General features: G+C 43.7%; 59 protein-coding genes, 1 tRNA gene and 2 pseudogenes (1 of these 62 only partly in view). 34 read left to right on the forward strand and 28 right to left on the reverse strand.

All coding sequences use genetic code 11. The features are described from left to right. The 21 genes and pseudogenes from VB073_RS11025 to VB073_RS11125 all read left to right on the forward strand — a co-directional run. Positions 1 to 375 (forward strand): annotated as a pseudogene (locus tag VB073_RS11025) (glycoside hydrolase family 43 protein); its annotated part reaches 576 nt to the left of the window's first position; the annotation flags it as partial. Then, the gene (locus VB073_RS11030; protein ID WP_323404285.1) at positions 355 to 1308 is read left to right on the forward strand and encodes a family 43 glycosylhydrolase; all 954 of its coding nucleotides are present in this window, start codon (positions 355 to 357) and stop codon (positions 1306 to 1308) included. The pseudogene VB073_RS11025 and the gene VB073_RS11030, both read left to right, overlap by 21 nt. 52 nt (positions 1309 to 1360) lie before the next feature. Then, positions 1361 to 2857: a sulfatase gene (locus VB073_RS11035; protein ID WP_323404220.1), complete on the forward strand. Its 1497-nt coding sequence runs from the start codon at positions 1361 to 1363 to the stop codon at positions 2855 to 2857. A 15-nt stretch (positions 2858 to 2872) separates the two neighbouring features. Continuing rightward, the gene (locus VB073_RS11040) at positions 2873 to 4291 is read left to right on the forward strand and encodes a sulfatase (RefSeq protein ID WP_323404221.1); all 1419 of its coding nucleotides are present in this window, start codon (positions 2873 to 2875) and stop codon (positions 4289 to 4291) included. Continuing rightward, on the forward strand, positions 4288 to 4821 hold the full coding sequence (locus VB073_RS11045) for a sulfatase (RefSeq protein ID WP_323404222.1): 534 nt from the start codon (positions 4288 to 4290) through the stop codon (positions 4819 to 4821). The genes VB073_RS11040 and VB073_RS11045 overlap by 4 nt, the downstream gene beginning before the upstream one ends. A gap of 113 nt (positions 4822 to 4934) precedes the next feature. Continuing rightward, positions 4935 to 5498 carry a hypothetical protein gene (locus VB073_RS11050; RefSeq protein ID WP_323404223.1) on the forward strand — a complete coding sequence of 188 codons (564 nt, stop codon included), beginning with the start codon at positions 4935 to 4937 and terminating at the stop codon, positions 5496 to 5498. Between the two features lie 24 nt (positions 5499 to 5522). Beyond that, positions 5523 to 7151 carry an arylsulfatase gene (locus VB073_RS11055; RefSeq protein ID WP_323404224.1) on the forward strand — a complete coding sequence of 543 codons (1629 nt, stop codon included), beginning with the start codon at positions 5523 to 5525 and terminating at the stop codon, positions 7149 to 7151. 51 nt (positions 7152 to 7202) lie between these two features. Next, a complete protein-coding gene (locus tag VB073_RS11060) occupies positions 7203 to 8627 on the forward strand; it encodes an arylsulfatase (RefSeq protein WP_323404225.1) in 1425 nt (474 codons plus the stop codon). Between the two features lie 406 nt (positions 8628 to 9033). After that, positions 9034 to 10548 carry an IPT/TIG domain-containing protein gene (locus VB073_RS11065; RefSeq protein ID WP_323404226.1) on the forward strand — a complete coding sequence of 505 codons (1515 nt, stop codon included), beginning with the start codon at positions 9034 to 9036 and terminating at the stop codon, positions 10546 to 10548. Positions 10549 to 10562: 14 nt separating this feature from the next. Then, positions 10563 to 13649 carry a TonB-dependent receptor gene (locus VB073_RS11070; RefSeq protein ID WP_323404227.1) on the forward strand — a complete coding sequence of 1029 codons (3087 nt, stop codon included), beginning with the start codon at positions 10563 to 10565 and terminating at the stop codon, positions 13647 to 13649. Between the two features lie 13 nt (positions 13650 to 13662). Beyond that, the gene (locus VB073_RS11075; protein WP_323404228.1) at positions 13663 to 15705 is read left to right on the forward strand and encodes a RagB/SusD family nutrient uptake outer membrane protein; all 2043 of its coding nucleotides are present in this window, start codon (positions 13663 to 13665) and stop codon (positions 15703 to 15705) included. Between the two features lie 22 nt (positions 15706 to 15727). Then, positions 15728 to 16753 carry a DUF4973 domain-containing protein gene (locus VB073_RS11080; protein WP_323404229.1) on the forward strand — a complete coding sequence of 342 codons (1026 nt, stop codon included), beginning with the start codon at positions 15728 to 15730 and terminating at the stop codon, positions 16751 to 16753. A 73-nt stretch (positions 16754 to 16826) separates the two neighbouring features. Further along, complete coding sequence (locus VB073_RS11085; RefSeq protein WP_323404230.1) at positions 16827 to 19367, forward strand: glutaminase family protein; 2541 nt, start codon at positions 16827 to 16829, stop codon at positions 19365 to 19367. Between the two features lies 1 nt (position 19368). Next, complete coding sequence (locus VB073_RS11090; RefSeq protein WP_323404231.1) at positions 19369 to 20361, forward strand: glycosyl hydrolase; 993 nt, start codon at positions 19369 to 19371, stop codon at positions 20359 to 20361. Between the two features lie 19 nt (positions 20362 to 20380). Further along, on the forward strand, positions 20381 to 22453 hold the full coding sequence (locus tag VB073_RS11095; protein WP_323404232.1) for a beta-L-arabinofuranosidase domain-containing protein: 2073 nt from the start codon (positions 20381 to 20383) through the stop codon (positions 22451 to 22453). Between the two features lie 172 nt (positions 22454 to 22625). Beyond that, positions 22626 to 26651 carry a two-component regulator propeller domain-containing protein gene (locus tag VB073_RS11100; RefSeq protein ID WP_323404233.1) on the forward strand — a complete coding sequence of 1342 codons (4026 nt, stop codon included), beginning with the start codon at positions 22626 to 22628 and terminating at the stop codon, positions 26649 to 26651. 143 nt (positions 26652 to 26794) lie between these two features. Further along, a complete protein-coding gene (locus VB073_RS11105; protein WP_323404234.1) occupies positions 26795 to 28606 on the forward strand; it encodes a glycoside hydrolase family 2 protein in 1812 nt (603 codons plus the stop codon). Beyond that, positions 28585 to 29724 (forward strand): sialidase family protein, encoded by a 1140-nt coding sequence (locus VB073_RS11110; protein WP_323404235.1) that lies wholly within the window; start codon positions 28585 to 28587, stop codon positions 29722 to 29724. Before VB073_RS11105 ends, VB073_RS11110 begins: the two co-directional genes overlap by 22 nt. A 3-nt stretch (positions 29725 to 29727) precedes the next feature. Continuing rightward, on the forward strand, positions 29728 to 30729 hold the full coding sequence (locus tag VB073_RS11115; RefSeq protein WP_323404286.1) for a family 43 glycosylhydrolase: 1002 nt from the start codon (positions 29728 to 29730) through the stop codon (positions 30727 to 30729). Between the two features lie 18 nt (positions 30730 to 30747). After that, a complete protein-coding gene (locus VB073_RS11120; protein ID WP_323404236.1) occupies positions 30748 to 32826 on the forward strand; it encodes a hypothetical protein in 2079 nt (692 codons plus the stop codon). A gap of 91 nt (positions 32827 to 32917) precedes the next feature. After that, a complete protein-coding gene (locus tag VB073_RS11125) occupies positions 32918 to 34069 on the forward strand; it encodes an aldose epimerase family protein (RefSeq protein WP_323404237.1) in 1152 nt (383 codons plus the stop codon). A gap of 93 nt (positions 34070 to 34162) precedes the next feature. On the opposite strand, the gene VB073_RS11130 is transcribed toward VB073_RS11125, so the two are convergent. The 3 genes from VB073_RS11130 to VB073_RS11140 all read right to left on the reverse strand — a co-directional run bounded on the left by VB073_RS11130 (position 34163) and on the right by VB073_RS11140 (position 37133). After that, entirely contained in the window at positions 34163 to 34840 is a 678-nt protein-coding gene (locus VB073_RS11130) for an outer membrane beta-barrel protein (RefSeq protein ID WP_323404238.1), read from the reverse strand. Then, positions 34837 to 35493, reverse strand: a complete 657-nt coding sequence (nth, locus tag VB073_RS11135; protein ID WP_323404239.1) for an endonuclease III — start codon at positions 35491 to 35493, stop codon at positions 34837 to 34839. The genes VB073_RS11130 and nth overlap by 4 nt, the downstream gene beginning before the upstream one ends. 77 nt (positions 35494 to 35570) lie before the next feature. Continuing rightward, the gene (locus VB073_RS11140; protein ID WP_323404240.1) at positions 35571 to 37133 is read right to left on the reverse strand and encodes a M81 family metallopeptidase; all 1563 of its coding nucleotides are present in this window, start codon (positions 37131 to 37133) and stop codon (positions 35571 to 35573) included. A 312-nt stretch (positions 37134 to 37445) separates the two neighbouring features. Between VB073_RS11140 and VB073_RS11145 the strand changes: the two genes are divergently transcribed. Both VB073_RS11145 and VB073_RS11150 read left to right on the forward strand, forming a co-directional pair. After that, complete coding sequence (locus VB073_RS11145; RefSeq protein ID WP_323404241.1) at positions 37446 to 40064, forward strand: MG2 domain-containing protein; 2619 nt, start codon at positions 37446 to 37448, stop codon at positions 40062 to 40064. Positions 40065 to 40253: 189 nt separating this feature from the next. Beyond that, positions 40254 to 42881: an MG2 domain-containing protein gene (locus VB073_RS11150; protein WP_323404242.1), complete on the forward strand. Its 2628-nt coding sequence runs from the start codon at positions 40254 to 40256 to the stop codon at positions 42879 to 42881. Between the two features lie 53 nt (positions 42882 to 42934). Here VB073_RS11150 and VB073_RS11155 read toward each other — a convergent pair whose 3' ends face one another. Then, complete coding sequence (locus VB073_RS11155) at positions 42935 to 43642, reverse strand: 16S rRNA (uracil(1498)-N(3))-methyltransferase (RefSeq protein ID WP_323404243.1); 708 nt, start codon at positions 43640 to 43642, stop codon at positions 42935 to 42937. Positions 43643 to 43650: 8 nt separating this feature from the next. After that, a complete protein-coding gene (locus VB073_RS11160) occupies positions 43651 to 44244 on the reverse strand; it encodes a bifunctional nuclease domain-containing protein (protein ID WP_323404244.1) in 594 nt (197 codons plus the stop codon). 140 nt (positions 44245 to 44384) lie between these two features. Here VB073_RS11160 and VB073_RS11165 point away from each other — a divergent pair. Further along, positions 44385 to 44460, forward strand: a tRNA-His gene (locus tag VB073_RS11165). Positions 44461 to 44548: 88 nt separating this feature from the next. Here the strand turns inward: VB073_RS11165 and VB073_RS11170 are convergent. Further along, the gene (locus VB073_RS11170) at positions 44549 to 45301 is read right to left on the reverse strand and encodes an RNA methyltransferase (protein ID WP_323404245.1); all 753 of its coding nucleotides are present in this window, start codon (positions 45299 to 45301) and stop codon (positions 44549 to 44551) included. 385 nt (positions 45302 to 45686) lie between these two features. Between VB073_RS11170 and VB073_RS11175 the strand changes: the two genes are divergently transcribed. The 9 genes from VB073_RS11175 (at position 45687) to VB073_RS11215 (ending at position 58433) form a co-directional block, all read left to right on the forward strand. Next, complete coding sequence (locus VB073_RS11175; protein ID WP_323404246.1) at positions 45687 to 47711, forward strand: transketolase; 2025 nt, start codon at positions 45687 to 45689, stop codon at positions 47709 to 47711. A 63-nt stretch (positions 47712 to 47774) separates the two neighbouring features. Then, the gene (rpiB, locus tag VB073_RS11180; protein ID WP_323404247.1) at positions 47775 to 48230 is read left to right on the forward strand and encodes a ribose 5-phosphate isomerase B; all 456 of its coding nucleotides are present in this window, start codon (positions 47775 to 47777) and stop codon (positions 48228 to 48230) included. A gap of 41 nt (positions 48231 to 48271) precedes the next feature. Beyond that, positions 48272 to 49273 (forward strand): S41 family peptidase, encoded by a 1002-nt coding sequence (locus VB073_RS11185; RefSeq protein ID WP_323404248.1) that lies wholly within the window; start codon positions 48272 to 48274, stop codon positions 49271 to 49273. 79 nt (positions 49274 to 49352) lie between these two features. Next, positions 49353 to 50744 carry an aminopeptidase P family protein gene (locus VB073_RS11190; RefSeq protein WP_323404287.1) on the forward strand — a complete coding sequence of 464 codons (1392 nt, stop codon included), beginning with the start codon at positions 49353 to 49355 and terminating at the stop codon, positions 50742 to 50744. 266 nt (positions 50745 to 51010) lie between these two features. Then, complete coding sequence (gene hypD, locus VB073_RS11195; RefSeq protein WP_323404288.1) at positions 51011 to 53374, forward strand: trans-4-hydroxy-L-proline dehydratase; 2364 nt, start codon at positions 51011 to 51013, stop codon at positions 53372 to 53374. Between the two features lie 11 nt (positions 53375 to 53385). Then, positions 53386 to 54291 (forward strand): glycyl-radical enzyme activating protein, encoded by a 906-nt coding sequence (locus VB073_RS11200; RefSeq protein ID WP_323404249.1) that lies wholly within the window; start codon positions 53386 to 53388, stop codon positions 54289 to 54291. 25 nt (positions 54292 to 54316) lie between these two features. Continuing rightward, positions 54317 to 55198 (forward strand): hypothetical protein, encoded by an 882-nt coding sequence (locus VB073_RS11205; protein ID WP_323404250.1) that lies wholly within the window; start codon positions 54317 to 54319, stop codon positions 55196 to 55198. Positions 55199 to 55288: 90 nt separating this feature from the next. Then, positions 55289 to 57520, forward strand: coding sequence for a DPP IV N-terminal domain-containing protein (locus VB073_RS11210; protein ID WP_323404251.1), 2232 nt, complete (start codon positions 55289 to 55291; stop codon positions 57518 to 57520). A 133-nt stretch (positions 57521 to 57653) separates the two neighbouring features. Next, positions 57654 to 58433 (forward strand): Cof-type HAD-IIB family hydrolase, encoded by a 780-nt coding sequence (locus tag VB073_RS11215; protein WP_323404252.1) that lies wholly within the window; start codon positions 57654 to 57656, stop codon positions 58431 to 58433. 109 nt (positions 58434 to 58542) lie between these two features. Here the strand turns inward: VB073_RS11215 and VB073_RS11220 are convergent, their stop codons facing one another. Next, complete coding sequence (locus tag VB073_RS11220) at positions 58543 to 61656, reverse strand: glycoside hydrolase family 2 TIM barrel-domain containing protein (protein WP_323404253.1); 3114 nt, start codon at positions 61654 to 61656, stop codon at positions 58543 to 58545. A 326-nt stretch (positions 61657 to 61982) separates the two neighbouring features. Between VB073_RS11220 and VB073_RS11225 the strand changes: the two genes are divergently transcribed. Then, on the forward strand, positions 61983 to 64481 hold the full coding sequence (locus VB073_RS11225) for a GH116 family glycosyl-hydrolase (protein ID WP_323404254.1): 2499 nt from the start codon (positions 61983 to 61985) through the stop codon (positions 64479 to 64481). Here the strand turns inward: VB073_RS11225 and VB073_RS11230 are convergent. The 21 genes and pseudogenes from VB073_RS11230 to VB073_RS11325 form a co-directional block, all read right to left on the reverse strand. Beyond that, positions 64461 to 67712, reverse strand: coding sequence for an efflux RND transporter permease subunit (locus tag VB073_RS11230; protein ID WP_323404255.1), 3252 nt, complete (start codon positions 67710 to 67712; stop codon positions 64461 to 64463). The two genes, VB073_RS11225 and VB073_RS11230, sit on opposite strands and share 21 nt — an antisense overlap. Before the next feature lie 12 nt (positions 67713 to 67724). Then, positions 67725 to 69221 carry a TolC family protein gene (locus VB073_RS11235; RefSeq protein WP_416349530.1) on the reverse strand — a complete coding sequence of 499 codons (1497 nt, stop codon included), beginning with the start codon at positions 69219 to 69221 and terminating at the stop codon, positions 67725 to 67727. Positions 69222 to 69298: 77 nt separating this feature from the next. Continuing rightward, complete coding sequence (locus VB073_RS11240; RefSeq protein WP_323404256.1) at positions 69299 to 72394, reverse strand: efflux RND transporter permease subunit; 3096 nt, start codon at positions 72392 to 72394, stop codon at positions 69299 to 69301. Between the two features lie 129 nt (positions 72395 to 72523). Then, positions 72524 to 73645, reverse strand: coding sequence for an efflux RND transporter periplasmic adaptor subunit (locus VB073_RS11245; protein ID WP_323404257.1), 1122 nt, complete (start codon positions 73643 to 73645; stop codon positions 72524 to 72526). Between the two features lie 213 nt (positions 73646 to 73858). Next, entirely contained in the window at positions 73859 to 74020 is a 162-nt protein-coding gene (locus VB073_RS11250) for a hypothetical protein (protein WP_323404258.1), read from the reverse strand. Between the two features lie 111 nt (positions 74021 to 74131). Next, on the reverse strand, positions 74132 to 75328 hold the full coding sequence (locus tag VB073_RS11255; protein ID WP_323404259.1) for a 6-bladed beta-propeller: 1197 nt from the start codon (positions 75326 to 75328) through the stop codon (positions 74132 to 74134). A 172-nt stretch (positions 75329 to 75500) separates the two neighbouring features. Continuing rightward, a complete protein-coding gene (locus tag VB073_RS11260) occupies positions 75501 to 77141 on the reverse strand; it encodes a tetratricopeptide repeat protein (protein WP_323404260.1) in 1641 nt (546 codons plus the stop codon). A 128-nt stretch (positions 77142 to 77269) separates the two neighbouring features. Beyond that, entirely contained in the window at positions 77270 to 78469 is a 1200-nt protein-coding gene (locus VB073_RS11265; RefSeq protein WP_323404261.1) for a 6-bladed beta-propeller, read from the reverse strand. A 183-nt stretch (positions 78470 to 78652) separates the two neighbouring features. After that, a complete protein-coding gene (locus tag VB073_RS11270) occupies positions 78653 to 79843 on the reverse strand; it encodes a 6-bladed beta-propeller (protein WP_323404262.1) in 1191 nt (396 codons plus the stop codon). Positions 79844 to 79898: 55 nt separating this feature from the next. Beyond that, positions 79899 to 80180 (reverse strand): 6-bladed beta-propeller, encoded by a 282-nt coding sequence (locus VB073_RS17470; RefSeq protein ID WP_416349531.1) that lies wholly within the window; start codon positions 80178 to 80180, stop codon positions 79899 to 79901. Further along, positions 80135 to 80317 (reverse strand): hypothetical protein, encoded by a 183-nt coding sequence (locus VB073_RS11275; protein ID WP_323404263.1) that lies wholly within the window; start codon positions 80315 to 80317, stop codon positions 80135 to 80137. The genes VB073_RS17470 and VB073_RS11275 overlap by 46 nt, the downstream gene beginning before the upstream one ends. A gap of 322 nt (positions 80318 to 80639) precedes the next feature. Next, entirely contained in the window at positions 80640 to 81740 is a 1101-nt protein-coding gene (locus VB073_RS11280) for a BF3164 family lipoprotein (protein ID WP_323404264.1), read from the reverse strand. A 560-nt stretch (positions 81741 to 82300) separates the two neighbouring features. Further along, positions 82301 to 82763, reverse strand: a pseudogene (locus tag VB073_RS17475) (6-bladed beta-propeller). Between the two features lie 33 nt (positions 82764 to 82796). Next, on the reverse strand, positions 82797 to 83165 hold the full coding sequence (locus tag VB073_RS11290; protein WP_323404266.1) for a hypothetical protein: 369 nt from the start codon (positions 83163 to 83165) through the stop codon (positions 82797 to 82799). A gap of 13 nt (positions 83166 to 83178) precedes the next feature. Further along, positions 83179 to 84186 carry a BF3164 family lipoprotein gene (locus VB073_RS11295; RefSeq protein WP_323404267.1) on the reverse strand — a complete coding sequence of 336 codons (1008 nt, stop codon included), beginning with the start codon at positions 84184 to 84186 and terminating at the stop codon, positions 83179 to 83181. A gap of 148 nt (positions 84187 to 84334) precedes the next feature. Next, positions 84335 to 85048, reverse strand: a complete 714-nt coding sequence (locus VB073_RS11300) for a head GIN domain-containing protein (protein WP_323404268.1) — start codon at positions 85046 to 85048, stop codon at positions 84335 to 84337. Positions 85049 to 85243: 195 nt separating this feature from the next. Beyond that, on the reverse strand, positions 85244 to 86554 hold the full coding sequence (locus VB073_RS11305) for a TolC family protein (RefSeq protein ID WP_323404269.1): 1311 nt from the start codon (positions 86552 to 86554) through the stop codon (positions 85244 to 85246). A 5-nt stretch (positions 86555 to 86559) separates the two neighbouring features. Further along, entirely contained in the window at positions 86560 to 87666 is a 1107-nt protein-coding gene (locus VB073_RS11310; RefSeq protein WP_323404270.1) for an efflux RND transporter periplasmic adaptor subunit, read from the reverse strand. Positions 87667 to 87877: 211 nt separating this feature from the next. Next, a complete protein-coding gene (locus tag VB073_RS11315) occupies positions 87878 to 89128 on the reverse strand; it encodes an ABC transporter permease (RefSeq protein WP_323404271.1) in 1251 nt (416 codons plus the stop codon). Positions 89129 to 89159: 31 nt separating this feature from the next. Next, entirely contained in the window at positions 89160 to 90422 is a 1263-nt protein-coding gene (locus tag VB073_RS11320) for an ABC transporter permease (RefSeq protein WP_323404272.1), read from the reverse strand. Then, complete coding sequence (locus VB073_RS11325; protein WP_323404273.1) at positions 90419 to 91141, reverse strand: ABC transporter ATP-binding protein; 723 nt, start codon at positions 91139 to 91141, stop codon at positions 90419 to 90421. Before VB073_RS11325 ends, VB073_RS11320 begins: the two co-directional genes overlap by 4 nt. Positions 91142 to 91370: the final 229 nt, after the last annotated feature.

Here is a 91370-nt window from a genome sequence, read left to right on the forward strand (position 1 = left end):
CATGTATCGCAGGAGTGGGAGCAGGTGTGGCCACGGGTAAATGAAGGCTCATTCGTGGTCAAGCACAAAGGAGTATACTATATGACATATTCGGCAAATAGCTATGAGAGTCAATACTATGGTATTGGTTGTGCTACTGCCACCGATATCATGGGAGAATGGACAAAATATCCCCATAATCCATTATTACAAAAGCCGGAAGATCTGGTTGGAGTAGGACATAGTGCCATGTTCAAAGATAAAAAAGGAGATTGGAAGATCGTTTTCCATGCCCACCAAAGCGAGTTGGCTATCCATCCGAGGAATATGTTTATCAGTTCCGTCGGGTTCAAAAAGGTGAATGATGTAGAACAATTGTATATTGATCCTGATTATGAGATACCGGTGCTCAGGGAGAAACGACAAATGATGTTTGGAGATACGTCGCGCACAGGGATTCCATTTTCCAAAGATCCTCATGTAGTCTTTTTTGACGGACGTTATCTAATGTATTATTCCATTCCGCCGAAGAAAGGAGATGAAAACTCCGGATGGAATATCGGGATTGCAGAAAGCAGGGATCTGATAGAATGGAAGAAAATAGGAGAGATTGTGCCGGATCCGGATACAGAGTACGAGAAAAAAGGATTATGTGCTCCCGGTGCACTGGTGAGGGAGGGAAAGGTACACCTTTTTTATCAGACCTATGGAAACAGGGAGAATGATGCCATCTGTCATGCTTTTTCTTCAGATGGGATTCATTTTGAACGTAATGCTACAAATCCTATACTCCGTGCTGAGGGTAACTGGAATTGCGGTCGCGCCATCGATGCAGAAGTGTGTGAGTTCAAGGGGCAATATTTCCTCTATTTTGCTACACGCGATCCCGATTTTAAGACCCAGATGCTGGGAGTGGCAGTGGCTCCGAAAGAGACCAATTTCAACAGGGAGGATTGGAAACAACCGGTAAATGCATCGATTCTGTTTCCACAATTGCCATGGGAAGGGGAATGTATAGAGGGTGCTTCCATTACCATACAGAATAATAAAATGTATATGTTCTATGCAGGTGCTTATAATAACTGGCCTCAGCAGGTAGGGGTAGCGGTGAGTGACGACGGATTGAAATGGAAAAGACTATCCGATGAACCATTTCTACCCAATGGAAAACCCGGAGAATGGAATGAGAGCGAGTCGGGGCATCCCCACATATTTACAGCCCCGGATGGTAAAACATACCTTTTCTTCCAGGGAAATAAAGATAAAGGTCGGAGTTGGTATATCTCAAATAAACAGGTTTTCTGGAAAAAAGGAATACCCTCAATTTGATATTGTTTTGTTCTGTTTCCTTTGTCTAAAGATTTATAAAAACATGCATAAAATGCGTTATCTGAATTTATTACTCATTGGCGGAATAAGTGTTGTGCCCGGTTTGGTAAGGTCCCAATCAGCGGAGCAAAAACCAAAGAATGTTTTAATGATTCTTGTGGATGACTTGAAGCCCAATTTGGGATGTTATGGCGATAAAGCGGCGGTAAGTCCCAATATCGACAAGTTGGCAGGAATGGGAGTCCGGTTTGATATGACCTATTGCAATCAGGCCGTAAGTGTGGCTTCCCGGTATAATCTATTGACGGGAGCGCGTTCTACTACTTCCGGTCTCTATGATTTCGGCTTACAGCTTCGCGATGCATATCCCGATGCGGTTACCTTACCGCAGTTTTTTATGCAGGCTGGATACCATGCTGAAGCCATCGGAAAAGTGTTTCATGTGGGTCACGGCAATACAAACGACAAAGCTTCCTGGAGTATTCCCCCTCATCCCGATAAATTGATTGAATATCTGTTGCCTGAAAGTACCGGACGCAAGCTGACACGGGAAGAGGCCCTTTTTGAGAATAGCCGTCTTCATATTCCGGATCTGCCGCCTATCGGACAATTACCCCGTGGAGCCGCCTGGGAAGCTCCCGATGTGGTGGATGAGGCCTATGCCGATGGGCGGGTAGCCAGATATGTTATCGACCGGTTGAGGGAATTGAAGAAAAAACCAGACCAACCTTTCTTTATGGCAGTAGGATTTGTTCGTCCACACCTTCCCTTCAGCGTCCCTAAAAAATATTGGGATTTGTATGACCCTGGGAAAGTCCCGATGCCGGAATATGAGAAAGATCCGGAAAACGCACCGCGTATGGCCATTAAAAGGGGAGGTGAGATCGATCAATTTAACCCCATTCCCGCAGGACAATATGTTTTTCCCGATTCATTGACCCGCAAGCTGATACACGGATATTATGCCTCCATGAGTTATATGGATGCGCAATTGGGTCGTATCCTCGATGAACTGGAGCGGTTAGAGATGTTCGATAATACGGTTATCGTGTTTTGGGGTGATCATGGGTGGCATCTGGGTGACCATGGTTACTGGACAAAACATACCAACTATGAAGAGGCAAACCATATTCCGTTGATCATTGTTGCTCCTGAAGTGGCTAAGCCCGGAACTTCTACCGGCCAGTTGACAGAAACGGTGGATATCTATCCAACATTGACTGAACTGGCGGGATTGGGGAAACCGGTAACGCCACAGCCTATCGATGGGTTGAGTTTAGTACCCGTGCTGAAAAATCCGGAAAAGAGGATAAGGGATCATGCCTATCACGCTTATCCCCACGGCGGATATATCGGAAGAGCTATCCGCACCGAACAATACCGCCTGGTGGAATGGAAGAACTGGAATAATCCGGAGGATGTGGTTTATGAGTTGTACGACTATAAGAATGATCCGTTAGAAACGAAGAATATCGCTGCTGCTGAACCGAAAGTAGTCAAGAAGATAAAAGCAATCCTCTCAAGACATCCCGAAGCAAAGAGACGATAATAAAATCAAAAAAAGATGGCAGTGACTGGTAAAATAAGGATGGCATTGACGGCCCTCGGTATTGGTTCCACGCTGTTTGCCGCTGGTGGAACCGGTAAGAAGACGCCGAATGTAATTTTTATTCTGGCGGATGATCTGGGGTATGCCGAATTGGGTTGTTATGGTAACTCGTTCAATGAAACTCCCAACCTCGATAAACTGGCAAGAAACGGTGTACGCTTTACCAATGCTTATGCCGCGCAAACTGTCAGTTCGCCCACCCGTGCAGCTCTTATGACCGGATTATATCCGCCGCGTACCGGTATTATAGATTATCTTCGTCCGGACGACCCCAAGCATCTGAATGAGGATTATACTACCATTGCGGAAGTATTTAAAAGCAGGGGATATCATACCGGACTGATCGGGAAATGGCATCAGACCGGTTATGCCAGGGTCGGTGCCCCTTATGAATCATCCCCCGACAGACATGGGTTTGATGAGGTTCTTGTGTCCGAAAATGAGGAAATTGGTAGTGGAACATGGTTTCATCCTTATCATTTCAATAAGGATATTGAAAAATTACTTGCCGGGAATAAAGAATTTCTGGTGGACCGATTGAATGAAGAGGCGGTTCGGTTTATTGACAGGCAAGACAATAAAACACCTTTTTTTCTTTATCTGAGTCACTATGCCGTTCATACTGATCTGCACGGAAAACCGGAAGATGTGGATTATTTCAGGAGTAAATCGGGAGCAGGGACCAGTGATCCATCCAAAAATAATCCTGATAATGACCCCTATAAAAAATGGCCGGCCGGTTACAAGGCAAAAAGGAACAATCCTCATCTCGCTGCTCAGTTGCGGGTAATAGATAACGGTGTGGGTGAGATCCTCCGGAAACTGGAAGAAAAGGGGATGCTCGACAATACATTGATTGTCTTTACCAGCGATAACGGTGGAGAAGCCACCATTACTTCTAATGCTCCGTTGCGTGATGGTAAGAGTTCACAATATGAAGGTGGCCTCCGGGTTGCGAAGATTGTCTACTTCCCGGCGAAGATCCCCGGAGGCAGGGTGATAGATGAGAGTGTGGTTACCTATGATTATCTCCCTACTTTCTGTGAAATGTTGGGTATAAAAAAGAAAAAACTGTTTCAGCAACCCGATGGTATCTCCCTTTGGCCGCTTTGGACCGGAAAAGCAAATAAATTGGCAAAACGGTCCCTCTATTGGCATTATCCGCTTGAGAGACCCCATTTCCTGGGAGGCCGTTCTGCCGCTGCGATCCGTTCGGGTGACTGGAAACTGATAGAATTCTATGACTCCGGAACGTTCGAATTATACAACCTCAAAAACGATATAGGAGAAACGAATAACCTGGCGGATCAATATCCCGATATTACGGCGAAGCTTGCCAAAGAACTTGAAGCGTGGCGGAAGGAGGTATTATGATAAGGAAATTGGTATATACTACGGCATTGACAGGGATTTTAATCTGTTCGCTGTCGGCACAGCAGACCCAAAAGCCCAATCTGGTATTGTTTATGGCTGACGACTGTTCTTATTATGACATCGGTTGTTATGGTAGTGCCGATTCCAGGACTCCCAATATCGATCACTTCGCCGGCGAAGGGATGCTGTTTACCAAGGCGTATCAGGCATGCCCGATGAGTTCTCTTACCCGGCATAACCTGATGACCGGGTTATGGCCGGTAAAGACAGGCGCATACCCGAATCATACCATGGCCAAAGAGGGTACATTGAGTGTTGTCCACCATTTAAGACCGGCAGGGTATAAAGTGGCACTGATCGGAAAATCCCATCTTGAACCTTCCTCGGTGTTTGACTGGGATTTATATGTCAATACGCTGCCGGGTGAAGAGATCGATTTTGATGCTGTAGACACATTTATCAGTGAATGCCAGTCGCAAGGTATTCCCTTTTGCCTGTTTGTTATGTCGCGACAGCCTCATACCCCATAGAATAAAGGTAATCCCGGTTTTTTGATCCTGAGAAGATTGAATTGCCTCCCTTCTATGTCGATATTCTGGCGACAAGGAAGAGATTCTGTAATTATCCGGCTGAAATAAATTATATGGATGGCGAATTTGGTACGTTACTTTCTATTCTGGACAGGAGGCGTGTAAAAGATCAATCGGCAGTCGTTTTTTTAAGTGAACAGGGAAATAGCCTGCCCTTTGCCAAATGGACCCTTTATAATGCAGGGATGCGATCGGCCTGTATTGTCCAATGGCCCGGAATGATACAATCCGGTACCACCTCCAATGCCATTGTGGAGTATGTGGATATAATTCCTAATATCGTCAATCTTACACCGGATATGGTGTTTCAGAATACCGAAACCGAAGGAAATTTATTCAAACGGTGGAAAGAGGTGGCAGAAACCGACTCGACAGCTACATGGATAACCCGTCGGTATCAACATAGGCCGTCCATTGAACTTTATGATATTGAGAATGGCAGATATTGTATCAATAATATTGCAGGTTTGCCGGGGAATGCCCCCATTATCGAAATATTAGATCGCATCCTGAAGCAATGGATGGAAGAATGTGGCGACGAGGGTCAATTCACAGAGATGAAAGCACTCGAACATCAGTTCTATAATGCACAGGGTCAAATTGGGGAGATATTTTAAATTCAAATTAACAAAAAATATAGCATGAAACTGACCAATAAATTATCGGCTGTCACCATCGCCACTACTTTTACCATGAATGTAGTGGCACAAAGGCCCAATATCATTCTGATCATGTCGGATGATATGGGATACTCCGACCTTGGTTGTTATGGCGGAGAAATCAATACTCCAAATCTTGATGCACTGGCGGAGAAAGGAGTACGGTTTAGCCAGTTTTATAATTCCGGACGGAGTTGTCCTACCAGGGCATCCCTGATGACAGGGTTGCATCCTCATCAGACAGGTATCGGACATATGACCAATGATCCGGAGAATCCGGTTGCATTCGATATCAACCTCCCCGGTTATCGAGGTTTTCTGAATAAAAACTGTGTGACGATTGCCGAAGTACTGAAAGAGGCCGGATATACCACCTTGATGACGGGAAAATGGCATCTTGGTATGCATAAAGAAGAACAGTGGCCGCTTCAACGGGGATTTGACCGGTTTTATGGAGTATTGGCAGGAGCAACTAACTTTTTTGAACCAAAATATCCGAGGGGGATTACTCTCAATAATGAGGCGGTCACCATTGATGATCCCAATTATTATACTACAAACGCTTTTACTGATTATGCCATAGATTTTATCAGAGAAGCTAAGGAGACAGAAAACGACCGTCCTTTCTTCCTTTACTTGGCCTATAATGCACCGCATTGGCCCTTACAAGCACCACAGGAGATCGTAGACAAGTACAAGGGAACTTACATGAAAGGGTGGAGTGTGTTGAGGAATGAACGGTATCAGAGGATAATCGATATGGGTTTGATTGAACCGGGTATCTTGCTTCCACCGGATGATTCGAGAAGTTGGGAGAGCCTTGATGAACCCAAGAAAAGGGAGATGGACCTGCGCATGGCAATCTATGCCGCACAGGTGGAACAGATGGATACCAATATTGGCAGATTGATGCAATTCCTTCAATCAAGTGATTTGGTAGAGAATACTATCATTTTATTCCTGAATGATAATGGGGCTTGTGCCGAAGGTGGTATGCTGGGCGGCGGTCCTACTACCCAATTGGAGACCAAAGAGGGTTATTTCCTGACCTATGGACAGGGATGGGCCAACGCATCCAATACACCTTTAAGAAGGTATAAGCATTGGGTGCATGAAGGGGGAATAGCGACACCTTGTATTGTCTCGTGGCCGCGTGGTATACCTGAAAAGAATCAGGGAACCATTCTCAGGCAATATGGTTATCTTCCTGATATTATGGCTACTTTCGTCGATCTGGCAGAGACCCGTTACCCGAAAGAATATAAGGGAAATAAAATCCATCCAGTGCAAGGAAAGAGTTTTACGGCTCAGTTGAAAGGGAAAGATAAGCCTGTCCACAAAAAACCGGTGTTTTGGGAGCATGAAGGAAACCGGGCTGTGCGTTTAGGTGACTACAAGTTGGTGATGGCCTGGGATAATAAAAAGCCGGAAAATTGGGAATTATATAATATAAGGGAAGACCGGACAGAGATGCACAACCTCTCCGCAGAAATGCCCAAGAAGGTGGATAAAATGAAAAAGATGTGGTACCAGTGGGCAAAGGATTCAATGGTTGAAGCGGATTGGTCGAAAGTCCAGGAATTGGAAAGGGCTCAGGAAAAAAGAAACTGATAAAAACAGAGAGATACTGATGATTTTAAATAATCACTAATAAAGAGTTGTATGCCGTTCAATGTTCAGATAAATAGCCAATGGGGGATTCCCGTTTCTACCATGCTTCTTTCTGCTGTAACGGTGGGAGGTTTTGCAAATATATCCAAAGACGGAGATCCTCCTAATATTGTTATTGTGTTGGCTGATGATTTGGGTTGGGGAGATGTCGGCTATCATGGTAGCCATATCCAAACCCCTAACCTGGATAAGTTGGCAGAGACCGCAATGAGGTTGAACCGCTTTTATGTCGCACCGGTATCGACACCTACCCGTGCAGGGCTGATGACTGGGAAATATCCGAACAGAATGGGGATACGGCATGTGGTAATTCCTCCTTGGCGTGATTACGGCATTGAACCGGAAGAAATATTTCTGCCTGAGGAGTTGGCGAAAGCCGGTTATCAACACCGTACCATTATTGGTAAATGGCATTTAGGTCATTCCCGAAAGAGATACTGGCCTCTCAACCGGGGATTCACTCATTTTTACGGTCACTTAAATGGTGCAATTGATTACTTTTCGCATGAGAGGGAAGGGGAACTGGACTGGCATAATGACTGGGAAAGTAATTATGATAAAGGCTATAGTACCGACCTTATCACAGACCATGCCGTACAATGTATTAAAGATTATTCCAAGGACGAGGCTCCTTTCTTTATCTATGTGGCCTATAATGCTCCACATACGCCGTTGCAGGCAAAAGATGAAGATATGGAACGGTACGGATTTGACTCTTCTAAACCACGTTTTGGACAGGGAGATAAAACCGGACGAGGAAATAATAAGGAACAGACATTTGCCGCAATGGTCACGGCGATGGACAGGGGGATAGGTGAAGTCATCCGGACTTTGAAAGATACCGGTGAATTTGATAATACCATCTTCCTTTTTTTCAGTGATAATGGTACAGATAATGGCTCCAGTGGAGAGTTGAGAGGAAGGAAATTTCTGGAATTTGAAGGAGGTGTACGTGTCCCGGCACTGTTAAGCTGGCCCTCGAAATTGAGTGGACCCAGAACCATTGAACAGGTGACGGGTTTTGTGGATGTAATGCCCACACTGCTGGATGTACTGGAAGTACGATCGGATATTGAATTTGACGGTATAAGTATGTTACCCGTATTGTCAGGAGAACGGAACTTCATAGAAAGAAACTTTTATCTGGGATTAGGCGCTGTGGTTTCAACTGAATGGAAGTTTATAGAGAAGGGGCATAACAACGCAATGAAAATAAAATCAGATATGCTTTTTAAAATCAATACAGATCCTTTTGAACAAAACAACCTGAAGGATATTTATCGGGAGAAAGTAGAGGAGCTTCGCTCTTTTGTGAAAAAATATGATACTATTCAACCTCCACATCCTTTACCGGATTATGGTGCCGGTCGTGGTGGTTTTCTTGCTCCTAAAGAATGGAAGGTAACACTGGAGTAGATAAAATATTCAATCATTTGTGTATTAGTGTCTTAATTGTATTTTTATGAAATTTATACAATAAATAAGATGCCCTTGAGACGAGAATAACAATATGTTGTATTTTTTGAGATGATTTTTGTATGTTTTGTGATCGCGATTTGATTCTTTTGTGGTGTGGAATTAATCCATTTGAAGTGCTTTAATTAAAGGAGGGAAGTGAATGTTTTTAATCTGTGCATGGGAGATTTGATGTTTGGACACATGAGGGGGTTACTTATCTCTCTTTTTCTTATTTTTTAATATATTGTGAAAGTCCTACTATTTTGTAAGAAGTAGTTTTATGAAAATCGAGCTTAATATAACAAGCTATATTTACTAATCATTATAATTTAATTATTCAGAATCTATGCAAATTGAATTCAACATGAGAAGTAGGCATTGGCATATCCTATCGATGATGCTGGTGCTGATTGTGCTTTGCATATCGTGCAAAGACGACAATTCCGAGACGGATTCTTCTTCACCGGCTTACGACCCGTCGAAGCCAGTGTTGGTTTCCGATTTCACGCCCGATGAGGGGGGTGCTTATCAGAAAATGGTCATCTATGGTGATAATTTTGGTAATGACTCCTCTTTGGTGAACGTGACCATCGGAGGAAAGAAAGCTGTCCTTATCAGCGTGAAAGGCAATAGTCTCTATTGCATGGTTCCTTCGGGAGCTTTTTCCGGGATAGTGACAGTTTCCGTAGGGAGTGGTGCAAATATGAAAACAACCACCGCCAACAAGATTTTCAACTACCAGAAAAAAATGGTGGTGGGTACTCTGGTAGGTTACCGTAACGAGTATGACAACCAGGGTTGGAAAGATGGCCCGTTTGAGATAGCAGCCGGATTCCGGAACGACGGATGTATGTCATTCGATCCACGTAATCCGGATCATCTTTACGTGATATACGACGGTGCAGATATTCAGTTATTGGACCTGGAGAATCGGGAAGTATCTACTCCGCTTAGTCGTTCTCGATTCGGCGGCCATCGTTTACGTAGCCTTGAGTTTACCAACGACGGTGAGTATATGGTGGTGTCGGTGGATACAGATGCAGGGGGAACCGGAAACGCCCCCAGTGTATATCTGATGAAACGGAACGCCGATGGCACTTTCAATAACCAGGGTAATGCACAACTTGTGGCTTCTTATAAGCAGTGTAATGGTGCGACTCTTCACCCCTCGAATAACAATGAATTGTATTTCAATAGTTATGAGCGTGGACAGGTTTTCCGTATGGATCTCAACAAATACTTCGAAACGATCAATAATGGAGGAACCTGGAGCGGGAATCTGGCATCCGGGAATTATACAGAGTTATTCACGATTCAGGATACCGGTTGGGAATTTAAGATTCATATACATCCCTCTGGGAACTATGCTTATATTGTTGTTATCAACCAGCATTATATCCTCCGTAGCGATTATAACTGGGCTGAGAAACGCTTTGCTCCTGCCTATGTGGTTGCCGGACAAGTCCGTAGTCCCGATTGGGTAGACGGAGCCGGTGCCAGTGCCCGTTTGAACAGGCCCTACCAGGGTGTATTTGTGAAGAATCCCGACTATGTAGCCGAGGGAAGGGCTGACGAATATGACTTCTACTTTACTGACTGTAGGAATCATGCGATCCGCAAAATGACACCGGAGGGTATTGTGAGTACTTTTGCTGGACGCGGACGTTCAGGCCAGGCGGCCGATAATAACGTATGGGGTACTGAAGACGGAGACCTGCGTGAAGTGGCCCGTTTCCGCGATCCGACCGGAATCGCGTATGACGAAGAGACTAATATCTTCTATATCCTTGATACGGTAGGGCGTAAGATCCGTACCATCTCTATGGAGGATGAAGGATCAGAGCCGGGAGAAGAGACTGAAGAGGGATCTAACGAATAAACACAATTAGCAATATGAAGAAATATTTAATCCTGTTTGTCGCGCTGCTGTCTTTTTCACTGAATGCGTTGGCACAGGAATTAGTAACCGTAAAGGGAAAGGTTACCGATACGCAGGGAGAAGCGATGATCGGTGTGAATATCGCTGTAGTAGATAAACCAGGGTTGGGAGCTGTTACCGATATAGACGGTAATTACCAACTCAGGATGGAGCGTTATCAAAAGCTTCATTTTAGTTATATCGGTTACGAGAGCGTAGAGATCCTGGTAAAGGATGAACTTGTGATCAATGTCACGATGGAAGAGTCGAAGACGAACATATTGGAAGAAGTAGTCGTTACCGGCTTGGGTGCCCAACGGAAAATTACCGTTACCGGTGCTGTGACCAATGTAAAGGTAGAAGAACTGAAACGTTATCCCTCTTCCAACCTCTCTAACGTACTGGCAGGAAATGTGCCGGGTATTATGGCCATGCAGACTTCAGGACAACCGGGTAAGAATACTTCCGAATTCTGGGTGCGTGGTATATCTACTTTCGGGGCCAGTAACAGCGCTTTGATCCTTGTGGACGGTTTCGAACGAAACAACCTGAACGAGATCAACGTAGAGGATATAGAATCGTTTACGGTTTTGAAAGATGCTTCGGCTACCGCTATCTACGGGTCTAAAGGTGCCAATGGTGTAATTCTGATTACCACCAAACATGGTAAAGCCGGTAAAGTGAATATCAGTGCCAAGGTAGAAACTTCTTATCACAACCGTACCATTACACCGCAATTTGTAGATGGAGAAACTTATGCCGCTTTGGCAAATGAAGCGCGTGTTACACGTAATTTAGGTGTCCTCTATCAGCCGGAAGAGTTGGAGATACTCCGTCTCGGGTTAGACCCCGATCTCTATCCCAATGTTGACTGGATGGATACGTTGCTGAAAGATGGTGCATGGAGTTACCGTGCCAACATAAACCTAAGTGGTGGTGGATCTACTGCACGCTATTTCGTTTCTGCCAGCTATGTGGAAGATGAAGGTATGTATAAGACCGACGAGACATTAAGGAAAGACTATAATACCAATGCCAATTACAGACGTACCAATTATCGTATGAATGTGGATATGGATATTACCAAGACTACTTTGCTGAAGGTAGGTGTATCCGGATCGTTGGCAAAACGTAACAGCCCGGGGTTGGGTGATAATGATGTGTGGGGAGAACTTTTCGGTTACCATGCTATCAGTACACCACTCCTTTACTCTAATGGACGTATACCCGCAGTGGGAGAAGGAAATAAAACAAACCCGTGGGTGAGTGCTACCCAGACCGGTTACAATGAACACTGGGACAATAATCTCCAGACCAACGTAACCTTGGAGCAGAACCTCAATTTTATTACGCAGGGAATGCGGTTTGTAGGACGTTTCGGCTATGATACCAATAACACTAACCATATCTTCCGTCGCCGCTGGCCGGAGCAATGGAAGGCGTTAAGCCGTAACCCTGATGGACAACTGGTATGGGATCATGTGTCGAGTTCAAGTGATATGTTCCAGATGAGTGGAGCAGGTGGAAATCGCCGTGAATTCTTAGACCTGTTGTTAAGTTGGGATCGTAGTTTTAAAGAGGCGCACAATACAGGGATTACCCTGAGATACACCCAGGATACATTTACCCAAACCGTTGCTTTGGGAGATGACCTCAAGAATGGGGTAGCCCGTCGTAACCAGGGGTTGGCAGGACGTTTTACCTATAACTGGAAATACCGTTATTTCTTCGATTTCAATTTCGGTTATACCGGTTCAGAGAATTTCGCAGTGGGACACCAGTACGGATTCTTCCCCGCTTTTTCTGCTGCATGGAACGTTGCAGAGGAACCGTTTATCAAAGACAATCAGGATTGGCTGGAGATGTTCAAAATACGCTACTCCCGTGGTAAAGTAGGGAATGATAATATGGGTAATGAACGTTTCCCCTATCTATACACTATTCAGGGTACAGAAACCGGTTATAACTGGGGTACTGCCAGCTATGCCAGACGTTATACCGGGATGCACTACACGCAGGTTGCTTCTCCTTATATCACCTGGGAGGAAGCCCGGAAAGATGACCTTGGAATCGACCTGTCGTTGTTCCATAACAATTTCTCACTTACTGTAGACTATTTTACGGAAGAACGTACCGGTATTTATATGACACGTAATTACCTCCCTTTGATTACCGGTTTGGAAAGTAACCCACGAGCCAATGTGGGTGCTGTAGCGTCCAGAGGGTTTGATGGAAACTTCGAGTTTAGGGAAAAACTGGGTGATGTGAATATTACGCTCAGAGGTAATATGACCTATAGTAAGAATGAAGTATTGGAAAGGGATGAAGAGAACAAAGTCTATCCTTATCAATATGACCGTGGATATCGTGTGGGCCAACAGAAAGGTTTGATCGCTTTAGGTCTATTCAAGGATTATGATGATATCCGCAATAGCCCCAGACAGCAATTCGGCGTAGTACAACCCGGGGATATCAAGTACAAGGATGTAAATGGCGATGGTGTTGTTGATGTTGGTGACAAGGTTGCCATCGGTGCGACTACACGTCCGAATCTGATTTATGGCCTGGGTGCTTCGCTTGCCTGGAAGGGATTCGATTTCAATTTCCACTTTCAGGGGGCCGGTAAATCCACTTTCCCCATCTATGGTAAAACCGTGTTTGCCTTTAGTGAAAACGATTGGGGTAACATCATGAAAGGTATGCTGGAAAACCGTTGGGTAGACGCAGGCACTGCGGCCCAGCTCGGCATTAAAGCCAATGAGAATCCCAATGCTCCCTATCCCCGTTTGAGTTACGGTGGAAACAATAACAACCAGCAAGAATCAACATTCTGGTTGAGAGATGGCCGTTATCTTCGTCTGAAGAATATGGATATTGGGTATACATTGCCGAAAGCGATTACCAATAAGTATCATTTCAGTGATGTTCGTATCTTTATAGCCGGTTCCAACCTGCTTACATGGTCCAAGTTCAAACTGTGGGATCCGGAATCGGCACAGCCTCGTGGTGAGGAGTATCCGTTGACAAGATCAGTGACAATGGGGCTAAGTGTTAACTTATAAAATTAAAATCATTATGATAAAGAAATTTTCTATATTATTACTGACCCTGTTTGTGATAGGTCTGGTACCCTCCTGTTCCGACTATCTGGACTCAGATCGGTATTTTAGGGATCGTACCACGATTGAAACGGTCTTTACGGACAGGGAGCGTACCGAACAATGGCTGGCGTACGCCTATTCCTTCCTTAATGGAGCAACTGCAGATATTATCGCCAAAGCTGGTGATGGTAGCCCGCATGTCTATGACGATGCGATGTATTTCGGTGACCGGGATGTGAAATATGACCCGAAAGATGCATGGGATCTCTCGTACAACAAATTCCGCCTGGGTGAATACAGCGAAAACGAATACAATGAGGTTTGGCCCCGCTGTTACAAGGGGATCTACCAGGCTTCGGTATTTATTCACAATATCGATATGAACCCAACCATGTCGGAGCAGGAACGAATGGACTATAAGGGGCAGGCCCGTTTTGTGCGTGCCTACTTTTATTGGCTTTTGTTGCGTAAATATGGTCCTGTACCCATTATGCCGGATGAAGGAATAGACTATACTCAAAGCTATGATGATATTGCCACTCCCCGTAGTTCCTACGAAGAGGTGGCCGAGCATATCAGCAATGAGATGGTGCAGGCTGCGAAGGAGATACAATACCTTACACGCAACGACAATGAGAATATTGCCCGTCCTACCAAGGGAGCAGCATTGGCTACCCGTGCCTATGCGCTGATCTTCGCTGCCAGCCCGTTAGCAAACGGAAACGATGATGAGTTTGCAAAGGCAATGGTGGATGACCAAGGACGCCGTCTCCTTTCTCAGGAGTATAGTGAAGAAAAATGGGCGAAAGCAGCAGCTGCTGCAAGGGATGTGATAGAATTGGGCGTATATGACCTTTATACGGCTCCTTTTTCAACCACGAACAATGGACTGCATGACCTCCCGACCATTATACCTCCCGCAGACCCCACTTTTTCAAATCAGGATTGGCCCAACGGTTGGAGGAATATCGATCCTTTCAAGTCTTATCGCGACCTGTTTAATGGAACGGTAGACCCGGTGGGTAACCCTGAATTGATCTTCTCAAGGGTGCATAATACCTCGCAGGTGGCATCAATGGTTAACCACCAGATGCCACGCGACTTTGGAGGATGGAATACCCATGGACTAACCCAGAAGATGGTGGATGCCTATTATATGAATGATGGTACCGATGCGCCAGGTAAAGACAAGGAAATAGGCCGTGGTAACGGTTCAAACCGTATGGCAGGTTTTACCACGCAGGAAGATGTGGATGCCGGACGTTATGCTCCATTGAGAGCCAATGTATCTTTGCAGTACGCAAATCGTGAACCCCGTTTCTATGCTTCGGTGGCATTTAACGGCGCTGTATGGCATTATCTGAACCGTCCTGAAGCAAAAGAACATCATCGTCAGACATTCTACTACCGGGGTGGTGGTAACGGCTTTATGAACTCACCGTTCCACCTGCGTACCGGTATTGGGGTGATGAAATTTGTCCATCCGGAAGATGTACCCAATAATATTCGGGCAAAATCAGAACCGGCCATTCGGTATGCCGATATCCTGCTGCTCTACGCCGAAGCACTGAATGAACTTGATGGTACTTACAGCATTGCTTCGTGGGATGGGTCGAAAACCTATACTATCAGCCGGGATATTGAACAGATGAAGAGAGGTGTACATCCTGTACGTATTCGTGCCGGTCTGCCCGACTATACATCTTCTACTTATGGCAGCAAAGACGAATCGAGAAAAGCGTTGAAACGTGAACGGATGATTGAATTGCTGGGTGAAGGAAAACGTTATTTCGACCTTCGTCGCTGGAAAGATGCGGCAGTAGAAGAGGCGCTTCAGATTTACGGTTGTAATGTGATCATGAATGCAGATCACAAAGAAGAATTCCATCAACCGATAGCAATCTTTAATCTTGCTTCCACATTCTCTCCAAAATTGTATTTCTGGCCGATCAGGCATGACGAGTTGAAACACAATAAACGCCTGACCCAGGCGCCGGGATGGACTTCTTACGATTAATATTTATAATACAGAAGAATATATGCAAAAGATATATACTTTAATAGTCCTTATGGCAGTAGTGTTGCTGGGGACTTCATGTAACGATGAATGGAAAGAGGAACAGTATGACCATTACATAGGTTTCCGGTCTCCATTGAATAATAAAGGGGTGACTGAGATATATGTGCCATTCAGCCGTAAGGGCGCAGATGGTGCTTCAGCCGAAGGTATATCAAACTATCAAATCCCGATGATTGTGAGCGGATCTACCACCAACCAACAGAATTTTACAGTGAAAGTGGCGCACGATCCCGATACATTGCAAACTTTGAATATCGCCCGTTACCAGCATCGTACTGACCTGTTTTATGATGACATGGGCAAAAAGGAGTTGGGGTTTGTGGATTTTCCCGGGACAATAGATTTCAAGGCGGGAGAGGATGTGACGCTGCTGAACCTCAAATTCGACTTTCGGGGGATTGATATGTCCAAAAAATGGGTATTACCCCTAACGGTGGTGAATGATCCTTCTGCCGATTATAAGCCTCACCCGCGTAAAAATTATGACAAAGCCATTCTGAGAATATATCCCTTTAATGATTTTTCAGGGAATTATTCGGGAACTGCATTGTTGAATTTTGTGAAGGGTGACGAAGGAAGTGGCTCTATTGTAGCCAATACGGTTACCGGATATGTAGTCGACGACAATACGGTATTCTTTTATGCCGGTAATATTGATGAGGACCGTACCGACCGTGCCAATTACAAGGTGTTTGCAGAGTTTAATGGTGCAGAGACCGGAGGTGTTGTCAACTTTTCGGCTGAAAATCCGTCTATGGAGTTTAAGAACAATAAGGAAGCTTCCTATCGTATTATCGAAGAGATGGATGCTATTCGTCCTTATTTGAAACGTCGTTACGTGATTATCAACAATATCGATTACGAATATACGGACTATACATCTGTACCGGGATCAGAGATTAATTATATCGTTAGAGGTTCTTTGACCCTTGTACGTACTTTCAATACGCAAGTTCCGGACGAGGATCAGGCAATTGAATGGTAAAAGTGTTACATGGGAGATCTCTGTCAAAAGGGGATCTCCTATGTTTTTTTATATTTTTTAATTTCAAAAACGTATGAACAAATTTTTCTTAGCAGTTCTCTTTTTTTCCACTTTTGTTTTGTCTGCTTGTCAGCAGAACAGTGCGACAATTACGATAATTCCTACCGATCTGAAAACAGAGCTTCGGGCTCCAGCCTATCCGCTGGTGACGGTCGATCCCTATTTTAATGCATGGTCTTATACCAATCAATTGTATGAAGATCAGCCACGCCATTGGACCGACAAGGAGTTCCCGTTGCTGGGAGCCTTGAGGGTCGACGGCGAAGTATACCGGTTCATGGGAAGAGAGGAACTGCCGTTGAAACCTGTGCTGAATACTGTCCGTGAGGAAAAATGGGAAGGTAAATATACTTTTGATCAACCGGTAGGCGATACATGGAAGAATCTTGCTTTCAATGATGCAAGCTGGCAGACCGGAAAATCAGCTTTCGGTACACCCAACGAGCCTCACCTTTCCACTCTCTGGCAAACAAAAGATATCTGGGTGAGACGGGCATTCAACCTGGAGGAGGATTTGAGTACCAAAACCATCTATCTCAACTATTCGCACGATGATATTTTTGAATTATATATCAATGGTATCCAGGTTGTCGGAACCGGATATTCATGGAAATACAACGTGCTACAAGAACTTTCAGATGAAGTAAAAGCGACCCTGAAGAAAGGGGAAAATATCATTACTGCCCATTGTCATAACAGAACAGGTGGTGGATATATGGATTTCGGACTGTATGAAAAAGAAGAAAAAAAGGTTTCTTTCAGTCGCACTGCACAACAGAAATCGGTAAGCGTATTGCCTACGCAAACCGTTTATACTTTCGATTGCGGACCGGTGGAACTGGATGTAATCTTTACCACCCCGCTGTTATTAGACGACCTGACCCTAATCTCTCGCCCTGTAAGTTATATCACTTATCAGGTGAAATCGAAAGATGGTGCATCGCACGATGTGCAGGTTTATTTCGAAGCAACCCCACAGTGGGCTGTGCATGATGACAGCCAGGCAGTCGATTTCGAGAAGATCGAAAAAGAGGGTAGAGTATTCCTCAAAACCGGTACCGTCGAACAGCCGATGTTGCAAAAGAGTGGTGATGCCGTTCGTATCGACTGGGGATATTTTTATCTGACCGGTACAGGCAACGATGGTGCTGCCCTTAACTTCGGTAACTATTGGGATACCAAGGAAGCATTCCAGAAAGATGGCCGTATCTCTGAGAAATTACCGGAGACGCTTTCGCCGAACATGACCAAAGAGATGACTATTCTTGCCTACAGCCGTGATCTGGGAGCAGTGGCTGCTGAAAAGAAAGCTGGCTTCCTGATGCTGGGATACGATGATATCTACTCCATCCAATATTTCAAGCAAAACCTGAAAGGTTACTGGACCAACGACGGAAAAGTGGGTATCTTTCAGGCATTCAAAAGTGCGGAAACCGACTATGCCTCGATTATGCAGCGTTGCGACGACTTTAACCGTACCATGATGGCCGATGCCGAAAAAGCAGGTGGCAAGAAATATGCTGAACTCACCTCATTGGCATACCGCCAGGCTATCGCGGCCCATAAACTGGTGAAAGATGAGAACGGAACACTCCTTTTCTTCTCGAAAGAGAATAACAGTAACGGTTCCATCGGTACGGTGGATATCACCTATCCCTCTTCTCCCTTATTCCTGATCTATAACACCGATTTGGCTAAAGGGCTGATGAACCATATCTTCTATTACAGCGAAAGCGGTAAATGGACTAAACCCTTTGCTGCACATGATGTGGGTACTTATCCCCTTGCCAACGGACAAACTTACGGTGGTGATATGCCGATCGAAGAATCGGGTAATATGCTGATCCTGGCAGCTGCCATCGCCCAGATGGAAGGCAATGCCGATTACGCTGCCAAACATTGGGATGTATTGACTGTCTGGACCGATTACCTGGTGGAAGAGGGATTGGATCCCGATAATCAGCTTTGTACCGACGATTTCGCAGGACATTTCGCACACAATGCAAACCTCTCCATCAAAGCGATTATGGGTATCGCTTCCTATGCCAAGCTGGCCGGGATGTTAGGGAAATCCGACGTGGCGGAGAAATATATGAGTATTGCTGCCGGAATGGCTGTAGAATGGGAAAAGATGGCACGCGACGGTGATCATTATAAGCTCACCTTCGACAAGGCCAATACCTGGAGCCAGAAATATAATATGGTATGGGACAGATTATTGGGCTTTAACTTGTTCGATCCCCAAATCGCACGCAAGGAGATGGATTATTACTTCACCAGACAGAATACATATGGCCTTCCGTTGGATAACCGTGCCACCTATACCAAATCGGACTGGATCGTCTGGACAGCTACCCTCACCGGTGAGCGAAGCGATTTTGAAGCATTGATCGATCCTCTCTATAAATATGCCAATGAGACTTCTTCTCGTGTACCTATCAGCGACTGGCATGATACGGTATCCGCGGAAAGGATGAATTTCAAGGCGCGCTCCGTAGTGGGTGGATATTTTATGAAGATGCTGGAAGAAAAACTATTGGAGAAGAACAAATAGAATGAGGTTATTCATTCTTTCCTTTGTAGCGCTTATCAGCCTACATGCAGTGGCACAGGTGCCGGCACCGCTCTATCGGGATCCTATGACCGATGGAGCGGCCGACCCCTGCCTGGTGTATAACCCCTTTGAAAATGCCTGGTGGATGTTGTATACCCAGCGTCGGGCAAACCTAGAAACTGCCGATGTGGCCTATTGTTATGGTAATGAAATTGCCATTGCCTATTCAGAGGATAATGGCAAGACATGGAGGTACAGAGGTACGCTTGATCTGGAATTTGAAAGGGGGAAGAATACTTTTTGGGCGCCCGATATCGTATTGCATAACAGCGTATACCACCTGTTTGTCGCTTATATCAGGGGCGTGGCTAATCATTGGAGTGGCAAAGCGACCATGATGCATTATACCAGCGGGAATTTGTGGGACTGGAAGTGTGAAGGCCCCGTGAAACTGCCGAAAGAGGATGTGATCGATGCGACCCTGATCCGGAAGGCCGATGGCGTTTGGCGCATGTGGTACAAATGGGACAACAAATCACTCTTTGCCGATAGCAAGGATCTTTTCAGATGGGAAGGAGATGCCACTCCGGCTGTAAGTGATGAGCCTCATGAAGGCGCCAAAGCTTTCCGGTTTAAAGATTCCTATTGGTTTGTAACTGACGAATGGCGAGGTATGGCAGTCTACAAGTCGGATGATTTGCAGCAATGGACAAAACAACCAGGACGGATCCTGGATACGCCCAGTAACCGGAAAGATGATTATCCCAGTGGTTCCCATGGAGACGTAGTAGTGGTGGATGATAAGGCTTATATCTTTTACTTCACACACCCTGGCCGCAGGTTTCACACCAAAGATTTTCATGATGAAAACGGAAATATACCCTATGAACTCCGTCGCTCCTCCATACAGGTTGCTGAACTCGATGTGATCAATAATGAACTTGTTGTAAAAGACAGGGATAAACCCTTTAATATATATTTACCTAATAAATAGGTTATTAATTGAATAGGATATGCGAAATTTCAAAGTTGGAAACAGTTTTTTAGTCTGTTTGTTCCTATTAGTTTCATATTCTGCATTTTCGGCCGATAAAACAAAAATCACTATTGTCGACAGGCCGAATACCCAATCTGCGAATACCAACTATATACAGAACAGGGAACCGCTCTTGCCCCGTCATTTTATCAAACTGCCAGTGGGTGATGTAAAACCTCATGGTTGGCTATTACGCTTTCTTGAATTGCAAAAAGAGGGGCTCAACGGCCGTCTGGGTGAGATAAGCGCCTGGCTCGACAAGGAGAATAATGCATGGTTGGGCACCGGTACCGATTACGGTTGGGAAGAGGTGCCCTATTGGTTGAAAGGATATGGCAATATGGCCTATATCCTGGATGACAAGGAAATGATCAACGAAGTGAAGGTGTGGCTCGAAGCTGTCTTTAACAACCGCCGTGAGGATGGTTATTTCGGCCCCTATATCGAAAGGAACGGAAAACCCGACCTGTGGGGTAATATGATTATGATCTGGTGTCTTCAATCCTATTACGAATATTCGGGTGATAAGCGGGTGATCGACCTGATGACCGACTACTACCGTTGGCAATTGGCGTTACCCGAGGATTTGTTCCTGAAAGATTATTGGGAAAACAGCCGTGGAGGTGATAACCTCTTAAGTATATTTTGGTTGTATAATATTACCGGGGATAAGTTCCTGCTGGAACTGGCCGAAAAAACAGATCGGAATACTGCTAACTGGAGACAACGTTCCTCATTGCCCAACTGGCACAATGTAAATATCGCGCAGAGTTTCAGGGAGCCGGCTACCTATTATATGCTTTCCAAAGACTCTACCGATCTGATGGCTACCTATAATGTTCATCACCTGATCAGAAATACTTTCGGCCAGGTGCCGGGCGGTATGTTCGGTGCCGATGAGAATGCACGGATGGGATATATTGACCCGAGGCAGGGAACAGAGACCTGCGGTTTTGTGGAACAGATGGCATCCAATGAAATCTTATTACAGATGACCGGAGATCCTTTCTGGGCAGAGCATTGTGAAGAGGTTGCTTTTAACTCCTATCCGGCAGCGGTGATGCCCGACTTCAAATCGTTGAGGTATATTACATCACCCAATCATACCATCAGCGACTCAAAAAATCATCATCCGGGGATTGATAACCGTGGCCCCTTTCTGGCGATGAACCCTTTCAGCAGCCGCTGTTGCCAACATAATCACGGACAGGGATGGCCCTACTTCATTGAGCATCTGATCATGGCTACTCCCGATAATGGTATCGCTGCCGCTATTTACAGTGCATGCCAGGCAACGGTGAAAGTAGCCAATGGTAAAACAGTAGAGGTTACTGAAGAGACCAATTATCCCTTCGAGGAATCTATTCGTTTCAGGATTAAAACTTCCGGAAAAGTGACATTTCCTCTCTACCTCCGGATTCCTTCATGGACACATAATGCCTCTATCTCTATCAACGGAAAGAAGATCGGTGAGGAGTTGGTAAACGGTAAATATGTGCGGATTGAAAGGGAATGGAGAAACGGTGATGAGGTTACTTTTAACGTACCGATGGAACTGTTTCAATCGGTATGGTATGTCAATCAGGATAGCCGGAGCATACATTACGGTCCGTTGACCTTCTCGCTGAAAATCAAGGAAAAATACAAGGAAGTAGGTAGTATTGAAACTGCAATAGGGGATTCTAAATGGCAAAAGAATGCCGATCCTTCGAAATGGCCGAGCTATGAGATTTATCCCGAAAGCGACTGGAACTATGCCTTAGTGATGGATGATTCGTTGCCACTGAAAGAGAATTTTGAAGTGGTAAGAACGTCATGGCCTTCCGATAATTTTCCTTTCACCGTGGAGAGTGCTCCTATCGAGATCAAAGCCCGCGGAAAAAAACTGATCCAGTGGAAAATTGATCAGTATGGATTGACCGGTGAATTACCTATCAAAGAGAATCGAACTTATGAAGAGAAGACTGAGGATATTACGCTGATCCCGATGGGTGCTGCCCGTTTGAGGATATCCGCATTTCCTGTGTTTCATATAGGTGTCGCTGAATAGCATTTTGATTAAGCTTCCAAAAGAGCCTCTTAACTGGTTAATAGTGTTTAAAATAACCGGTTTAAGAGAGGCTCTTTTCTTTTTTTTATTATCTTTAGCCCTCGAATTATTGTGGGGTTCACTCGATGGCTTCTCCGTTGATGCAAGAATGAAGACTATCTGATTTCTGAAAATGAGAATATTAAAATTTCTTACTCTTTTTGTTTTATTGCAAGGAATGCTCTTGCTGGCTTGTGAACGTTTGTACGGTTCACCCGACTATTCTTTTACGCATTATAACAGCAACAACGGCTTATCCCAAAATACGGTACGTTCTATTTTTCAGGATAACCGGGGATTTATGTGGTTTGGCACCAAAGACGGCTTGAACAGGTTCGATGGTACATCTTTTAAGGTGTTTAAATTTTCTCCCGAAAGTGATCTGAGAGATAATGTATTTCATCGTATATTACAGGATGAAAATGAAAATATCTGGGTCGCCACAGAAGAGGGGGTTTATATCTATGATATGCTACGGGAAAAATTCTCCCGTTTCAACAAGACAACTGTAGAGAATGATTCGGTGGAAGGCGTGGTTACGGAGATGATTGCTGACCAGGATGGCGATATCTGGATGTCGGTGGAAGGTAAGGGAATCTATCATTATAGTTTCTCTCACGATCTGCTCACTTTTTATGCGATACCCGTGGTTGAAGATGGAATAAAAATTGTCAGTTTGTGTGCCGATATGAATAGAGGTGTTTGGGTCTTCCCCTATTCCTCCCTGTTTCTGCATATCGATAAGAAAACAGGGGAGGTGGTACCGTTTAATCTGGTGGATGATGAAGAGCTTTTATACCATGTAGGTGAGGTGCATAATGTGGTGTCTGACCGCTATAATAATCTGCTGGTAGCTACTTCGCAGAAAGGTGTGATCAGTATTAATACCGTGAATAAGACCCACAGTGTGTTGTTGAGTGAAGATGCCAATGGAGAACCTATCTTTGTCCGTTGTATAAAGAGAGTTGATCAGAGTACCCTCTGGATCGGTACGGAGACAGGGGTTTATATCTATAATACTGAAACCGGAGAGGTGGTAAATTTAAGAAATAATCCTTCAATTCCCTATTCAATTTCCGATAATGCGATCTATTCTATTTACAAGGACCGGGATGATGGTATATGGGTCGGAACCTACTTCGGAGGTGTCAATTATTATGCGAACCGGTACAGCAGTTTCGATCTGTTTTATCCTATTGCCAACAGTAACGGTATGAAGGGCCGTCGGGTCAGGGAATTTTGCAGTGCTCCCAAGGATAAGATATGGATTGGTACCGAAGATGGAGGACTTAATCTGTTCGATCCTGAGACTGGTATCTTTGAGTTAATACCTCCACCGCTAAAATCGTTATATACCAATGTACATGCTTTGTTGAGTGATGGTGATTTCCTTTGGATTGGTTCTTATTCAAAAGGATTGGTCAGATACAATACAAAGACAGAGGATTTGATAACTTATACGCAATCTGATATTCCAGCTACGATCAGTCAGAATAGCCCCTTTGCGTTATGTAAAGACAAGCAGGGATTATTATGGATAGGTACGTTGGCCGGATTAGATATCTATGATAAGTCGAAAGATCAGTTCAGACAAATAGAAGAACTGAAAGGGAGCTCTATATTGAGTATTTTTGAAGATAGTAAAGGTTTTATATGGGTCTGTACATTTATAAATGGCCTCTTCAGATTTGACCCAGCTAAAAACGACTGGAAAGTTTTTCGGTATAATGCCTCTGATGAGCGGAGTCTTCCTTTTAATAAAGTAACCAGTGTGTTTGAAGACCGTCAAAGCAGGTTGTGGATCACATCACAGGGGGGAGGATTCTGTCTTTTCGACAGGGAATCTGAGACATTTACTGCTTTTAATAGTTTGAATGGCTTATCGAATGACGTAGTGTACCAGATTGTGGATGACGATGATGGAAATCTCTGGTTGTCTACCAATTTGGGACTTGTTAAATTTGATCCGAAGAGAGAGACTTTTAAAAAATATCAAGTAGCTAATGGTCTAAAAACCAATCAATTTAATTATCAATCAAGTTACAAGACATCCAACGGGGATATCTATTTTGGATCGCTTGATGGTTTTGTCAGGTTTAATCCTGCAAATTTTAAAGAACCTCAGTTGGTGTCTCCTATTCTGCTTACTGATCTCTTCATCAATAATGTGGCGATAACTCCTTCCGATAACGGATCTCCTTTAAAACAGAGCATCTTATATACGGAAAAGTTAACATTACCTCATCGTCAGAACTCCCTGAGCCTGCGGTATGCTGTGTTAAATTATTCAGGTTCTCACACCGACCGGGTCTTCTATAAACTGGAGGGTCTCGATAAAACATGGTTACAGGCGGCAGATCAACAAACCATTGTCTATTCAAACCTGAAACCGGGTAATTATGAACTTCTCATGGGGTTTGCCGGAGAAGAGGGAGAGCCGGTCGAGAGCATAAAAGAACTCTCGATATATATTAAACCTCCTTTCTGGCTGAACAGTTGGGCTTACTTTCTCTATTTCCTGTTGTTGGTGACGGTGATATTCTTCTTTGCACGCTTTTTCTATCTGCGTAACCGTTTACGGGAACAGGAGAGAATGAAGGATTTTGAGCAACAGAAAGAACGTGAGCTATACCGCTCGAAGATTGATTTCTTTACCCATGTAGCACATGAGATACGTACACCGTTGTCGTTGATCAAAGCCCCTTTGAGCCATGTGATCATGACCGGCGAAGTATCCGACGATGTAAGGGAGAATCTGCAGATCATGAGCAAGAATACCGAAAGGTTGCTTAACCTGACCAATCAGTTGCTTGATTTTCGGAAGACAGAATCGGATGCTTATTCTTTGAACCTGAATGCGTTGAATATTTCTGATTTAATCCGTGAGACTTTCACCAGTTTTACGCCTTTGGCCAAACAGCGTCAAATACACTTTGAACTTAATCTGCCCGAAAAAGACATTCTTATCAAGGTAGATAAAGAGGCATTCCTCAAGATTATCAGTAATCTGCTTACCAACGCAGTCAAATATTGTGATAACCATGTCAAAGTGCAGGCTTACACGGAGACCGGTGAGAAGAATTCACTGTTTCATTTTGTCACGATAAATGATGGAGAAGCTATTCCGGAGAAACATAGGGAGGATATCTTTAAACCGTTTGTACAACTCGATAGACAGAAAGATCATAAAGTAGCCGGTACCGGTATCGGCTTAGCCCTCTCCAAGTCATTGGCAGAATTGCATAAAGGTGATCTGGTATTGGAGACAGGGGATGTGGGTGAGGATATCCGTTTTCATCTCACCTTGCCCGCAGGTGAACCCGGAGAGGAGTTAGTGGAACTGAATGGAGAGGAGGAGAAAGGAGAAGAGAAGAAGAAAGAAAAGACAGTGAAAACTACTTCTTCTACCACACTTCTGCTGGTGGATGATGATCCGGAGTTATTAAATTTTGAGGAAAAGTTCCTGTCACCTCACTATAATGTGGTAACGGCACAAAATGGTGTACAGGCGCTGGAGGTACTTCAACAAACCACAGTGAATCTTATCGTAAGTGATGTGATGATGCCTGAGATGGATGGGTTGGAATTCACCGAACGGGTTAAATCTGATATAGAATTCAGTCATATCCCGATTATACTGCTGACTGCGAAAGTGAATGTAGAATCCAAAGTACAGGGATTTGAAATGGGGGCCGATGCTTATATCGATAAACCGTTTTCGTTGGAGGTACTAATGGTCCAGATCGCGAATTTACTGGAGAGTCGGGAAAAACTGCGCGAGAGCTTTTTGGGAAATCCCTTTATTGGTGCCGGTAATATTGTACAGAATAAATCAGATGAAGAGTTTCTCAGAAAACTACATACCATTGTTCATGAGAATTTGGAGAATTCCGACTTTATTGTTGAAGATATAGCGGAGCAGTTTAATATGAGCCGTGCCAGCTTCTATCGCAAAATAAAAGGCTTCCTGAATTTAACACCTAACGAGTATATCCGGGTGGAACGTTTGAAGAAGGCTGCACAACTACTCAGAGAGAAAAGCTATAAAGTGAATGAGATCTGCTATATGGTCGGTTTCAATTCACCTTCTTATTTTTCTAAATGTTTTCAGCAACAGTTTGGCGTATTGCCGAAAGATTTTGTGCAAAATGTGGAATGAGATGAAAATGATACTTTTTGATCCAATATTTTCAGTATTATCAGGTAAGAGTTGACTATTTTTGTATCCCCTGTAAAAAAAGAGTAAATTTGAAACTTTTTATTTATAACTCTATAAATCCTTTAAACAATTAAAAACAACGTATGAAAACAAATCTAATTGTATTCTTCTTTCTTTTGGCGACCGGCTCTCTGTTTGCCCAGTGGCAGCCTGCCGGAGATAAGATTAAAACCAAATGGGCAACTGAAATTGATGTGAACAATGTATTGCCCGAGTATCCTCGGCCTATTATGGAACGTAGCGAATGGCAAAATCTGAACGGGTTATGGGAATATGCTATCCAACCCGTCGGAAAACAAAAACCGGCCAGTTTTGATGGTCAGATTTTGGTGCCTTTTGCCATTGAATCGAGTCTTTCGGGAGTACAAAAGAGTGTAGGTACCAACAATGAATTATGGTATCAACGTCAGTTTACTGTGCCTGCTAAATGGAAAAATAATAAGATCCTTCTCCATTTTGGTGCAGTGGACTGGAAAGCAGATGTATGGGTAAATGGTGTCAAAGTAGGCCAACATGTGGGTGGATATACTCCTTTCTCTTTTGATATTACTCCGGCACTGGTAAGTGGTAACAATACCTTGGTAGTGAAAGTGTGGGATCCTACAGATCAGGGGTATCAGCCGCGTGGTAAACAGGTGAACAAACCCGAAGGAATCTGGTACACACCCGTGACCGGAATCTGGCAAACAGTATGGTTGGAACCGGTAGGTGAAAAATATATTGAAAATGTGAAGGTTACACCCAATATTGACAAGAATATACTGACAGTACAAACCATAGCCAATGTTTGTTGTGCTGCTTCTAAAGTAGAAGTGAAGGTGAAAGATGGATCCAGTGTGGTGGCTACCGGATCGGCTATCAATAACCAACTGATAGAGATTACTATGCCGGAGAACGTAAAACTCTGGTCGCCCGACAGTCCCAATCTTTATGATCTTGAGATAACCCTTTGGGATGGTAACAAGCAATTAGATAAAGTGAATAGCTATACTGCTATGCGTAAATATTCCACCCAACGTGATGATAAGGGAATTGTACGCCTGCAACTGAACAACAAGGATCTCTTCCAGTTTGGACCTCTCGATCAGGGATGGTGGCCTGACGGACTTTATACCGCACCGACCGACGAAGCATTGGAATATGATGTGATCAAAACCAAAGAACTTGGATTCAATATGATCCGTAAGCACGTGAAGGTAGAACCTGCACGCTGGTATACTCATTGCGATCGTCATGGAATGATTGTATGGCAGGATATGCCTAATGGAGACAGAGGTCCCGAATGGCAGATGCATCGTTATTTCGACGGAGTGGAAAGAATACGTTCTGCCGAATCGGAAGCCAATTACCGTAGGGAATGGAAAGAAATCATCGATTATCTCTATTCCTATCCGTCAGTTGGGGCCTGGGTACCTTTCAACGAAGCATGGGGCCAATTCAAAACTGTTGAAATTACTGAATGGACCAAGGCGTATGATCCTTCCCGCTTAGTGAACCCCGCCAGTGGTGGTAACCATTACCAGGTAGGTGATATACTTGATTTACACCAATATCCTTCTCCAAAACTCTATCTCTATGATGCTCAACGGGCAACTGTTTTGGGTGAATATGGTGGAATTGGATGGGCTATCAAAGAACATCTCTGGGTTCCTGATCGGAACTGGGGTTATGTACAGTTCAACAGTGCTAAAGAAGTGACTGATGAGTATGTTAAATATGCAGAAGAATTAAAACAACTGATCCGTCAAGGATTCTCTGCAGCTGTTTATACCCAAACTACCGACGTGGAAGTTGAAGTAAACGGCTTAATGACATACGACAGGAAACAGGTGAAAGTTGATGAGGCTAGAGTGAGAAAGGTGAACCAGGAAATATGCAATATATTGAACAAATAATCCTATTTCCTTTTCTATTCTTAACTCTCCTCTCTTGTCAGAGTAAGAAAAACTATTCTATTGAATGGGAGAACGGCACCCTCATCTGCATTGCAGATGAGGGTGCTTACCCTCGTATGCGGAGGTTGGATGATAACTCTCTTATTGTTGCATATGAGAACCGGAGGGGTGATGTGCTGGTGAAGCGAAGTTTCGATGAAGGTACTACCTGGAGAGATCCGGTGCTGGCATACGAAAAATTTGATTATACCGATGAAAAAACCGGTGAACAGACAAAAGTAAATATTGCTAATCCTGAAATAGTACAACTCGACAACGGAGATATTCTTCTCTCCACTAATCTGCGGCCTCGTACCGAAGGAATTTACCCTTTTTCTATCGCCTCGAAAAAGAGTACTGATTATGGCGTAACATGGAGTGAACCAACGATCCTTTACCAGGCTGGTACCTACTTCAGGGATGGTTGTTGGGAGCCTTCTTTTCTGATATTACCCAATGATACATTACATCTCTATTTCGCTAATGAATTTCCTTACCGCAATTCCGATGAACAGGAGATCTCTGTGATTTACTCCGTTGATAATGGCGTTTCCTGGTCGAGGGAACATACTACTGTCAGTTTCCGGAAAAACAAAAGAGATGGAATGCCGGTAGCGGTGTATGATGGCAGTCATATATATGTGGCCATTGAAGATAACCTGTCAAAGCAATTTAAACCTTATCTGGTGAAGAGTTCAGTTCAACAAGCCTGGAAAGAACCGGTCCTGGAAGATTCACCTTGTCGTTATCCGGCGCTGAAAAATCCACCAGATGATGAGATCTACGCAGGTGCGCCTTACCAGATACTTACCGATAAAGGCCTCTTCGTGCTGTCGTACCAGACAACCGAAAACAGAACCTCCGATTGGGAATTATCCACCATGGAGGTTGTGGTGAGTGATATTCCTTCTGATTTCAGGAATGCTTCTCAACCATTTGATGTACCTTTGTCGAAAGAGGCTAAATGGAATTCCCTTTGCGATTTAGGAAATAATACTGTGGCTGCCTTATCCTCCACCAATTTTAATTCTGACAAGATCGGTATATGGATGATTAAAGGAAAAATTATAAAAATATAAATGATGATTCAATTAGTTCGACTGCTACTCCTGCTCATTCTGTTCTCTTCCTGCAAAAGCAATGCTACGGGAATAGACAAATCTGTAAATAATGGAGAATACTACCATAACCCCGTTGTTAATTATAGTCTGCCGGATCCCACTATTATAAGAGCAAAAGATGGCTACTTTTACCTATATGCTACCGAGGATATCAGAAATATGCCCATTCACCGTTCTGAGGATTTGGTCAACTGGGAACTGACAGGGACGGCATTTACCCGTGAAACCCGCCCATCCTTCGAACCTAAAGGAGGATTATGGGCGCCTGATATCAATTACATCGACGGGAAGTATGTGTTGTACTATTCCATGTCGGTATGGGGTGGGGAATGGACATGCGGAATAGGGGTAGCTACTTCCGACAGACCCGAAGGACCTTTTACAGATCATGGAAAACTTTTCCGAAGTAACGAAATAAATGTTAAAAACTCCATTGATCCCTTTTATATTGAAGAAGGAGGAAAGAAATACCTGTTCTGGGGAAGCTTTCGGGGTATCTATGCCATTGAACTCTCAGACGATGGCCTCTCCCTCAAACCGGGTGTTGAAAAACGGCAGGTTGCCGGCACAGCCTATGAAGGTGTCTATATCCATAAACGGAAAGGTTATTATTATATGTTTGCCTCTATAGGATCCTGTTGCGAGGGGTTGAGAAGTACCTATACCACAGTGGTAGGACGCTCCGATAAACTCTTTGGACCTTATCTTGATAAGCAGGGACGATCGATGATGGAGAACTATCATGAGGTGGTGATACATAAAAATGATAAATTTGTAGGAACCGGCCACAATTCCGAGATTGTGCAGGACAAAAAGGGACAGGATTGGATCTTCTACCATGCCGTGTCGGTGGATAATCCTAAGGGACGTGTATTGGTGATGGATCAGGTGAAGTGGGAAAAAGGATGGCCTTATATTGAAGGAGGAAGTCCCTCCCTGGAAGCCAAGACACCAAGGTTTTAATTATAATAAACTAATCATATGCAAAAAAACACTTTACTTTGTATCGCTTTCTTCTGTGTGTTGGCTGTGCAACAAATCATAGCCCAGATAGCTGAAGGCAATTTTAAAAGCACAATAGCAATCAAAATACCGGGAAACGACGCGGTAAACTATCCGTTGTGGGAGTTGGAAGAAGAGAAGGCCACTCAATTAAAAGCGGATAAGGATATGCCGGTGGTCATTACACGGACGGTGGGTACACATTTAGTCACGGCGAAAATAGAAAATCAATCTGTATCGTCCGTTACTCCAGTCGATTATCTGGTAGAGGTTGTTATTACGGCCAAAGAAGATATCTACTTCAATTTCAAGCAGCAGATCAATACCACTTATTCCCATGACGATTGTCAGTTTTATATGCCCGGTTTTTGGTATCGGCGCAATCTGCGTTCACCCAAAGAAGCCCCTTCTTTTCATACATCCGATAGCTGGACGGTGCGTGAAGACCGGTTAAGTGTACCGATGACTGCAGTTTTTAATGAAAAGACAGGGGAGTATTTTTCAGTTATGCGTAAGGACGATTTTAAGCATGAAGCACTCACCACCCACAAAGAAGGAGAAGTAATCCTTTCCGGTAAAACGTCGATTGGTTACACCGGATTTGAGAATGTGAACAACAACGCTAATATCTCCTTCGGTTTTCCTTACTATGAAACGCCGAAAACCTATATACGCAAACTTACGCTGGCACCGCAGGTGGAAGCCTTCCAATTTCTTGAAAAAGGAAAATCAATTACATTAAGCTGGTATGTCCAGTCGGGAAAAGTTGCCGATTTCTCAGGTCTTATTCGTCAATTATGGGAATACAGTTATGATATCTGGCGTCCCAAACCTGTAGAGACTACATTTAGCGATGACTTCGTGAAAGAAACGCTTACCGGTTTCTTCACCCAGAGTTTTGTGACCGATCATCCCCTGAAATTCAATTCGGGAGAAGGAATGGTAGTCGCTACTTGTCAGAGTCTTGGACGTGCAGAAATAGGGTTTGTAGGAAGAGTGCTACTGAATGCTTTCAACGCGTTGGAGTACGGACAACAGCATAATCGTTCAGAATTGGTATCGAACAGTTATTCAGTCTTCGCCAGTTATCTTAATCATGGATTTACACCCAACGAGCTTTTCCGTGAATTTGTGAATTTCGATGATAACAGGTTAAAAACCAATATACTTACCCATAGTATTCGTCGTCAATCAGAAGGATTGTATGCCATGTTCCATTTTCTTCAATACGAAAAGGATAACGGCAGAAAACATCCGGAGTGGGAAGCGAAGATGAAGACTCTATTGGATAAAATTTTACTTTTACAAAATGAGGACGGAAGCTTTCCCCGTAAATTTAATGATGATCTTAAGGTTGAGGATGGAAGCGGTGGTAGTACCCCTTCGGTAACAGTGCCGTTGATAATGGCTTATAAGTATTTTAACGACAAGAAATACCTGAATGCCGCTAAAAGAACAGCCGATTATCTGGAGAATGAAATTATTTCAAAAGCCGACTATTTCTCGTCTACCCTGGACGCTAATTGTGAAGATAAGGAAGCCTCTCTCTATGCTGCCACGGCGATGTACTACCTCTCGTTGATTTCAAAAGGCAAGGAACAGCAACATTATTCAGATTTATGTCTCAAGGCTTCGTATTTTGCTCTTTCATGGTATTATATGTGGGATGTTCCTTTTGCACAGGGACAGATGATAGGCGATATCGGTTTGAAAACCAGAGGATGGGGTAATGTTTCGGTGGAGAATAATCATATTGATGTTTTTATCTTTGAATTTGGATCTGTATTAAATTGGTTGTCAAAAAGATATGATGAATCTCGCTTTAGTGATTTTGTGACAGTCATCTCTTCATCGATGCGCCAGTTGCTACCCTTTGAAAATCATATGTGCGGCATAGCGAAAACGGGATATTATCCCGAAGTAGTACAGCATACCAATTGGGATTACGGCAGAAATGGAAAAGGATTTTATAACGATATCTTTGCTCCCGGATGGACTGTTGCCTCGTTATGGGAATTGCTTTCTCCCGGGAGGACAGAGAAATTTTTATCGAAGTAGGTTATTTTATGTGGAGAAATTCATGTAATTTTGTAAAAAGATGATAATCACCGAAAGGAATAGATTAAATATAAACCCAAAAAGAAAAAAAATGAAGAGACTTAATCGATTGGTCCTGCTGTTGGCAATTATCGCCATGGCCGGATGTGCCAACAAGCAAAAAGAGGCTCCTGTAGAGGAAACAACACTCTCAGGATTAAAGAAAAGTAATTTTCAGAAAGAGATTAACGGTAAACCGGTGGATCTTTATGTGCTGAAAAATGCGAATGGCGTGGAAGTGACCGTAACCAATTATGGTGGACGAATTGTATCTGTGATGGTACCCGACAAAGAGGGTAACATGAAGGATGTGGTGCTCGGCTTTGATAATATTGATGACTATGTCAATGTTAATAACAATTTTGGAGCTACCATAGGACGCTATGGTAACCGTATTGCACACGGAAAAATTACTGTAGAGGGAGTGGAATATGAACTGCCACGAAACAATTTCGGACATACTTTGCATGGTGGACCGGAAGGCTTCGATACGAAAGTTTTTGATGCTACCCAGCCGAATGAACAGTCGGTTGTACTTAGCTACCTCTCGGTAGACGGAGAAGCCGGATTCCCCGGTAATCTGAAGGTAAAGGTGACAATGACATTGACCAACGATAATGCTATCGACCTGCAATATGAAGCTGAAACTGATAAGGAGACAGTTGTCAACCTCACCAATCACTCTTATTTCAATCTCTCCGGCGATGCAAACAACACCATCCTCAACCATCTGCTGATGATCAATGCGGACGAATACACCCCGATAGATAATACATTTATGACTACAGGGAAAATCGATAAGGTGGAAGGTACGCCGATGGATTTCAGGACGCCAACTGCCATAGGGGATCGTATCGACAGCGACTTTGCTCCGTTGATGAACGGTGGTGGATATGATCACAACTGGGTTCTCAATACCAAGGGTGATATTTCTCAGGTGGCTGCTACAGTATATTCACCGGCTACCGGTATTCAATTGGAAGTGTATACCATTGAACCGGGGGTACAGGTATATGCAGGGAATTTCCTTGACGGTACCGTGACTGGTAAGTATGGAGCAGTTTATGGCAAACGTAATGCGATCTGTCTGGAAACACAGAAATATCCTGACTCTCCCAACAAACCGGACTGGCCATCTTCCTATCTCAAACCGGGTGAGAAATATTCCAGCCGTTGTATCTATAAGTTTACTGTAAAACAGTAATAGTTTATAAATAAGATGAAAAATCGGGCTGTGATTTGATCATAGCCCGATTTTTTAATGAAATGAGGATTCTTTGCCTAAAAACGAAAAGAGTTATAACTTTACTCTGATAAAAGAATTGACATACACGTATCTTTTGGATACGTCCGATACCACTTCTCCATAATCGTTTATCAAATAAAATTTATCAGCTTTTGTTAAAGAACTGCCTACTTTAATTCCCACATCAAGGTATTTCTTCAATGTGTAATATCCTCCAATCTGTATCCCGAAGTCGAATCGATTCCTTTTGGGTAATTCCGTTATTCCGTTTGGACCTGAATTAACACTCGTGCTCAATTTGGCGTTCCACAGGTAACCAAATTCCGGACCTACAGTAAGTACAATCGATTCCTCTACATGGAACTCTGCCAATAAGGGGAGTTGCATGTAATCCATTCGTTTTCTGCTAAAAACTACGTCTCTATCTTCTGTAATATTTTTATATCCATATCCTTTTCGAATCATTCCCGGCTCAAAGGCGATACCGAAATCTTCATTTATCCTATAAAATAAATAAAGATTATACATGTGTGAAAACACTGGATATATTTTGGGGATTCCCAACTCCAGATCAGAGATATTTTCATCTTCACCCTTGTAGCTATGATATGCGGTAGCACCTCCTAATCCGCCCTGTATTCCTACAGATAATTTTTTTTGTGCATACAAACTATGTCCTGACAGCAACAGGAATAAAACGACGGAAACCGTGCTAATTTTTTTTCTCATGATAAAATTTTTTTTTGAATGTTTTTCTCGTAATACCTGCACCATGGCCGGAGTCCACATATCTCACATTTGGGTTTCCGTGCCACACAGATATACCGTCCATGCAGGATGAGCCAGTGGTGTGCTTTAGAAAGTAATTCTGACGGAATGTATTTTACAAGCTCTCTTTCCGTTTCAAGCGGTGTTTTAGAGTTGTGGGTTAACCCTATACGGTTTGCTACCCTGAAGACATGTGTATCCACAGGCATAGCGGGTTTATCGAACGCCACGGCAAGCATCACATTGGCAGTCTTGCGACCAACACCCGGGATTGTGAGTAAAGAGTCGATATCGTTAGGGACTATACCTCCAAAATCGGAAAGTAGCTTTTTTGCCATCCCTACCAGATTCTTTGCTTTGTTATTAGGGTAGGAACAGGACTTGATATATTCGAAGACTGCTTCTGGTGTTGATACAGCCATCACTTCCGGGGTGGGATATACTTCAAACAGGGCGGGTGTAACCATATTCACCCGCTTATCGGTACATTGTGCGGATAGGATTACCGCTACCAATAATTGATAGTCGTTCTGATAATGTAACTCTGTCTCTGCTGATTCCGAATTTTCGATAAACCAGTCGATTACTTTTTTATAGCGCTCTTTCTTGGTCATTGTTTCACTCGATTAATACTGCAATATCATTTTTAAACTGCTTCTGCGACTTCTTTAAATATCGGACAGATACCGTTTTATCGTTTTATTTCATCTGACGATGGAATGAAAACTGCACTCAGATCAGGATCAGCCATGTCGGGATCGAGTGGATAGATAGGACGTTGAACCCGCTCGTAGGGTAATCTCACCAGGTCTTGGTCCACACCACCTGGAGTGAGTGCCATAACCCAGTCGGCACGCATATCATATAACTCGGGTACCAGGTATCCCATTTTCACCACCAGGATATCTGCTTCCCTTGGATTCAATCCCAGATCAGTGAAGTTCTTTTCGTAGTGATAAGCGTTTCTCTTTTCCGTTACAATGGTATAGATATTGCCGCTTTTGACTACGATTTCTGAATTGGTATCATTCTCTTTGATAGCGGTTACCTCACCTTTCAGACGGATAGGAGGGGCATAGCGGTTATCAACTTCTGCACCGGCAAAGCCGTCTACCTGTTCACCGACACCTGCTTCGATAGCTTGTTTTACAAGATCCGCACCGGGGATGGAAGCATAGATCAATGTTTTGCCTCCGGGAGTACGGAATTCGGGGCGCTTAAAGAGTTCATGCAATGTCCATGTGACATCTCCGGCACCACCTGCAGTGGGATTATCTCCCATATCGCTGATGATGAATGGTTTTTTATCACTTGCGATCGCTTGCGCCAAAGCATCATTCAGATAAGTGGTGGGTGCTACAAAGTCAAACTCTTTCCTTACACTCCAGAAATAGTTCGCCAGTTTTTCGGCTACTTTACCTACAGCTTCTTTGTCGTCTCCGTATGCCATTACAACTCCACCGTTGCGTGGTGCATCTGCCCAGGGATAGGAGAGCCAGACAGAAGCATCCAACACCTTGTCTCCATTGAGTAGGCCGGGTATCTGTCCGGTAAGGGTTTTTCCCGGTTCGATACGGGTGCTCGTTTGTTCGCCCGGCAGTAGGATGGGTACACGGATCCATGCTTTATAGGCCGGTTTTCCTTTTCCGTTTTCCAATCTGTCAAGCAGGTTGGTGACAGCTCTTTTCTTTGTCTCGATGGCATCCTCGTGGGGAGAGAGGCGATAGCAGGTTATCAGGTCGGTATTCTGTGCCAGGCGATGTGTTACACTTCCATGTGGATCCATTGATGTGGAAATTAATACATCAGTACCCACTACATCACGAATACGCATCAGAAAATCACCCTCGGGATCATCCAGTCCCTGTACGCTCATCGCTCCATGGATATCGAAAAATACTGCATCCAAGGGCAATGTCTCTTTCAACATATCCAATGTTTTTGTCACCAACGATTCGTACGCTTCACGGGTGACAATACCTCCCGGCATGGCGTGACCACGTAGGGTAGGAAGCCATACGGCCCGGTCTATGATTCCGGAGTCGGGAGACATAAAGGGATAATAGGAGAAAATATCTTCACCGGTGCGTGCTCTGAAAGCCTCTTCGTGCGTTACTGCCGGAGAAAAGGTACTCGACTCAATGGCAATGCCAGCAATGGCTATCCTAGGTAACTCTTTTTTTGTACTGCTCACATTGCAACTTATTGCAAAAAGCAAAAGAAGAAGAGATATAATGAAAAGAATCTTTTTCATACGATTTTTTATTTTTCTTGTCTGGTGTATGGAACATATCATTAAGACAAAAATACAAAAAATATCATTATCTCACTGTTCTGCAAAGAAAGAAGTTTATAAAGAAGGATGACATATAGTCTTATTTGGCAATATGAAAATATATTGAGCAAAATCGATAAAAATCTTTTATCGTTTTCGGAAAATACTCTATATTTGTCCCTTGGTCTTCGGGCTTCACCTACATTTCTTGGTTAAATCGGTGAGTCAGACAAAATATGTAAACAAATCGTTCGAGAAAATTAGTTAGGTAAAAATTAAATTTCTTTTATCATGCAAAAGTTGATGTTCTTTTTTTTCTTTCTGATTATTAACGGGAGCATATTTGCCCAGAATCCCGATGAAGTAGCCAGCCGGTTTATGGAACAACTGACAACGTTTCCCCATGAAAAAATATATATACAGACCGATAAAGCAGCTTATTTGTCGGGTGAACGTATTTGGTTCAGGAGCCATGTAGTGGAGGCAACCTCCAATATGCCGGTTTTTTTAAGCCGGTATATATATATTGAACTTTTCAATCCATTTGACCGGATGATGAAGAGAATCAAAATCAGGCCTGACAGCCTCGGTGTCTATTCGGGACATTTCGATTTGGATGAGGAACTTCCCGAAGGGAGTTACACCTTGAGAGCATATACCCGGTACATGAGAAATCAGGGAAACGAGGCTTTCTTTAAAAAAACAATCCAAGTATTGGATCCCTATTCCTTGCAGATTGAATCCATCCCAACTTTTGTTGTAAACGGAAACAAGGTGAATGTAAATTTCAAGTTTGTGAATACCGCAAATGGAGATACTATTGCTCCTGAAATAGTGACCATCCAACTTTCAGACGAAACCGCGAGAAGAATATCCCCGGACAGAAATAATAACTTTAAATGGGATTTTAGTTTAACAAAGAAAAGAAGTAGTCGTAACTTGCTGTTAAGCATAGTGAATAACGGGAGAAAATATAACAGTTTTTATCCGGTTCCTTATGATGCCAATGAATTTGATGTCTCGTTCCATCCGGAGGGAGGTTACCTTATTCCAGACCAGGTTTGTCGGGTAGGTTTTAAAGCGATTAATTCCTCCGGATTAAGTGAAGAGATTGTTGGGACTCTATTTAATTCAAAAGACGAGGCGATTGCCAATTTTAGTTCGATGAAATGCGGTATGGGATTTTTTGATTTCACACCTGTCGAAAATGAGACGTATTATGCTTTTTGTAGGACAAAGAAAAGTGAAACAAAACGGGTAGATCTCCCGGTTTCCGATATCCGCTCAAGAACGGTTTCGGTTGCTTTTACTGATCAAAACCGGATGTTAGTCTCAATGCTGAGAGGCAATGCTGCTCCGAATGATCCTGTATCTGTCCTCGTTCACAATAAAGGGATGGTTTACTTCCATCAACCTTGGGAAGATCCGTCAAAGGCCTACGTTTTCTCTCCCGACATTTTTCCGACCGGCATTATCAGTATTCTTCTGCTGAATGGAAAGAATGAAATTCTCAGCGAACGGTTGTTCTTTAATCACAATAAGAATAGTTTTGCCGGTTTAGATGCGGAATTATCGGCTCCATCGTATAAACGGAGAGAGTTGATCAAATTAAATCTTCGACTGGCAGATTCCGACACCATTGCTTTTGCAGATAACATCGCAATTTCCGTGACCGACAAGAGTATTGTTCAGCCAGACACGGTAAACAGTTTGCTCTCTACTCTTTTGCTCTCTTCCGAATTGAAAGGCTTTATCGAGTCGCCTGCTGCATATTTTGATGGATACGATATAGCGGACATGAATGGTCTCGAAGCATTAATGTTGACGCAGGGATGGAGAAGGTATAATATTCCGGAAGTGCTGAAAGGAAATATAACTGTTCCCAGTCAGTTTGCCCCTGAAGAATTTCAGGAGATAAGCGGAAAATCAGACGCTGTATTTGGGAGTTTGAAGGAAGGAGAGATTAGCCTGTATGCAATGCTGGATACGCTATATAGTGGGGAAACAACGACTGCAGATGACAAAGGACGGTTTTTGTTTAAAGTGGAATATCCTGAAAATACCGAAATCACTGTGCAATCGTTGAGCAAGAAGGGTGGGAAGCGAAACATGATCAATCTCGATATGGAAACTTTTCCGGATGACACATTTTCTACTATTCCCGTGCATGCCGTCGAGACAGTTGATCTAGGCAAATATATACAAAAAGCCGATGAGGAATATAGCCAGAAACACGGTATCCGTTCAATCATGTTGGAAGAGGTGGTTGTAACGGCGCCTCGTATAGAAACATACAAAGAATCAAGATTCTATTCTCCTATCTATGCATCGGGATTGGTTACTGCAGAAGATATTGAAAAACGAAAAATAAGTAGTTTCCGTTCATTGCTGTACACCACTCCCGGTCTAATTGTAAGAAGTGGTGATATAGTGACTACTACCCGGTCTGATCTGCCTGTGTTATTTATTATTGATGATCTCAATTACGAAAATTTCCAGATTGACTGGCTTGACATAGCTGATATCGATAATCTGTTTGTCCTTAAGACCAATGTGATGACTTATGCACCCAACACCGATGGTGCGGTTGTTATAACCACAAAACGTGGTTTCGTACAAAGAAATGTCAAATCCTTGAATATAGACAGGATAAAACCTCTCGGCTATCAGCAACCTGCTGAATTTTATTCTCCTACATACGAAACAGCACAGAAGAGAGAATCGTCTGCATCGGATTTACGTACTACTATCTACTGGAAGCCTAATGTGCAGTTTTCCAAGGAGGGGGAAGTTGTAATAGAATTTTACTCTGCAGACAGACCTACCACTTATCAGGTCGTTGGTGAAGGTGTTGCCAGTTCAGGTAGAATGATTCGTTTGGAGAAAGAGATTACTATACAGGAACCTTAGTTAAATAAGACAAAATCAGAACCGGATGATGGATGAAATTTGATTTTGGTTCTTTTTTCCTGTTATCATTTTCGGAAAATAATCTATATTTGTCTTTGTGTTATTATATTCAGGCTTCACTTGCATTTCCTGTTTAAGTAGGTGAAGGATCAAATAAGATATTTAAACAAAAAATAAAATTCTTTTATCATGCAAAAGTTAATGTTCTTTTTTCTTTTTCTAATTATTAGCGGGGGCATATTTGCTCAGAGTTCCAATGAAGTAGTCAGCCGATTCGTAGAGCAACTGACAGCGTTCCCTCATGAAAAATTATATGTGCAGACAGATAAATCGACTTATCTGTCCGGTGAGCGCGTCTGGTTGAGAAGTCATCTGGTTGAGGCATCCTCCAATATGCCGGTTTTTTTAAGCCGGTATATATATATTGAACTCTTCAATCCTGTTGATAAGTTAATTAAGCGGATTAAAATCAGACCTGACAGTATCGGTGTTTATTCTGGTTATCTCGATTTGGATGAAGAACTTGCCGAAGGGAGCTATACGATAAGAGCATACACCCGATACATGAGAAATCAGGGAAATGAAGCTTTCTTTAAAAAAACAATTCAGGTCCTGGATCCTTACTCTTTGCAAATTGAACCCGTCCCCAGCTTTATTGTAAATGGGAACAAGGTAAATGTAAATTTTAAATTTCTGAATCCCGTAAACCGAGATACAATTGCACCTGAAATTGTGACCATTCAACTTTCAGATGAAACCGCTAGGACTCTTTCCCCCGATAAAAATAATAATTTTAAATGGGAGTTTAATTTAACCAAAAAAAGAAACAATCGGAATTTGTTATTGGGAATTGTGAATAGCGGAAGAAAATATAACAAATTTTATTCGATCCCATATGATGCAAATGAATTTGATGTCTCATTCCACCCCGAAGGAGGTTATCTTGTTCCCGATCAAGTGTGTCGTGTCGGTTTTAAAACCATTAATTCTTCCGGATTAAGTGAAGAGATCTATGGAACACTATTTACGTCAAAAGATGAAGCGATCCTCAATTTTAGTTCGATGAAATTCGGCATGGGATTTTTTGATTTTACTCCTGTGGCTGATGAGACCTATTATGCTCTCTGTAGGACAAAAAATAGTGAGATAAAACGGATAGATCTTCCTGTCGCCGATATTCGCTCAAGAACTGTTTCGGTTATATTGACCGATCAAAATCAGACACTGGTTTCAATGCAGAGGGGTAGTGCTGCTCCAAATGATCCTATATCTCTTCTCATTCACAACAAAGGGATTGTTTATTTCCATCAGCCTTGGGACGATCCATCAAAAGTCTACTCATTTTCATCCGAAAATTTTCCGACCGGCATTATAAGTGTTCTTCTGCTAAATAGTAATAATGAAATTTTAAGCGAACGGTTGATGTTTAATCTCAATAAGAGTAATTTTGCTGATGTGAATGCTGAATTATCGGCACCCGCTTTTAAGAGAAGACAACTCATCAAATTAAATCTGAGATTGGCAGATTCCGATACCATTACTTTTTCTGATAATATCGCAATTTCCGTGACTGATAAAAATGTTGTTCAACCGGATACTGCAAATAGTTTGCTCTCTACTCTTCTGCTCTCTTCCGAATTGAAAGGCTTTATCGAGTCACCTGCTGCATATTTTGATGGATACGATATAGCGGACATGAATGGTCTCGAAGCATTAATGTTGACGCAGGGATGGAGAAGGTATAATATTCCGGAAGTGCTGAAAGGAAATATAACCGTTCCCACGCAGTTTACTCCTGAAGAATTTCAGGAGATAAGCGGAAAATCAGACGCTATATTTGGGAGTTTGAAGGAAGGGGAGATTAGCCTGTATGCAATGTTGGATACGATATATAGTGGGGAAACAACAACTGCTGACAATAAAGGACGGTTTTTGTTTAAAGTGGAATATCCTGAAAATACCGAGATCACTGTGCAATCGTTGAGCAAGAAGGGTGGGAAGCGAAACATGATCAATTTGGATGTGGAAACTTTTCCGGATTATACTTTCTCTACTATCCCCATCCGTGCTTTGATGGCAGCTAATTTGGAAAACTATATGGAAAAAGCCAATGAAGAATATAGCCAGAAACATGGCATTCGTTCAATCATGTTGGATGAGGTGACTGTAACGGCAGAACGTAAAGAAAGTTACAAAGAATCGATGCTTTATTCACCTCTTTATTCGACGGGATTGGTTACTGCGGAGGATATTGAAAAAAGGAAGATGAGTAGTTTTCGTACACTCTTGCTTACTAATCCTAGTCTGATAATTAGGGGAGATGGCACAGTGACTACCACCCAGTCTGATCTGCCTGTATTATTTATAATTGATGATGTGAATTACGATAATTTCCAGATTGAAATGATTGATATCAGTGATATTGATAACCTGTTTGTCATTAAGAGTGATATCGGTATGTTAGGTTATCACCCTATGACATCGGGTGCTGTAGTTATAACGACTAAACGTGGTTTCGTGCAAAAAAATGTCAAATCACTGAACATGGACAGGATAAAACCTCTTGGTTATCAACCCCCAGCTGAATTCTACTCTCCTACGTATGAAACAGCAGAGCAGAAGAAATCATCAGTGGCAGATCTCCGTACTACTATCTACTGGAAACCGAATGTGCAGTTTTCAAAGGAGGGAGAAGCTCAGGTCGAATTTTATTCTGCCGATGCAACAACCACTTATCAGGTAGTGGGTGAAGGTGTTACCAGTTCAGGTAAAATAATTCGATTGGAAAAAGAGATTACTATAGAAACTACCGAGTAATCTGTTTGGTTAAGCGTGATAGTAATCTCGTGATAGTAATCTTATGTGATGTTTTATAAATGATTTATCACGTGCACAGTTTCTATTGCAACAAAGCAGGCTGTTTCCGTCCGTAAACGGGACTTTCCCAACGTGACCGGTATAAAACCGGCTACGATTGCCTTTTCTACCTCAGCCGGGCTGAAATCTCCTTCGGGCCCGATGAGGATAAGGGCATTCTCTCCCTTTTTGTAATGTTGTGCCAACGTTTCCTTGGGAAAGTCATAGCAGTGAGCTATATATTTATCACCGTTGAAAGGCTGTGAGATAAATTTTTCAAAACGGGTTAATTCTTCAATTTCAGGTAGGTAGGCTTGCTGTGATTGCTTCATTGCCGCAATAGCTATTTTCTCCAACCGTTCATTCTTGATCTCTTTGCGTTCGGAATAATGGCTGAGGAGTGGAGTCAACCTATCGATACCGATTTCCACGGCTTTTTCGATGAACCACTCGTTGCGCTCCATCTGTTTAGTAGGAGCGAAAGCAATCTTGAGATTAAAGTTCCACCCTTTGTTTTTCTCTATGCTGTTTTGGATACTTACAATGCACTGTTTGGGATTCGCCTGAAGCAGTACGCATTCATAGAAAAATCCTTTCCCGTCAGTAACGGTCAATTCTTCTCCTTCCCGCATACGGAGTACTTTAACACAGTGTTGTGATTCCTTCTCGGGAAGGAGAGAGTTCTGCCGGATCTCGGGAGCATAGAAAAGTGTATCAGCCATAAGCAACTTCAGGATTTATTCTCCCTCTGGTTTATTTCATCACGTAAGCGGGTTGCTAACTCGTAATTTTCTTCCTTCACTGCATCGTTAAGACGATTCTTCAGAGTATCCAATCGCAAGTCAGACAACTCTTCGTCTTCCTGTGCCGATTCGCTACCTGTCAATTCCGTTGATCCTTCGGGAGCCTGTTCATCGAACACGATCGCCATTTGCTGCATGATCTCCTCTGTAGTGAAAATAGGGGAGTGGGTGCGGATGGCTAATGCTACTGCATCGGAAGTGCGGGAATCAATACGGTACTCTTTGCTATTTTGCATCAGTAACAATTCCGAGAAGAAGGCACCGTCTTCAAACTTGTGAATAAGTACCTCCAGCAATTCAATCCCCATCTCTTTCCAGATAGAACATATCAGGTCATGAGATAGCGGCCTGGGAGGGATAATCCCTTCCATGACGATGGCAATGGATTGTGCTTCAGGTGTACCTATAACAATTGGTAGCCGGCGTATGCCGTCTTCTTCAGCGAATATGAGTGCATAGGCTCCTGCTTGCACCTGGCTGAAAGATATTCCCAACACGGACAGTTTGACTTTTTTTGACACAGTCTATTTGTTTTTTGATTAGAAACAATTGTGTAAATATACTATTTTTTTTATGCAGCAAAGATATATCAAAAGAAAATTTTGTCGATTTGTATGTGAATATAGAAAAAAGATGTACCTTTGCACTCGATTTAAGACACGGTGGATGTAGCTCAGCTGGTTAGAGCGTCGGATTGTGGTTCCGAAGGTCGCGGGTTCGAGCCCCGTTCTCCACCCAAATCTCGCTGAAAGTGAGTTTTTTTATCCTTTTTAGATTTGTTTTAGGTGATCACGTATTTTACATACGTGATTTTTTTTGAATAAATTATCTGATCCTACGTCGGAATTCTGCACAGGTGATTGCCGTAGCTGCCGCAACATTCAATGATTCGGAGGTCGCTCCTCCAACGGGAAAATTAGGAATAAAGAGTTTTTTGTTGATCCTCTTTTCCATTTCGGAGCTGATCCCCCGTCCTTCGCTTCCCATCACAATAAAACCATGGTCGGAAAGCGACGCTGAGTAGATATCTTTCCCTTCCAGAAAAGTGCCGAAGATGGGCTGATCTGATTGTTGCTGGAGGAAGTCGACAAGATCGGTATAATAGACTTTTACACGGGCAATGGCTCCCATGGTAGCTTGTACGGTTTTGGGATTAAAAATATCCGCAGTGTCCTGCGAGCAAATGATATGTTCAATGCCGAACCAGTCGGCGATACGTACGATGGAACCCATATTACCCGGGTCCTGGATGCCGTCCAGAACGAGACATAATTGGTTATCAGGATCGATCTCCTTAATCTCCGGTTTTGAGCGATAAAAAACAGCGATAATTTGGGGTGCCGTTTTCAGAAAAGTAGCCTTTTTCAATTCACTTTCGTCGGCTGTGATTACCTCTTCTGCTTTTAATTCCGAATGGGTCGACAATAAAGAGGGGAGCGCCGCGATCAGTTGACAACGACAGCAACCCAACAGGTCGAGAACCAGTTTTGTCCCTTCGGCGACAAACGTGTTGTGCTCATTACGGAATTTCTTCTCGTTTAACGACCGGATATATTTTATTTTGTTTTTACTTAACATATTCGCTTCGCGTTATTCGTTCGCTCCCCTCTCGTTATTCGGCTTCGCCGTTATTCAAATTCATTTGTTGTTCGGCTTTGCCGTTATTCAGTAGTTATTCATTCACTTCGTTCATGTTATTCGATAGTAACAACTGACCATTAACCGAATTACAATCGAACATCAACTGAAAATCAATCGAGCCAGAGTGTAAAAGTAACAATATTACTTGTGAAGATGACTATTCTATCGCTAAAATCCGCAGGAATATACCAAAAAATGTCTTATTCATATCAATTATTTCAGTGCCCAATTTAAAAAAAGAGTTACCTTTGTGAATAGTAACCCTGTCAACATTAAATTGGGTACAAATTGTATATTAAGACTTTATATTTACCGATATTTTATGAACGATAACACCTTAATGAACAAAGCAGCCGATAACATCAGAATTCTTTCGGCATCTATGGTAGAGCGGGCAAAATCAGGGCATCCCGGCGGAGCAATGGGGGGAGCCGATTTTATCAATGTGCTCTTTTCCGAATTTATAGAGTACGATCCTGAGGATCCTACATGGGATTCGAGAGACCGTTTTTTTCTCGATCCGGGACACATGTCGCCAATGTTGTATTCTGTGCTTTGTCTCAGTGGAAAATATTCTCTGAATGAACTAAAAGAGTTCCGCCAGTGGGGTAGCCCCACACCGGGACATCCCGAGCGTGACATCGCACGGGGCGTGGAAAATACTTCCGGCCCATTGGGTCAAGGTCATGCTTACGCAGCCGGAGCAGCTATCGCTGCCAAGTTCTTGAAGGCAAGGTTGGGAGATATCGTAGATCATACTATCTATAGTTTTATCTCCGACGGGGGCGTCCAGGAAGAAATATCGCAGGGGGTGGGGCGTATTGCCGGTCACTTGGGACTGGACAACCTGATCATGTTTTATGATTCTAATAATATACAGCTTTCCACCACTACTGATGCGGTTACCAGTGAAGATGTAGCGAAAAAATACGAAGCGTGGAACTGGAAAGTAATCACTATCGATGGTAATAATGTGCAAGAAATTCGGAGTGCATTGACGGAAGCGAAAGCGGAAAAGAATAAGCCAACGCTGATCATAGGAAATACCGTGATGGGACGTGGTGCATTGGCTGCTGATTGTACCTCATTTGAATGTCAGGTATCTACACACGGACAACCATTAAGCGCTGCAGGTGCCGATTTCGGGCAGACTATCAGGAATTTGGGCGGTGATCCCGAAAACCCGTTCGTGATTTTTTCCGAAGTGGAAAGCTTGTATGCAAAACGCAGAGAAGAACTGAAAGAGATTGTATCTGCAAAAAGAGCCAAACAGGAAGAATGGATCAAAAATAATCCCGAGTTGGCGGAAAAGAAACGCAAATGGTTCTCCCGTGAACTGCCTTCTATCGACTGGTCGGCCATTCAGCAAAAACCGAATTGCGCCACCCGTGCCGCTTCGGCAACTGTGTTGGGTGAATTGGCCAAACAAGTGGAGAATATGATCGTAGCATCTGCCGATCTTTCTAATTCGGATAAGACTGATGGCTTCTTGAAATATACGAAAGCACTTGCCAAGGATGATTTCACAGGTGCTTTCCTGCAGGCCGGGGTTTCAGAATTTACCATGTCTTGCCTTAGCATTGGGATGAGTTTACACGGAGGGGTTATTCCTGCCTGTGGTACATTCTTCGTTTTCTCCGATTATATGAAGCCGTCTATTAGAGTCGCGGCACTTATGGGAACGCCGGTCATCTTTATATGGACACACGATGCCTTCCGCGTAGGGGAAGACGGACCTACCCATCAACCTATAGAACATGAGGCACAAATACGGCTGATGGAGAAATTGCAAAACCATCATGGTAAGAACTCGATGCTGGTGCTTCGCCCTGCCGATGCCAATGAAACCACTGTTGCCTGGAAAATGGCAATGGAAAACGATGGAACTCCTACAGGACTGATCCTCTCCCGTCAGGATATCAAAGATATTCCTGCTTCCGAATCGCGTTTCAGTGAAGCACTGAATGCTGAAAAGGGAGCTTATATCGTGCAGGATGAAGCTGGTTATGATGTGATATTACTTGCTTCCGGATCGGAAGTGGCTACTTTGGTTGAAGGTGCCGAACTGTTGAGGGCGGACGGGGTGAAGGTACGTATAGTTTCCGTTCCGTCGGAAGGATTGTTCAGGGCCCAATCATCCGACTATCAGGAAGCGGTGTTGCCCAAGGGAAAGAAGAAGTTTGGTCTTACCGCAGGCCTTCCCGTGACACTGGAAGGGTTGGTCGGAGCCGATGGCTCAGTCTGGGGAATGAGATCATTTGGATTTTCAGCTCCCTATAAAGTGCTCGACGAAAAACTGGGCTATACCGGTAATAATGTGTATGAACAGGTAAAAAAACTGTTATAATATAAAGAAAGGATGACTGTCGGCAGTTATAGCCGGCGGTCGTCCCTGCTTAAAACAATCAACATGTCTTTATTCAATAATTCAGAAAAACCGATAGGTCTGGCATCCGACCATGCGGGCTATAAGGCTAAGCGTTTTATCATCAAAATACTGGAAGAAAGAGGGATTCCTTACAAGGATTTTGGTGCCTATTCAGAGGAGAGCAGTGATTATCCCGATTTTGCCCATCTCTTGGCATTGGCCGTCGAAAACGACGAATGCTACCCGGGTGTGGCTATCTGTGGAACAGGAATTGGGATTAGTATCGCTCTGAATAAGCATCAGGGTGTTCGTGCTGCTTTGTGCTGGAATTCGGAAGTGGCTTTGCTTGCCCGCGCACATAACGATGCAAACGTACTCGCACTGCCAGGCCGGTTGCTGAGTGAAGAGGAAATCTATGAAATACTGGTGACGTTCCTGAATACTCCATTTGAAGGAGGAAGGCATCAGAGAAGGGTCGATAAGATTTCTTGCGGATAATTTCAGGTTAATGTATTTCTTCTAATATACCAAAGAAGATAATGAAAAAATATACTGTACTTCTATTATTGCAATGTATTCTCTGGCTCGGTTGCACTGATATGGGCATGCAGTTTGATAACCATCCGAAGGGTAATTTCGAAGCATTATGGACTATTCTGGACCGGAATTACTGTTTCTTCGAATATAAGGATATCGATTGGAATGCTGTATACAATGAATATAGTGCACGGATCACATCCGATATGGATAATGATGGTCTCTTTAAACTCATGGGGGAGATGCTTGCGGAATTGAAGGATGGCCATGTAAATCTATCTGCTGCTCATGATATGACCCGCTACTGGGAATGGCAGGAGGATTATCCGGTAAATTTTGATCTCTCTGTGCAGAAGCATTATCTTGGAAAAGACTACCGTATCGCTTCCGGAATGAGGTATAAGATATTGGAAGATAATATCGGATACATTTATTACGGGAGTTTTTCCAATGATGTGGGACCCGGAAATATTGACGTGGTATTGAATAGAATGGCCCTTTGCAAGGGACTTATCTTTGATGTGAGAAGTAATGGAGGTGGTAGTCTTACCAATGTAGAAAAGCTTACAAGCCGTTTTTTCAACGAACGGCAACTAATTGGCTATATATCACATAAAGTGGGACCCGGACATAACGATTTTTCTTCTCTCTATCCAAAATATGTGGAGAGTTCCGATAGGATACGATATCAGAAACCGGTGGTTGTTCTTACCAACAGAGGATGTTATAGTGCTACTAATGAATTTGTCAGCATTATGAAATATGCACCCAATGTAACTATCATGGGAGATAAAACAGGGGGAGGCAGCGGATTGCCGTTTACCTCCGAGTTACCCAATGGTTGGTCGGTTCGTTTTTCCGCATCTCCTATGTTCAACGCGGAGAAAGAACATATCGAGTTCGGTGTCGAGCCTGATATATATGTGGATATGCAGGAAGAAGACAGGACCAAGAACCTGGATACTATTATCGAAAAAGCGAGGGAATTATTAAAGAATCAATAATCCTTATTACAGGAAATGGATTATCAAGCTAAAATAAAATAGTATATTGGCAGTGTACTAATAAAGCAATAGCCATATGATGTTTGCAGAAAAGATTTATGTTGAAAGAAGAGAGATATTGAAGAAGAAGTTCCAGACAGGAAAACTGCTTTTTCTTGGTAATGATGAGAGTGGTATCAATTATGCCGATAATACTTATTTCTACCGTCAGGATAGCACATTCCTCTATTACTTCGGAGTCAGCAAACCCGATCTGATCGCGTTGATTGATATCGATGAGGATAAGGAGTATATCTTTGGTGATGATCCTACTATCGATTTAATTGTATGGACCGGCTCACAACCTAAGATCAGTGAGTTGGCCGAAAAGGCCGGCATCAGGTATACGGACGATTTGACTGCATTCAGGAAGAAGATCGCAGGATTCGACAGGCAGTCGGTGAAATATCTGCCGCCCTATCGTGGAGAGCATTTTCTCAAATTAAATGATTTCCTTGGCTATTCGGTAGCGGAAACAACTGCAAAGGCAAGCAGAGAACTGATCGTGGCTATTGCTGATCAACGTAATATCAAATCGGAAGAGGAGATCGAAGAAATAGAAAGGGCTATTGATGTGACAGCCGATATGCATTTCGCGGCTATGCATTATGCCTGTGCGGGTATGACTGAGGCTCAGGTCACCGCGAAAGTAAATGAAGTGGCCATCGCGGCCGGAGGAAACCTCTCTTTCCCGATTATTGGCACTATCAACGGACAATTCCTGCATAACCATTATCACGGTAACATACTTAAGGAAGGAGACCTGTTTCTTCTGGATGCAGGATACGAAACGCCACTGGGATATGCCGGCGATATGAGCAGTACCTTCCCCGTATCCCGCAAATTTAGCGAGCGGCAGAAAGAGATATATCGTATCACCCTCGATGCGCATTATAAAGCGATTGAACTGGCAAAGCCGGGAGTCAATTTCAGGGATGTTCATCTGCAGGTTGGTGAGGTCCTCTTCGACGGCCTCAAAGCTTTGGGATTGACCAAAGGTGAAACAAAAGAGGCTGTCGCCAATGGCGCGCATGCTCTTTTCTTTCCATGTGGTACCGGACACCTCATGGGGTTGGATGTGCACGATATGGAAAATCTGGGCGAACAGATTGTGGGTTATGGAGGCGTAGCTAAAAGTACTCAGTTTGGACTGAAATCACTCCGTCTGGGACGTGAATTGCAACCGGGCTTTGTCTTGACCATCGAACCGGGAATTTATTTCATTCCGGAATTGATCGATCACTGGCAAAGCAATAAAATAAACAGTGATTTTATTAATTTCGACCAGGTCAATAAATATCGGGATTTCGGAGGTATTCGTAATGAAGAAGATATCCTGATTACCGAAACCGGTAACCGGGTGCTCGGAAAGCCACTGGCTAAAACCATTGAGGAAGTGGAAACCGAACGGGAAAAAGCTTGGCTTGGTTAATATGCCAATATGCTAATGTACCAACGTCAACACATAGTCACACTCTATCATAACAATGGGAAACGACTGTTTTCCTGTTGGATGTGTTGATGTGCTCTCTTCTATTCGTTTTTTATTACTCTGATTTTGGGGTAATTCCTCTTTTCTGCTTATATCCTTAAAAAATTACGAATATGTTTGAAGAGCTTAAAATAAAAAACAGTATCCCTGAACGGAAATCAAACCAGGAGGGTAATTTCTACAATAATAATTCCTCAAAACCGGGAATGAACGATCGGATACGTGCTCTCCGTGAAGAGAGCATCTCTACCCCGGCATCCCTTTCCATCGAACGTGCCCTGATACAAACCGCATTCTATAGGGAAAACGACGGTAAATATGCTATCCCTGTGATGCGTGGGATAAACTTTCTGGAGATCTGCGGGAAGAAGAGTATCTATATCGGAACGAATGAACTCATTGTTGGCGAACGGGGCGAAAAACCCAAGGCGGTTTATACTTTTCCCGAGTTGACATGCCACTCGGTGGAAGATTTGACCGTACTGAATACGCGTGAACAGCAACGTTATGTGATCAGTGAGGAGAATATCGATACTTATCGTCGGGAGGTAATACCCTATTGGAGAGGTCGCTCACAGCGTGACCGCATATTCGACCATGTTCCCGATGAATGGAAAGCGGCTTACGAAGCCGGCCTCTTTACCGAATTCATGGAGCAGCGCGCGCCTGGTCATACATGCATGGATGGTAAAATCTATCAAAAAGGAATGCTTGATTTCAAAAGGGAAATCGAGGAAGAAATTGCCAAGCTCGATTATTGCAACGATCCGGAAGCACTTGATAAGGAAGGCCAGTTACGTGGTATGGCTATATCCTGCGACGCGATCATCCGCTTGGCGGAGCGTCATGCTGAGAAAGCGGAGGAATTGGTGCAAAATGAGAAAGATGCTCAACGCATTGAAGAGTTAAAACGTATTGCCGAAGTCTGCCGGTGGGTGCCGGCGCATGCACCCCGTAACTTCTGGGAAGCGATCCAGATGTACTGGTTTATTCACCTGGGTGTAATTACCGAACTGAACGGTTGGGATGCGTTCAACCCCGGTCATTTCGACCAGCACCTGGCGCCATTCTATAAAAATGATATTGAAAAAGGTACACTGACCCGTGAGGAAGCAAAAGAACTGCTCTGCTGCTTCTGGATCAAGGTGAACAACCAGCCGGCACCTCCCAAAGTGGGCATTACCGCCAATGAAAGCGGTACCTACAACGATTTCACCAATATCAATATAGGTGGTGTGAAACCCGACGGTTCGGATGGAGTGAACGATGTTTCCTACCTGATGCTCGAAGTGATCGAGGAGTTGCATATCCTCCAACCGGGTAATTCGGTGCATATCGCTTCGGTAACGCCGAATCGTTTCCTACATGCCGCCATCAAGGTGATCCGTCAGGGGCACGGTTATCCGTCGGTATTCAATCCCGATGTCTATATCCAGGAGATGTTGCGTTCTGGAAAATCACTGAGAGATGCCAGAGAAGGAGGATGCAGCGGATGTATCGAAGTAGGTGCGTTCGGGAAAGAGGCTTACCTGCTGACGGGCTATCTCAATGTACCCAAGATATTGGAAATTACCCTATTCAACGGTATCAATCCGGTAACCGGAAAAAAGGTGGGAATCGAGACGGGAGATCCTAGGAATTTCAGATTCTATGAAGAATTGTACCAAGCCTTTTATACCCAGCTGAAATATATTATCGACCTGAAAATAAGGGTCAATCATTATATAGACCGGATGTATGCCCGTTATTTTCCGGCTACATTCTTGTCGGTACTGATGGATGATTGTATTAAAAAAGGGAAGGATTATTACAACGGCGGTCCACGCTACAATACCACTTATATTCAATGTACCGGTCTGGGAACGGTAACTGATTCTCTTTCAGTCCTGAAGAAACATGTATTCGAAGTGAAAGATATCCGAATGGACCAATTGCTGTACGCTGTCTCTGTCAATTTCGAAGGAGAAGAGTTATTGCGGCAGAGGATTATCAACCATACGCCATTCTTTGGGAACGACGATGATTACGCTGATGAGATTGCGGTGAAGGTATATGACGATATGTTCGACCTGATCGATGGTCGACCCAACGGGAAACAGGGGGGGAAATATCATCTGAATATGTTATCTACCACCTGCCACAACTATTTTGGCAACGTGATGGGTGCTATGCCCAACGGACGGTTGACCGGAAAAGCCATTTCCGATGGTACATCGCCTTCGCACGGATGTGATACGCATGGCCCTTCTGCAGTGATTCGTTCATTGGGCAAACTGGATCAGGTGAAATCGGGCGGTACGCTTTTAAATCTTCGCTTCCTGCCCAGCCTCCTCCGGCGCGATGAAGATGTGGCAAAACTAGGAAACCTTATCCGGAGTTATTTTGCACAGGGAGGTCATCATGTGCAGTTCAATATTGTGGATACAGCTACCCTGATCGCTGCCCGCGACAACCCCGAGGAATACAAGGATCTGTTGGTACGGATGGCGGGTTACAGCGATTATTTCAATGATATGCACGAAACCCTTAAACAGGAGATCATCGAACGAACCGAAAACGAATCGTTTTAAACCGGAAGTCAATGCCATTTCTCTTCGACATAAAACGGTACTCAATCAATGATGGCCCGGGAGTGCGTGTTACTGTCTTTTTCAAAGGCTGTCCGCTTTCTTGTCGCTGGTGTCATAATCCTGAAAGTATCTCTTTTAAAACCGAAAAGCTATATAATAAAAGCAAGTGTATCGAATGTGGATCGTGTGTGGCGGTATGTCCTGAGAATGCATTGACGCTAACAAAAACGGATGGTGTAGTTACCGATTTCGAAAAGTGTATCCTCTGCGGGAAATGTGCCGAAGTATGTCCTACCAAAGCGATAGAGATGAGCGGTCGGAACTATTCCGAAGAGGAGGTGATGACTGCCGTATTGAAGGAAACCAATATGATGGATGCGTCGGGTGGGGGAGTGACCTTCTCCGGCGGTGAACCCCTGATGTACCCCGAAGCGTTGAAACCCCTGCTGATCCGGTGTGGAGAGGAAGGTATCCACCGTGCAGTCGATACTTCTGGCAGTGTGAAATCATCTGTAGTAGAAGATATATTGCCTTATACAGATCTTTTCCTCTATGATCTGAAGGTGATGGATCCACAGATTCATCGTAAGTGGATCGGTGCGGATAATATGCTTATCCTGAAAAATCTCAGGTTGATTTCCGATCACGACAAGGAGTATCATATTCGAATCCCACTGGTGGAGGGAGTGAATACTGATGATAAAAACATAATCAATACAATCTCTTTTTTGAACGGGTTACGACGAAAACCTACTGTGGTAGGATTGCTTCCCTATCATAATATCGCCTCAAAGAAATATGAAAAATTAGGAAGGAGTTATAACGAAGAGGGTATGGCAGAGCCGTCAAAAGAGAGTGTTTCACGCATCCATACCCTTTTTACGGAAAACGGATTGAATGCAATGGTAGGTGGTTGATGCAGCAACAAAATATTATAATCATATGAAACAAACACTGGGAATTATTTTTCTGTTTTTACTCATTTTGGGTTGTCGGAATTCAGCAAATCAAAAATCGACACGATCTCAAGGAGTAATAGGGGTAAGTGGGACAAACGACCTGATCCAACTGGTAGATACTCCGGAAATAACTATACCGCCGGTTACCCTGAACCTGGATCCTTTTTACAAAAAATATATGAATGTAAACGGAATTCATGTAATCAGTTCGTGGAGGGTTCCTGATTCCTGCTTTTATTCAGTATATATCACCATGAAAGCACTCACCGATATGTTGCCAGACAAGGTGCTCGAGTCGATGACAAGCCGGGATACCCGGATCGGAATCATGGCAAGGTATGAAGGCACCACGGACATACCTGAACATGCTTATTTGGCCAATGATACTTCCCTGAACTGGGATGTTCGTGCACGGGGATTGGGAGGAACACTCGAGTTACCATTGACTACCTGTGCCGAGGAGAATATTTTGGCGTATCAGATAGATAAATATCATGCAGAAGATATTCTCATTCATGAATTTGCACATACTATACACAATGTAGGTATTTCACCGGTAGTTCCTGAATTTAACGGTCGTCTGGAAGCGTTATTGGATACCGCTCTCAAAAATGGACGATGGATCAATACATATACTGCCACCAATATCTGGGAATATTGGGCCGAAGGTGTGCAGTGTTGGTTTAATGTCAACGCGGAAATAGATAACGACGGAGGGGACGGGAAACACAATAAAGTGAATACGCGGGAAGAACTGAAATCATATGATCCCGGATTGTACGGGATATTATCCGAATACTTTCCCACCACAAACCAAAGAATCAGTCGTCATAAAACAGAGAATCTGTATAATTGGGAGAAATAATGATCCGGATTATTCACATCATATGAAACAGGCAATTTAAAAAAGAGAAATGAAATCGAATTACTAATATTCCTATAAATATTCAATGATATGAAACCTTTGTACACCTATCTTTTTTTCTTCCAGATCTTTGTGCTTTCTGTCTCGGCACAAAGTACGGACAGTCTATATCGGCTGGCGGATACTTTTCATGAGCGATTCGGCTCAAAGTACTATTACAATAGTACCAACGTGAGGGCGATCAACGATGCGCATGCTTTTGTCTATCTCTCACAAACCCCAAAAGGAAGAGAGTTCTACCTGATCGATATACAACAGAAAACGCAGAAGAGCGCATTCGACCAGGAACGACTTGCCGTATCCCTTTCGAAAGTATTGAATAAGGAAACTGATCCTTATAATCTTCCTTTCCAGCAGTTCAGGTTTAATAACCGGCAAGACTCCATCTTTTTCCGTATCGGTACGACCGATTATTATGCTGCTTTGGGTGATTACAACGTGGCAATGGCGAAGGAACAAAGCTGGAGGAGGGATACCTATTGGAGCACGCTCTTCAAGGAAGACTCGAAGGAAAGGGTTGCCTCTCCCGATAGAAAAAAAGAAGCTTATATCTCCGAAGGGAATCTCTGGGTGAGGGATCGGGAGACGGGAAAAAGTAGGAAATTAAGCGACGACGGCTCACCCTATGAGTACTATTCGTCGAATATCTACTGGTCGCCCGACTCCAGAAAGATCGTATGCTGCAAATACCGTCCCGGAGCGGATCGCCAATTGACATTGATCTCCTCTTCCCCGCAGGATCAGTTGCAACCTAAAATTGAAACCCTCGATTATCTGAAACCGGGAGACGCATTGCCGGTAAGGCGTCCCGTAGCTTTCCTTCTGGAGGAAGAGAAAGTGATTCCTTTTGATGTGCCTGAAGTCGACTCGCAATACGATCTGAACAATATAAAGTGGGATAAGGGAAGTGATTTCTTCACCTTCGATTTTAATAAGAGAGGCCATCAGCAATTTATCATTTATGCTGGAGATATTCAATCCGAAGCACTGCGTCCGGTGATAAAGGAGGAGAGTCCCACCTTTATTTATTATTACAACCTTTACCAGTATTGGTTTAAAGACAGTCCCGAACTATTGTGGATCTCGGAACGTGATGGATGGCGGCATCTCTACCTGTATGATGTGCTGACTGGAAAAGTGAAGAAGCAACTTACCAAAGGAGAGTGGGTTGTGAAAAGTGTGGAAAATGTGGATGAGAAGAACAGGCGGCTTATCTTTAAAGGGTGTGGTATGGATGAGAATGAAGATCCCTATCTGGAGAAATATTATACATTGGATATGAATAACGGGAAGATAACAGCGCTTACTCCCGAGAATGCCCAGCACAATGTTACTTTTACCAAAGATTATAAGTATATATTTGATCTCTATTCAAGAGTGGATCTGGCACCCACCATGGTAGTCCGTTCTGTGGAGGATAAAGGGAAAATCGTCTATAAACCCGAAATACAGCCGGATATTTCAAAAGTGGTTGATGCCGGTTGGCGGATGCCGGAAGTTTTCTCTGCCAAGGGACGGGACGGAAAAACCGACATCTGGGGAGTGATTATCCGCCCGTCCAATTTCGATCCGGCTAAAAAATATCCGGTAATCGAATATATATATGCCGGACCGCACGACTCGCATGTGCCGAAATCTTTTGCCGTGGAACAAAGGACCAGCGCCTTGTCCGAAATGGGCTTTATCACGGTGATGATTGACGGGATGGGAACGGCTAACCGATCCAAAGCGTTTCACGATGTCTGCTGGAAGAACCTCAACGATGCCGGATTCCCTGATAGGATTGCATGGTTAAGGAGTACTGCAGAAAAATACCCGGAAATAGATATCGAACGGATGGGTATTTACGGGATGTCGGCTGGTGGACAGAATACCATGTCGGGACTTCTGTCCTATCCCGATTTTTACAAAGTAGGGGTCGCCTCTTGCGGCTGCTACGATAACCGGATGGACAAGATATGGTGGAACGAGCAGTGGATGGGGTATCCTATCGGTAAACATTATGAAGAGAATTCGAATGTGGTGAATGCGCATCTCCTGAAAGGGAAACTGCTGCTGCTGCTCGGTGAAATGGACAATAATGTGGATCCGTCCAGCACCTTGCAACTGGTCAATGAGTTGATCAAACATGATAAGGAGTTCGAATTCGTGATGCTTCCCGGTGCCCGGCATACCATGGGCGAAAAATATGGAGAAAGAAAGCGGCGCGACTTTTTCGTGAAACATCTCTTGGGTAAGCAGACACCGGAGTGGAATAGATAGAGGTAAGACTATTAGAATCAAGACTATTAGAGCCAAGACTGTTAGACTGTTCCCCGGTAGGCTGTTTTCCATATATTAGGTCTGCTGGGGAATATTGTATACCTTTGTGCAAAATTTAGGTTATAAGCATTTTATGGTGAAAGCAATATTTTTTGATATTGACGGTACATTGGTCAGTTTCAATACACATCGGATACCCGATTCCACCCGGAAAGCGATCGAGATGATCAGGAACAAGGGAATTAAAGTATTTATCGCTACCGGCAGGCATTTTTCAGTCATCAATAATCTGGAGGATATTGAATTCGACGGATATATTACGATGAACGGCTGTTATTGTCTGGAAGGTAGGGATAAGTTGATATTTAAAAAGAGTATCGATCAGACGGATGTCAATAATTTTATCGATTATCTGCAGCAAGTGAGGGAGTTCCCTTGTCTTTTTGTCGAAGAAAACAGGCTTTCACTGAATTATATCGATGAGGAGATGAAGTACCTGATGCAGTTGCTGAAACAGGAAGAAATGGTCCCGGAGAATGGTTTGGATTATTACCGGGATAAGGAGCTGTTCCAGTTGACTGCTTTCTTCAAAGATCCGGAAGAAAAAGAAATCATGAGTCACTTACCCAACAGTTCCTCCATGCGGTGGTATCCCACTTTTACCGATGTCATCGCCAAAGGTGTGGACAAGGGTGTCGGCATCGACCAGTTCTGTAATTATTATGGATTCTCAATCGATGAAACCATGGCATTCGGCGATGGAGGCAACGATATCGAGATGCTTCAGCATGCCGGTATCGGTATAGCTATGGGAAATGCCAATGATGAAGTCAAGCAAGCCGCCGATTATGTCACCGATTCAGTCGATAATGACGGTGTCTTTAAAGCCCTGAGACATTTTGGGGTGATCTGAAAAAAGTTAATTATCAAAACGATATCGGAGAACAGATGAAAATATATTTCATCCGTTCTCCGATATTATTTTTATTCCTACAAAGATCTTGTTCACAGGGTTAAATATTTTACAAATTATCAGTGCTGATGGTAAAGCTATATCTGTATTCTTTATCAGAGAATCTATATTCGTTCAGTGGTCTGGCTCCCCATGAGTTGAGGCCTCCTACACCGCGCTGAAACAGATCCACGCAGAGGACAGTCTCCTTGCGGGGACGCACATCCGACCAGTGTTGCTGCTTCTTGGTCATTCCCGGATCGAGATCTTCCGGCCGGAAGCGGGTGGCGCTTACCGAGAGCGGTTGTGCTCCGTCCACCTTTATACCTTTGCCCGCCTCGTTTTGAAGCGTAAGCCAACGCACATCGGTCTTGTTGCCGGTCTCCTGCGGGCGATAGTAGGGATATGTCTGATCTTCCACGAAGCCTCCCCAGATTCCCATGAATGTATCCGTATTGCGGTCGATATAATTCTCCCACGGCCCGCGTCCGTACCACTGGAACCGGTTATATTCTTCTGGCAGGACGATCAGCACGCCAAAACGCATCATCTCCGGAAGATCGTCGCCCTGTCCCTGATAATGATAATCGGTAGTGAGGCTTCCATCTTTATTGACCGTGTATGTGATATCCACGAAGGCTTCAATACCCCTGAGTTTTGCACGGTACATGAAAGAGACATCTCCCTCATGTGGTTCTATCTTGAGATAGTGGTAAATCACATTATGGCCTGCTGCTTCCCACAAACGAAGTGCATACTGCTCCCACGATCCGAAATCATTATCGACGGGGGCCCTCCAGAAATTCAGGCGGGGCAGTTCCTTGAAGATATTTTTTCCGTCTACTTTTGCACTGATCAGTGTTCTTCCGTCTTTTATCGAGAAGACATACTCCTTGTTGCCCGAAGTGACGGTGATGTTCTCATCTTTCTGTACTTTCAACGTGCCACTTCGTTCTATTTGTGCGAAATAGTGATTGCTCTCGAACGTGAATTCTTCTTTGGCTACTTCAAATCCGGGATCAATAAATTCGTTTCCTTTCTTGTCATAGGCAAACAGATGCAGGAAATATTCGATACCGTTTTCAGGTTGTATCGAAGGTAGCTGCAATTGTACATCCTTACTACTGTTGGCGGGTACCTCTACCGAGAAATCACCTTCTGCTATCTTTTCCCCGTTTTTAAGCAACACCCATCTATAACCGAATGCGTCGTTGGTCAGGTTGATGAACTTGAAGTCGTTGATCACTGTCACCACTCCTTTACTCAGCTCTTTGGCTTCAAAAAGGATATTTTGGTACACCTTCTTCACGATATGGGTATGCGGCATATATTGTTGATCGGGTGTAATAAGCCCGTCCATACAGAAGTTTTCATCGTTCATCTTATTGTATCCCCCCAGGTCTCCTCCGTATGCCCAGTAAGAACGGCCCTGCTCGTCCTTGGTAGCGTATCCGTGATTGTACCATTCCCAGATAAATCCACCCTGCATGTTTTTGCTGCTACGCATCAGTTCCCAGTATTCAGGGAAATTACCCATGCTGTTGCCCATGGCATGTGCATATTCGCACATGATATAAGGGCGGCCGAGGTCTTGTGCTGCATCGTGTTTCATGCTTTCCCACGAAGGATACATGGGACAGATGATATCGGTATTTCTGTTACGTCCGGCTTGTTCATACTGCACCGGGCGACTCGGATCGCGTTGCTTGGCCCAGTCGTACATGTCGAAGAATGCTTTTCCGTTGCTGGCTTCGTTCCCCAATGACCAGATGATGACCGACGGATGATTCTTGTCCCTTTCCACTAAGCGGTACATACGATCCATGTGTTGCCCGTGCCATTCCGGGAAGTTGGAGACGTTGTCGGGACCATAACCCAGCCCGTGTGATTCCAGATTGGCTTCGTCCACAAGGTACATGCCATATTCGTCACACAGTTTATACCATAGAGGTTGTTGCGGATAATGGGATGTCCGGACAGCGTTGATATTCAATTCTTTCATTAATTGCAGATTGCGCATCATGATCTCCTTGTCGACCACCTGCCCTTTGTGGGTGTTGAATTCGTGCAGATTGACACCTTTCAGGTACACTTTCTGCCCGTTCACCAGCAATTGGCCATCTTTGATCTCCACTTTCCGAAATCCGATCCTGGAGGAGGTCGATTCGATGAGGTTACCCCGTTTATCCTTGAGGGTTAGGAGGAGCGTATAGAGGTTCGGAGTTTCCGCCGTCCATTTAGACGGGTTGGATACTTTACCCGTAACGGTAATCTCTTCAGATGAGGAAGCACCTATTGTTGTATTCTTTGCCTGGCGGAAAACGCTTTTCCCGTTTTTATCCAGGATGGAAACCTCCAGCTTGCGCTTTTGTGCCTGACCGCTATAGTTTTTTAATGCTACTTCCATACTGAATTCCCCATGCCTGTAGTTCTTATCCAGATCGGGATGAGTGAAAAAATCCTGTATGCGGGTATCAGCTGTGCTATATAAGTAGACACTGCGATTGATACCTCCCAGTCGCCACATGTCCTGATCTTCGAGATAGGAGCCGTCGCTGAATTTATGTACCTGGCATGCCAACAGGTTCTTACCCGGACGGATATAAGGGGTAATATCGAATTCGGCCGGGCTTTTGGTGTTTTTGTTGATACCGACCTGCTTCCCATTCACATAAACATACATGAAATTGGTACCCCCTTCAAAATGGAGGAATACCCTTCTTTCGTCCCATGTTTCGGGAATATCAAATGTCTGTCGGTAAGCCCCTACCGGAGAGTCATTCCGGTCGATACGGGGAGGGTTGACAGGGAAGCCGTAACCGATATTCACGTAGTAAGGAATACCGAAGCCGTTGAACTCCCAGTTCCCCGGAACAGGCATTTTATCCCAGGAACTGTCGTCATAGTTTTCATTGAAAAAACCGGCCGGTACTTCATTTACCTTCGGTACCCAGTGAAACTTCCAGATGCCGTTAAGACACTGATAGTAGGGCGAACGTCCGTATTCATCCGCGATAGCACTCTGCTCGTCGGCATAAGGGATGGCAGTAGCCCTTGTCTTTTCCGTATTTACCGCGAAAATTTCCGGGTTTTCCCAATCAGGAGTCTTATCCTGTGCTTTCAGATGGATGGATGTAACACACGACAATATTGTTGCAAGAATAAAGAGAGAAAATAACTTCATGTTATATGCTTTTTGTAAGTAATTTGTTTATCTATTCAGAATTAGAATGAAGTACAAATATAACATCAATTAAAATTTTATCTTAATAATAGGTTGAATTTTTTTCTCTTTTATAAATTCTACCGATTCGTATATAAATTCTTTCTGACAATCAAAGGATATAAAAAGTGCAGGATAACTTTGTAAATGAACGTGTAAATAAATCATTGATTATAGTGGTATCTGTGAGAAAAATGATAGTTTTGCCATACTAAATCTTAATTAAAATGGGAAAGGAATTGAAGATAATCAACATTACAGTTCTATGCCTCCTAATGTGTTGTGCTATGGCATTTCCGCAGGAGTGGAAACCACAGGAGTGGCCGGTTTTAAAAAGCTACGATATGGATCACCTTTTTCAGATAGCGTTGCCATTAGGGGGGATTGGTACCGGTACTGTTTCGCTGGGTGGCCGTGGAGAACTCCGGGACTGGGAGATCATGAATATCCCCGGGAAAAAATACAGCACGGTGACTACCGGCAATAATGCTCCATTTTTTGCTATCTATGTCGAACCGAAGGAAGGAGAATCTTCCACAGCCCTTTTAAGCGGTCCGTTATATTCCCATGAATATCTTCATTATGAGGGACGTCCGGTCAATCACCATGGGTTACCCCGTTTTGAGGAGGCTTCTTTTGATGCTGCCTATCCTTTTGGACAGGTTCATCTTTCGGACAAATCAATACCTGTAAAGGTGACAATCAAAGGATTTAACCCTTTAATTCCCACAGATGCCGACGCAAGCGGTCTTCCGGTAGCCATCCTCTCCTATGAGGTGGAAAATAGTACCGATCAATCGATGGAAGTTGCCGTTTGCGGTTCTGTCCGTAATTTCATAGGAAAGGATGGAAGTCAGTTCAGGACAGACTGGAAAGGAGATTATATACCCACAGGAGCCAAGAATAATCAAAATAAATTCCGGGAATCGCAAGGACTGAAGGGAATCTATTTCTATTCGGATAGTGTAGACCGGGAAGATCCGGCATGGGGGACAATGGCGTTGGTAACCCAAGCCTCCGATGGGGTCACTTTCCGTATTTCGTCGAAATGGGATAGTTGGAATAACGGGATACTCAACTTTTGGGATGACTTCAGTGAAGATGGTATCCTCACAGAGCGTGATAGACTAGAAGATCATGATCCGATGGGTTCCCTGGCGGTTAAGAAAACAATTCCTCCCCATGGCAAAGAAACCTTCACCTTTTTCCTTACCTGGAATTTTCCCAATCGTAAGGCATGGTCGAATACCGTTGTCGGGAATTATTATAGCCGGTTGTATGCCGATGCCTGGGATGCCGCGGAGAAGATCGTTCCTCAAATACCCGCTTTGGAAAAAGAGACACTCTCGTTTGTAAATGCATTATTACAATCCACGTACCCGGAAGTTGTCAAAGAGGCTGCGTTATTTAATCTGGCCACACTGCGTTCACAAACGGTATTCAGGTTGCCTAGCGGACATCTGATGGGGTGGGAGGGTGTGATGGACCGTTTTGGTTCCTGTGCCGGTTCCTGTACCCATGTGTGGAATTATGAAGTGGCGACACCTTTCCTTTTTGGGAATCTGGCAAAGACGATGCGGGATGTGGAGTTTAATTATGCCACGAAGGAGAATGGATTGATGAATTTTCGGGCGGCATTACCCCTATCGGAAGCCAATAAGGGCAATTCCGCCGCAGCGGACGGACAGATGGGCTGCATCATGAAAATCTACCGGGAGTGGCAACTTTCGGGAGATCACCAATTCCTGGCCACTAACTGGGAGCAGGTAAAGAAGGTACTTTCATATGCTTGGACAGAAAAAGGATGGGATGGTAATCAGGATGGAGTGATGGAAGGGCGCCAGCATAACACCATGGATGTGGATTATTTTGGTCCTAATCCCCAGATGGGCTTCTGGTACATGGGCGCATTGCGTGCTGCCGAAGAGATGGCGTTGGCGATGAAGGATAAAGCTTTCGTCGGGAAATGCCGTGATCTTTTCGAAAAAGGAAGTGCCTGGATGAATGAGAATCTGTTTAATGGAGAATACTACGAGCATAAAATTACAGATCCGCAGACTTTTGAGTTTCTGGATATGAATGATCCCAATACTCCTGTTCCCGCATTTCAATTGGGTAAGGGATGTCTTGTCGATCAGTTGGTCGGACAGTATATGGCACATATCTGCGGGTTGGGATATCTTGGCGACAAAGCCCATATCCAAACAACGTTGCAGAGCATTGTGAAATACAATTATATGGAAGATTTCAGCCGCCATTTCAATAATATGCGCTCTTATGTGATGGGGGATGAGTCGGGCCTCCTGATGGCCTCCTGGCCAAACGGGAGGTTGGAGGTCCCTTTCCCCTATTTTGCGGAGGTGATGACCGGTTTTGAGTACAGTGCTGCCGTGGGGATGATCTATGAAGGGATGGAAAGGGAGGCTTTGAAGTGTATTGAAGCTATCCGTAGCCGTCACAACGGTGCCAAACGCAACCCGTTCAGTGAACCCGAATGTGGACATCATTATGCCCGTTCAATGGCTAGTTGGGCCTCCATTGTGGCTCTAAGCGAGTTTCACTATTCTGGAATAGACAAGACAATGTCCATCACCTCCCGTCCTGGCACATATTTCTGGAGCAATGGCTACGCCTGGGGTCTCTGTGAGGTGAAGGGATCAGATGTAAGGCTCGAGGTAATAAAAGGCACCCTCTCACTGGACAAATTCTCACTATCGGATGGCAGGACAAAGAAACTGAAACATGTCCAGTTGGAAGAAGGGGAATCACATTCCATTATTTTCTGAATCATCAACGATAACCTCCGCTTGCAGGTTGCTTTCTTCTATCGCGGTATGTTTTTCCCGCTTCACCGTCATAAGCGGCAGGAAGATGAATATCCCAATGAAAGACATCATCAGTCCGCCAATGGTTCCTGCTGCCAGCGGAAACCAGAAGGATTCCTTCTGCGTGCCGACCATAAACGGTATGAAACCAAGTATGGTAGAGATCACAGTCAGAAAGATCGGGACGATCTTCGCATTCCACGCTTTCAGGTAAGTGCGTAGGGGAGAGAGGCCGGGCTTTCGTTTTCTTATCAGGTTGTATTCGTTGAGGATATAGATGGCCGCATTGATTGTGATACCAGCCAGTAGGATGAAAGAGGCAAAGCCGCCCTGGTCGAAATTCAACTTGAACAGGTAGAAGGTGAGGAAGATGCCGATAAAAGATACAGGAATGATAAAGATAACCGCCAAAGGCTGTTTCAGCGAGTTGAACAGGATGGATGTGGTGAAGAAAATAATGATGATCAGCAGTCCTATTAACCGGTATTGCTTGTTATCTTTTTTACCCCAACCCCAGGAGACATTCTCACTTTCCGCTGTGTATCCCATGGGAAGTTTTTTATTGAAATTCGCGAGCTCCCTCTCCAGGATTTTTTTGCCTTGTGTGCCCGACCCGATGTAATCGTATTGCAATATTAACCGGTATTGTTGGTTTTCTTTTCCCACTTCCATGGGTGACTGACTTTTGGCAATGTCGGCCACTTCTTTCAACTTATAGAAACGGTCGCCCACATGCCTGCCAAGGTTTTGTAGAGCCCAGATATCATATTCCTTTGCCTGTTTGCCGGAGAGGATAATATTTTCGTTTTCACCGTCCATCACTACGGATGCGGCCCACATATTCCTTCCGAAAACCGGTTGTAGGGACGAGAATAACTCGCCGGGTATAATGCGTTGGGCAGCAAGCTGTTCTTTCTTTAAATCGAATGAGAACTCCTGATAATCATCCTTATACCATGAGAAATTGGAATTGACGGTCACTTCCTTAATACGACGAGAGGTCGTAAGCAGCCGCTGTTTCAGAGTATCGGTCCAGGCCCACAACTCATCGTAGTTATAGCCATAGAGTTTAACCCTGTATTGCCCTGCAAATTCTCTCACTTCGTTGTTGAATCCATGATCCGGTAGCCCATATACCGCCCAACTTCCGCCGCCTAGTTGCAAAGCCTTGGTAACTACGTCGTTTCTCAATTGATAGGGGAAACCACTATGTTCGGCCTCCTTCTTGAAAAAAACATTGATTGAGGCACGCCGTGGATTCGGGATGCTGGTCTGGAATTGTCGTATTTCGGAAAAACTACTCAGATAACGCTCCATCTTGACAATCATGTCATTCATCTGTGAAAGGGTAGTCCCGTTGGGCATTGAAGCGGTGATGGTGAGCACTATTTCCTCATTGCGGGTGAAGTAACTGCCCTGGTAGACTTTCTCCACGAACAGGCGCATCGTCCCTCCCAACGCCTTGTTGATGATCGGTTTAATTTTCTCCTTGTAAGTCTGATGACCGACTATCTCATTGTACTTTAATGCGAAAGGAGTCTCTTTTTCAATCTTCTCCGGGATAAGGAAAACAGGAAGGCCGAATATCAGGACGATACAGACGAAAGATATCCATTTCCTGCGCGATAAGAGCAGGATTATCTTTCCATAGATCTGGGTGAACCGTATAATCATTCGTTCTCGGGAGAAATGAAGTAATGATGGGAGAATTTTCTTTTTTCTTTTCTTGCGAGTCCGCTTCCTGACCCCTATCCGTTCCACCAGGGCCGGTACGAATAACAAAGCGACAAACAGCGATACCATCAGGTTGATCATTACCACCGCGGCGAAATCCTGCAGGTTCAACCGTATCCGCTCGTCCAGCATGAAGATCATCGACAATGCGCCGACAGTGGTAATGGTGGCGGTCAGGATAGGCATGGCAGCCTTGTGGTTGCCTTTGTGCATGATATGATCCGTCATGATGATGGCATTGTCAATGATCAGGCTCAACGAAATAGTGATGCCTGCCAGTGAAAAGAGTTGTATCTCTAATTTGAAAAGATAGTAGAAGATGACTGCAATAGCCAGGTCGACGAAAAGGCTGGTGGTGATCAGGAAGAGGTAGCGCCCATTACGGGTTATCAGTAGCACGAAAAGGGTAAGGATAAGTACTGTCAGTCCACTGCGGAAATAGATCTTGTTCAGTTCAGTATGGATACGGTCGGTGGCATCGTAGCTGGCATGGATCTCGTAGCCCGAAGGGAGCAGTGCTTCTACCTCCTTCATCTTTTCTTTTACCTGTTCGTTTAGGCGTAACTGGTTGGCCGATTCTTCCGCCGTGAGGGAGAGGTATATCGAGTTCAGGCCGTTGATCCGGTAATAACCCATCGGTTCCCTTTCGGTATGATTGACCCTTACAAGCTGGTCCAGCCGGATAAGGGCTCCATCCTTGTTTGCCACGAGGATGGCGGCAGGATCAAACAGGTCTTCTTCGGCGGTGGACGCCAGGGTGATTCGGATCCACGACGGGGCGTTCCCCTGGATCCGGTTTTCGGCCATCCCTAGAAAATTGGTAGAGTAATATTGGGATATAGCCTGTAGAATATTATTGACGGTGACACCGGTAGACTCCAACTGAAGGTAATCGTATTCGAGATGCCACTCCATGGGGCTGGCCCCGGTTACCTCAATCTTGTACAATCCTTTGATCTCGCTCAAAGCAGCTTTGATCACATTTTCGGTATATCGCTGGATGACGATGGGCGTTGCGGCAGAATTGATGGTGTAGGTCATGAACGGACGTGCTGCCTCTTCATCAGGTCGGTTTACGGAGATATAGGGATAGGTTACTTCATGTGGTAGTTCCGGCCATGTCTGGCGGATGATGGTCGATACCTCAAAGCGTGCCACATCGATAGACGTATGCTTGTCCAGTTCGAGGGTAATGCTTCCCCAGCCGTTCCCTGATGTGGAATACATATTCCTGATCCCTTTGATGCGGGCGAGCATCGACTCCAGCCGTGAGGTGGCCTCCATCTCCACCACCCGGGCAGAGTTCTGTGGCATATTGAATCGTACGGTGATGCTAGGCAGGGTTCGGGAGGGTGACAACTTCACCGGCAGTAAAGGGATAAGTGATACTCCCACGATTGCCAGGCAGACAAACGCCACGATAATAGTGAAGGATGATATGTATTTATTCTCAGTCAAAGTGAAAATCCTTTATTTGCCGGTCATACTCCAGTCGAATGTATCCGTGATGGGTGTACGTTTCTCGAAGTCATACAAGGTGAGTTTCCGTATCTTGAAATAACTCTGCCAGTAATTCTTCAGCGCGGAGATATAGTTTCGTTGTGCCGATTGGCGCCGGTTGGTGGAAAGGGTAAGGCTGTTGATATCGGCTTTCCCGATGATAAACCGTTCACGGGTCTGCTCGTATGCCAGCTTGGCCAGTTCCATCGCCTCTTCGGCGCTGCGGATAAGATGTTGTTGTATGGTGAAGTCGCCAATGGTCATGATCACATCCTCTTCCAACCGGATTTCATTCTCCTGGGCAGTGAGTTTGGTGATGTTGAGATTGCTTTTGGCCATGTTATAACGGCCTTTCCTCACACCCCAATCCACCAACGGGATGGATAAAGAAAGGGAGATAATGTCCTGCTGCAATGGGTTCCGGTACGCATCCCTGAAAGACTCCGCCACCTGGTTGAAACCCACACTTGCTGATAGCCCGGCATTGAACCACGACTCAATCTTTGCCCTTTCCACGCTCTGTTCCGATTGGAGCACCTGCTGTTTCGAATCGAGGTATTGCGGATTGTTCTCCTTGGCCAGCCTCAGTGCTTCCTCTTCCGTGATGACCACATCTCCGGGATAGCTGGGCAGCTTTAAGGTAATGTGTGTCTCCTTGTCGAGGTTGAGGTATGCTGCCAGGGCGAACATGCTTCTTTTGAGGCCTATCTCTGCGTTCTTGAGGCTGTTCTGCGCATTCACCTTGTCCAGACGCAGTGTGAGCAGGTCGGCTTGTCCGATCGACGCTATCTTATGCCGTTCCTCACCGATACGGTATAAGGTATCGGAACTGGCGAGGTTTTCTACTGCCAGTTCATATTCGGCTTGCGCCATGGCCAAGTCGAAGAAATAGACGGAAGCCATTTCAGCAGTTTGTTCCAGTTGATGGATCAGTTCTTTTTGGGCTTTCTCGAATCTCACAGGAGCGATTTTCTTCTCCCATTTAAAAGGATTATATCCGATAAGGTTCTGCCGGTAGCCGATACGCATGGGGACGCTGGAGAACTGGCTGTAGGTCCGATCCCCCATATTACGGATATACCCCATCTCCGAGTCGATGAAAAAGGTACCGCCGGTGATATCCAGGTTTTGTTGAGCCGCCAGGTTTCCATAGCTATAGAGCGATTGTTGCCGGCGGTAAATATCGATGTTCTGTTCGGAGTCGTACCGGCGCGTATAGTCCCTGTTATAACTGACAGGCGTCAGGTAGAGCGAGAGGGATGGTAGCCGGTCGGCCTTGAACGACCGGTATTCCCAGTAACTGGCCATATACCTGTTCTTCGCACGAAACGCCGACAGCGAACTGTCGTTCGCCAGTTCCACCGTCTTCAACAGATCCAACTCTATCCGCTTCTGCTGGGCAAGCCCATTGTGCGAAACAAAGATTCCACCACACAGCATAATATATATCAGAATGGAATGTTTCATTGTCTATCGTTTAATTGTTTAATCGTTAAATTTAACTATCCATTTTCTTTATTTGTATTGTCACATTGGCATATTGGTCACATTGGCACATTATTGATCAACCCATCCTTCTTCCGGTAAATTGTCCAATACAGCAACGGTATCAGGAAAATACTGACAACCGTTCCGATGCTCATTGCGCTGATCATGGCGATGGCGAGTGGCTTCTGCAATTCCGATCCCATGTCGAATGTGAACAGGATAGGGATCATTGAGAAGAGGGATGTGAGTGCTGTCATGATGATCGCTCTCAATCGTCTCACCCCTCCCGTATGAATGGCTTCCATGAGCGGCATTCCTCCTTTCCGTAACTCGTTGATCAGGTCGATCTTCAGGATGGAGTCGGTGAGTATCACCCCGATTGTCACTACGATCCCGATGGCACTCATCAGATTCAGCGTATGTCCGGTGAGCCAAAGCACAACCAATGTGAAGGCTATGTCGATAGGTATTTCCATCAACACGATCAAGGGCTGGAGGAAATTCTCGAACTGGGATGCCAGGATGAAATACATCAACAGGATAGAAATCAGCAATATGATTATCAATTCCTTCAGCATTTGCCGATTGGAAAAGAAATTACCAGAGAATGTTATATCCCAGCTATTATCCTGTTTGACGGTTTCGCTGACCTTTTCCATCAGTTTTTCAGGTTGACCGGTGTGGTAATAGTAAATCGGGATATATTCACCATTCTTTCCGGCAATGATGGTCTTGATATCCTCACTGGGACTCAGATCGACCAATGCGGCCAGTGGTATGCGGATAGCCTGTGAGCGATCGGATACCGGATATCCATACACGAGTGTCTTTTGAAGGACATCCTGGATGGATTGTTGTTTGCCTGCAATGGAGATGGGGAGGTATTGCTGGAAAGAGCGTAATATCGCCACCTGGTTGTCCCTGAAGGCTGTTTTTAATGTCTTGGACACCTCCTGTTGTGAAACGCCGTAAAGGAGAAGTTTTTCCTTATCGGGAGTGATTACGAACTGTTGTTCGAAGGGGACGTTCTCAGCCTTCTCCCCCGTGGAAGTTGCCAGGATTGTCTCCATTTGACGGATCGCCGCCGGATCAGGTATCTCTTCCCGATTTTTTGGATAGAGTTGCACTACAACTTCGGCATCGCCGGTGTCGAATATCTTCTCGAATATATTTTCCGGTGGAGAGAAGGTCACCACTGCATTCGGATAATTGTGTCGTACCCATTCCGCTATCCGGGTCTCGAGGGATGCAATGCGGGAGGGTTTATCGGCTTTTAGGTATAACTGGGCTTCGGTAGCTGTTAAATCGTTGTCCTTGTCCAGTAAGTACTGTCGTTGTCCCACATAAGCCGCGTTTTCCAGTGCCTCGCCTTCTGTTGTCTGGAGCAGTTCCGCTATCCGGTGTGCATTCTCATCCACATGAATATTCTCATTCCACTCCACGGTGACGATACTTTCCACATAACTTATATTGGGCATGCTTGTCTTGGGCATCGCCCTGAAAAGGACGGCACAGAGGGGGACGGCAATGAACAGCAGCAGAATGAAAAATATCTTGTGATTAAAAACATAGTGGATACCCTTGTCGTAAGCGGGAAAGATTACAGCATCGATCTTTCTCTGTGCCACGGCAAAGAAACCGTCAATATTCTTATTGGCAAATCGTTCGCCGTAAGCGATCTTGTAGAGTACCGGCAACAGGATAATTCCGGTCAGGTAGGATACCAGCATGCCGATAGTGACGGCAAAAGCCTCTGCCGTGAAGAGCGCACCGGCAATTCCACTCATGAAGATGAGCGGTGCGAAAACGGAGATGGTGGTGAGCGTGGAACTGAAGATTGGCATAATCACCTCTTTGGTTCCCTTCTCGCAGGCATCATCCAGCCCATATCCCTGTTTTCGGTATTGGGTAATGATATCGGTCACCACGATGGAGCTGTCTATCATGTTACCCAAGGCAAGGATGAGCCCCGACAGGGTAATGATGTTCATCGATTGCCGGAAGAGAAAGAAAAAGATAAAGGTAGTGATCAACGCGGTGGTCATACTGATACCGATGATCAGTGGCGATTTGCCGTCGCCGAGGAATAGTAGGGCGACGAGGAAGACCAATATGAATCCGAGAATGAGATTCTCTTGCAGGTTCGAGATGGTGTAGTCGAGCAATTCGGTTTGGTTGCGGTTTATGGTAAATTCCACATCCGGATAACTCCGTTGGAGATTTTCCATTGTTTCATCCAGCGATTTGCGGAGGTTCTTCATGGTTTCGTCCGCCTGCTTGATAACGCCTAAGGTGACAGCCCTTTTCCCGTTGATGAGCGACATCCCCGATTCCGGCTGCCGTACGACATCAATCATGGCTAAATCTTTCAGTTGAAAAAGCCGTCCATTTTTCTCGATAAAGATATTTCTTACGTCTTCGGGTGTACGTAATAGGGACGAGAACTTGATGTTGTATTCATAATAACCATCGCGTACGATCATACTTCCCGGTTCAATATTATTGGCAGAAAGTACATTCTCTATATCGCTCAGGGTGATCGATGCCGATTCGAGCAGGGCGGGATCAGGCACGATCTGGAGATGTTTATACATCAGTCCCGTCATATCGGCCATGGCTACTTCAGTGAGTTGCTCGATACGCCGTTTCACTACGTTGTCGGCAAATTCAGAGAGTTCGAGGAATTGCTGTTCGTTGGTAGTGGAGTAGGGTATATCACTTTTCAATGTGAGGTTCAGGTAGAACACCGGCAGGTCGGTCGCGCTGGCCTTGATGACTCTTGGACGACGTGACTCACGGGGCAGGTTGTTCATGGCTGCATCGATCTTCTCATTCACTTCGATAAATGCCAGGTCGGTATCGGTACCGTAATCGAATTTCAGACGGATAATCGCCGATCCGTCACGTGTCTCGCTTTGGATATCCCTTAGTTTTCCCACTTGCATCAGTTGCCGCCGCACCGGTTTTACCACCGTATTTTCCAGTTCACGTGCCGAGGTGTTATCGTCCGAGACCTGCACTGTAATCTCGGGGATGGCAATATCGGGCAGCAACGATACGGGCAGCGTGTTGTAGGTGATTATCCCCAGGATCACACATGCCAGGAACAGCATTAATACCGATATGGGACGTTGCAGTATAGCTTTGATCATTTTGATAGACTTTTAATCAAGACTTTTAGAATCAAGACTATTAGAGCCAAGACTTTTAGAACTAGGACTTTTAGATTTAGGATTTTTCAATCTCCATCAATCTTATTGTTTTATTGGCATATTGGCACATTAATCTCCGTTTTCGTCGTCATTGGAAGAATTGTCAATCCTTTCCACTCCGTCCCTCTCTATTACATTCACAGGAGATTCGTGCGCCAGATTGATATTGCCACTGGTGATGATGATATCACCTTCTTTCAAGGTTTCCCCGGTGATAGTATATGAGGTGGCATTTTCCAATCCCGTGTTCACATAGTGCCATATTGCTTTTCCATTTTCCAGGGCAAAGACCACCTGTTTCCCGGTGCGCAGTACGACAGCACTTTTAGGCACCACCCACTGTTTGCCCAGAGAACGGAAGATGCTGACCCTCACGTTCATTCCTTCGACCATTCGTTCGTTATATGCTACCGAAGCTTTCACCTGAACCATTCCGTTCTTGTCTACCCAGGGATTGATCTCGGAAACACGGCCTTCCATCACCATGTCTGAAATGGAGAATGGGAACACTTTTATCTTGTCTCCGGTACGGATCAGTCCCAGTTCATTTTCAAGTACGGTGAAAGTAACCTCAAGGCTACGGGTATCAATGATATTACAAAAGATATTAGAAGGAGAGGAGAGGGTGTTGGGTTTTGAGAACAGGTTCGCGATTACTCCGCTTATGGGAGCAGTGAGTGTGGCGCGCTCCAGATTATACACAGCCATATTGTAATTTGTTTGTGCTGTGCTGTAACCGCTTTTCACCATGGCAAGCTCATTCACTTCAGGCGGAACGGCGTCCGGGTTGTCAAGCATGTAACCCTGACCGATCAATACATCCTGGTATTCCAGCCTGCTTCTGTCGAGAGCATCCTTTGCCTGTTTCACGGTGTTGGAGAGGGAATAGGTGTCGAGCATGGCAATGCGTTGTCCTTTCTCTACACGGGAGCCGTTTTTGACGAATATCTCAGAGATCACTTCCGAGGTAAGGAACTTGAGTTCTGCCACATTTTGAGCCGATATCCTTCCGTTACTGACCAGTTCGTGCTCAAAGTCGACGGCAATAAGTGTCATGACGGTCACTTCGGCCGTCCTGTCAGGAAGAAGTTGTTGGACTGTTTCTTCCGGTTGATCCTTTTTCCCCGGTGTGCATGCGGTAAGAAAGGCTATCATAAATCCTATCGCGTAGCGTGAGATTTTAGGTTTCATATATAGATTCGTTTTTATATTGTGCAAATTTATGAATAAATCGTAAGTAGGAAATTATTTCATAAGATTTTAATCTTAAAAAATAAAATTTTACATATTGTTTGTGATTGGCTCTCCTCCAAACTGTTATTGGGTTGTTTTAATTATTATTTGAACGTCACTATTACCAGTAGAGGGTTATCCTCTTCATTCATATTCTTTACGATTTTATTCTCAATGATGGTCTCTACCTGAACGCCATTGCCTTTCCTTCGCTTTGATATTCCGGCTTAAATTGCCATTTTTTTCATATATCGCTGTTTCTTTTATATCTACGTCATAGACATGTGGTAGCCTGTTCTCCTTAATCCTGAAAGATGATAAGGATAACATCATTATGGATAAGGAAATCAAAAATAATATATGAAGGATCTTTTTATTCATATGATTACCCTCACGTTTGTTTGAAAAGTGCTTTTTTTATACAGCTATGACCGTGTAGTAATTTCATTTTTTAAGCTTTCCGTAGAACAGGTAATTGTTATCGTTCTCATCAATGGAGTTCAGTAAATCTGTCAATTTTTTACGGTCCTTTTCCGTGAGTTTCTTGTTCTGCTCCAGTTGCTTTGTCAAGAGGTCGATCAGGTCTCCCGGTTCAATGCTCCAGGTGTAATATCCGTTACCGAATGCGGCCCAACTGATGGGTATATCCCCCATAAAGTCATTGTATAATTTGTAAAAACCACCTTTTAATGTTTTTTTATCCACTATGAACTTTGCGGGATATTCAGTGGTCGAAGTATATTGGTCCAGTTTCTTCTCTACGGTCACATTACCTATGAAATGGAGAGGCAGTTCCTCATACCAATGGATTTTCCAGGGTTTATTGTTGAAATCGAGTGTAAACTTCGGATCGAGTTTGTTATCCTTTGTATTATAGTGATAGATACTGTCGGGGCGTTGTTCGAAAAAGGTGAACAGGGAACAATCAAAACCATCTGTGTTTTTGTTAGAAGCTACCTCGTTACTGAAATCGGGCTTTACAGAAAGATGTCCGGCAGGAATAGAGCCGGTCATATTGCCTTTGAAGTCTTGAGTCCAGGCTACAGCAGGAATACCGGCAAAAGGGAGCAGGAATACCGACACCGTTGAATTGGCGGTATTCACGAAAAATTTCCCTTTAGGAACTCTATATTTCAGAGGTATAGGCTCCAATGCTTTCCCTTGCAGGTCGAAACGTAAGATTTTATCACTTTGCCAGGGTAAAATAAATATCTGCCCGGTTTTTTCATCCAGCCAGTCGTCATACACGTTCAGGTATTCGTTAGGCCCTTGTCCGTAAGCTCCAATGGTTCTGAGGAATTTTCCTTTTTTATTGAACAGTTTATATGGATTCTGTTTGTTATTTCTGAATAACACATAATTATCGGTGACTATCACAGAAGAGACACCCACGAGTGCTTCGTCGCGTTTATCAAGCCGTATCATCTGAAGATCTTCCACCAGTAAGCTTAACGGTATATCGACAGTGTCCTTCAGTTTTGTCAGATCACAGGAAATCAGTTCGGAATTACCGATAACTGTTTTTTTAGCCACTACATTCAGGTGGTCGAGGTTACCACGTTTCTTGTCACTCCCATAAGAGAAGAGGGAGAAAGAAAAGAAAAAAATCCCTACGGTGTAAATAAATAATTTGCATTTCATGTTCAACTATTTTTAATGATGGTACATGGTGACAAAGATAGGGTATTAAGTTGTATATGGATGAATTTTGAGGTGGACAAAAAATGATTATGGGATGTATTTAAGTGGTTTTATATTAATGTCTTAATATTTTCTGTAAAGCGATGTAGGTGGACAAATCAGAATACGTTAATCAATTTATTTGTTGTAAAACAGTATCCAGATTCAGGTTGCTATCTTCTATCCTGAATTTCTCAGTTTTCAACCGGTACTTCCGTTTGGTGATGGCAGCCTTTGAAACACAGTAGATATCCGACAGGTCTTGCATATTGACATTGATTTTCAGTAGGCAGCAAAAGCGCAGATCGTCATCCGACAGGGTAGGGACCTCTTCCCTCAATTTCTGTAAGAAATCAGGATAGGTCTCCTGTATACTGTTCTCCAGTTCTTTCCAGTCTTCACCGGTGATTTTTATTTTTCCTTGTGCGTCGTGCGGACTGTTTTCTTCCCGGTTTAACGAGGGAAGTTTATGGAAGAAATTGATCCTCTTGAACAGGGATTCCCGTAGTATTGCTTCTTTCTCCCTCAGGGCGCTTATCTCCTGTCGTTGCTTCAACAGCATATTTTCCTGTTGTAGGCGGAACATTCTGTTTTCGTGTGCAATCTTTTCATTTTTGCGTTTACTGTTTACACGGATAATATAGAGCAGTATTAACAAGAGAAGAAGGAGGAATCCGCTGACCACTAAATAAAACAAATGTTCTTTCTGCTTGATCTTTAATTGGTTATTTTCATTTTTTAATTTTTCTTTCTCGTATTTTTGTTGCATATCTCCCGCATAGATACCAGTGTAAAAAAAATTGAACAGTCCTTCACTGCTTTTTGACAGGTTTAGTGCATCGGTATAATGTCCCATTTTTGTTTCCCAAATACTTAAAAAGCTGTAAGCCAGCTCGGCCACATATGAATCGTCCCCCTTGATGGATAATTGTGCATAGTGACGCGCCGAATCAGACATATTCAGTTTGCTGAATAAGACGGCTCGTTGGAGGTTAATAGCAGGGATATCTTTCCGGTTGCGTTTTACTTCCTGGGCTTTATTCTTGTAATACAATGCTTCCTTTATCCGGTTCTCCGATTCGTAGACACCCGAAACAATATGAAGGATATCGGCTTCCATATCACGATCCCCTCTTTCCCTTATCCACTCGAGTGCTTCGTTATATGTGCTGAATGATTGCTCCATCTCCTTATTATGCTTATAAGCATCCGCGAGGTTTAACAGCGAGTAGATGACAGACAGGGAGTCGTTTGCGGCAAGTGCATATTCCAATCCCTCTTTTTGTGAATCTACTGCGGCCTGTGTATCTTTTAGTTGAAGGTAGGAAGAGCCGATATTGCGTTTATAACCGGCTTTCTTACCTGTATCCTTTCCTGCAGGGATGGCTGCGATCGCTTTATTGAGATAGTAAATCGCAGAGTCATGCACATCATTCTGGTAGTGATATATTGCATTATGGCGAAGGCTTTGAGAGAGGTTGGCAGAATCATTTTGCTCGAGGTAGTATTGTGTTGTAATATGGATGACCGAGTCTGATGTGAGTTTATTTCCGGAACGGATCATACTTTTTACAAAAATCAAGTTATAGGCTGCCTGGTCTGCATCACTCATCTTCTTTACATTCTTTATTTCCTGCAATTTGATCAATGCTTCGGATGGGATGGTGTCGGACAAGCGGGCTGCATCAGTCAACACTTCTGTATAATGCTTATGCCGGCAGGCTGTGGATAACAGGCTGAGCAATGCAATGATATAGAGGAGATGTCGTTTCATTGGTGTAAATTTTATGCACAAATATAACTACTTGTATCTGTGCCTTAAAATTTTCAGAAGAAAATATTGACAGAATAATAACTAATTTGTTAAAATTTTGTTTGATTTCTGTTTTATACGATGGAATTTCATTGTTTCAGTTTTCCATAAAAGAGGTAGTTGTTGTCATTCTCATCGATAGAATTGAGTAAATCCGTCAATTTCGTACGTTCTTTTTCGGAAAGTCCTGCACTTTCTTTCAGATGTTTTGCCAATAGGTCGGCCAGGTCACCCGGATCGACGTTCCAAAAGTAATAACCACGGTAGAAAGCTGCCCATTTCATGGGTATATTTCCCAGAAAATCATTATAAAGCCTATAAAACCCTCCCTTTAGCGTTCTTTTGTCCACGATATAATTGGAAGGATCTTCGGTGATGGACATGCTCTCTGACAGTTTCTTTTCAACGGTTATTTGTCCCAAAAAATGACGAGGTAGTTCTTCATAGGAGTGAATCTGCCATGGCTTATCCTTGAAATCGAGTGTGAATTTCGGATCGAGCCTGTTCTTTGCGATATTATAGTGATAAAGTGTATCGTTGCGGTCTCCCTCAAAAATAAAGATAAAGCAATCGAATGCATCACAATTTTGAGTGGAGTACACCTCGTTGTTGAAAGTGATGGGCACGGCGAGATGCCCCGAAGGTATAGAATCAATCAAGTTCCCATGGAAATCCTGTGTCCATGCTACTGCGGGAATACCGGTGAAGGGGAGTGTGAATACCGACACGGTGGAGTCTTTGGCGTTCACGGAGATCTGTGCCTTGGGGACCCTGTATCTGAGGGGAATAGGTTCCAATGCGTTGTTTTGCAGGTCGAAGCGCAGTATTTTTTTTGTGGTCCATGGTAAAATGAAGATTTGCCCCGTTTCTTCATCCAGCCATTGGTCATACACGTCGGTGTATTCGTTGGGACCCTGTCCGTAACTTCCGATAGTAGTGATAAATTCCCCCTTTTTATTGAATAATTTAAAAGGGTTCTGACGAGTATTCCTTACCAGTATATGTTCGTTGGTGATATTGATAGCCGTGAATCCCACGAGCGCTTCGTCCCGGTTATCAAATCGGATCATTTGAAGATCATCGATAAAAAGACTTAACGGTATATCTACAGTGTCTTTCAATTTGGTCAGATCACAGGAGATCAGTTCGGAGTTACTGACAATCACTTTTTGGGCTACTACATCCAAATGGTCGAACACAGCCTGTCTTGTATTTTTGCCACAAGAGATGAGAAATGAAATGGCGAGAATAAATATTCCCGGGAGATAAAAAAATAAAATACGTTTCATATCCTTTTGTTTTAAATGGTGTTGTATGTGGGTGCAAAGATAAGGAGAAGTGTGATCTGAAGATAAAAAAAAGGTGGACAAGAACTGTTTTATTTTTTAAGTCAATAGTTTGTTTATTAAGTTTTTATAATTTTCCATATGGATGTATAGGCGGACAATATAAGTTGTGGACAACAGGCTGGATTACTTTTTATATTTCATAAGCATAATCACCGGATTGTCTTCCTCGTCCAAATTCGCGGCAATTTCTTTCAGTTTGCCCTTTAATTCTTCATTCTCATATGCATCTACAATCTCACTGGCTGCTAAAGTTTGAAAAGCCGCAATTTTATCATTTATCGGGAATGAAGTCATATTCAGTTCCTGTTTTTTCAAATAATCTCCGTTGAGTACGGTAGCATTGAATATTGTATTTTCCTGTTTGTCGTACATTAGATCAGTGGATGGGAATCCCCGTCCTTTTGAAAGGTCGACTTCCATTTTTGTGGTTTTCATGAAACAATAACGATCGGTTATCGTTCCCATAGTGAGAAATATTTCAGGATCTGTAGTGGGAGTTTTTACAAGAAACGGGGTTAATGTATTCTCTTCGGACAGCCAGTTGTGCACGGTGTCGGATGATATCTCCACAAGCAGCCAATTATCGTGATAGGGTACTATCGGAGAGATACGGGTCGCAATTATCGCGTCTCCTTCCCTCATCATGGGTGATTTAAAGATTTCAAAAGGTACGTGTATGTTTCGGGTAATACTCCCATCCTGTTTGGATATAACCAGGTGATAAGATTGACCGTCCCGGTCTTCTCCCTTCCTGCGATAGATCCCCGAGGCATTGTAGCAAATCAGATTATCATTGTCATAATTGAATATATCCGAATAACTGGCATCTTTCGGATAGGCAAGACTTCTCTTGAAGTTGCCGGACAAATCATACACTAAGATCTTTTTGCCGGTTGAATTGACAAATATTTCACTGTTATCTTCATCCAGTGCAATTCCGCTGATAAAATTATATTCCTCGCCTCCCTGTCCCTTTCGGTTTATCTTTCTCAAACCTTTACCGGTTTTTCTGTCAAAAATAAAAATATCCCCATCGTTGATCGAGTTTTTTACCAATATGTATTGGTTACCTATTGCCAACACATGACCTTGGGTAATGAATTCATCATTTGTTTCCAGCGGGACATATTCCACATCCAGAAACTCCTGTAGTATCAGTTCCTTTTCAGGATAGTGGGCCGTTACATCTACTGTGATAAGAGTATCGGTAGATTGTTTGTTTCTTTCGCCGCATCCTGTCATCAAGATTGACAGAATAATTACCGGAATTAGTTTTGCCAAAATTACATTTTCCAAGTCACGCTTTACAGCCATAATAATTTTTTAGGTCAAAAATATAATAATTTGCGATTATGATCAAGAAACTTCGTCACTCGCTCGGTTTTCTCGTCGAGAGTTTCTCATCGGCAAGTGCATCATCGAGATAAAAGTCCATTAATGATATATATTCCCGGGGACCTTGACCTATTTTGTGGATATTATTCTGATACTTTCCATAGGTATCAAAAATGAATATCTTGTCTGACGATCTGTCTAGGATAAATATTTGGTCTTGTGATTTATAGATACGGTCGATAGTTCGTATAAGAGAGTTGTCGTTGGTTCTCAATGATACGATAAGGCATTCTTTAAAAATCCTGGAATCATCCAAGGCTTGATCTGATATACTAAACTTACCGATATTGATTGATTTGTCTGCTGTTTCAGTTCCCTCACGTTTCCCATTCCGCTGCTTATCGTTACCAGAAGCACAGAAGTAAGAAGTAGTAATAGAATTCTTTTATTCATTTTTGAATTTTTATTGATTAGTTTGAGTTCGATTAAGATTTCCAGTCATGAAGTTACTGGAATTTATTTTATAGTTTACTAATTTTCAAAAGAATTATCGTTCTAATTCATTTAGGTCTAAATAAAATACTTCATCTGTTCCCATATTGGTGGTATAGAGTCTATTCCGTATGTTGTCAATCCACATTTCATGGATAGGTTGATCGGTCGTTACCTCATATAGCCACCTGCCCTCCCAGTCGAATACATGGATGGTGTTGATAACCGGATATACATTGGGATTCTCTCTGCTTCCCCAAAGAAAAATCCATGAAAATATTCCCTATTCTAATTCATTTAAACCTAAATAATAGACCTCATCGGTGTTCATGTTTATCGTATACAGCCGTTTCCTTACAGGATCCGACCATACACGATAAAAGGATTGATCGGTTATGAGTTTATAAATCGGGTTTCCATCCCAGTCGAATACATGGATAGTGTTAAAAGACGGAACTTCAATGCCAAAACGATCATTCCAGGCTTCTTTTCCCCAATAGGTAGCATAAATATAATCATCGTCTGCATGTACGCAAGTATAATATCTATTCATTTTCTTCATATCTGTTTCCAGAAGAGAAAAATCAGGGCCGTTTCTCATACGGTAACCCACAACATCGCCTGTATTGGTATCCATAATATTTATTTGTGGAAGATGCATCATGGCCTGGACAATTTTAGAGCCATCGGGTTTGATAGCGTCCCACGTATAAAAAAAGAGGTCCAACGATCTCGCTTGACTGTTTATCACTGACTTTTGTTTATAAATAGGATAATGGTGCAACAACTTGTTAGAATAAATAGTTCGTTTTTCATAAAATGGAGTAGTAGCTTCTTCTTTATTCAAATTATCGGATGGTTTATAGGCCAACAACATATCTTCGGATTGATAAAAAGGGAAGAAGATACGGTCATTGTCATACGAAACAATTGTATCATATACTGTCTCCCCTTTTCTGACAGATTGGCTTATATTCCAGAAAAACAATTTACCTTCATTAGAGGCGTAGAGCATTGTCGTGATATCATTCCCCTTCTTAAAATGTTGAAATATGGTATTCACGGATTCCACCTCTTGGGGGCCTTGCCCTTTTTCGACAAAGGAACCGATTTCATCCCCCGTATCCACATTGAATACGGTGAAAAAATGATTTGGAAAATCAAAATACCAACAAATTAACAGCGAATCATATGCTGATACCATTCCTGTGTAGGTCCCATCCAATGAAACAGATTTACTTTTGACATTTTTTACTGCCATACTATCGTCATCGAAATATTGAATATCTCCTTTGAAATAATAGCTGTCTTTGCTTTTATTTTCGTTACAACAGACAAATGCACCAAGGATAATAATAAAAAACGCAATCTTTGTTGTTTTCATAGGGCAGTAAATTGGTAATACTTTTTGTAAAATCAAACCATAAAGTTACTGAAATTTATTGCAGATCAGAATCGTTTTTCAAAGAATTTGAAAACCTAACTATGTTCAACACATTCTTCAGCAGTGATATGCCACTAACCTATTCATATTTTTGTTTGAATGCTGATTTTTCTCAGAAAAATTCTATAATGTATGGATTATCATCGGAAGGATAATTTATCTTATTTCTATATTTATCAAATATAACATCCTTGCATTCGGATATTTGTTCTGCGTTTGCATATAAAAGAATGCTATCATCACTTTCTCCTGAAAAGAAGGTAGAGATTATTGAACCATAGGAAAATCCGGTAGAAATCATATTTCCGTTATAATATTTCGTGAGATAATTTTTACCATAACTCCGTGTATGAATCCATATCGTATCATTATAGGTTACGACACTACTGATATAAAAAAGTTCGTTGGCTTTTCTGAGAAAATCCATCCCTGAATTTTCATAGAAATCAAGAAGTTGCTTATCCGTCAGTAATTCTTTTTTGTCTGTAAAGTAGCCTCTTTTATAGGTGTTTATATTGGAGTCGAAGGCTACAAAGGAATTTGAAATTCCTAGTTGAAAATTTGTACAATTTATTATCAATAGAAGAAAGTACGAATAAATTATCATTAAAAATTCCAATGTCGGAGGTGGCAGTATATTCTCCGGATCCGGGTCCTTTGTTATCAATTTTATAAATAAAGTTTCCTGCTTCATTAAAAACAAAAATTTGTGACATTCCATTGTCTAATATATAAGGTATCATTACTGATAATTATTTTACTGATAGTCTTTATTAAGGATAAGTCATTAGTCTCCAGTGGTATAATCTCTATTTTAGAAAAAATATCAAAAAGAGAGACTTTCTGTTTATCGTCCAGACCAACTTTTATTCCACCTTTTTCTTCCTGTTTTTCAACACAAGAGATGATGATCAATAAAGAAACAATTAAGAATATAGGCAAAAATATCTTTTTCATGTTCATTACCGGTTTAATATTAATTGAAGATATCTCATATTATTTTTTTTGATTTTTTTTCTTGTCGGTATTCTTCGCTTTGGGATTATTTGTTTCGATATACAACCATATATCTCCATTTTCGAGTTGTTTTGTTGAAATATTTTTAATATTCTTCGGTTTTATCGAGTCTGTATGGTTGATTCCTACCTGGATGCTATCAATGAAAACTTTTTTTATGTTGTCTGTCAGATTATCGCCTGATGCGTTCAAGAGAGTTACATTCGACCTTTTAGTAGGTTGATCCGTTTTGCCGGAATTTGTTTTGCCGGAAATAATGGTTGAATCCTGGTCGTTGCTGTAGGCAAGAAGGTTTGCAGGAATGGAACCTCCCAACACCAAGGCTAAAATCAATATATATTGTTTCATTCTCATCTGCTTTTTAAATCTTGAATTTCATAATGGCAGCTTCTCCTTCCTGTAGCACGATGCCGTAAATAATTCCATTGGTTTCGTCCACTGCAAATGTAAGCACTTCCCGGCTTAACCGGAAAGATTTTACAAAATTCCCATTCCACTCGAATACGAATATATTTTCTCCCCATGATACCCGGCGGTTATTTTCAGCATAAGTTTTCCCGGAATAGAGCATATAACAATATTTATCGGTGGCGTAGGAACTTTTGTAGCCCAATACACAGTTGTCGTCGAGTTGAATGGTATTATCGAACCTGGCTTGAACTTTGTCTCCTGTACCATATTTTTTCAATAGTTCGGTTTGTCCTTCCTTTATCTTATAGAATTCCAGATTATCGGAGTAACTGCTTCCCAGGGCAAAATGAGTCCCTTCAGGCTGTGAGCATAGATCTCCCTGATATAAGAAGAAGCGGGCATGGGCATTATTATCCATTTCTCCTGAAGGATAGGCTCCTGCATGGTTGATTAAAATACCTTGCCTGTCATAAATATGATAGCGTCCTTCATCGAAGAGGCCGATGCCGACTAACGCTTCCTCTGTTATGACAACATTGGCGGGACGTTCTTCGATACGAACAGATTCAACCAGAGTCAAATCCCTGCCTGAAATATTATAAGTACTAAGGATGCCGGATTGTATCTGGAATACATATAATTTGTTACGTGTTGCGGATAAGGATAGCTTTAGCGGACCGGAAACTTCACCCGGTCCATTTCCTATCTGTAATATCCTGTCATCGCATTGGTTATTTAATAGGTTTAAAACCGTGAGTGTATTCGACTCGTATGGATCACAAACAAATAGTAGCGTATCATGTAAAATTAACCTGTATGGTTTACCAATCAGGCAATCAACATTTATAAGTTCTCCTGAAAGGAATTGTCTTTGAGATAGAAAGTTATCCTTGATTTGCTTATTACAACCCATTTGGAAAAAAACAAGCATGATAATTATAAGTAATCTGGTTTTCATGTTTTGTTTCTATTATTCAGCAAAAATAGTGAATTATAGAAATAAAACAGGTAAAAGGAAAAAATAAAAGCGGGGACTTTCACAAGCTCCCGCTCTTGGTATTTTTTAATTAAAAATAGAAGTAGAGTTTTATTGACTAGTCAGGGGGTTAATTCCCTGCCTTTATCCTTCCTAATCCCTCTTTGGAGAGTTCCTTGTCTGTGGGGTTACCATAGTAGGTAACATTGCCGATACCTTCGGAACGTATTTTGAGGTATTCCGACGCATGGCAACTTACGTTACCGATTCCCTCTGACCTGACGACAGTACTACGTGCACTGAGTTTTGAGGTATTCACATTTCCTACCCCTTCCGACTTTATCTCTACCTTGTCGGCTTTGCCGCCAAGAGTGGTGTTGCCCACTCCCTGGGAAGAGATGTAAATGGATTTGACATCGAGGTTATCCGCCCTGAGATTGCCCACACCCTCCGACTCGATGGTGAGTTCGGGAGTGGTGAACGTTCCGTCGATTTCGATATTTCCTACTCCGTCGAAATCGAGCCTGGCAAGGATGGGAGTGGAGATGGAAATAAGAAGCTTATCGGAACTCTTTAGATTCTTTTTCTTCTTATCGTCCATCGTAAGGATCAATTTGTCACCGTCCATCCGCACATCGAGGATGTTAAGCATCTTTTCACTCCCTTCAGCCGTGACGTTGACAGTAGGAGACTGCCGGATATGAATGTTGGCAACTACTGATGATTCGATCGCTGTAAATTCGGTCACTTCAAATTGATCCGTTGCACGCCGCGACTGTGCGTAAGCGGAACTGCTAACGATAAAGAGCGCCGCAATTACTGTAAGTGTTGTTGAAGTTTTCATATTGTTTTATGTTTGAAGTTGGAACTTAGAACTTAGAAGTCTGAAGTCAAGAAGTTAAGATTTGACTTACGCCGATTGTTAATTGACTACGTCGATTTGCAATTCATTGTCAATTATCCATTGTCCATTGTCAATTAATAGAGTCTTGCATCCTGGTTCTTGGCTCTAAAAGTCTTGGTTCTTGACTCTTTGAAATCAATCCCTCAATAGTTCTAGTATCTTGAGGCGGAATGCATATTCGTATTTGGCTTGTGCATCCTCTCCCAGTGCCTGAGTTAGGTTGTTCTTGGCAAGGAACAGTTCATAGGAGTTAGCACGTCCGCTCTCGTATTTCTCTTCCGCGAAACGATAGGCTTCGCGGCTGGCTTCAATTGATTTCTTTGCGGCATCCCAGCGGCTTTTTGCACCGGTGGCATTGTAAAAGGCCTGCTCGATACGTTTTCGCAATTCGACTTTGGTTTTGTCCATCTCTATCTGTGTGTTGGCAATGGCGAGCTGGGCACTATGGATATTGTTCCTGACCTGGAACCTGTTGAAGATCGGGATACGCAGGTTGAATCCGAGAGAGTTGCTCATATTATTGCGCAACTGCGAATTGAAAGAGGTGTTATCCCTGCCGCTCATCCTATAATAGCCGGTACCTATATTAATCCCGAATGAGAGAGTAGGATAGTATTGTGCTTTTGCCATCAGCAACTCCTTTTCACTGCTTTCCATGCGATAACGCATACCCCGTATCTCAGGACGGTTTTGCAATGCGCTCTCATATACCGCTGCCGACTGAATAAGTGCAGCTTCACCGATCAGTACTTCGGCAGGCGGTGCAGTGATATCGAAATGGCCGAACTCTTCAAATTCCATGATCTGGGCCAGGTCGAGCAGCGCCAACTTGAGGTTGTTCTCTGCCTGTACACGGTTCAATTCCTCTTTGGCTAATTGTGCCTCTAATTCATAGAGTTCGCCTGGTGCCATCTTGCCGCTTTTTGCCAATTCGTTGCGCCGTTGGAGGTTGGCCTTGGTCGTTTCGATCTGCTTCTCGGAGATCTGCAACAGTTCCCGGTTAAGGAGAGCCTGCAGGAACGCCGTGGATACACTCATGACGATATCGTCATGCATCTTTTCCAGGTCGGCTTCCGACGCTTCCATATCGGCTTTGCGGGCATCGATATTGTGCTTCATCCTCAATCCGTCGAAAAGGGTGATATCTGTACCGATGCCGAAACTGGTTTGGGAGGAATTGGTATTCTGATAGACGTTATCAAGTCCTATAGAGCGACCGAAGACGAAGTTCTGCCCCACCGACGCGTTGAGATTGGGCAACAGGTCGGCACGCGCCTGACTGTAAGCGATCTCCCGTTGCTGCCTGCCAAATTCCTGCTGTTTGATATTGCGGTTGTTCTCCAGGGCGATGTTGATACATTGCTCCAATGTATATTTTTGCTGTGCTGCTGCCGGAAGGAGCGAGCAACTGATGAACAGGGCAAGGATAATAGTTCTGATATACATAATGGCTATTTTTTCTTTTCTTCAATGATTTCCGTACCGCGGATCTTGTCATTCTCATTCAACCCTTCGGTCACTTCAATACGGATCCCGTCCGAAAGACCTATTTTCACATGCTTACGTTCGAACTCCTGCGGTTTCTCGTTCTTCATCACATACACGAAAGCCGAGTCGCCACTGAATTCAACCGAACTCTCGGGGATGGTCACCACTTCTTTACGCTGATCCAGTATAATATCTGCATTGGCGCTGTATCCCGCCCGTATAAACAGGTCGGATGGCAGTTGCAAGGCGGCTTTCATCTCAAAGAGGATGGCTCCGCTCTCTTCAACCCCTTTGGGGGAGACGTACTCCAGCGACGCGGGTATCTTCAGGTCCTGGATGGCGCCGATAGTGATTTCCATGGGCATTTGCACCGAGAGCTTCCCTACTTCTGTCTCGTCGATCTTTCCCACAAAAAGCATATCACCCAGATCAGCAACTGATGCGACTGTGGTGCCGTCATTAAAATTATTGGACTGGATCACCGAATTACCGGCTTTCACCGGTACGTCGAGGATGGTACCGCTCACCGTAGAACGTACCAGAGTGTTACTGGTCTTGGCAGAACTCTTGGTGATCCCGGTGCGTACCAGGCTCAGGTTGTCGTTGGCGGCACGCAGTTCCTCCTGATCGTTCTTATACTGCAGTTCTATCTTCTCGAACTCCTCCCTGGAGATCACTTCACTTTCGAAGAGTTTCTTGTCCCGTTCATAATTGATCCGGCTTTGGTCGGCAGCCAATCGTGCTCTTTCCACGCGCGACTCGGCACTGCTTTCGTTCACCATGTCGGGTACTACCTGTATCCTGGCGATGATGTCTCCTGCCTTCACGGTCTCCCCTGCCTCTTTGTAAACCTCGGCAATGATACCCGACATCTGCGGTTTGATCAGGATTTCATTTCGCGGCTCCACTTTTCCCGTAGCCACCGTCCTCTTTTCAATATCACCTTTCGCCGCCATTTCAATCTTGTATGTCACAACTTTAGGACGCGATTTCTTCCAGAGAAATACAAAGGTGGATATTACCAGAATTCCTAACAACGACAATCCTACAATTCTCAATACTTTCTTCATATTATTTTTTTTAGACTATTAGAACCAAGACTATTCGAGCCAAGATTTTCAGAACCAGTACTTTTAAAGTCAAGAACCATAATTCAAGACGATTTATAAATTATTATATTAATACATTAATCACATTGGCACATCCCCGACACATCGGACTCTCCATTACGTTTCAATTGGCACATTGGCACATTGGCATATTGGCACATTGGCACATTGATTACTCCTCACTGATTGCCTCCACCGGTTTGATCATCATGGCCCGTTGTGCGGGTATGTATCCCGCCATGGTTCCGATTACGATAAGGATAAGGAGGGAACCGACAGCCATGCCGAACGATACTTGCGGATCCTTGAAGAATTGGTCACTCTGGCTAAGTGCGATGCCTGCCAACGACAAGATACCCACCCCCAGCACGATACCCATTATTCCGGCCAGTACCGTAAGTACCACACTTTCGCTCAGGATCTGTCCGATGATATTCAGTGGAGTAGCACCCAGTGCCCGACGGATGCCGATCTCTTTGGTGCGTTCGCGTACGGTGACCAGCATGATATTACTCACTCCGATGGCACCCGCCAGAAGTGTGCCTAGCCCTACGATCCATATCAGCGCCGCAATACCGAGCCCCAGGTTCCTGAACATCTTGAATTGCTCTTCGATGTTCATGGAGAACACCGCATCTTTATCGTCAGGTGAAATTTGATGCTGCTGTTTCAATATTTCCATGATCTGGTTTTGTATCACTTTTACCGGTACGCCCTCTTTGGCTGTGGCTGCCAGGAAATGAACAATATTGCCTTGGTTGAACGCTTGTTGCATGGTGGAGAACGGTAGTACGACGCTTTCGGCCGTATTACCTCCGATACTCACCCCGGAGGTGCTGCTACGTGCTACGCCTACCACCTGGAAATAGATACCGTTCACACGAACCTGTTTGCCGGTAGGGTCTTCCCCTTTTTGGAAAAGCACTTCATAGATACGCTCTCCGATGACACACACTTTTCTCTTTTCGGCGATATCGATATCGTTGATATAGCGCCCGTAAATCATTTTACTTTTTTCAATCAAGTCGTATTCTGGATAACAACCCTTTACCCGATATGAGCCATTTTTTTCTCCCCTGACAACGTTCTTGTCGACACTACCGCTGAACAGCATCGGAGAGATATATTGCATTTCGTGTACTTTCTCTTTGATTACGGGGATATCGCTGTTGGTCATATTCCATCGTCTCCCTTTTCTGAATCCTTTGAAGGGGACAGTTGTACGTTCCGCCTCGAAGAAGCAGGAGTTGGTGGCAAACCCTTCGACCTGGGAAATTATCCCTTTTTCGAGAGCGTTTCCGGCTCCTACCATCAGTACCAGCATCAGCATTCCCCAAAAAACACCGAAGGCGGTCAACGCACTTCGTGATTTGTTGTGCGTGATAGTGATCCATATTTCCTGCCACCTGTCTAAATCGAACATAATACTAATTTATTGAATTATTGGCATATTATTATTCCTGCCTCATCGCTTCGATCGGTTTCACTTTTACCGCTTTACGGGCAGGCATGTAGCCGGCAATTACACCGGAGATAATCAGGATGAGTGTGGCGAACAGTGCGTATGTCACTTCTACTGTGGGATTGGCGAATATCGACATCTGCGGTTCGTCGGATACGGCCTGTGCACTCGCTGCCTGCTCCATAAAGAAATTGACTGTCTCGGTCAGCCCGATACCCATCACCAGTCCTATATACCCGAAGACGGTGGTGATGAAGATCGACTCCAGGATGATGGATTTCAGGATGGATGCCGGCGTGGCGCCGATAGCTTTCCGGATCCCGATCTCCCGTGTACGCTCCTTGACCGATACCAGCATGATATTGCTTACTCCCACAATCCCTGCAATTAATGTGAGGATCCCGATGATGGTGACCAGAAGAGTAATGCCACCAAATATTTTCATCGTCTCCACGTAATCGGCCTGCGCATTGTATAACCAGAGTGCCTGCTGATCTTCGGGATTAAAATTTAGCCTGCGCCCCATTAATGCTCTGAGCGACTCGTTGAACCGGTCGTTTTCTTCTTCCGTCACCAGTCCGTCGACAGTGAAAGTAATCTGGTAAAATTTACCATTGGGATTGAAGATGGCTTGTGCCGTGGAAAAGGGGATATAAGCACTCGATCCGCCCCACTGTTCTTTTTTGGAGTTAACTCCTACCACCTTGAGCATCAGTTGTCCCACTTTCACATGTTTGCCCAGTGGCGACTCCTCCTTGAAAAGGAGGTCGGCGATCTTCTTATCCAGCACGATTACTTTATTCAACTCGTTGATGTCGAGTTGATTGATGAACCGTCCCTCTTCCGGTGCGATAACCAGTTTTTCAATATCGAAGTAGTTGGGCATGACGCCTCTTACCTGGTAAGAACCGTATTCATTCCCGTATGAGATGGTCTGCGAAGTATTAAATCTGGGGGTGATAAGGCGGCTTTCCTTTACTTCCTCCTTGATCAGCTCCAGTTCACTCTCCGTGAAATAGAGGTTACGCTCCGACTTCAATCCTTTGTGTGGCATGGAGGTGGTACCCGGCCATAGGCTGATGCGATTGATGGAACGGGAGCTGAAGTTCTGCATCACCCCGTTTCTCAATCCGTTACCCGCTCCCAACAGGACGATAAGAATAAAGATACCCCACGATACCGAGAGCCCGGTCAGGGTAGTACGCATCTTATTCTTTTTCAGTGTGGATACTATTTCCTGAAGCAGGTCTGTCATACCATTTCTAGTTTTTGAGAGTGGGTAGTGATATGTACACCATTATTTTTACGTGTTTCGTATTCGATCATGCCGTCTTTCAGGTGGATGATACGGTTGGTTGTATCGGCGACCGACGGTTCATGTGTGACAATGATAGTGGTAATCCCTTCCCGATTGAGGTTGGTCAGCACCTCCATCACTTCGATGGTAGTCTTACTGTCGAGGGCACCGGTTGGCTCGTCGGCCAGGATAATCTTGGGGTTCGAGATCAGGGCCCGCGCAATGGCTACCCGTTGTTTCTGTCCCCCTGACATTTCGTTGGGCATATGGTGCGCCCAATCTTTTAAGCCCATCCTGTCGAGATGCTCCAGCGCGATGATATTCCGTTTTTTGCGGCTTACCTTCTTGTAATAGAGTGGGAGAGCCACATTCTCCAAAGCGTTCTTGAAGTTAATGAGGTTGAAAGACTGGAAAACAAAGCCAATCATCTCGTTACGATAGAGCGCTGCCTGCTTTTCGCTCAGGTTCCTGATGAGTGTTCCATTCAGAAAATATTCGCCTGAATCGTATGTGTCGAGGATTCCCAGGATATTCAAAAGAGTAGATTTCCCCGAACCTGATGCACCCATGATGGAAACGTATTCTCCACCCTCTATCTCCAGATCGATTCCTTTCAGGACATGAAGTGAAACCGCTTCTGTATGATAAGACTTATGTATTTGCCGAATTTGAATCATATAATTAAATTTCGTCTTGGCTCAATAGTGAATATTTTATTTAGACCTTTATTCGATCTGAATGGTTACAGAATGGTCCTCTTTTTTTAATAATGCGAATCAGTAGTTGAAACTGTTCGCGAGTTTATATAGTTAAAGTATTTAAAATCAATGAAATAAACGTGCCGGATATTTGCTCAATCCGCTGGAAATCATTAACTTAGAAGAATAATCCCCATTATTTTTCCAG

Source organism: Proteiniphilum sp., assembly GCF_034927365.1.
Classification (GTDB): Bacteria; Bacteroidota; Bacteroidia; order Bacteroidales; family Dysgonomonadaceae; genus Proteiniphilum.

Excerpts from the sequence above, each read along its gene's own strand:
- VB073_RS11035 (WP_323404220.1), top strand. The coding sequence starts at position 1,361 with ATGCGTTATCTGAATTTATTACTCATTGGCGGAATAAGTGTTGTGCCC.
- VB073_RS11040 (WP_323404221.1), top strand. The coding sequence starts at position 2,873 with ATGGCAGTGACTGGTAAAATAAGGATGGCATTGACGGCCCTCGGTATT.
- VB073_RS11045 (WP_323404222.1), top strand. The coding sequence starts at position 4,288 with ATGATAAGGAAATTGGTATATACTACGGCATTGACAGGGATTTTAATC.
- VB073_RS11050 (WP_323404223.1), top strand. The coding sequence starts at position 4,935 with ATGGATGGCGAATTTGGTACGTTACTTTCTATTCTGGACAGGAGGCGT.
- VB073_RS11055 (WP_323404224.1), top strand. The coding sequence starts at position 5,523 with ATGAAACTGACCAATAAATTATCGGCTGTCACCATCGCCACTACTTTT.
- VB073_RS11060 (WP_323404225.1), top strand. The coding sequence starts at position 7,203 with ATGCCGTTCAATGTTCAGATAAATAGCCAATGGGGGATTCCCGTTTCT.
- VB073_RS11065 (WP_323404226.1), top strand. The coding sequence starts at position 9,034 with ATGAGAAGTAGGCATTGGCATATCCTATCGATGATGCTGGTGCTGATT.
- VB073_RS11070 (WP_323404227.1), top strand. The coding sequence starts at position 10,563 with ATGAAGAAATATTTAATCCTGTTTGTCGCGCTGCTGTCTTTTTCACTG.
- VB073_RS11075 (WP_323404228.1), top strand. The coding sequence starts at position 13,663 with ATGATAAAGAAATTTTCTATATTATTACTGACCCTGTTTGTGATAGGT.
- VB073_RS11080 (WP_323404229.1), top strand. The coding sequence starts at position 15,728 with ATGCAAAAGATATATACTTTAATAGTCCTTATGGCAGTAGTGTTGCTG.
- VB073_RS11085 (WP_323404230.1), top strand. The coding sequence starts at position 16,827 with ATGAACAAATTTTTCTTAGCAGTTCTCTTTTTTTCCACTTTTGTTTTG.
- VB073_RS11090 (WP_323404231.1), top strand. The coding sequence starts at position 19,369 with ATGAGGTTATTCATTCTTTCCTTTGTAGCGCTTATCAGCCTACATGCA.
- VB073_RS11095 (WP_323404232.1), top strand. The coding sequence starts at position 20,381 with ATGCGAAATTTCAAAGTTGGAAACAGTTTTTTAGTCTGTTTGTTCCTA.
- VB073_RS11100 (WP_323404233.1), top strand. The coding sequence starts at position 22,626 with ATGAGAATATTAAAATTTCTTACTCTTTTTGTTTTATTGCAAGGAATG.
- VB073_RS11105 (WP_323404234.1), top strand. The coding sequence starts at position 26,795 with ATGAAAACAAATCTAATTGTATTCTTCTTTCTTTTGGCGACCGGCTCT.
- VB073_RS11110 (WP_323404235.1), top strand. The coding sequence starts at position 28,585 with ATGCAATATATTGAACAAATAATCCTATTTCCTTTTCTATTCTTAACT.
- VB073_RS11115 (WP_323404286.1), top strand. The coding sequence starts at position 29,728 with ATGATTCAATTAGTTCGACTGCTACTCCTGCTCATTCTGTTCTCTTCC.
- VB073_RS11120 (WP_323404236.1), top strand. The coding sequence starts at position 30,748 with ATGCAAAAAAACACTTTACTTTGTATCGCTTTCTTCTGTGTGTTGGCT.
- VB073_RS11125 (WP_323404237.1), top strand. The coding sequence starts at position 32,918 with ATGAAGAGACTTAATCGATTGGTCCTGCTGTTGGCAATTATCGCCATG.
- VB073_RS11130 (WP_323404238.1), bottom strand. The coding sequence starts at position 34,840 with ATGAGAAAAAAAATTAGCACGGTTTCCGTCGTTTTATTCCTGTTGCTG.
- nth (WP_323404239.1), bottom strand. The coding sequence starts at position 35,493 with ATGACCAAGAAAGAGCGCTATAAAAAAGTAATCGACTGGTTTATCGAA.
- VB073_RS11140 (WP_323404240.1), bottom strand. The coding sequence starts at position 37,133 with ATGAAAAAGATTCTTTTCATTATATCTCTTCTTCTTTTGCTTTTTGCA.
- VB073_RS11145 (WP_323404241.1), top strand. The coding sequence starts at position 37,446 with ATGCAAAAGTTGATGTTCTTTTTTTTCTTTCTGATTATTAACGGGAGC.
- VB073_RS11150 (WP_323404242.1), top strand. The coding sequence starts at position 40,254 with ATGCAAAAGTTAATGTTCTTTTTTCTTTTTCTAATTATTAGCGGGGGC.
- VB073_RS11155 (WP_323404243.1), bottom strand. The coding sequence starts at position 43,642 with ATGGCTGATACACTTTTCTATGCTCCCGAGATCCGGCAGAACTCTCTC.
- VB073_RS11170 (WP_323404245.1), bottom strand. The coding sequence starts at position 45,301 with ATGTTAAGTAAAAACAAAATAAAATATATCCGGTCGTTAAACGAGAAG.
- VB073_RS11175 (WP_323404246.1), top strand. The coding sequence starts at position 45,687 with ATGAACGATAACACCTTAATGAACAAAGCAGCCGATAACATCAGAATT.
- rpiB (WP_323404247.1), top strand. The coding sequence starts at position 47,775 with ATGTCTTTATTCAATAATTCAGAAAAACCGATAGGTCTGGCATCCGAC.
- VB073_RS11185 (WP_323404248.1), top strand. The coding sequence starts at position 48,272 with ATGAAAAAATATACTGTACTTCTATTATTGCAATGTATTCTCTGGCTC.
- VB073_RS11190 (WP_323404287.1), top strand. The coding sequence starts at position 49,353 with ATGTTTGCAGAAAAGATTTATGTTGAAAGAAGAGAGATATTGAAGAAG.
- hypD (WP_323404288.1), top strand. The coding sequence starts at position 51,011 with ATGAACGATCGGATACGTGCTCTCCGTGAAGAGAGCATCTCTACCCCG.
- VB073_RS11200 (WP_323404249.1), top strand. The coding sequence starts at position 53,386 with ATGCCATTTCTCTTCGACATAAAACGGTACTCAATCAATGATGGCCCG.
- VB073_RS11205 (WP_323404250.1), top strand. The coding sequence starts at position 54,317 with ATGAAACAAACACTGGGAATTATTTTTCTGTTTTTACTCATTTTGGGT.
- VB073_RS11210 (WP_323404251.1), top strand. The coding sequence starts at position 55,289 with ATGAAACCTTTGTACACCTATCTTTTTTTCTTCCAGATCTTTGTGCTT.
- VB073_RS11215 (WP_323404252.1), top strand. The coding sequence starts at position 57,654 with ATGGTGAAAGCAATATTTTTTGATATTGACGGTACATTGGTCAGTTTC.
- VB073_RS11220 (WP_323404253.1), bottom strand. The coding sequence starts at position 61,656 with ATGAAGTTATTTTCTCTCTTTATTCTTGCAACAATATTGTCGTGTGTT.
- VB073_RS11225 (WP_323404254.1), top strand. The coding sequence starts at position 61,983 with ATGGCATTTCCGCAGGAGTGGAAACCACAGGAGTGGCCGGTTTTAAAA.
- VB073_RS11235 (WP_416349530.1), bottom strand. The coding sequence starts at position 69,221 with ATGAAACATTCCATTCTGATATATATTATGCTGTGTGGTGGAATCTTT.
- VB073_RS11240 (WP_323404256.1), bottom strand. The coding sequence starts at position 72,394 with ATGATCAAAGCTATACTGCAACGTCCCATATCGGTATTAATGCTGTTC.
- VB073_RS11245 (WP_323404257.1), bottom strand. The coding sequence starts at position 73,645 with ATGAAACCTAAAATCTCACGCTACGCGATAGGATTTATGATAGCCTTT.
- VB073_RS11250 (WP_323404258.1), bottom strand. The coding sequence starts at position 74,020 with ATGATGTTATCCTTATCATCTTTCAGGATTAAGGAGAACAGGCTACCA.
- VB073_RS11255 (WP_323404259.1), bottom strand. The coding sequence starts at position 75,328 with ATGAAATGCAAATTATTTATTTACACCGTAGGGATTTTTTTCTTTTCT.
- VB073_RS11260 (WP_323404260.1), bottom strand. The coding sequence starts at position 77,141 with ATGAAACGACATCTCCTCTATATCATTGCATTGCTCAGCCTGTTATCC.
- VB073_RS11265 (WP_323404261.1), bottom strand. The coding sequence starts at position 78,469 with ATGAAACGTATTTTATTTTTTTATCTCCCGGGAATATTTATTCTCGCC.
- VB073_RS11270 (WP_323404262.1), bottom strand. The coding sequence starts at position 79,843 with ATGGCTGTAAAGCGTGACTTGGAAAATGTAATTTTGGCAAAACTAATT.
- VB073_RS11275 (WP_323404263.1), bottom strand. The coding sequence starts at position 80,317 with ATGAATAAAAGAATTCTATTACTACTTCTTACTTCTGTGCTTCTGGTA.
- VB073_RS11280 (WP_323404264.1), bottom strand. The coding sequence starts at position 81,740 with ATGAAAACAACAAAGATTGCGTTTTTTATTATTATCCTTGGTGCATTT.
- VB073_RS11290 (WP_323404266.1), bottom strand. The coding sequence starts at position 83,165 with ATGAAACAATATATATTGATTTTAGCCTTGGTGTTGGGAGGTTCCATT.
- VB073_RS11295 (WP_323404267.1), bottom strand. The coding sequence starts at position 84,186 with ATGAAAACCAGATTACTTATAATTATCATGCTTGTTTTTTTCCAAATG.
- VB073_RS11300 (WP_323404268.1), bottom strand. The coding sequence starts at position 85,048 with ATGAAAACTTCAACAACACTTACAGTAATTGCGGCGCTCTTTATCGTT.
- VB073_RS11305 (WP_323404269.1), bottom strand. The coding sequence starts at position 86,554 with ATGTATATCAGAACTATTATCCTTGCCCTGTTCATCAGTTGCTCGCTC.
- VB073_RS11310 (WP_323404270.1), bottom strand. The coding sequence starts at position 87,666 with ATGAAGAAAGTATTGAGAATTGTAGGATTGTCGTTGTTAGGAATTCTG.
- VB073_RS11315 (WP_323404271.1), bottom strand. The coding sequence starts at position 89,128 with ATGTTCGATTTAGACAGGTGGCAGGAAATATGGATCACTATCACGCAC.
- VB073_RS11320 (WP_323404272.1), bottom strand. The coding sequence starts at position 90,422 with ATGACAGACCTGCTTCAGGAAATAGTATCCACACTGAAAAAGAATAAG.
- VB073_RS11325 (WP_323404273.1), bottom strand. The coding sequence starts at position 91,141 with ATGATTCAAATTCGGCAAATACATAAGTCTTATCATACAGAAGCGGTT.